Source organism: Plantibacter sp. AC185 (assembly GCF_979258065.1).
In genome coordinates this window covers 3,500,650-3,615,992 of the sequence record NZ_OZ409831.1, presented here as the reverse complement: position 1 = coordinate 3,615,992, position 115,343 = coordinate 3,500,650, and the positions used below count along the sequence as shown (strand labels likewise).

The 115,343-nt window shown below is 69.4% G+C and carries 95 protein-coding genes and 1 riboswitch (2 of these 96 only partly in view); of the genes, 44 read left to right on the top strand and 51 right to left on the bottom strand.

The features are described 5' to 3' along the window. The 4 genes in view from ACZZZB_RS16860 to ACZZZB_RS16845 are tightly spaced (at most 20 nt apart) and all read right to left on the bottom strand, a layout consistent with a single transcriptional unit that may run on beyond the window. Nucleotides 1-369, bottom strand: partial view of a glycosyltransferase family 4 protein gene (locus ACZZZB_RS16860; protein WP_463530321.1) — the start only. 867 nt of this gene lie to the left of the window's left edge; the window shows 369 of its 1,236 coding nt (coding positions 1-369); it begins with the start codon at nt 367-369; its stop codon lies beyond the left edge, outside the window. Continuing rightward, entirely contained in the window at nt 366-818 is a 453-nt protein-coding gene (locus ACZZZB_RS16855) for an acyltransferase (protein ID WP_463530320.1), read from the bottom strand. Before ACZZZB_RS16855 ends, ACZZZB_RS16860 begins: the two co-directional genes overlap by 4 nt. 1 nt (nt 819) lies before the next feature. Continuing rightward, entirely contained in the window at nt 820-1,746 is a 927-nt protein-coding gene (locus ACZZZB_RS16850; RefSeq protein ID WP_463530319.1) for an NAD-dependent epimerase/dehydratase family protein, read from the bottom strand. 20 nt (nt 1,747-1,766) lie between these two features. Continuing rightward, nucleotides 1,767-2,912 (bottom strand): DegT/DnrJ/EryC1/StrS family aminotransferase, encoded by a 1,146-nt coding sequence (locus tag ACZZZB_RS16845; RefSeq protein ID WP_463530318.1) that lies wholly within the window; start codon nt 2,910-2,912, stop codon nt 1,767-1,769. A gap of 120 nt (nt 2,913-3,032) precedes the next feature. Between ACZZZB_RS16845 and lhgO the strand changes: the two genes are divergently transcribed. Continuing rightward, nucleotides 3,033-4,211: an L-2-hydroxyglutarate oxidase gene (lhgO, locus tag ACZZZB_RS16840; protein ID WP_463530317.1), complete on the top strand. Its 1,179-nt coding sequence runs from the start codon at nt 3,033-3,035 to the stop codon at nt 4,209-4,211. A 41-nt stretch (nt 4,212-4,252) separates the two neighbouring features. On the opposite strand, the gene ACZZZB_RS16835 is transcribed toward lhgO, so the two are convergent. The 6 genes from ACZZZB_RS16835 to ACZZZB_RS16810 form a co-directional block, all read right to left on the bottom strand. Continuing rightward, nucleotides 4,253-6,217, bottom strand: coding sequence for a DUF7657 domain-containing protein (locus ACZZZB_RS16835; RefSeq protein ID WP_463530316.1), 1,965 nt, complete (start codon nt 6,215-6,217; stop codon nt 4,253-4,255). Nucleotides 6,218-6,326: 109 nt separating this feature from the next. Continuing rightward, entirely contained in the window at nt 6,327-8,924 is a 2,598-nt protein-coding gene (locus ACZZZB_RS16830) for an LGFP repeat-containing protein (RefSeq protein WP_463530315.1), read from the bottom strand. After that, entirely contained in the window at nt 8,924-9,385 is a 462-nt protein-coding gene (locus ACZZZB_RS16825; protein WP_463530314.1) for a hypothetical protein, read from the bottom strand. Before ACZZZB_RS16825 ends, ACZZZB_RS16830 begins: the two co-directional genes overlap by 1 nt. 76 nt (nt 9,386-9,461) lie before the next feature. Beyond that, nucleotides 9,462-10,700: a rhamnosyltransferase WsaF family glycosyltransferase gene (locus ACZZZB_RS16820; RefSeq protein WP_463530313.1), complete on the bottom strand. Its 1,239-nt coding sequence runs from the start codon at nt 10,698-10,700 to the stop codon at nt 9,462-9,464. Further along, entirely contained in the window at nt 10,697-12,253 is a 1,557-nt protein-coding gene (locus ACZZZB_RS16815; RefSeq protein ID WP_463530312.1) for a glycosyltransferase family 2 protein, read from the bottom strand. The genes ACZZZB_RS16820 and ACZZZB_RS16815 overlap by 4 nt, the downstream gene beginning before the upstream one ends. Nucleotides 12,254-12,257: 4 nt before the next feature. Beyond that, nucleotides 12,258-12,518, bottom strand: coding sequence for a hypothetical protein (locus ACZZZB_RS16810; protein ID WP_463530311.1), 261 nt, complete (start codon nt 12,516-12,518; stop codon nt 12,258-12,260). Nucleotides 12,519-12,828: 310 nt separating this feature from the next. On the opposite strand from ACZZZB_RS16810, the gene ACZZZB_RS16805 reads away from it, so the two are divergent. Together ACZZZB_RS16805 and ACZZZB_RS16800 are read left to right on the top strand one after the other, a co-directional pair. Then, nucleotides 12,829-13,665, top strand: coding sequence for an ABC transporter permease (locus ACZZZB_RS16805; RefSeq protein WP_463530310.1), 837 nt, complete (start codon nt 12,829-12,831; stop codon nt 13,663-13,665). After that, a complete protein-coding gene (locus tag ACZZZB_RS16800; protein ID WP_463530309.1) occupies nt 13,662-14,402 on the top strand; it encodes an ABC transporter ATP-binding protein in 741 nt (246 codons plus the stop codon). The genes ACZZZB_RS16805 and ACZZZB_RS16800 overlap by 4 nt, the downstream gene beginning before the upstream one ends. Before the next feature lie 81 nt (nt 14,403-14,483). Here the strand turns inward: ACZZZB_RS16800 and rfbA are convergent, their stop codons facing one another. After that, a complete protein-coding gene (gene rfbA / locus ACZZZB_RS16795; protein WP_463530308.1) occupies nt 14,484-15,350 on the bottom strand; it encodes a glucose-1-phosphate thymidylyltransferase RfbA in 867 nt (288 codons plus the stop codon). A 128-nt stretch (nt 15,351-15,478) separates the two neighbouring features. On the opposite strand from rfbA, the gene ACZZZB_RS16790 reads away from it, so the two are divergent. The 4 genes from ACZZZB_RS16790 to ACZZZB_RS16775 are packed head-to-tail and all read left to right on the top strand — an operon-like array spanning nt 15,479 to nt 19,335. After that, nucleotides 15,479-15,892 carry a hypothetical protein gene (locus ACZZZB_RS16790; protein WP_463530307.1) on the top strand — a complete coding sequence of 138 codons (414 nt, stop codon included), beginning with the start codon at nt 15,479-15,481 and terminating at the stop codon, nt 15,890-15,892. Then, the gene (locus ACZZZB_RS16785; RefSeq protein WP_463530306.1) at nt 15,880-17,433 is read left to right on the top strand and encodes a glycosyltransferase family 2 protein; all 1,554 of its coding nucleotides are present in this window, start codon (nt 15,880-15,882) and stop codon (nt 17,431-17,433) included. Before ACZZZB_RS16790 ends, ACZZZB_RS16785 begins: the two co-directional genes overlap by 13 nt. 37 nt (nt 17,434-17,470) lie before the next feature. Beyond that, entirely contained in the window at nt 17,471-17,818 is a 348-nt protein-coding gene (locus tag ACZZZB_RS16780; RefSeq protein WP_463530305.1) for a hypothetical protein, read from the top strand. Beyond that, on the top strand, nt 17,815-19,335 hold the full coding sequence (locus tag ACZZZB_RS16775; protein WP_463530304.1) for a glycosyltransferase: 1,521 nt from the start codon (nt 17,815-17,817) through the stop codon (nt 19,333-19,335). The genes ACZZZB_RS16780 and ACZZZB_RS16775 overlap by 4 nt, the downstream gene beginning before the upstream one ends. A 99-nt stretch (nt 19,336-19,434) precedes the next feature. Here the strand turns inward: ACZZZB_RS16775 and ACZZZB_RS16770 are convergent, their stop codons facing one another. After that, on the bottom strand, nt 19,435-20,037 hold the full coding sequence (locus ACZZZB_RS16770; RefSeq protein WP_463530303.1) for a dTDP-4-dehydrorhamnose 3,5-epimerase family protein: 603 nt from the start codon (nt 20,035-20,037) through the stop codon (nt 19,435-19,437). 103 nt (nt 20,038-20,140) lie between these two features. On the opposite strand from ACZZZB_RS16770, the gene ACZZZB_RS16765 reads away from it, so the two are divergent. The 4 genes from ACZZZB_RS16765 to ACZZZB_RS16750 all read left to right on the top strand — a co-directional run bounded on the left by ACZZZB_RS16765 (nt 20,141) and on the right by ACZZZB_RS16750 (nt 23,650). Next, nucleotides 20,141-20,734: a GtrA family protein gene (locus tag ACZZZB_RS16765; RefSeq protein WP_137243399.1), complete on the top strand. Its 594-nt coding sequence runs from the start codon at nt 20,141-20,143 to the stop codon at nt 20,732-20,734. After that, a complete protein-coding gene (gene rfbD / locus ACZZZB_RS16760; protein ID WP_463530302.1) occupies nt 20,731-21,582 on the top strand; it encodes a dTDP-4-dehydrorhamnose reductase in 852 nt (283 codons plus the stop codon). Before ACZZZB_RS16765 ends, rfbD begins: the two co-directional genes overlap by 4 nt. Then, a complete protein-coding gene (locus tag ACZZZB_RS16755) occupies nt 21,579-22,715 on the top strand; it encodes a glycosyltransferase family 4 protein (protein WP_463530301.1) in 1,137 nt (378 codons plus the stop codon). The genes rfbD and ACZZZB_RS16755 overlap by 4 nt, the downstream gene beginning before the upstream one ends. Before the next feature lie 116 nt (nt 22,716-22,831). Next, nucleotides 22,832-23,650, top strand: a complete 819-nt coding sequence (locus ACZZZB_RS16750) for a class I SAM-dependent methyltransferase (RefSeq protein ID WP_463530300.1) — start codon at nt 22,832-22,834, stop codon at nt 23,648-23,650. 153 nt (nt 23,651-23,803) lie between these two features. Here ACZZZB_RS16750 and ACZZZB_RS16745 read toward each other — a convergent pair whose 3' ends face one another. Both ACZZZB_RS16745 and purE read right to left on the bottom strand, forming a co-directional pair. Further along, nucleotides 23,804-25,177 (bottom strand): LCP family protein, encoded by a 1,374-nt coding sequence (locus tag ACZZZB_RS16745; RefSeq protein ID WP_463530299.1) that lies wholly within the window; start codon nt 25,175-25,177, stop codon nt 23,804-23,806. Further along, a complete protein-coding gene (gene purE, locus ACZZZB_RS16740; RefSeq protein WP_085513536.1) occupies nt 25,174-25,695 on the bottom strand; it encodes a 5-(carboxyamino)imidazole ribonucleotide mutase in 522 nt (173 codons plus the stop codon). The genes ACZZZB_RS16745 and purE overlap by 4 nt, the downstream gene beginning before the upstream one ends. 146 nt (nt 25,696-25,841) lie before the next feature. On the opposite strand from purE, the gene ACZZZB_RS16735 reads away from it, so the two are divergent. Continuing rightward, nucleotides 25,842-26,945: a VIT1/CCC1 transporter family protein gene (locus ACZZZB_RS16735; protein WP_463530298.1), complete on the top strand. Its 1,104-nt coding sequence runs from the start codon at nt 25,842-25,844 to the stop codon at nt 26,943-26,945. 132 nt (nt 26,946-27,077) lie between these two features. Beyond that, nucleotides 27,078-29,171 (top strand): acyltransferase family protein, encoded by a 2,094-nt coding sequence (locus tag ACZZZB_RS16730; protein ID WP_463530297.1) that lies wholly within the window; start codon nt 27,078-27,080, stop codon nt 29,169-29,171. Between the two features lie 220 nt (nt 29,172-29,391). Here ACZZZB_RS16730 and ACZZZB_RS16725 read toward each other — a convergent pair whose 3' ends face one another. From ACZZZB_RS16725 to mvk, 5 genes are read right to left on the bottom strand one after another with little or no spacing between them, the layout of a single operon-like run. After that, complete coding sequence (locus ACZZZB_RS16725; protein ID WP_192018498.1) at nt 29,392-30,585, bottom strand: hydroxymethylglutaryl-CoA synthase; 1,194 nt, start codon at nt 30,583-30,585, stop codon at nt 29,392-29,394. Between the two features lie 59 nt (nt 30,586-30,644). Beyond that, on the bottom strand, nt 30,645-31,712 hold the full coding sequence (locus ACZZZB_RS16720) for a hydroxymethylglutaryl-CoA reductase (RefSeq protein ID WP_079002857.1): 1,068 nt from the start codon (nt 31,710-31,712) through the stop codon (nt 30,645-30,647). After that, nucleotides 31,709-32,926, bottom strand: a complete 1,218-nt coding sequence (locus tag ACZZZB_RS16715; RefSeq protein ID WP_194645495.1) for a phosphomevalonate kinase — start codon at nt 32,924-32,926, stop codon at nt 31,709-31,711. The genes ACZZZB_RS16720 and ACZZZB_RS16715 overlap by 4 nt, the downstream gene beginning before the upstream one ends. Beyond that, nucleotides 32,923-33,981, bottom strand: a complete 1,059-nt coding sequence (gene mvaD, locus ACZZZB_RS16710) for a diphosphomevalonate decarboxylase (protein WP_370582703.1) — start codon at nt 33,979-33,981, stop codon at nt 32,923-32,925. The genes ACZZZB_RS16715 and mvaD overlap by 4 nt, the downstream gene beginning before the upstream one ends. Beyond that, the gene (gene mvk, locus ACZZZB_RS16705; protein ID WP_463530296.1) at nt 33,978-34,916 is read right to left on the bottom strand and encodes a mevalonate kinase; all 939 of its coding nucleotides are present in this window, start codon (nt 34,914-34,916) and stop codon (nt 33,978-33,980) included. Before mvk ends, mvaD begins: the two co-directional genes overlap by 4 nt. A 389-nt stretch (nt 34,917-35,305) precedes the next feature. Between mvk and ACZZZB_RS16700 the strand changes: the two genes are divergently transcribed. Together ACZZZB_RS16700 and ACZZZB_RS16695 are read left to right on the top strand one after the other, a co-directional pair. Continuing rightward, on the top strand, nt 35,306-40,888 hold the full coding sequence (locus ACZZZB_RS16700) for a glutamate synthase-related protein (protein ID WP_463530295.1): 5,583 nt from the start codon (nt 35,306-35,308) through the stop codon (nt 40,886-40,888). Between the two features lie 23 nt (nt 40,889-40,911). After that, complete coding sequence (locus ACZZZB_RS16695; RefSeq protein ID WP_463530294.1) at nt 40,912-42,744, top strand: sulfite reductase subunit alpha; 1,833 nt, start codon at nt 40,912-40,914, stop codon at nt 42,742-42,744. A gap of 172 nt (nt 42,745-42,916) precedes the next feature. Here ACZZZB_RS16695 and ACZZZB_RS16690 read toward each other — a convergent pair whose 3' ends face one another. Both ACZZZB_RS16690 and ACZZZB_RS16685 read right to left on the bottom strand, forming a co-directional pair. After that, a complete protein-coding gene (locus ACZZZB_RS16690) occupies nt 42,917-44,062 on the bottom strand; it encodes a 5-(carboxyamino)imidazole ribonucleotide synthase (protein WP_463530293.1) in 1,146 nt (381 codons plus the stop codon). Nucleotides 44,063-44,192: 130 nt separating this feature from the next. After that, on the bottom strand, nt 44,193-44,750 hold the full coding sequence (locus ACZZZB_RS16685; RefSeq protein ID WP_231884331.1) for a PH domain-containing protein: 558 nt from the start codon (nt 44,748-44,750) through the stop codon (nt 44,193-44,195). Between the two features lie 101 nt (nt 44,751-44,851). Between ACZZZB_RS16685 and ACZZZB_RS16680 the strand changes: the two genes are divergently transcribed. Beyond that, on the top strand, nt 44,852-45,664 hold the full coding sequence (locus ACZZZB_RS16680; RefSeq protein ID WP_463530292.1) for an EI24 domain-containing protein: 813 nt from the start codon (nt 44,852-44,854) through the stop codon (nt 45,662-45,664). On the opposite strand, the gene ACZZZB_RS16675 is transcribed toward ACZZZB_RS16680, so the two are convergent. Then, nucleotides 45,648-46,439, bottom strand: coding sequence for a biotin--[acetyl-CoA-carboxylase] ligase (locus tag ACZZZB_RS16675; protein WP_463530291.1), 792 nt, complete (start codon nt 46,437-46,439; stop codon nt 45,648-45,650). The two genes, ACZZZB_RS16680 and ACZZZB_RS16675, sit on opposite strands and share 17 nt — an antisense overlap. A 139-nt stretch (nt 46,440-46,578) precedes the next feature. Between ACZZZB_RS16675 and ACZZZB_RS16670 the strand changes: the two genes are divergently transcribed. The 3 genes from ACZZZB_RS16670 (at nt 46,579) to ACZZZB_RS16660 (ending at nt 50,426) form a co-directional block, all read left to right on the top strand. Continuing rightward, a complete protein-coding gene (locus ACZZZB_RS16670) occupies nt 46,579-48,180 on the top strand; it encodes an acyl-CoA carboxylase subunit beta (RefSeq protein ID WP_137243414.1) in 1,602 nt (533 codons plus the stop codon). After that, on the top strand, nt 48,177-48,428 hold the full coding sequence (locus ACZZZB_RS16665) for an acyl-CoA carboxylase subunit epsilon (protein WP_124769700.1): 252 nt from the start codon (nt 48,177-48,179) through the stop codon (nt 48,426-48,428). The genes ACZZZB_RS16670 and ACZZZB_RS16665 overlap by 4 nt, the downstream gene beginning before the upstream one ends. A gap of 726 nt (nt 48,429-49,154) precedes the next feature. Then, entirely contained in the window at nt 49,155-50,426 is a 1,272-nt protein-coding gene (locus tag ACZZZB_RS16660) for an HNH endonuclease signature motif containing protein (RefSeq protein WP_463530290.1), read from the top strand. 279 nt (nt 50,427-50,705) lie between these two features. Here the strand turns inward: ACZZZB_RS16660 and ACZZZB_RS16655 are convergent, their stop codons facing one another. From ACZZZB_RS16655 to ACZZZB_RS16640, 4 genes are all read right to left on the bottom strand, one after another. Further along, complete coding sequence (locus tag ACZZZB_RS16655) at nt 50,706-51,767, bottom strand: hypothetical protein (RefSeq protein WP_463530289.1); 1,062 nt, start codon at nt 51,765-51,767, stop codon at nt 50,706-50,708. Beyond that, nucleotides 51,764-52,936, bottom strand: coding sequence for a sensor histidine kinase (locus tag ACZZZB_RS16650; RefSeq protein WP_463530288.1), 1,173 nt, complete (start codon nt 52,934-52,936; stop codon nt 51,764-51,766). Before ACZZZB_RS16650 ends, ACZZZB_RS16655 begins: the two co-directional genes overlap by 4 nt. Nucleotides 52,937-53,003: 67 nt before the next feature. Continuing rightward, complete coding sequence (locus tag ACZZZB_RS16645; protein WP_064294846.1) at nt 53,004-53,660, bottom strand: response regulator transcription factor; 657 nt, start codon at nt 53,658-53,660, stop codon at nt 53,004-53,006. Nucleotides 53,661-53,737: 77 nt separating this feature from the next. Further along, nucleotides 53,738-55,042, bottom strand: a complete 1,305-nt coding sequence (locus tag ACZZZB_RS16640) for a class I SAM-dependent RNA methyltransferase (RefSeq protein ID WP_463530287.1) — start codon at nt 55,040-55,042, stop codon at nt 53,738-53,740. Nucleotides 55,043-55,104: 62 nt separating this feature from the next. Between ACZZZB_RS16640 and ACZZZB_RS16635 the strand changes: the two genes are divergently transcribed. The 3 genes from ACZZZB_RS16635 to ACZZZB_RS16625 all read left to right on the top strand — a co-directional run bounded on the left by ACZZZB_RS16635 (nt 55,105) and on the right by ACZZZB_RS16625 (nt 59,304). After that, nucleotides 55,105-55,755, top strand: coding sequence for a Maf family protein (locus ACZZZB_RS16635; protein ID WP_463530286.1), 651 nt, complete (start codon nt 55,105-55,107; stop codon nt 55,753-55,755). Between the two features lie 96 nt (nt 55,756-55,851). Continuing rightward, nucleotides 55,852-57,612 (top strand): acetyl-CoA carboxylase biotin carboxylase subunit, encoded by a 1,761-nt coding sequence (locus tag ACZZZB_RS16630; protein ID WP_463530285.1) that lies wholly within the window; start codon nt 55,852-55,854, stop codon nt 57,610-57,612. Nucleotides 57,613-57,666: 54 nt separating this feature from the next. Next, nucleotides 57,667-59,304 (top strand): helix-turn-helix transcriptional regulator, encoded by a 1,638-nt coding sequence (locus tag ACZZZB_RS16625; RefSeq protein ID WP_463530284.1) that lies wholly within the window; start codon nt 57,667-57,669, stop codon nt 59,302-59,304. A gap of 38 nt (nt 59,305-59,342) precedes the next feature. Here ACZZZB_RS16625 and ACZZZB_RS16620 read toward each other — a convergent pair whose 3' ends face one another. Beyond that, nucleotides 59,343-60,779 (bottom strand): NAD(P)H-quinone dehydrogenase, encoded by a 1,437-nt coding sequence (locus ACZZZB_RS16620; protein ID WP_064294841.1) that lies wholly within the window; start codon nt 60,777-60,779, stop codon nt 59,343-59,345. Between the two features lie 128 nt (nt 60,780-60,907). Here ACZZZB_RS16620 and ACZZZB_RS16615 point away from each other — a divergent pair, with 128 nt between their 5' ends. After that, nucleotides 60,908-61,741 (top strand): purine-nucleoside phosphorylase, encoded by an 834-nt coding sequence (locus ACZZZB_RS16615; RefSeq protein ID WP_079707324.1) that lies wholly within the window; start codon nt 60,908-60,910, stop codon nt 61,739-61,741. After that, complete coding sequence (locus ACZZZB_RS16610) at nt 61,738-63,441, top strand: phospho-sugar mutase (protein WP_463530283.1); 1,704 nt, start codon at nt 61,738-61,740, stop codon at nt 63,439-63,441. Before ACZZZB_RS16615 ends, ACZZZB_RS16610 begins: the two co-directional genes overlap by 4 nt. Before the next feature lie 57 nt (nt 63,442-63,498). Here the strand turns inward: ACZZZB_RS16610 and ACZZZB_RS16605 are convergent, their stop codons facing one another. From ACZZZB_RS16605 to ACZZZB_RS16555, 11 genes are all read right to left on the bottom strand, one after another. Beyond that, nucleotides 63,499-63,771, bottom strand: coding sequence for a PTS sugar transporter subunit IIB (locus ACZZZB_RS16605; RefSeq protein ID WP_064294838.1), 273 nt, complete (start codon nt 63,769-63,771; stop codon nt 63,499-63,501). Next, complete coding sequence (locus ACZZZB_RS16600) at nt 63,768-64,235, bottom strand: PTS sugar transporter subunit IIA (RefSeq protein WP_463530282.1); 468 nt, start codon at nt 64,233-64,235, stop codon at nt 63,768-63,770. The genes ACZZZB_RS16605 and ACZZZB_RS16600 overlap by 4 nt, the downstream gene beginning before the upstream one ends. A gap of 120 nt (nt 64,236-64,355) precedes the next feature. Beyond that, nucleotides 64,356-65,489, bottom strand: a complete 1,134-nt coding sequence (locus tag ACZZZB_RS16595; protein WP_137243424.1) for an adenosine deaminase — start codon at nt 65,487-65,489, stop codon at nt 64,356-64,358. 114 nt (nt 65,490-65,603) lie between these two features. Beyond that, complete coding sequence (locus tag ACZZZB_RS16590; protein WP_463530281.1) at nt 65,604-66,131, bottom strand: hypothetical protein; 528 nt, start codon at nt 66,129-66,131, stop codon at nt 65,604-65,606. Between the two features lie 549 nt (nt 66,132-66,680). After that, the gene (locus ACZZZB_RS16585; RefSeq protein ID WP_463530280.1) at nt 66,681-67,973 is read right to left on the bottom strand and encodes a thymidine phosphorylase; all 1,293 of its coding nucleotides are present in this window, start codon (nt 67,971-67,973) and stop codon (nt 66,681-66,683) included. After that, entirely contained in the window at nt 67,970-68,389 is a 420-nt protein-coding gene (locus ACZZZB_RS16580) for a cytidine deaminase (RefSeq protein ID WP_463530279.1), read from the bottom strand. The genes ACZZZB_RS16585 and ACZZZB_RS16580 overlap by 4 nt, the downstream gene beginning before the upstream one ends. Nucleotides 68,390-68,391: 2 nt before the next feature. After that, nucleotides 68,392-69,693 (bottom strand): ABC transporter permease, encoded by a 1,302-nt coding sequence (locus tag ACZZZB_RS16575; protein ID WP_079707330.1) that lies wholly within the window; start codon nt 69,691-69,693, stop codon nt 68,392-68,394. Beyond that, the gene (locus ACZZZB_RS16570; protein ID WP_124769711.1) at nt 69,690-70,976 is read right to left on the bottom strand and encodes an ABC transporter permease; all 1,287 of its coding nucleotides are present in this window, start codon (nt 70,974-70,976) and stop codon (nt 69,690-69,692) included. Before ACZZZB_RS16570 ends, ACZZZB_RS16575 begins: the two co-directional genes overlap by 4 nt. Continuing rightward, the gene (locus tag ACZZZB_RS16565; protein WP_079707332.1) at nt 70,973-72,487 is read right to left on the bottom strand and encodes an ABC transporter ATP-binding protein; all 1,515 of its coding nucleotides are present in this window, start codon (nt 72,485-72,487) and stop codon (nt 70,973-70,975) included. The genes ACZZZB_RS16570 and ACZZZB_RS16565 overlap by 4 nt, the downstream gene beginning before the upstream one ends. Before the next feature lie 140 nt (nt 72,488-72,627). Further along, on the bottom strand, nt 72,628-73,734 hold the full coding sequence (locus ACZZZB_RS16560; protein WP_124769713.1) for a BMP family lipoprotein: 1,107 nt from the start codon (nt 73,732-73,734) through the stop codon (nt 72,628-72,630). 296 nt (nt 73,735-74,030) lie between these two features. Then, nucleotides 74,031-75,725 carry an ABC-F family ATP-binding cassette domain-containing protein gene (locus ACZZZB_RS16555; RefSeq protein ID WP_463530278.1) on the bottom strand — a complete coding sequence of 565 codons (1,695 nt, stop codon included), beginning with the start codon at nt 75,723-75,725 and terminating at the stop codon, nt 74,031-74,033. Nucleotides 75,726-76,000: 275 nt separating this feature from the next. On the opposite strand from ACZZZB_RS16555, the gene ACZZZB_RS16550 reads away from it, so the two are divergent. Next, the gene (locus ACZZZB_RS16550; RefSeq protein WP_463530277.1) at nt 76,001-77,002 is read left to right on the top strand and encodes a hypothetical protein; all 1,002 of its coding nucleotides are present in this window, start codon (nt 76,001-76,003) and stop codon (nt 77,000-77,002) included. Between the two features lie 40 nt (nt 77,003-77,042). On the opposite strand, the gene ACZZZB_RS16545 is transcribed toward ACZZZB_RS16550, so the two are convergent. Beyond that, nucleotides 77,043-77,531, bottom strand: coding sequence for a hypothetical protein (locus ACZZZB_RS16545; RefSeq protein WP_079707335.1), 489 nt, complete (start codon nt 77,529-77,531; stop codon nt 77,043-77,045). 13 nt (nt 77,532-77,544) lie between these two features. Next, nucleotides 77,545-78,660 carry a mannose-1-phosphate guanylyltransferase gene (locus ACZZZB_RS16540; RefSeq protein ID WP_064294827.1) on the bottom strand — a complete coding sequence of 372 codons (1,116 nt, stop codon included), beginning with the start codon at nt 78,658-78,660 and terminating at the stop codon, nt 77,545-77,547. A 107-nt stretch (nt 78,661-78,767) separates the two neighbouring features. On the opposite strand from ACZZZB_RS16540, the gene corA reads away from it, so the two are divergent. The 5 genes from corA (at nt 78,768) to ACZZZB_RS16515 (ending at nt 83,560) form a co-directional block, all read left to right on the top strand. Continuing rightward, entirely contained in the window at nt 78,768-79,892 is a 1,125-nt protein-coding gene (corA, locus tag ACZZZB_RS16535; RefSeq protein ID WP_071262530.1) for a magnesium/cobalt transporter CorA, read from the top strand. Between the two features lie 224 nt (nt 79,893-80,116). Beyond that, complete coding sequence (gene sdhC, locus ACZZZB_RS16530; protein WP_463530276.1) at nt 80,117-80,515, top strand: succinate dehydrogenase, cytochrome b556 subunit; 399 nt, start codon at nt 80,117-80,119, stop codon at nt 80,513-80,515. After that, a complete protein-coding gene (locus tag ACZZZB_RS16525) occupies nt 80,515-80,961 on the top strand; it encodes a succinate dehydrogenase hydrophobic membrane anchor subunit (protein WP_064294824.1) in 447 nt (148 codons plus the stop codon). The genes sdhC and ACZZZB_RS16525 overlap by 1 nt, the downstream gene beginning before the upstream one ends. Nucleotides 80,962-80,987: 26 nt before the next feature. After that, complete coding sequence (sdhA, locus tag ACZZZB_RS16520) at nt 80,988-82,790, top strand: succinate dehydrogenase flavoprotein subunit (RefSeq protein WP_086474106.1); 1,803 nt, start codon at nt 80,988-80,990, stop codon at nt 82,788-82,790. A gap of 2 nt (nt 82,791-82,792) precedes the next feature. Further along, nucleotides 82,793-83,560 carry a succinate dehydrogenase iron-sulfur subunit gene (locus ACZZZB_RS16515; protein ID WP_064294822.1) on the top strand — a complete coding sequence of 256 codons (768 nt, stop codon included), beginning with the start codon at nt 82,793-82,795 and terminating at the stop codon, nt 83,558-83,560. 84 nt (nt 83,561-83,644) lie between these two features. On the opposite strand, the gene ptsP is transcribed toward ACZZZB_RS16515, so the two are convergent. Then, nucleotides 83,645-85,303, bottom strand: coding sequence for a phosphoenolpyruvate--protein phosphotransferase (ptsP, locus tag ACZZZB_RS16510; RefSeq protein WP_274500657.1), 1,659 nt, complete (start codon nt 85,301-85,303; stop codon nt 83,645-83,647). A gap of 57 nt (nt 85,304-85,360) precedes the next feature. Between ptsP and ACZZZB_RS16505 the strand changes: the two genes are divergently transcribed. The 3 genes from ACZZZB_RS16505 to trpS all read left to right on the top strand — a co-directional run bounded on the left by ACZZZB_RS16505 (nt 85,361) and on the right by trpS (nt 88,599). Continuing rightward, on the top strand, nt 85,361-86,668 hold the full coding sequence (locus ACZZZB_RS16505; protein WP_463530275.1) for a YihY/virulence factor BrkB family protein: 1,308 nt from the start codon (nt 85,361-85,363) through the stop codon (nt 86,666-86,668). Between the two features lie 9 nt (nt 86,669-86,677). Next, on the top strand, nt 86,678-87,523 hold the full coding sequence (locus ACZZZB_RS16500; RefSeq protein ID WP_463530274.1) for an exodeoxyribonuclease III: 846 nt from the start codon (nt 86,678-86,680) through the stop codon (nt 87,521-87,523). Nucleotides 87,524-87,594: 71 nt separating this feature from the next. Next, on the top strand, nt 87,595-88,599 hold the full coding sequence (trpS, locus tag ACZZZB_RS16495) for a tryptophan--tRNA ligase (protein WP_159879465.1): 1,005 nt from the start codon (nt 87,595-87,597) through the stop codon (nt 88,597-88,599). A gap of 59 nt (nt 88,600-88,658) precedes the next feature. Here the strand turns inward: trpS and ACZZZB_RS16490 are convergent, their stop codons facing one another. The 4 genes from ACZZZB_RS16490 to ACZZZB_RS16475 all read right to left on the bottom strand — a co-directional run bounded on the left by ACZZZB_RS16490 (nt 88,659) and on the right by ACZZZB_RS16475 (nt 94,263). Beyond that, complete coding sequence (locus tag ACZZZB_RS16490; RefSeq protein ID WP_463530273.1) at nt 88,659-89,558, bottom strand: hypothetical protein; 900 nt, start codon at nt 89,556-89,558, stop codon at nt 88,659-88,661. A gap of 452 nt (nt 89,559-90,010) precedes the next feature. Continuing rightward, nucleotides 90,011-91,525 (bottom strand): glycerol kinase GlpK, encoded by a 1,515-nt coding sequence (glpK, locus tag ACZZZB_RS16485; protein WP_079707342.1) that lies wholly within the window; start codon nt 91,523-91,525, stop codon nt 90,011-90,013. A gap of 101 nt (nt 91,526-91,626) precedes the next feature. After that, a complete protein-coding gene (locus ACZZZB_RS16480) occupies nt 91,627-92,379 on the bottom strand; it encodes an MIP/aquaporin family protein (RefSeq protein WP_079002885.1) in 753 nt (250 codons plus the stop codon). Nucleotides 92,380-92,526: 147 nt separating this feature from the next. Beyond that, a complete protein-coding gene (locus ACZZZB_RS16475) occupies nt 92,527-94,263 on the bottom strand; it encodes a glycerol-3-phosphate dehydrogenase/oxidase (RefSeq protein WP_463530272.1) in 1,737 nt (578 codons plus the stop codon). 134 nt (nt 94,264-94,397) lie between these two features. On the opposite strand from ACZZZB_RS16475, the gene ACZZZB_RS16470 reads away from it, so the two are divergent. The 7 genes from ACZZZB_RS16470 to ACZZZB_RS16440 all read left to right on the top strand — a co-directional run bounded on the left by ACZZZB_RS16470 (nt 94,398) and on the right by ACZZZB_RS16440 (nt 103,003). Next, a complete protein-coding gene (locus ACZZZB_RS16470; protein WP_064294816.1) occupies nt 94,398-95,384 on the top strand; it encodes a sugar-binding transcriptional regulator in 987 nt (328 codons plus the stop codon). Nucleotides 95,385-95,474: 90 nt separating this feature from the next. Then, nucleotides 95,475-95,636, top strand: a riboswitch (FMN riboswitch). 80 nt (nt 95,637-95,716) lie between these two features. Further along, nucleotides 95,717-96,793 carry a bifunctional diaminohydroxyphosphoribosylaminopyrimidine deaminase/5-amino-6-(5-phosphoribosylamino)uracil reductase RibD gene (gene ribD, locus ACZZZB_RS16465; RefSeq protein WP_463530271.1) on the top strand — a complete coding sequence of 359 codons (1,077 nt, stop codon included), beginning with the start codon at nt 95,717-95,719 and terminating at the stop codon, nt 96,791-96,793. A 21-nt stretch (nt 96,794-96,814) separates the two neighbouring features. Further along, a complete protein-coding gene (locus ACZZZB_RS16460) occupies nt 96,815-97,510 on the top strand; it encodes a riboflavin synthase (protein ID WP_463530270.1) in 696 nt (231 codons plus the stop codon). Then, nucleotides 97,507-98,790, top strand: coding sequence for a GTP cyclohydrolase II (ribA, locus tag ACZZZB_RS16455; RefSeq protein ID WP_192006836.1), 1,284 nt, complete (start codon nt 97,507-97,509; stop codon nt 98,788-98,790). Before ACZZZB_RS16460 ends, ribA begins: the two co-directional genes overlap by 4 nt. 81 nt (nt 98,791-98,871) lie before the next feature. Next, the gene (ribH, locus tag ACZZZB_RS16450; RefSeq protein WP_064294813.1) at nt 98,872-99,342 is read left to right on the top strand and encodes a 6,7-dimethyl-8-ribityllumazine synthase; all 471 of its coding nucleotides are present in this window, start codon (nt 98,872-98,874) and stop codon (nt 99,340-99,342) included. A gap of 203 nt (nt 99,343-99,545) precedes the next feature. After that, nucleotides 99,546-100,892, top strand: coding sequence for an MFS transporter (locus ACZZZB_RS16445; protein WP_463530269.1), 1,347 nt, complete (start codon nt 99,546-99,548; stop codon nt 100,890-100,892). 182 nt (nt 100,893-101,074) lie between these two features. Further along, nucleotides 101,075-103,003, top strand: a complete 1,929-nt coding sequence (locus ACZZZB_RS16440) for an ABC transporter ATP-binding protein (protein WP_194605281.1) — start codon at nt 101,075-101,077, stop codon at nt 103,001-103,003. 69 nt (nt 103,004-103,072) lie between these two features. On the opposite strand, the gene ACZZZB_RS16435 is transcribed toward ACZZZB_RS16440, so the two are convergent. Beyond that, the gene (locus ACZZZB_RS16435) at nt 103,073-103,825 is read right to left on the bottom strand and encodes a hypothetical protein (protein WP_192018480.1); all 753 of its coding nucleotides are present in this window, start codon (nt 103,823-103,825) and stop codon (nt 103,073-103,075) included. A gap of 377 nt (nt 103,826-104,202) precedes the next feature. Continuing rightward, nucleotides 104,203-106,068: a phosphoenolpyruvate carboxykinase (GTP) gene (locus tag ACZZZB_RS16430; protein ID WP_463530268.1), complete on the bottom strand. Its 1,866-nt coding sequence runs from the start codon at nt 106,066-106,068 to the stop codon at nt 104,203-104,205. Between the two features lie 123 nt (nt 106,069-106,191). Here ACZZZB_RS16430 and ACZZZB_RS16425 point away from each other — a divergent pair, with 123 nt between their 5' ends. Next, the gene (locus ACZZZB_RS16425) at nt 106,192-107,649 is read left to right on the top strand and encodes a helix-turn-helix domain-containing protein (RefSeq protein ID WP_463530267.1); all 1,458 of its coding nucleotides are present in this window, start codon (nt 106,192-106,194) and stop codon (nt 107,647-107,649) included. Here ACZZZB_RS16425 and ACZZZB_RS16420 read toward each other — a convergent pair. Further along, nucleotides 107,634-108,821, bottom strand: a complete 1,188-nt coding sequence (locus ACZZZB_RS16420) for a DUF4192 family protein (RefSeq protein WP_463530266.1) — start codon at nt 108,819-108,821, stop codon at nt 107,634-107,636. The genes ACZZZB_RS16425 and ACZZZB_RS16420 overlap by 16 nt on opposite strands. Before the next feature lie 223 nt (nt 108,822-109,044). Here ACZZZB_RS16420 and ACZZZB_RS16415 point away from each other — a divergent pair, with 223 nt between their 5' ends. Beyond that, the gene (locus ACZZZB_RS16415; RefSeq protein ID WP_191941501.1) at nt 109,045-110,769 is read left to right on the top strand and encodes a thiamine pyrophosphate-binding protein; all 1,725 of its coding nucleotides are present in this window, start codon (nt 109,045-109,047) and stop codon (nt 110,767-110,769) included. Nucleotides 110,770-110,803: 34 nt separating this feature from the next. Further along, nucleotides 110,804-111,598, top strand: a complete 795-nt coding sequence (locus ACZZZB_RS16410) for an alpha/beta fold hydrolase (RefSeq protein WP_342365712.1) — start codon at nt 110,804-110,806, stop codon at nt 111,596-111,598. Between the two features lie 19 nt (nt 111,599-111,617). Here the strand turns inward: ACZZZB_RS16410 and ACZZZB_RS16405 are convergent, their stop codons facing one another. The 3 genes from ACZZZB_RS16405 to ACZZZB_RS16395 all read right to left on the bottom strand — a co-directional run bounded on the left by ACZZZB_RS16405 (nt 111,618) and on the right by ACZZZB_RS16395 (nt 114,836). After that, on the bottom strand, nt 111,618-113,888 hold the full coding sequence (locus tag ACZZZB_RS16405) for an MMPL family transporter (protein WP_463530265.1): 2,271 nt from the start codon (nt 113,886-113,888) through the stop codon (nt 111,618-111,620). Nucleotides 113,889-113,966: 78 nt separating this feature from the next. Beyond that, nucleotides 113,967-114,542 (bottom strand): isochorismatase family protein, encoded by a 576-nt coding sequence (locus ACZZZB_RS16400; protein WP_290368184.1) that lies wholly within the window; start codon nt 114,540-114,542, stop codon nt 113,967-113,969. A 99-nt stretch (nt 114,543-114,641) separates the two neighbouring features. After that, nucleotides 114,642-114,836 carry a hypothetical protein gene (locus tag ACZZZB_RS16395; protein WP_191941504.1) on the bottom strand — a complete coding sequence of 65 codons (195 nt, stop codon included), beginning with the start codon at nt 114,834-114,836 and terminating at the stop codon, nt 114,642-114,644. Between the two features lie 61 nt (nt 114,837-114,897). Here ACZZZB_RS16395 and ACZZZB_RS16390 point away from each other — a divergent pair, with 61 nt between their 5' ends. After that, nucleotides 114,898-115,343 carry the 5' portion of an endo alpha-1,4 polygalactosaminidase gene (locus ACZZZB_RS16390; protein WP_463530264.1) on the top strand. It continues 418 nt past the right edge of the window, so only the first 446 of its 864 coding nucleotides appear in the window; it begins with the start codon at nt 114,898-114,900; its stop codon lies off the right edge, out of view.

Here is a 115,343-nt window from a genome sequence, read left to right as displayed (position 1 = left end):
GGTCGGCACCTTGCGCTTCCGCGCCCACCAACCGGAGAGCCAGGTCAGATCGAAGAACTGGCCGTGTTGATGCACGATGTCGGGCCCGAACTCGTCGAGGATGGCGAACACGCGCCGCTTCGCTGACCCCGAAATGGTGAAGGCGATGTCGAAGTTGGCGGCGAAGCGGTTCTTGGGCATCGTCCAGGCGGGGATCCGCACGATGCGCAACCCGTCGCGCTGTTCCTCTGCCGGAGCGCCCTGGTATCCGGCCGTCAGGACGAGTACCTCGTGGCCTGCCGCGGCATACTCCTTCGCGAGGTGATCGGACAGGTGCGAACTCCCTCCCGGACGCGGCGGGAAGAAGTTGTTCACGACGACGATCCTCATGAGCTGCTCCTTGCCTCGTGGATGAACGCAGGGTCGGCCGGGTCGTCGAGGTCGACTCGGCCGACGATCTTCGCGGGCACGCCCGCGACGATCGTTCGCGCCGGTACGTCGCGGGTCACGACCGCGCCGGCACCGACCACCGCTTCGTCGCCGATCTCCACGCCCATGTTCACGACCGCGTTCGCTCCGATGAACACCCGATCACCGATCTTCACGGGCTGACGCTCCACGTGCGGGGACCGACGGCCGGAGACGCATCGCCTGACACTCGAGTGCGTGTAGATGTGCACGCCGGACGAGATGTCGCAACCCGCTCCGATGGTGAGCCCGCCGGATCCGTCGACGACCGTGAATGCGCCGATCCAGGTACCCTCCCCGATCGATGGTCGTCCGATCACCCAGGCGAGCGGGTTGTACGGGTTCTCCGGGAGGCCGGACTCGGCTGGCACGCTACGAGTTGCGCACGAGAGCAGCCATGCCCTCGCCGACCGGGATGCTCGCCTCGAAGCCCAAGACCTCCTTGGCCCGAGTCGTGTCGGCCGCGCGGCGCGAGACGAGGACGTCGCGCGGGTTGAACTGCGGCTCGACATCCGCTCCGACGGCCTTGATCAGGATGTCGGCCAGCTCCGCGACGGTCGTGTCGATGCCCGTACCGACGTTGATCGGGACGTTGCCGCCCTCGGATCCGACGGCGAGCACGACCGCCCGAGCGATGTCGACGACGTGGATGAAGTCCATCGACTGCTTACCCTCACCGTCGATCACCGGTGCGTCGCCGTTCTTCAGACGAGCGACGAAGTGGTTGATGACCGAGGTGTAGTAGGCGGTCATCTTCTGACCCTCCCCGTACACGTTGAAGAAGCGCAAGGCGATCCAGGAGAGGCCCTTGGTCCGCTGGTAGAACCCGAGGAGGTCCTCGCCGGTGCGCTTACCGATGCAGTACGGGGTCTGCGGCTTGAGGCGGTCGTCCTCGTGCATCGGAAGCTTGTCCGGCTCGCCGTACACGGAGGCGCTGGACGCGTAGACCAGCCGCTTCACTCCGAGATCGGCTGCCGCGGCGAAGACGTTGTGCGAACCGACCATGTTGATGTCGACCGACGAGTAGGAGTCCGCGACACTCTTGTTGATCGAGTCGGCGGCCAGGTGCACGACGTAGTCGAACCCTTCCATGGCCGAACGCACGGCGCCGCCGTTACGGATGTCCTGGTCGATGACGTCAACCCGGCCCGTCTTCGCCAGCTCGGCGGCAGCGTCACGGTCACCGCGCCACATGCTGTCGAAGATCCGGACCGTGTACCCCTCGTCGAGCAGCTGGCGGACGACGTGCAGACCGATGAACCCTGCTCCGCCGGTGACGAAGACCTTTTTTTCTGACACTGATTGTTCTCTTTTCATTGCTATCGGCTGGACGAGGTTCCAGCGAGGTCGATGGCGGCTGCGAGCGTCGACACGACCCGCTCCGCATCGGATTCGGTCAGGTTTGCGTGCATGGGGATGGCCAGGTGGCGACCGAACAGGTCACGAGAGACCGGGAGGTCTCCGGAGAACTCGTACACCGGCTGGAGGTGAGACGCGTAGGTGCCGAAGTTGCACTGCACACCGTGAGCTTTCAGATGAGAGGCGACTCGACCTCGGTCGACGTCGGCGTCGAGCGTCACGACGTACGACTGCCAGGGGTGGGTCCGATCGGGCAATGCGACGGGCGCCGTCACTCGTCCGACGTCCGCGAGCAGGCGTTCGTAGCTTCCCGCGATCGCTTGCCGCGCTGCGACCAGCTCAGGCAGGCGTCGCACCTGGGCGATCATGATGCCGGCGGCCACGTCCGACAACCGGTAGTTGTACCCGAGTTCGTCGAAACTCGGAACAGGCAGGTCGGTGCTGTTCTCGCGGGTCAGTGCAGGCGCGATGCCGTACGTGTGCAGCTTCCGAGCATGCGCGGCGAGCGCCGGGTCGTTCGTGGTGAGCGCGCCACCTTCTCCGGCGGTGATGCCCTTCCGTCCGTGGAAGCTGAAGGTCGCGACGTCGGCCAGGCTCCCGGCGGGACGACCGTGGTAACTGGCACCTGCCGAGCATGCCGCATCCTCCATCAGCCACAGCCCGTGCCGGTCGGCGATCGCCCGCAGCTCGTCGTAATCGGCAGGCTGCCCGAAGACGTCGACGGCGAGGATGCCCACCGTGCGTGGTGTGATCGATGCTTCCAGGGCTGCCGGGTCAAGGCTCCAGATGTCTGGTCGGACGTCTGCGAAGACGGGTTTCGCGCCCGTCCAAGCGACCGCGTGCCCAGTCGCCGGGAAGGTGTAGTCGCCGACGACGACCTCGTCGCCGGGTTGGACACCCAAGACCTTCAAGCCCAGGTGCAGCGCTGCACCGCAGTTGTTCGTGGCCAGGGCGTCGGAGGTACCGGCGACAGCGGCGAAGAGTTCCTCAAATCGGTTGCAGGTCGGTCCGGCTCCGGACAACCATCCGGTCGCGAAGACTTCGGCGATTGCCGCAAGCTCCTCCTCTCCGACGGTCGGTTGGCCGAGAGCGATGACATCAGTCAAGCGGGATTCCTCGTTTCTGAGCGTCGCGGCATCGTGAATCGATGAGCGCCGCGATCTATAGTAACGGAGGCCGTCGGTGAACCCCACTGCGGACCGTCGCCAATCGTGAAAGAGGATCCTGTGCCCAAGAAGACATTCGTCGTGATCGGAGGCGGCATCGTCGGGTTGGCCGTCGCGGAGCGACTTGCACGCCGAGGCGACGCGGTCACGCTGATCGAGAAGGAGTCGAGCTGGGCGGCACATCAGACCGGGCACAATTCGGGAGTGATCCACGCGGGCCCTTACTACAAGCCCGGGTCGCTGAAAGCGAAGATGTGCACGGCTGGGAACCGCTCCATGGCTGCCTTCGCCGCCGACCATGGCATCGCCCATGACATCTGCGGGAAGCTGATCGTCGCCGTCTCGCCCGCGGAGGAGCCCGGTCTCCAGCGGCTCCACGAACGCGCTCTGGCGAACGGGGTCCCTGTCCGCCTGCTCCGACCAGAAGAGATCCGCGACGTCGAACCACACGTGGCCGCGGTGAGCGGCATGCGTGTCGAATCGACCGGGATCATCGACTACGCCGCCGTCTCCCGCACGCTCGCCCGGCTGGCAGAAGAGCACGGCGCGGAACTCCACCTCGACACCACGGTGACGGGGATCCGCACCATCGCTGACGAGGTCACCGTCGAAACCTCGCGAGGCGATCATCGGGCCGATGTGCTCGTCAACTGTGCGGGCCTCCAGAGCGACAAGATCGCCCGCATGGCCGGGATCACCCCGAACGCACGAATCATCCCGTTCCGCGGCGAGTACTTCGAACTCGCGGAGCACCGCCGTGATCTGGTCCGCGGGCTCATCTACCCGGTTCCCGACCCGACCCTGCCATTCCTCGGCGTCCACCTGACGCGAATGATCGACGGATCCGTGCACGCCGGGCCCAACGCAGTGACGGCCCTCGCTCGGGAGGGGTACTCGTGGAAAGACATCAACCCCCGTGAGGCCATTGGCGATCTCAGCTACCCCGGGTTCCTGCGAATGGCTTCCCGCAACATCGGCGTCGGGATCGGCGAGGTGCTCAGATCGCTGTCACGACGACGATTCGCTGCAAGCCTCGCACGCCTCGTCCCGGAGATCAGCCAGGCTGACCTCATTCCCGCCGGTGCGGGGGTCCGTGCACAAGCCATCCTGCGGGACGGATCCCTCGTCGACGACTTCCTGATCGAGCGGGCACCACGTCAGGTGCACGTGCTCAACGCGCCCTCGCCGGCCGCCACGAGTGCTCTCGAGATCGCGAAATCGATCGTGGCGAGTATCTGAACCCCGCACGCCGCCGGGGTTCGTCCCGCTCCGCGAGCCGGTCACCCGCGCGGAAGCACCTCGTATACATAGAACGAGCCGGGCCCCTGCCGGATGGTCCGCGGCTCACCGAGACACGGTTGGGCGAGCGGCTCAGTCGACAGGACGTGCCGGACGTTCTGCTGAGCGAAGGCGTCGCAGGAGTCGAACGTCATCCGGATCTGGTCGGGGGCCGGGTTCATCGGCGCAGGGCCTCCCTCGCCGGCGAGCCAGGTCACATTGGCGAGGCGGTTCCATATCTGCTCCGAGCTGCCGTCCGGATCGATCTGCGCCCACATCTCCTGAGATGGTGTGCTCTGGAATCCGTTGAACGAGGGCAAGCCGGATTGCACCAGGAGCACCGTCGGGACGACGGTCGACCCCACGCCGACCCATTGCCCTGGGTCGGCCGTGTCGATCCGCTTGAGCTCTTTCACCAAGCTGGTGCCGTTGAGGTCGTACACGCCCGCATAGACGGGGTTGACGCCGCCCCCCACCAACAGGGACGCGATCAGGAAGGCGATGCCGGCCGCCCCGGCCCGCCCGACCGTGCTCGCCCAGACGACCACGAGAACCGCGAGGGTGACAGCCACCCAGATCCACGTGCCGGTGACCAGGCTGGACTGGTTCCGGTAGAGGTAGACCGCGACGACCGCGAACGTCACGAAGGCGAGTGCGACGGTCGCCCAGACAACCGGCCGAGGGACGAGTCGGGGGCGTTCGACCGACTCGCCGCGGGCCGCATCGACTCGCGCGAGCATGACGACCGTCATGACGACACTGAGCATGCCTGCCGCCAGGCGGATGCGCCCCGTCGTGGTGCGATCGAGGAGGAGCAGGTGCGCGATGGCGTCCCAACCGGGCACCAGCAGGTAGGCGACCAGCAACGCACCACAAGCGAGCAGCGCGACCGCGGTCCAGTCGACCGCGCTTCGCTTCCGAACTTGCGACCACAGCATCCAGAGGAACGGTATGGCGAGGAACACCCCCGGGAGCAGGAACGAAGCCGCCTCCGAGGCGTTGCTCCCGAACTGATTGGCGCTCACTCCGGTGAAGCCGTTCGAGAACGTGCCGCCGAAGAAACTCAGCATCTCGTGCGCGCTGGCTGCTCCGACCGGTTGGAGTCGCTCACCCGGGTAGACCGTCGAGGAGAAGCCGGTGATGGTCTCCCACCGGGTCGCCGCCCAGACGACGAGCACCACGCCCGCTCCGATGCCCGCCGCGAAGATCGGCCCGAGTCGCTTCAGACGACGCCAAACCCCGACGATCGGGGACGATGATTGGGTGAGGACAAAACCGACGGAGAAGGCGAGGGCGACGAGCGTCGCCGCCACGATGAACGGCACGTAGATGCCAGTCCCGACCGTCACGGCCAGATACCCGACGACCAGGGGCAACCATATCCTCGGACCGGTCCGGTCGGTCTTCAGGAGCCAGACGACACTGGCCATGAGGAAGAACGCCCAGGCTGCCGGCCAGAAGGTGATGGAGAGGAACCACCATTGGAAGAACGGGGCGAAAGCGAAACCGACCGCCGTCGCCGCGACGGCGATCGGGCGCCTGGGCAGGAGCGAGACGCCGAACAGATAGACACCGGCGACCATGGCGAACGCCGGGAGCCACCACTTGAGCGCCATCGCGTTGTCGAGCGGTAGGAACAGGAATCCGAGCAGATGCGGACGGAATGCCATCGACCAGTCGGTGCTCGGCAGATCATGCTGGACGGTGGCGTCCATACCTCCGGGGAAGGCTTCGTTCCGGATCGGGAGCCCCTGCTCGAACTGCGAGACGGTCCAGGAGGACTGGACGTACCATTCATCGCTCCGGATGGCCTGCGGCTCCCCAGCGATGAGGTTCGGATCGGATCGGGAGTTCACGAACTGGTTCAGGTAGCCAGTGGACGACCCGGTCACGCCGAGCCCCACGAGCGCGACGAGCAGGAGACCGAGAATCGCCAGCGGAACGACGACCACGCGCCGATTGGGCAACCCCGAGTTCGTCGGCTTCAGTGACTCCGACCATCGCTGGCGGACGGGCTGCAGGTGAGATGGCACGACTGACACGATAGCCGATGCGTCACGGTGCTCGGAGTCGCGACTACTGCCTCACCGCCGGGCCCGAAGCCGGGGCGACCACCTTGCCCTGCTCGAACGTCTGCGAGCATGAGCCGTCGGGGGCACAGCTCGCGTTCGAGGTGGGCCATCCGAGAGATCCGAGGGCACCACCGTTGGCGAAGTAGTAGTCACGCAGTGCTCCGAGCGGGACGAAGTAGACCGGTGACCCGTTCTTCGCATACGCGGACCCGCGGGCGAACGCCTGCGCCACACCGGAGTCGGCGCTCACCGCACGCGTATCGCCAGAGGCGGCGCCCCAGGGGCCGGTCGGGCCACCCGACGCCTCGAAGGCCGTACGGATCGGCCCAGACACGGACGCCGTCTTCGTGCCGTCTGAGAAGATCTGGCCGCCTTGGAAGGACTGACTGCAGGTTCCTCCAGACGCGGCGCAGACCTGTTCGCCCGTGGGCCAACCAAAGGCCCCTGCCGCTCCACCGTTCGCGAAGTAGGCATCGCGGATCGGCCCGCTCACCAGGTAGCCTGCACCCCCGGCTGCCGCGTACGCCGAACCACTCGCGAAGACCTGCGCCGTGCCGCCGCCGTTCGCGGTGACGGGAAGGACGTCGCTCCGGGTCAGCCCCCATGAGCCGTCTACGCCTCCAGCAGCGGCATATGCCGTAGCGATGGCCCCGTTGGACGAGCCGGACCCGGCCTTCCCCGTGAAAAGCGTCCCCGACTCGAAGAGCTGATTGCAGACCGCGCCCGCGCAGGAGGGTGCCCCCTTGGGCCATCCGAGATACCCGTACGCCCCTCCGGTCGAGAAGTAGGCGTCGCGCAACGACCCCGAGACCGCGAATGCGCCGAGGTCTGCTCTCCAGAAGATCGATCCGGACCGATAGATCTGACCGAGACCCCGAGCGGATTGATTCGCGAGGATCGAGATCGGGCCGGTGGCAGGACCGAGGGCGCCGGTCGCTCCACCCGCAGCGGTGTACGCGGCGTCGAGCTCAGGCGCCCCGACGCGAGCCGGTTGCCCGGCCGTCTGCAGGATGTATCCGGGCTCGAACCGCTGCACACAGGTAGTCGGCGTCCCGCTGCAGACCGCGTTCGACAGAGGCCAGCCGAGCGACCCGAACGCCCCGCTCAAGGAGAAGTACTGGTCGCGGATCCCACCACTGATGACCACGGGTGAGGCGCCGGTGAGCGTGTAGATCGAGGAGCTGAAGAACGCCTGCGCCAGGCCACGGCCGAGCTGCTGCTGTCCTGACACCGGGAGACCCCAGGTCCCCGATGGGCCACCCGCGGCGGCGTAGAGCTGATAGTTCGCGCCGAAGACCGGGTATGCGCCGGTGCCGTTGTTCGCATAGGTCCCCCCGCCCTGATACGCCTGGTAGCAGTAGGGCACGGCGCCGACGGATGCGCATCGGGCATCGAATGTCGGCCATCCGAGCGGCCCCGCAGCGCCACCCTGCATGAAATACGCATCCCGCTGCTCGCCCGCGACGAGATACGTGCCTGCCGACGAGCTGAAGACCGAGCCGCCGGAGAACACCTGGCCGACTCCACCGCCGTTCTCACTGACCGATCCGAGGTTGAGCAGTGGCCAACCGACCGGGCCCGACGCGCCACCTCGAGCGAAGTAGTAGTCGAGGACCGGCCCCTTCTTCACGGTCAGAGCGGCCACGCCGGTCGTGCTGCCGTAGTAGATCGAACCGCCTTGGTATGCCCTCGCCACGCCGCCGCCGTTACCGTTCACGACAAGGTAGTCGGAGGTCGCCGTTCCGAGGGAGCCGGTCGGCCCACCCTGAGCCGCGTACTCCCAGTCGATGAGCGCTCGTGGATCCGGGCCGCCCGCAGGATTCCCGAACCAGTCGGTGTAGATTCGCCAGAAGTTCCGGTTGCCGTAGGCACCGCAGCCGTCACCCCGGCCGTACAGGTTCGCCAGGGCAGAGGCGTTGGGTTGGTAGGGCGTGTAGTTGTACAAGCCTGCGGTGGCCTGATTCTGGATGTAGACGTTGCTGGACCCGCAGCCCGCGTCCGGATTGAAGCGGATGGCGTTAACCCGGCCGGCGACGTGGTTCCAGCGAGTCGGGTTGGCCGCGTAGTTCTTGAACTGCAGCGCCGCGGCGTACACCTGATTGAAGAACCCGTAGTACTCCGCATCACAATCGGCGGTGTCCGGGCAGCCATAGCCCATCGCGCTGCGGTACTGCCGCGAGTTCGGCCAATCATCCGTGACCAGACTCTGCTCCTTCTCAAGCAGGACAATGATGGCCTTCTGGCTGATCCCACATGCGGCGCCGACCTTGGCGATGATCTGCGCTGCGCTCTCGCCACCGGAACCCTGATAGGCCGCGCAGCGACCGCTCACGGCTGCCCGGTTCGGGGTCGCCTGACTGAAGTCCTTGAGACAGAGGTAGTCGGTTTTGCAGGTCCGGACGGCGGCGTTCAGGAACGACTGCACCTGGGGGGCGCTCATCGCGTTGCCGTTGAAGAAGTTGGCGTCGCTGATGAGGTTGCCTGCGGAGAACGACGCCGCATCGGCGGCCTCTGCACGCTCGGCGGGAGCGATGGACACCAGACCGGCGACCACCAGCATGAATGCCCCCAACGCGGCAACGACACGGGTGATGGTGGGCATCAGGGGACCTCTACGATCTGCGGTGCGGACACGAGTTCTGGAGTCGAGGTGGACACGTACCGGAACGACACCGACCACGAGCCCGAGGACAATTGCGATGCGGGTAGCTGCACATTTCCGCAGCTGGTCGTGGAGACGTCCGCAAGCCCGTCCGACTCGACCGATCGGGTGACCGACGGTCCGACGAATTCGAACGTGCACCGGCCGTCGTTCTCGATGACACCGGCGACGTATCCGGAAGCGGAAATCGCGGACCCGTCGTCTTCGAGTGCGGCTACGACGAGGATCGCTTCCGCCGGAGGCACCTCCGCGGGCTCACCCTTGGCGGTCGACTCGTTACCGGGCGCAAGCGACGTCGGCGCGTCGCCCGGTGCAGCTGACGGTGCGTCGACGCAGCCCGTGAGGAGCCCGATGAGGAGCAGCCCTCCGAGGGTCGGGATCAGCTGTCGTCGAACCTGCACACGTACTCCTCTGGCGAATCGGGCCACCCGAACGGGGCACGAGTTGCTGTGACTCTATCGCAGCTGCGATGAATCGTCAGCCCCGCATCCCACGCTCGAATGCACTGACGAACTGCGCGCCGCTGGCCTCCCAGCTCGCTTCCGCCAGCGACGCAGCCATCCGCTTCGAGTGCTCGATTCGATCGGGCCGTTCGACGGCCGCCACGAGACGCTTCGCCATCGCCCCGGGCGCGGGATGGACGTAGTCAAGGAACGGGTTGTCCGACACCATGCGGTTGTTCGGTGCGTCGTTGACGATCGCTGCGGTCCCGCACGCGAGCAGTTCCAACGGCATGAGCGACATGTTCGACATCGACAGCACGAGGCCGGCAGCGGACCGGTTGAAGATCTCCGCGAGCACGGGGACGTTCACCTCGCCGTGGTTCACGAAGGGGAACGGGAGGTTCCAGTCGCTGACGTCCCAACCGGCGAGGTTGATCGTGTACTCCGGCTTCTGCCTGGCGAACTCGGTCAACGCGAGGACGCCGAACTCGAACGCACGTCGCGGTGTGACCGGACGGGTGTAGAAGAAGATCTCCTTGCGCTCGCCCTCGTTCGTCAGGTGGTAATGGGTCCGATCGACCGAGAAGTCGAAGTGATCGGTCCGCATGCCGTACTCGTCGTGCAGCTTCGCCGCGAGCCATCCGCCAGCGGTGATGCCGTGGAATCCGAACCGGTAGGTGTTCTCAGCGAGGATCGCCTCGGAGCCGTAGGAGTAGAACCCGGGCTCGAAGTCCTGCACGAAGTAGAACCGACGTGCGTGCGAGAGGTCGCGATAGGCGGGGTAGGCGGTCTCCCACCCGGTCGCGAAGATCGCGTCGGTGTCGGCGGTGACTCCGGCCGCCGAGTCGTAGTTGAACAGGCGCCCCTTGAAATCAGGGTAGGCGGGGGTCCGATCGAGCATTCCGCGGAGGGCCGTGAGGTCCTCCTTCACTCCGAGACCGTTGTAGAAGTACACGTCGCACTGATGTCCGGCCTGCTCCGCGTAGGAGATGAATCGGAACAACGTGGTGTGGCCGCCGCTCGTGGGTGACGGGGGCGAGGTGATGAAGGCGATCCGGGCACGGCGGTCCGTCACGACGACCGGATGTTCGAGCTGCGGCGCAGGCTCGGTCCAGTCGACCGCCATCGCGTCGTCCAACTGCACCGGCAGGATGACGATCTTGCCGGACACTCGGGCGCGAACACTGAGCCGCACGCGGTGCCAGAAGTATCGCGGACCCTGATGCTTGAGGACGGCGCGCGCGCTCTTGATCTTGCGCAGGACGGAACTCACAGGAACTCATCTCGGTCGTTGAAAGACGGATACGGCCAGAACTCAGGCTGGTGCAGCTTGTGCCCCCACCGGTCGCGATGGGTGGTCGCCTCGTAGCGCATGACCTTCGCGTCACGGGTTTTCGATTCGAAGTGATAGAGCTCGGCGTGCGGGGTCCAGAGGATCTCGTAGCCGGCCTGCAGCATCTTCTGGCAGAGGTCGACGTCGTTGAACGCACCGGGAAGCAGGCGAGTCATGCCGCCGACCCCCTTGTACGCCTCGACCGGCACGAGGGCGCAGGCTGCAGTGACCCCGCCGACCTCGCGCTCGACGAGGTAGCCGCCCAGCGGGCCGCGCGAGCCGCGCGGTTCCCAGAGTCCGACGTGCGTCGCCTCGCCTCGCCACAGGTGGTGCCCCGCATGCTGGATGGTGTCGTCGCCGAAGTAGAGCATACAGCCGACCATCCCGACCCCGGGCCGTTCCGCCAGGGCCAGCATTGCGTCGATCCACGTCGGTGTGATGACCTGGACGTCGTCATTGAGGATGAGTGCGTACTCCCCGACGGAGTTCAGGACACCGCGATTGATCTTGCCCGAGAAGTTGAACGGTTCATCCCAGGGGACTTCCACCAGCCGCTCCCCCGCAAGGAACCGGATCCGCTCGAGCACCGGCTCGTCGGCGACCGTGTCCACCACGACGACGATCTCGTACTGCTCGTAGGTCGTGTGCTCGACGATGCTCTGCACGGCGTCCACGAGGTAGCTGTGACCGGTCCGACCCGGAGTGAACTGACCGCGCGTCGGAATTACGATGGACACGAGCGGGCTGCGGTCGAGCGGGCGACGGGTGTCGTGCACACCGTCGGAGGACACTGAGACCACCCGGCCACCGCCGGTCTGCTCCAGGTGGGCTTCCAACGACTCGCGGACGACATCGAGTTCGCGCTCCGGAATGGCGCCCAGGCGGACCGGCGCATCGCTGTGGAACAGGATGCGCGCATCGTGCCGGATCACGGCCTCGGCCGCAGTGAGGCGCAGGGCGACACTGTACCGGGCGGAACGCTGCCAGTCGCCGACGAATCCGCCGATGGACCGCAGGAGCGCGGTGCGATAGAACACCGCGTCTCCCCAGTAGTCCTCGCACCGGAGCCACTCAGGCGCGGGACCCGGCTTCTTGACGAGGCGGACACCGCCTGACTCGAGCGGGAAGTCCTCGTCGACGTACAGCACGTCCAGTGCGGGTTCGTCGGACAGTTGCTCACGAAGTCGGTCGGTCGCGTCGGCATCGATCACACCGTGCGCCGACGGGAAGATGACGAAACGCGAGCCCACGGTGTCGAGCGCGGCGGCTGCCAGGGACACCCAGGTCGACGCCTCGTCGGCAGGCAGGGACCGGATCCTCGGGTCCTCCGCGAACCGGTCGGAGCCGACGACCACGACCTCCACGTCCGTGGCGTCGCCGATCGCCTCGATGGTTGCCGCGACGCGCTCGGGGTCGGCACCGATCAGGACGATCGAACACAGCAAGGGGTCGGTGGCGTGTTCACTGCCACCGTCGTTGATCACCTCGGTCATGGCGTCAGGAGCGCTTCCGGCGGACGGCGCTGAGCGGGGAGAGCACCGCGCGTCCGACCTTCCAGGTCGCCGTGGAATGCAGCACCTGCAGTTGCTGCCGCAGCCCCTCGTTCTCGCGCTCCAGTTCCTCGTAGGCGGAGCGCGCCGGGGAGTTGATCGTCGCCTCACGGGCGACCCGCGCCTCGAGACCGAGGATGCGATCGACGAGTTCGAGGACGCGCTCCTCCTGCGCGACCTCAGCGGCACTGGGGCGTTTGGTGGGCATGGAGTGGCACCTGTTCTTCGTCTCGTTCGTCCGTACGGCCGCGCAGCCGGGCGGACGGGCCGACCAGCCGCAGAGGCCTACTTTAGCATCGAGGCCGCGTGGGACCGGGTCTCGAGACGAACGCCACTGATAGCATGTCGGCGGTTCGGGTCCCCCGCGAACCCCCTGGCCGCGGGCCTCGCGTGCCGACGCTCCCGACCCGTCATTCCCGACCTGGGGGACGGCTCGGCACGACTTGACTGCGGACGCCCAGTTCCGCCGGGCTAAAGTAGCTAGGCTCTCACCCTCCCGAACGCAAAGTCGAGGATCAATGCAGTATCTGAAAGAACTCGCGGCTGCGCGCGAGCTTCTGGCGAACCTGACGCTTCGCGACATCCGCGGGCAGTACCGCCGGACCATCCTCGGTCGTCTGTGGTCGCTCGCGAGTCCGCTCGCCTCGATGCTCGTCTACACGTTCGTCTTCTACTTCATCTTCCGGGCCAAGCCGGACGTCGGCGACCCGAGTGGAACGAACGTGTTCGCCCTGTGGTTGCTCTGCGGCCTGCTGCCCTGGACGTTCTTCTCCACGGCCGTGACGACGAGTATGGGGTCTATCGTCGGAAACGCCGGGCTCATCACCAAGGTGTACTTCCCCCGGGTGGTGCTGCCGGTCTCGACGGTCCTGACGACCGGATACAACTGGTTGTTCGAGATGCTCGTGCTCGTCATCGCGCTCATGTTCGTCGGGTCGTTCGTCCTCCCCTGGCTCCCGCTCGTCGTGGTCTACATGGTGCTGCTCGCACTGTTCGCGATCGGCGTCGGCCTGGTCCTCGCCGTCGCGAACATCTTCTTCCGCGACACTCAGCACCTCGTCGGCATCCTCATGCAGATCTGGATGTACCTGACCCCGATCATCTACCCGCCGAACCTCGTCTCCGACGCCTCGGCGAACGTCGGGGGCTTGTTCGGGACCTCGATCACCGTCATGGACATCTACGAGCTGAACCCGATGATCCATTACGTCACCGCATTCCGAAACCTCATGTACGACAATCGCTTCCCCGACCTCGGCGACACGCTAGCGTGCATCGCCTGGGCTGTCGCAGCGCTGGCCGTCGGCATGTATGTCTTTGCCCGCAACGAGAAGAAACTGGCTGAGCTCCTGTGAACGATATCGCCGTCCATGTCTCCGACGTCTCGAAGAAGTTCCGCCTGTACCACGAGCGGAACCAGAGTCTGAAGTCGGCCATCATGCGCCGGAAGATCTCGGTGCACGAGGACTTCTGGGCGCTGCGCGACATCACCTTCGACGTCCCGACCGGTTCGACCTTCGGCCTCATCGGCAGCAACGGGTCCGGCAAGTCGACCCTGCTGAAGTGCCTCGCGAAGATCCTCTATCCCGAGACGGGTACCATCACCGCCAACGGCAAGGTGGCCGCCCTCCTCGAGGTCGGATCGGGCTTCCACCCCGAGCTGTCCGGACGGGAGAACGTGTTCCTGAACGGCTCCATCCTCGGCATGAGCCGGAAGGAGATCCAAGGTAAGTTCGACGAGATCGTCGCCTTCTCCGGAGTCGAGCAGTTCATCGATCAGCCGGTGAAGAACTACTCGTCGGGGATGTATGTGCGTCTCGGATTCTCGGTGGCCATCAACGTCGACCCCGACATCCTGGTGGTCGACGAGGTCCTCGCCGTCGGCGACGCGGAGTTCCAGGCGAAGTGTTTCCAGAAGTTCGAGGACTTCAAGGCGGCCGGGAAGACGGTCATCCTCGTCAGCCACTCGATGGGCGCGGTCAAGTCCATGTGCGACCACGCCGCATGGATCAACAAGGGCACCCTGGAGTCCTTCGGCAAGGCGGATCCGGTGATCGCCGCGTACGAGGCGTCCTATCCCCACGAGCGCTGAGCGGCCCGATCCGTCCCGCATCACGTAGCAGGGCCCCGAACTGGAGTTCGGGGCCCTGCTACGTGATGCGGGACGGATGGATTACTGCTGCTCGAGCAGACGCTGCAGGTACCGTCCGTAGCCGCTCTTGACGAGGGGTGCTGCGATCTCGGCAAGGCGGGCGTCGTCGATCCAACCGGCACGCCAGGCGATCTCCTCGATGCAGCCGACTTTGAAACCCTGCCGGTCCTCGATGACCCGCACGTACTCCGAGGCCTGCATCATGGACTCGAAGGTTCCGGTGTCGAGCCATGCCGTTCCGCGGTCGAGCACCTGGACCTGCAGTGAGCCGGCCTCGAGGTAGCGTTCGTTGATCGTCGAGATCTCGAGTTCTCCGCGAGCCGAGGGCTGGATGGACTTGGCGATCTCGACGACGGAGTTGTCGTAGAAGTAGAGCCCGGGAACCGCGTAGTTGCTCTTCGGCTGCGCCGGCTTCTCCTCGATGGAGATCGCCTTGAAGTCGTCGTCGAACTCGACCACGCCGTACGCGGTCGGATCGGCCACCTGGTAGGCGAAGATCAGGGCGCCGTCGACGGTGTGGTTGTTTCGGAGCGCCGAGCCGAGGCCGGTGCCGTGGAAGATGTTGTCCCCGAGGACGAGTGCGACGCTCTCATCGCCGATGAATTCTTCACCGATGATGAAGGCCTGTGCCAACCCGTCTGGAGAGGGCTGGACCGCGTATTCGATCCGGATGCCCAGGTCGTCACCGTTTCCCAGGAGCGCACGGAACTGTTCGTTGTACTCCGGCGTGGTGATGATGAGGATCTCGTCGATACCCGCCATCAGCAGCGTCGACAGCGGGTAGTAGATCATCGGCTTGTCATAGATCGGCATGAGCTGCTTCGAGATGCCCTTGGTGATGGGCCACAGCCGGGTGCCGGAGCCGCCGGCGAGAATGATTCCGCGCATAGTGTTCTGGAGTCCTTGTCATCTGCGGCCGTCCACGGTGAGCGCAGAGGCCTCCACTACCCTAGTCTCTGGCGCACGGCTGGATCAATTACGCTGAGACCCGCCGATGCCACACGAAAGGAGCCGTCTTGACAAGCGATCACCGAGCGGCCAACAGCACTCGCGAAGCGAGGCAGACCGTCACCGCGCAGGAACTCGAACTCCGCGATCGGTTGTCGGGCGCCGAAGCGGCCATCCGTCGGTTGGAGGCGGAGAACCGGGTCCTCCACGACGAGGTCGTTGCCGGGACGGACGCTGATCTCCTCGACCGGCTCCGGCGGGAGGTGGAAGAGACCCGTCAGGAGCGATTCCAGGCGGTGCACGAACTCGAGGCCACCATCGCGCAGCTGGAATCGGATCGCTCAGCCGACCGACAGGAGCACATCGCCGAACTCCAGGATCTCGCCGGGGAACTCCGCAGCACGCTCACCTGGCGAGTCGGCAGGCTCGTGACTGCCCCGCTCAGTCTGACGGACGGGCTCAGGCGGAAGTGGCGGGCGTGAAGGCTCATGTCGGCGTACCCACGCCGTTCTTCTCGGTTGTCGTCCCCCTGTACAACACACCCCAGCCTCTGCTGGCGGAGATGATCGCCTCTGTACAGGCCCAGACCTCGACGGATTGGGAGCTCGTCCTCGTCGACGACGCTTCACCCGACGGAACGACCGCGTCCCGTGCCGCAGCCTTCGCGGCGGAAGACCCCCGGATCCGGGTCACGGCCCTGGAGCTCAACCGTGGGATCGCGGAGGCGACCAATGTCGGTCTCGGACTCGCCCGCGGACAGTTCATCGCGCTGCTCGATCACGACGATCTCCTCGCCCCTGATGCGCTGCAGGCGGTGCGGGCGGCCATCGAATCCGGTACGGACGTCGACTACGTGTACACGGACGAAGACAAGATCGACGAGGTCGGTCGGCTCTACGACACCTTCCTGAAGCCGGTCTGGTCGCCGGAGCGACTCCTCGGCCAGATGTACACGTCGCATCTCAGCGTGTTCCGCAGATCGCTCCTCGACGACATGTCTGCATTCGACACCAAGTACAACGGGTCCCAGGACCACGAACTCGTCCTGCGGATCACCGAGCGGGCACGCTCTATCGTGCACGTACCGCGCCCGCTCTACCACTGGCGAGCAGTCGACGGCTCGACGGCGAAGTCCGGGTCGGAGAAGAGCTACGCCTGGGACGCCGGCGTCCTCGCCGTGGCCGACGCGCTCGTCCGCCGAGGAGTCTCCGGCGCTGCGATGCGGGGGCCGGCGGCTGGAATATACTACGTCCGCCGTAAGCCGGTCGATGCACGTGCCGTGACGATCGTCATCAGCATGCCGGACTCGGACGATCAGCTCGATGTTCTTCTCAGCGACATCCGCCGCACGTCCTACGGTCGCCGCTCCCGAATCGTCGTCGTCGTCTCCGCGCATCGGCACGAGGAACACGCGGCACAGGTCCGTGCACTGCGGCGACGGACGGACACCGTCGTCGTCCCCGACGATGCATCAGCACTCGACCGCCTCCAGGCGGGTGTCGTCGCCGCTTCGACGTCCCTCGTCGTCCTGGTCGATGGACGGGCCGCACTGGGTGACAAGAACGTCATCAGCGAGCTCCTGATGCCACTGACGGAGACCGACGTGGTCATGACCGGAGGGCGCCTGCTGGACCCACTCGGGAAGACCATCCTGCACGCGGGCTATCGCTATGCCAGAGGCACGGCACGGCATCCGTACCGGGGCTCACCGAAGGAGACGCTCGGCCGCATCGGCGCCCTGCTCGTCAACCGCGAAGTGAGCGCCGTGTGTACCGCGCTGTCCGCCGTCCGCCGTGACGCATTCCTCTCCGTCGGCGGGTTCAGCCCAGTGCTCTCGGGCGCAGCCGCGGAGATCGACCTCGGGGCTAAGCTGCGCGCCGAGGGCGGTCGGGTCATCACCGTGTCACGCGCGGAGGCGGTGATCGACGGCCTCGGTGCCTCGGACAGGGCCATCGATGACGACGAATTCGCCGTCCTCGCAAGCCGCTGGGGGAAACCGGGACGCGACCCCTACACCCCCTGACCGCTTCCTTCCCGTTCTCGACCGAGGAGCATCACGCATGACCAACGATCCCACCGACCTCGCAACTGTCCGTGCCGAGCTGCTCAGCCTGACCGACGAACGTGTCGGGCTCACGGCCGCACTCCGCCAAGCCGAGCAACAACGCGACGAGCTGCGCCGTTTGCTGGACTCGGATGACTTGGGAGCCGAGAACCTCCGGCTGCAGGAGCGTGCCGATCGCGCCGAAGCGACCCAGCAGACGCTCCAGTTGCGGATCGAGGAGCAATCCCTCGAACGGGAACGAGCGCTCGCGTCACTGCGGGAGGAGTTCACCTCGTCGCGGACCTGGCGGATCGGCAGCGCACTCGTCCTCGGTCTGCGCCGGACGCCGGGAGCAGGTCGGTGAACGTCGAGCCGACCGCTCCGCGTCCCGCCCCCAGGTTCTCCGTCGTCGTCCCGCTGTACAACACGGCCAGCTGGCTGCTCGAGGAGACCGTCGCCTCCGTCGTCGCCCAGACCTGCGAGGACTGGGAGCTCCTGCTGGTCGACGACCATTCGCCCGACCGTTCGACCGTGACCCGGGCCGAAGCACTCGCTGCGGATGACCCGCGGATCACCCTCATCGCCCTGCCGGAGAACCTCGGGATCTCCGGCGCGACGAACGCGGGCTTCGCCGCCGCCGCCGGCGAGTTCATCGCGTTACTCGACCACGACGATCTGATCACCCCCGACGCACTGGCAGCGTTCGAGGAGCGGCTCGCGGCCGATGAGAAGATCGACTACGCGTATTCGGACCAGGACCTCCTGAGCGCCGACGGGACCTTGCGCTTCGGCGACTTCCGAAAACCAGCGTGGTCCCCGGAACGGTTCCTCGGGCAGATGTACACGTCCCATCTGTCCGTCTTCCGTCGCTCCCTGCTCGAGCAGACCGGAACACTCCGATCCGACTTCGACGGCTCCCAGGACCATGATCTCTTCCTCCGCATCTCGGAAGTGGCCCGACGGATCGCCAACATCCCAGAGGTCCTGTACCACTGGCGTGCGATCGAGGGGTCGACGGCCCAGGACGGCAACGCGAAGTTCTATGCCTGGGAGGCCGGACGAGCGGCCGTCGCGGAGGCGTGCGCGCGGAGGGCGATCGACGCTGACGTCGAGCTCGGTCCCACCTTCGGGACCTTCCGGCCGATACGGCGGGGCACCCTGGCGCAGACCAGCATCGTGGTCGTGCTCGACGGGCCCGCGAGCGGGTTGGCGGAGACCGTGCGCTCGTGGCAGGACGACACCCCCGGCGAGGTCCTCGTCGTGGCGACCGACGACTCGACGGCGGCGGATCGGGACGATCTCCGCGCCGCCGGCGCCGAGGTCGTCCGGCTGAGCGGTCGTCCGCACCGCGTGTCGATCCTGCAGGCCGGCGCGCTCCGTGCCTCGGGCCCCACGCTGCTGTTCCTCGACCGAGACGTCCGCACCGGAACCGGTCCCATCCGTCAACTCGCGGCCGTCGCCTCCGAGGACGGTGTCGGCCTCGTCGGTGGTCGCCTCGACCTGGCCGACACGATCGTCCACGCCGGGTACCGGCACCGGACGGACGCAGCCCGGCACGCGTATCGCGGAGGACCGAAGGAGCATTCCGGTCACTACGGCGACCTCCTGGTGAACCGCGAGGTCTCCGCGGTGAGTACGCGTTTCGCGTCCATCTCGCGCGAGCGGTTCCTGGCCCTCGGCGGGCTGCACCAAGACGTCGACGAGTTCTCGGCAGACCTCGATCTGGCCATGAAAGTGCGCTCGACCGGCGAGCGGGTCATCATCCTCGCTTCAGCTGCGGCAACCGTCTCCGAAGCGTTCGACGAACCGATCGGCCCGGCCGGCACCGCGCTGATCGCCTCGCGCTGGGGCTGGCCGACGACCGACCCGTTCCTCCGCTGACGACGGCTCGGCGTCTGGAACATGACGGGGCCGGGACCCATCGCTCAGGCGATCGGACCCGGCCCCGTTCCATGAGTGCCGTCGGGCGTGGGGCGGCGGTCAGCCGCGCAGCGACGCGTAGAACGCCCGAGCGTCGTCCCAGGTCGGCAGGAGGCCGGCGGCGGCCGCCTCGTCGAGGCCGGGGGCCTCGGTGTCCTTCGGTGAGAGCAGCGGGGTGCCGGCCTCCGGCGGGATGACGAGACCGACCCGCTCGTCGAGCGGGTTGATGCCGTGCTCGCGGTCGGGACGGTAGACGTCGGTCACCAGGTAGCTGACCGTGGCGTCGTCGGTGAGCGCCACGAAGCAGTGACCGAGGCCCTCGGAGATGAAGATGGCCTTGCGGTCGGTGTCGTCGAGCAACACCGAGTCCCACTGGCCGAAGGTCGGTGAGCCCACGCGGATGTCGATGACGTAGTCGAGGACGGCACCGCGCGTGGCCGTGACGTACTTCGCCTGCCCGATCGGGATGTCCGCGAAGTGGATGCCCCGGACCGAACCGCGCTTCGACACCGAGGTGTTCGACTGGGCGAGCTTGATGGACCGGCCGGAGGCCTCTTCGAGCTTGTCGAAGCGGTACCACTCGAGGAACACGCCTCGGTCGTCGCCGAACTGCTTCGGCGTGATTTCATAGCTGTCGGGGACGTTCAGTTCGCGGATCTGCACCCGGGGAGTCTACCAAGACGGATGCGCCCAGCGCCGGGACGCCGCGGTCCTGTTCCCGGTCGCCTCAGGCATAATCGAGTGTCCACGCACAGAACGGCCCGCCATGATCCCCCTGCTCCGCCGACTCTGGGACGGCGTCGCCGCGTACGCGGTGAAGTTCGGCGTCGTCGGACTCATCGGCTTCGGCCTCGACGTCCTCGTGTTCAACCTGCTGCGGGTCGGCGTCTTCGGGCATGACCACCTCGCGCAGTCCCCCATCGGCGCCAAGGTCATCAGCGTCTCGGTCGCGATCGTCTTCAACTGGATCGGCAACCGGTACTGGACCTTCCGCGAGCACCGTCGGAAGAACTTCGTCCTGGAGCTCGGCGAGTACGTGATCGTCTCCCTGGGCGGCATGGCCATCGCCGTCGGCTGCCTCTACGTCAGCCACTACGTGCTCGGCTTCACCTCGCTGCTCGCCGACAACATCGCGTCGAACGTGATCGGGCTGGGCCTCGGAACCCTGTTCCGCTTCTTCCTCTACCGCTTCTGGGTCTACGGACACCACCGGGCGGACGGCCTGGCCAACCTGGCTCGGGTGGAGGAGGCACAGCGGACCCTGTTCGAGGAGCCACCGACCGACGCCACCCGGTCAGCGACCTCCCCGACCGAGCCGGGTACGATGAACGGGCCACTCCCGAGAGGACCCCTATCTTGACGTACCTGATCACCGGCGCTTCCGGCATGCTCGGCCACGACCTGCAGGAGGCCCTGACGGGTCGTGAGGTCACCGCCCTCGGTCGCGCGGAGCTCGACGTGACCGACCTCGAGGCCGTCCGCGCCGCTGTCGCGGGTCACACCGCCGTCATCAACGCGGCCGCCTACACGAAGGTCGACGACGCCGAATCGCACGAGGCCGACGCAGCCGCCGTGAACGCCATCGGCGCTCGCAACCTCGCGGTCGCCGCCCGGGAGGCCGGTGCGAAGCTCGTCCAGGTGTCCACCGACTACGTGTTCGACGGCTCCGCCACCTCGCCGTACCAGGAAGACCACCCGCTGGCCCCGATCAGCGCGTACGGCCGCACGAAGGCCGACGGGGAGCGCGCCGTCCTCGCCGAGCACCCGAACGGCGGCTACATCGTCCGGACGGCCTGGCTCTACGGCAAGAACGGACCGAACTTCGCCGCCACCATGGCGAAGCTCGCGGCGAACGGCGTCGACCCGGCCGTCGTCACCGACCAGCTCGGCCAGCCCACGTGGACCGCCGATCTCGCCGCACAGATCGTCGCGCTGCTCGACGCCGACGCGCCCGCCGGGATCTACCACGGCACCAACGCCGGGCAGGCCTCCTGGTACGAATTCGCCCAGGCGGTCTTCGAGGCGGTCGGCGCCGACCCAGCACGGGTCTCCCCCACCGACGGCTCGGCGTTCGTCCGCCCCGCTCCGCGGCCCGCCTACTCGGTGCTCGGCCACGACGCATGGGCCACCGCCGGACTCGCGCCGATGCGTGACTGGCAGGAGGCCTTCACGGCAGCGACGCAGCACGGCGTCGTCACGGCACCGTGACCACCCTCCGCGTCGTCGTCGACCAGATCGTCGCACCGGTCGCCGGTGGGGTCGGTCGCTACTCCGAGGAACTCACCCGGGAGCTCATCGCGAGCGCCCCGGCGGGATGCGACGTCGAAGGCATCGTCTCGGCGGTGCCGAAGGAGAAGATCGACCTCCTGGAGTCCAAGCTCCCCGGGCTGGCGGCGCTGCATCGCACCACGCTGCCGCGTCGCGAGCTCAGTGCCGCCTGGCAGCTCGGCATCGTCGCACCCGGGACGGCGAACGGTATGGTGCACGCCCCGGGGCTCCTCGCCCCGCTCAACCGCCACGATCGCATCAACGACGGCAACCAGATCGTCGTTACCATCCACGACACGCTCGCCTGGTCGCACCCCTCGTCACTGACGCCGATGTCGGTGGCCTGGCAGAAGGCGATGGTCAAGCGGGCGAGGAAGCACGCGGACGCCATCGTTGTCCCGACTCATGCGGTCGCCGACGAACTGCGCGACATCATCGATCTCGGCGACCGCGTCCGCGTCATCGGCGGTGCCGCCGCGACCACGCTCACCATCCCGACCGATGCAGACGGGCGCGCACGGACGCTCGACCTCCCGTCCGAGTACCTCGTGTCGGTCGGTTCACTCGACCCCCGTCGCGGGATCACGGAGCTCATCACCGGCCTCGGCCGCCCCGGCGCCCCCGACCTCCCGCTGCTGATCGTCGGCACCGACAGCTGGGGCGACGTCACCCTCGCGCAGGTGGCCGATGAGGCCGGTCTGCCGGAGGGGCGGGTGCGTGCACTCGGGTTCCTCGACGACGCCGACCTCGCCGTCGTCCTCGACCGCGCGACCGCCTTCGTCTACCCGAGTCTCGCCGAAGGGTTCGGCCTCCCGCTCGTCGAGGCGTTCCGCTTCGGCACGCCCGTCATCCACTCCGACGTGCCGGCGCTTGTCGAGGTCGGCGGTGGAGCCGGTGTCGTGGTCGAGTCCGGTGCCAAGGGGTATGCGGACCGACTCATCGCGACCATCAACGACGTCATCGGCGACAGCGAACGCCTCGCCCGCCTGCGCATCCTCGGCATGGACCGCGAGCAGGCCTTCAGTTGGCGCGACTCCGCCGAACGCGTCTGGCAGCTGCACGCGGAGATTTGACGCCTGGCGCGGAGCGCGGTCGCTCGCTGCACCGGCGGATCGTGTCGGACGGCGAGCGGTTCGCGGCCAGTCGTAACGTGGGAGGGATCACGATCCCGCACGCGTAGGGTTGAAGGGTGACTTCTGCGAAATCCTACGAGCGCTACACGCTCGGCCATCACCCGAGTGTGCTCCGCACGCATGCCTGGCGCACCGCACAGAACTCCGCGGCCTACCTGCTCCCCCATCTGCACGCCGGACTCGATGTGCTGGATCTGGGCAGCGGCCCGGGGACGATCACGATGGACTTCGCGCGCCTGGTCGAACCAGGCACGGTGATCGGCATCGACGCGGCCGCCGAGGTCGTCGCCGAGGCACGCGATCGCGCTGCCCTCGCAGGCCTCGAGAATGTCTCGTTCGCGGTCGGCGACGCCTATGCCCTCGACCTCCCCGACGACAGCGTCGACGTGGCACACGCGCACCAGCTGCTCCAGCACGTCGGCGATCCTGTCGCCGTGATCCGCGAGCTGCGCCGTGTGGTCCGCCCCGGCGGAGTCATCGCGTTCCGTGACATCGTCTACGGCGGCGCCGTCTGGTATCCCCTCTCCGATGGGCTCAGACGCTGGATGGAGGTGTATCAGGAGCTGGCGCGAGCCAACGCGGGCGAACCCGACGCCGGCAGCCGGCTCAAGTCCTGGGCACTGGCGGCGGGGCTGACCGACATCCGCAGCACCGCGAGCGTGTGGTCCTTCGAGTCGCCTGAAGACCGTGAGTGGTGGGGCGGCGCGTGGTCCGAGCGCGCCAGGACCTCCAGCTTCGCCACCCAAGCCCTGGAGACGGGTATCGCCGACGACGCCGACCTGGCGCTGATCTCGACGGCGTGGCGGGACTGGGTCGACGCGGACGACGGATGGTTCGCCGTTCCGCACGGTGAGATCATCGCGACCGTGCGCTGAGCCCTTCGACCGCCTCAGGGACCGGGAAGTGGCCTCAGGGATCAGGCACAGTCGCCTCAGGGACCGGGAATCCGGCTCAGGGACCGGGAAGTGGCCTCAGGGATCAGGCACAGTCGCCTCAGGGACCGGGAATCCGGCTCAGGGACCTTGGGCTCAGCCGGCGTCGGGCTCCGGGCTCGGCGACGGCGGGAACAGCTGGTCCTGCACCATCTGGTGGATGAGCGTGTAGTCAGGCTCTTCCGGATCGATCGTCGGCGGGACGAATTGCAGGGAGTTGATCGGCAGCTCGCGCGTCTTGAGCGCGAGGTTCACGAAGTAGCCGAGCATGCCCTGGGGCACATCGGTCTTGACGACGTCGCCTCCGGCCGCCGCGACGTCCTGGAAGCGGGCGAGGACGTTCGCCGGGTTGAACTGTTTCAGCATCGCCGTCTGCAGGATGTGCTGGCGGGCCATGCGGTCGTAGTCGCTCGTGGAGTGTCGCGACCGGGCGTACATGAGCGCCGTCCAGCCGTCCATGTGCTGCTTGCCGGGCTCGATCCACGCTGTGACGTTCTCGAGGTCGGCGTCGCCGTCCATCGGGAGCCGTTCCTTGACGTCGATGTCGACGCCACCGAGCGTGTCGATCAGCGTGGCGAATCCATACATGTCGATGAGGACGTACCACTGGATGTGCAGCCCGGTGATGCCCTCGGCTGCCTGCTTCATCGCCTCGATGCCGGGCTCGCTCGCCTCAGCCGTCGCCTTGGGGAACAGTTCGGGGTTCTTCAGCTCGATCTCGGTGTAGATCGAGTTGAGCTGACAGACGTCGACGTCGCAGGAGTCGTCGTAGCCGTCCGGATAGAGGGACGCCATCTCGCTGCCCTCGGGGAACGGGATGTCGACGAGGTCACGCGGCATCGACATGGTCGTCGCCTGCCCGGTCTCGGCGTTGATGCTGACGACCGACATGCTGTCCGGCCGCATGCCGTCGCGGTCGGGACCTGCATCGCCACCGAGCAGCAGGATGTTGTAGTAGCCGTCGACTGGCGGCTCCGACGGGCCGGTGTTGCCGAAGATGGAGGAGATCGACCCGCGGGTGGCGCCTGCGACCACCGCTCCGTAGCCGGCCCCACCGGCCACCAGCACCATGGCGAGGGTCGTGAACAGCGCCACACCGAGCCTGGCGTTCGGCGAGGCCTTCACGAGGCGCACGAGCCGCAGGGTGTCGAGCGTCAACACGATCCACAGGATCGCGTAGGCGGCGAGGAGGATCTGCGCGACGGTGAGGGCGATCGGATTCGTCGCGAGGGTGAAGAGCACCTCGCGAGCGAGGAACATGAGGGCAACGCCGACGACGACGAGCAGCCAGAGGAAGAGGGTGAACCCGAGGCCGAACCGACCGAGCTTCCGGTTCCCGGCAAGCACCTGCGCGGAGCCGGGGATCAGCAGGTTGAGCAGGACGAGCCACCAGGCGCGCTTGGTCATCACCTCGCGTGAACGGGTGTCTGGGTACCGCATCGGCTTCGCGGCGGTGGCTGCACTCGTCATAGCTGCGCTTTGAGGTTCCGGTTCTTCTCCTCGACCGAGTCGGCGAGGGCCTCGGCATAGGCGACGAGCGCCTGGTGCAGGGCGTCGTCGGCCGTGGCGAGGATCTTGACGGCGATCAGCGCGGCGTTCTTGGCGCCGCCGATCGAGACGGTCGCGACCGGCACGCCCGCGGGCATCTGCACGATCGACAGGAGCGAGTCGAGGCCGTCGAGGCGGGAAAGCGGCACCGGCACGCCGACGACCGGCAGGGTCGTGACTGAGGCGAGCATCCCGGGGAGGTGCGCCGCGCCGCCGGCTCCGGCGATGACGACCTTCACGCCACGGCCGTGGGCGGCCTTGCCGTAGGCGATCATCTTCTCGGGCGTGCGGTGGGCCGACAGCACCTCGACCTCGAACGGCACGCCGAAGTCGCGGAGCACCTGCGCCGCATCGCTCATGACGTTCCAGTCGGAGTCCGAGCCCATCACGACGCCGACGAGCGGCGGGGCGTCAGGGGACGGGGCGGAGTTCTCGGGCATGAGCACCATCGTAGATCGCAGTGTCTGAAGATCGGCTCAGGACGCACCGCAGCTGGCGGACAAGCCCTCCCCAAAGCGACCCCAGTCCGGGGACGCCTCCGCACCGCGCAGCGCATCGATCGACAGGTGTCTGGGACAATCGGCGGATGAGCACGCCGACCGCGGATGGATCCGCAGCACGCCAGGAGCCACCCAGCCAGCGCGAGCTGCGGCGGTGGCGCGGGTACCTCGCCGACGAACGCGCCGAAGCCGCCGTCTACCGGGATCTCGCCGGCCGGCGGAGCGGTGAGGAGCGCGACATCCTGCTCGCGCTCGCCGAGGCCGAGAAACGTCACGAGTCGCACTGGATCGCCCTGCTCGGGGACGACATCGGCAAGCCGCAACGCGGTGACCTGCGGAACCGGCTGCTCGGCTGGCTCGCGAGGCGGTTCGGATCCGTCTTCGTCCTGGCGCTCGTCCAGCGCGCCGAGTCGCGCTCGCCCTACGCGACCGAACGGGCGGCCACCGAACGCATGGCCGCCGACGAGCAGATCCACGAGGAGGTCGTCCGGGGCCTGGCCGCCCGAGGACGCAACCGCCTGTCCGGAACCTTCCGGGCGGCCGTGTTCGGAGCGAACGACGGACTCGTCTCGAACCTCGCGCTCGTCATCGGCATGAGCGCGACCGGCGTCGGCAACGGCGTCGTCCTCGCCGCCGGGCTCGCGGGCCTCCTGGCGGGCGCGCTGTCGATGGGAGCCGGCGAGTACGTCTCCGTCCGGTCGCAGCGCGAGCTGCTCGAGGCGTCCAGCCCCAACCCGGCGGCCGACGACGCCCTCCCCCACCTCGACGTCGACGCGAACGAACTCGCGCTCGTCTACCGGGCCCGTGGCATGGAGGTCGGCGAGGCCGAGGCACACGCCGCGGACGTCCTGGCCCGCGTCGGTGCCGGGACCTACGAGCGCGAGGCCCGTGCGGCGCTGGAGCACGAGGCCATCGGGACCGGGCTCGGCGCCGCGCTCTCGAGCTTCTGCTTCTTCGCGTCGGGCGCCGTCATCCCGGTCCTGCCCTACCTGTTCGGGCTGCAGGGTGTCGCTGCGCTCCTCATCGCCGCGCTCCTGGTCGGGGTGGCCCTCCTCGGCACCGGCGCCGTCGTCGGGCTCCTCTCCGGCGGGCCACCGCTCCGCCGGGCACTGCGACAACTCGCGATCGGGTACGGGGCGGCCGCGGCGACCTACGTGCTCGGCCTGCTCTTCGGCGCGAACGTCGGCTGACCCGGCCGTCGGTCATACGCCGCGCGACACCGGGAGCCGATGCGAACCCGTCATCTGCCGTCCACGAGTGCGTCACCGGCGTTCCCTACGCTGAGCCATCCGTCCGTCGACCCGGACGGTGAAGGAGGGCGCGTGAGGCAGGTGCAGGACCGGACCGGCGCGTCTCCCCTCCTCGGAGCGGTTCCGCGCACGCAGCCCGACATCCAGTTGCTCCGCGCGATCGCCGTCCTGTCCGTCGTGGTCTTCCACCTGTCGTCGAGCCTCCTGCCCGGTGGGTACGTCGGCGTCGACGTGTTCTTCGTCGTCAGCGGGTATCTGATCACGAGCCACCTCGCACGCCAGGCCGACGAGACGGGACGCGTCGACCTGCCGGCGTTCTGGGCCCGCCGGATCCGGCGACTCCTGCCTGCCGCCCTGCTCGTCCTCGCCGTCACCGCCGTCCTGATCTGGCGGTTCGCTCCGCCGAGCGCCTGGACGCAGTTCTTCACCGAGACCGTGGCGAGCGCGACCTCCTGGGAGAACTGGTTCCTGGCGGGGAGTTCCGTCGACTACCTCGCACAGGGCAGCGCCGCGTCACCGGTCCAGCACTTCTGGTCGCTCTCCGTCGAAGAGCAGTTCTACCTCGGCTGGCCGCTCGTCGTCGTGCTGTGCGTGTGGCTCACGCGGCGACGACCGTCGGACCTCCGCCGCACCCTCGGTGTGGCGCTCGGGATGATCGGTGCCGCCTCACTCCTGTGCTCGATCCTGTACACGGCGACGGACCCGGCACCGGCGTACTTCGCCACGCCGACCCGTGCCTGGGAGTTCGCGGCCGGCGGTCTGCTCGCGCTGCTCGGGCCGGTCGTGGTCGTGCACCGCACACGGTGGCGGACGGCCTCCGGTGTCCTCGGCGTCGTCCTCCTGGCGGTCGCGCTGGTCGCGTTCACCGAGCGGACGGCGTTCCCCGGGATCGCCGCCGCCCTCCCGGTTCTCGGGACGCTCCTCGTGATCGTCGGTGGGTCGTCGACCCACCGGTGGTCCGTGACGACCCTCGCGCGGACGCGGACATCACTCCTCCTCGGCGATCTCTCCTATTCGCTGTACCTGTGGCACTGGCCGCTCATCGTGGTCGCACCGTGGATGCTCGGCGTGCCCGTCGCGCTCGACGACCCGTTCGGTTGGGCGATCGCGGCCGCTCTCCTGGTCGTCACCGTGGTCGTCGCCGCGCTGACGAAACGCTTCGTCGAGGACCCCGTCCGACGAGCCCCCGTCCTCCTGCACGCGCGCTCCGGACGGACCGTCCTGCGGGCTGGCGCGGCGACCGCACTCGTGCTCTGCATCCCGACGGCGGGGTTGCTGACCGTCGCCGCCGAGGAACGCACCCTCGCGAGCACCGTGGACACCTACGTCACGGACGGCGAGCCGTGTTTCGGGGCCGACGCGGCCGTCTCGGGCTGCACCAATCCGGCGTTAGCGGACGAACTGCTGCCGCCGCTGTCGGTGCGGACCGAGGACACCGGCGACACCTTCCGGTGTTCCGCGGCGGCTGACGCGCCGCACTTCCCCGGCTGCACCTTCGGTTCCGAGCGCCCGGACGCCACGCGGGTCGCGCTCACCGGGAACTCGCACGCCACGATGCTCATCCCCGGCCTCGTCGACCAGCTCGAGGCACGCAATTGGCGGCTCGACGTGTACGTCGGCAAGGGCTGCGAGTGGCGGGCACCGGGACCCGACGACTCGGCGGCGTGCGACGCCCGGCGGATGCTCATGCAGGAGGCGTTCACGGGTGAGCGGCCGTACGACATCATCCTGGTGACCTCCAAGAGTCCTGACGAGACCTCAGTGTCCGAACAGGCCGCGATCCGCAGCGCGACGCTCGCGGCGTGGGGACCGGTGCTCGAGCAGGGGACGTCGATCGTAGTGCTGCGGGACAATCCCCGCGTGCCGACCGAAGCCGCCGCGTGCGTCGACCGCTCGAGCGCCGCCGAGATCATCGCGGGGGCGTGCGCCTTCCCCGTGGCCGAGGCGTACCCGACGTTCGACCTGAACACCGCCACGGCGGCGATGACCGACGGCGCCGTGCCGGTCGTGGATCTCGGCGAGCTGTACTGTGCGGCCGGAACCTGTCCGCTAGCCGTCGGGAACGTGCTCGTCTATCGCGATCTGCACCACATCACGGCCACCTGGTCGCGGACCCTGGGCCCGTTCCTCGTCGACCGCATCCGAGCCGCCACCTCCCGGGGGTGACCAGTCCCCGATCGGGTGGAGTGCCAGCGCGGTGCGCTGACGCGAGGGTGTCGAACCCGGCGTCGGCGCGGTGCGCTGACGCGAGCGCGGCGGAACCGGCACGAGCGCGGGGCACACGCGTGAGCGCACCCCTCCGGAGACCCGCGCTCACGTCCCCGACCCGCGGTGACGTCAGCGCACCGCGCTGGCGACCACCCGGGAGAGCTCGGGCGAGGAGCGGTCAGGCGGAGGTGGGCTCGTACTGCCGGCGGTCGCCGACGACGCCCGCGAAACGGAACGGCGCGCCGGTCTCGCGAGGGCGGTCGGAGTCGTGGACGTCGGCCGAGGCCGCATCCTCGAGGAGCTGCAGGTAGCGGGCGTCGTCGACGACCGTCCGCGCATCGAGCTGCGCACGGTTCGCGTCGCTCCTCAGAGCCGAGCGGTAGCCCGGACGCACAATGCCGCTGAAGCACTCCGCGACCGCACCCGATCCGTAGCTGAGGAACGCGATGCGCCGACCAGCGAGGTCGTCGTCACCGTCGAGCAGCGCGAGCAGCGCGAGGTACACGGAGGCCGTGTAGCTGTTCCCGATCCGGCGGTTGTACCCGGTCGTCGGCTCGATCTGTGCGTCCAACTCCTCCTGGGTGCGCTCGGAGCCGAGCGACTTGGCCAGGTGCCGGTGCGCCTTGATCGCCATCTTCGTGAACGGCTGGTGGTAGCAGAAGTGGTCGACCTCGGAGAAGTCCGCTCCGCCGCGTGACCGGTAGTCCGCCCAGGCCCCCTCGATGGCGTCCTGATAGGCGGAGATGGACAGCTTGCCGTCGACGATCGCCGTCGCACTGTGGTTCGGGCGCCAGAAGTCCATGACGTCCTGCGTGTAGACGCCGGTCGCGGTCTCGAGCTCGAGGATGGCCGGATCGGCGGCCACGAGCATGGCGACGGCCCCGGCGCCCTGCGTCGGCTCGGCGTTGGAGTGCAGTTCGTACCGCGCGACGTCGCTCGCGATCACGAGCACGGTCTCCTCGGGGTTCCGCGCCACGAGCGCAGCCGCGAACTGCAGCGCCGCGGTGGCCGAGTAGCAGGCCTGCTTGAGCTCGACCACGCGGACCGCCTGCGGCAGACCGAGCAGCCGGTGCACGTAGACGCCCGCGGACTTCGACTGGTCGATCCCGGACTCGGTGGCGAACAAGACGGTCCGGAGCCGGTCGCTGCCGTGCCGTTCGATGATGGGCGCGGCAGCGGCGGCGGCCATCGTGACGATGTCCTCGTCGGCGGCCGGGACGCTCATCTCGCTCTGGCCGAGACCGACGTAGTACTTGGCGGGTTCGACACCGAAGCGCCCCGCGAGCTCGGCGAGGTCGATGCGGTTCGCCCCGGTCGCGAAGGCGATGTCGTCGATGCCGACGGCGGGGTTGCTGGTCTGGTTGGTGTTCACGTGCGGGGTGCTCCGTTCGAGCGTCGACGATGCACCGGTCCCCCGGTGCGGTGGAAGGGTCAGGCGGGCGCGCCGGCTGCGGTCTGTGCGCTGCGTTCGAGCTTCAGGTGGGCGGCCATGAGCTCACCGGGGTTGGTCTGCGCGGCGAGGAGTGACAGTTCGCCACACCAGACGGCGGCAGCACACAGGACGGCGAGTCGCCGGGCGTTGGCGCCGGGTTCACGGTCCTCGCGGCACCCGAGGCGGGTGAGGTTCTCCTCGACGAAGCCGAGCCCCTTGCCGTTGCCGACCGTGCCGACGATGAGGTTCGGCAGGGTGCAGGAGAAGTAGAGGTCGCCGTCGTGGACCTCGGCGTGCGTGACGCCCTGCGAGCCCTCGACGATGTTCGCCGCGTCCTGGCCGGTCGCCAGGTAGAACGCGAGCAGCATGTTGGCGTAGTGGGCGTTCGCGCTGCGCAGGCCACCGGCGAGGATCGTCCCGACGAGGTTCTTGCGCACGTTCAGCTGCACGATCTGCTCGGGCGTCGTGTGCAGGAACCGCTCGACGATCGCCCGCGGGATCGTCATCTCGGTGACGACGTTCTTGCCACGGCCCAGGATGCCGTTGACCGCGGTCGCCTTCTTGTCGGAGCAGAAGTTGCCGGAGATCGAGCCGTACCGGAGCATCGGCCAACGCTCCATGATGTACGGCATGAGGCGGTCCGCCGCGAGCGTGACCATGTTGTGACCGGACGCGTCACCCGTGCGGAACTCGAGGCGCAGGAAGAGCAGGTTGCCGGCGATCTGCGAGTTGATCTCGATGAGTTCTGCGAAGTGACTCGACTGGGCGACGACGGCCTGCAGCTCGGGCAGGCTGCGCTCGATCTCGCGGAGCGCCTGCAGGGCGTCGCCGGCGGAGTCGACCTCGAACAGGACGGAGCGGCTCATCCGCTCGTCGACGAGCGTCGCGCGGATGCCGCCGGGGACCATGGAGGAGATGCGGGCGCCCCGGCGCACCGACGGCCAGAGCGGGCTCTCGTACGTGGCGAGCGGGACCTCCTGCTCGCCCTCCATGACGTTGCCGCTCAGGTGGAGCGGACCGATCCACTTGAGTGGGACCGGTGCGACGCCGTCGGGTTCGTTGCTCATGCGTGGGGTTCCGTTCCGCCCCGGAGGACGTCGTGCTGCTCGGCGAAGGTACGAGCGTAGGTGGATCTGATGGATTCGACCGCGTCGTCGTCGGTACGGCTGATCTCCGACGGCCCCCACGGGCTGTGGGCGGCGTCGATGAGTCCGGTCGGCGGGTGCACCGTGAGCGGGAGCCGCTCGATGCCGTGCGCCGACCAGTCGTCCTCGAGGGCGGCGGTGGAGACGGACTGGCCGATGAACGCGATCCCGCAGTCGCCACCACCGGCACCGGAGGACTTGGCCGCCCCGCCGAGGCGCTCGGCGGCGTCGCAGAGCTCAGCAAGCGCGGCGGTCTCGATGTCGACACCGGCGTCGCGTCCGAGACCGGCGAGCGTCGCGCGCGCGGAGCGGACGGCACCGAGCACGAGGGCCGGGTCCTCGTCGTTCAAGCCGATCGTGAGGGCGTCGACGGCGGCGCGACTGGCCGCGAGGAACGAGGTGTAGTGGGCGGTCTCCGCCCATTTGCGGGACTGCAGTTCGTCGACGAGACGCGTGGTCGAGGCGGGCTCGCCGGTCCAGCCGACGAGGAGACGGAGCGAGGTCGGTGGCGACAGGCGCTCGAGCCCCAGCTCGGCCCAGGGGTCGCGGAGGGCGGCGAGCACCCCTTCTCGGTGGCGCACCTCCCGCAGCCGCGCCCGATCGGGCGAGGTGTAGCGGAGCCAGCCGCCGAACATGCTCGCCGCGAGGTCGCCCCCGGAGGCTGCCGGCGCGACGTCGATGGTGGCGAGGATCGCGAGCTTGAGCATCTGCGTCCGGGTGAGGTCGAGCTGGTAGAACTCGTCGAGGGCGCGGATGGTGGCGGTCGTCACGGCCGCGCTCGAGCCGAGGCCGAACTTCCGGCCGCTCGCGTCGTCGAGCTCACTGGTGATCGACAGCGCGGAGAACCGCTGCGCCACGCCGAGCTCGGCGACGAGGGTCTCCATCGTGCTCACGGCGGAGAGGACGTGGTCGAGTGGGCGTTCCTCGTGCTCGACGACGACCCCGTTGCGGTTGCGCCGCCAGATGATGGGCGCTCGGCCGTACTGGTCGGAGAAGATGCGGCCCTCGTGCTCGCTCGCCTCGAGTCGGACGGTGACGCACCGGTCGACCGCGACGAGGATGGAGGGGTGCCCCGGTTCGACGACGGCGTACTCGCCGGCCACGAAGAGCTTGCCGGGCGCCTTGATCTCGATCATCGCGCTCCTTCCGTTGTCTGCTCGCCCGCCGATCCGCCGGGCTCCGAGGTGATGAGCCTCGCGCCCCGTCCGGCTCTGGCGGGGATGACGCCGATGTCGGGCTGCGCCTCGAGGATCCGAGTCGCGAGCTCGTCGACCGCGTCGGCTCGACACAGGATCTTCACGTTCGGGCCGGCGTCCATCGTCGCATAGCATTCGAGGCCGTCGCCTCTGAGGTTTGCGACGAGATCGAGCAGTTCCACGCTCGCCGGTCCCCAATACCTGACCGGCGGCTCGGCGCCGAGCATCGTGGCGTGCATCCGCATCGCGTTCCGCTCGGCGATCGTGCCCACCGCGGTGAAGTCGGCGCGGGTGATCGCGGCGAGCATCTCCTCGAGTTCGACGGGGGTGCGTTCGACCCAGGCGGGGTAGTACGGGGAGGTGTCGACCGTGCGCCGCATGCCGTCGCGACTGGAGACCGACTTGGCCCGGGCGTCGAGGACGGTGAGGACCATGCCGAGCTCGAGTCCGGGCGCGGGCACCGCCTCGGCGAAGGAGCTCTCGTCGTCGTGCCCGGCGTGCCAGACGGCGATCCCGTCGAAGATCGAGCGCGAGGCCGAGCCCGAGCCACGGCGGGCCAGCCGGGAGAGGGCACGCCGATCGAGGTCGAGTCCGAACGCGGTCGAAGCGGCGAGCGCCAGCGCTGCGAAGCCCGAGGCGGAGGAGGCGAGGCCGGCGCCCGTGGGGATCTCGTTGTGGGAGTCGACGGTGACGCGCTCGTCTCGGCCGGCGAGCGCGCGTACGAGGTCGATGAAGCGCGTGACGCGGGAGCGGGCGGTGCCCTCGAGGGCTCGTCCGCCGAGGAGCACGACGTCGTCGGGTGTGTCCGTCAGTCGCACCGTCGTCGTCGTGGGCGCTGCGTCCAGGGTCAGTGAGAGGCTTCCGGTCCACGGGAGGATGAGCGCCTCGTCCCGCTTGCCCCAGTACTTGACGAGGGCGATGTTGGGGTTGGCGAGCGCGGTCGCACTGCCCTCCTCCGAGGCGGTCGTCGCGAGCTGTTGCGGGGTCAGGGTCACGCGTAGTCCTCCGCGTCGATCGTCCAGGTGCCGAGTGCTCCGGCCTCGAGGAGGGCTTGCGAGATGCGTCGGGCTGACGCGGGGTCTGCGGCGAGGGTGATGATGCATCCGCCCTGCCCGCCGCCCGTGAGCTTCGCGCCGAGGGCGCCGTTCGCCGCGGCGACCGCGATGAGCGCGGTGATGGCGGGGTGGCCGGCGCCGAGTTCGTCGAGGACCACCTGCGCCGCGTTCATGCGGGTCCCGAGGTCGTCGCGGCGGTCCGCGGCGAGGTCGGCGACGCCCGCCACGGTCCCGCGTTCGAGCTCGGCCAGGAGCGCGTGACCACGCTCGGGGTGCAGCTCGACGAAGGCTCTGACGTCGGCGACCGCCTTCCGGGTCGACCCGCGCGCACCGGTGTCGGCCACGACGAAGCTGCCGCCGAAGCGGATCGGCGGATGGTCGACCCGGCCGGCGGTGAAGAGGATGGGTGTCGAGGCGCTCGTGGCCCGGGCGTCGAGACCACTGGGCGTCCCGTGGGCGACGCGTTCGCCGCGCTGCACGAGCTCGAACCGGTCGGCGTCGTCGAGCGCCACGCCGTGGAGGTCGGCGACGGCGTCCACGATCGCGTTGGCTGCTGCGGCGCTCGAACCGAGGCCCCGTCCGATCGGGAGCGTCCCGCGGACGACGACCTCGACGCCGGCCGGGGCCGCACCGACGTGCGCGAGGGTCTCGAGGACGGTGGTCCCGAGCGGATCCGACGCGTCGAGCGGGCCGAGCGAGATCTCGGTGTCGAGGACCGGGGCCCCGTCGATGCGTCGGGCGGTCGCCTCGACCCGGAGCGACGGGATGGGCAGGGCGACGGCTGGAGACCCGTAGACGACGGCGTGCTCGCCGAGCAGGATCGCCTTGGCGTGCGCGAAGCCGCGACCGGTCGCAGCCGTGTGCTCTGTCGTCATCTCACCATTCTGGTCCGAAAAACATGCAGCTGGCTGCACATCGGTCGTCCGGTCGCGATCCGATTCACCACGGGCAGGCTCGCGAGCCGTCCCGCAGCGCATCCGGGCGCTGCACGATGGGCCGTCGACGGGAGCCGCCGGAGCGCTCACGGCGTGTCCCATGCGTACCGGAAACACCCAGCCTACGCCGAACGGCCCGGTTCGGCTCGTTACGGTTGAGTGGGCGGGACGGCCCGGTTAGGATCGGAACACCTCCATTCATGCAGACGACGGCCGCCGCACCCAGCGCCCGCGTCGACACGGACCCACCCTCCAGCGACGTAGATCCGGTCCCGTCATCTCACCGTCTCCGGGCCGTCCAGCGCCCGCATTCCGAGGGGTACCCCGTCGTGATCTCGTCTTCCGTCCCACCGCGCCCGCGCACCGCCGCACCATCGCCCCTGCCCGACCTCGTCGATCGCCAGACCGACAAGAGCGACTGCGGCGTCGGCTTCATCACCCGCAAGGACGGTGTGCAGAGCCACGACGTCATCGCACTCGGCGACACCGCCCTGTGCGCCATCCCCCACCGCGGCGGCATGTCGTCCGAGGGTGTCGGCGACGGAGCGGGCGTGCAGATCGACCTCTCGGTCGACTTCTTCAGCTCTCTCGTCGGCAAGCCGCTCGTCGCCGGTCGGTTCGGCGTCGCGAACGTCTTCCTCCCGGTCGACCACGGTCGGATCGGCGATGCCGAGGCGCTCATCGAACGCTCGCTGGGCGAGGCCGGTTTCACCGTGCTGCTCGCTCGTGCCGTGCCGACGGTCGACGCCGTCCTGCGCCCGAAGGCCGTGCAGTACCAGCTGCCGATCCGGCAGTGGATCTTCGAGCCCTCGGACGACGCCTCCACAGAGGACCTCGACCGGCGCGCGCACGCGGCCCTGCTCGCGATCGAGGCGACCGCCTACACGGACCTCACCCTCGACGGCCTGTACCCGCTGTCGCTCAGCACGCGCACCCAGGTCCTCAAGGGACGCCTCAACTCCGGCGAGGTCATCCCCTACTTCGCCGACCTGGCCGACCCGCTGCACCGGGTCAGGACCCTCGCCTTCCACACCCGGTTCTCGACGAACACCGCTCCCCACCCGTCGATGGCGCAGCCCTTCCGCCTCATGGCGCACAACGGCGAGCTCAACACCGACCGCAAGAACCGTCTGTCCGAGACGGCGCTGGCGGCGTCACGTGGCCGGAAGATCATCCGGGCCAGGGGCCAGTCGGACAGCTCGCGACTCGACCAGACGCTGCACAGCCGCGTCGTCGAGGACGGCCTCGAACTGCTCGAGGCGGTCGTGTCGGTCATGCCCCCGGCCTGGGAGAACGATCGCACCCTGAGCCGCGAGGTTCGGGCGATGCTCGAGTACTTCTCGCTCGTCGAGGAGAAGAACGACGGCCCGGCCGCGCTCATCTTCAACGACGGCACGACCGTCGGCGCCCGCCTCGACCGCCTCGGCCTGCGCCCGTTGCGCAGCGTCGAGACGGCGGACTACCTCTGCGTCACCTCCGAGGCCGGGCAGCTGCCGTTCCCGGACGACGAGGTGGTCCACCGCGGTCGCATCGAGGCCGGCGGCATGCTCGCCTACGACCACCGCACGGGCACGCGCCTCCGCACGGGCGAGGCGCTCGAGCTCCTCGCGGCGCGCAAGGACTACCCGGCGATGCTCGCCGCATCGGCCACCGACCTCGACGCGCTCGAGGACCGGGGTGTCCCGGTGTCGGCACCGACGGCCTCGGCGGACGACGCCTTCGCCTACCGCGGTGGCCTGAGCCAGGTGCAGCGCTACGTCGCGTACTCCCTCAACCAGGAGAGCTTCCGGTTCATGACGGACCCGATGCTCGCCTCGGGCAAGGAGCGGATCTCGGCGATGGGCTACGGCAACGCCATCAACGCCCTGTCCGACCAGGAGGGCGGCCTGGCGAAGTACTTCTCCCAGCGCTTCGCCCAGGTGACCAACCCGCCGCTCGACAGCATCCGTGAGGCGGACGGCATGACCCTCCGGGTCGCGCTCGGCCCGAAGCCCGGCAGCGGCACGATCGGAACGAAGCAGCTCGTCCTCCGATCCCCCATCGTCAGCGAAGACGAACTGCGGCGCCTCAGCGCTCAGCACGAGTCGCCGGTCGCGTGGTTCGACATCCTCTACCGGCCCGAGGTGGACGCGCAGGCGAACGCCGACGCGCTCGAGGCCGCCGTCGAGCGCGTGGCCGCGGAGGTCGCCGGGTTCGCCGCAGAGAACGGCGGCATCGCAATCCTCAGCGACCGCGGCGTCCACGCGGAGGGTGCCGCCCTGCCGCTCATCCTCGTCGTGGCGGCCGTCAACCAGCGACTCATCGACGACGGCCTCCGGCTCCGCGTGTCGCTCGTGGTCGACAGTGGCCAGCTGCCGTCCTCGCACCACGTCGCCTCAGCCCTCGGCTTCGGAGCGTCCGCGGTGCACCCGCTCGCGGTCCGTCTCCGTGCCGAACAGCAGCACCCCGACGACGTCGAGGCCGCGTTCCGCCGGTTCGCCTACGCCGCCGAGAAGTCGCTCCTGAAGACCATGGGCCGGGTCGGCCTCTGCACCGTCGAGAGCTACATCGGCGGCGAGTTCTTCGAGCCGAACTACCTCGACACGAGCGACCCCGTGCTCGCGCGCGCCTTCCCGCACCTCCGCGCCCCCGTCGGCGGCGTCGGGTTCGCCGGGATCGCCCGGACGGCGAGCGCCTGGCACCAGCGCGCTCTGACGACGTCGAGCGACGCGGACGTCCCGCTCCTCGGCCTGTTCAAGGAACGCGCCGAGGGCGCCGGTCACTCCTACGGGACGACCGCGGTCCGCGGCTTCGTCGACCTCACCGAGGAACCCGTCCAGCTGCCGCGAGCGGACACCACGGCCGTCGACCGCGACGGCGGCACGCTCGGTGACGACCCGCTGCGCCTCCACACCATCGGGAACCTCGAGGACGCGTTCGGGATCGACGACGACGCCTACCAGCACACCTCCTTCGATGCCCTCGACGACGACGAGATCGACGCCTTCACCATCACGCCCGGCTACCGCTCCTTCGTCCAGTCGATGACGACCGAGCGGCGCCGTCGCCCGGCGGCCCTTCGCGACGTGCTCGTGCTGCCCGAGGACATCACGCGGCTGACCACCCCGGAGGAGTTCGCTCGCGAGCTCGACCGGCTCGGCCCCGTCGGCAACTCCTCGATCGTCGTCCGCGGCCTGCGTGCGACGCGGACCGAGCAGGGACGGCACCGGCTGCAGCTCACGGGACCGCTCGCAGGCGACCTCACCCGGGTCTCGGCGCTTGGCGAGTACTACGTCCACCGCTTCGGCGGCGAGGTGACGGGGCACTGGATCTCCGGTGGCGACCTCATCGTGGAGGCGACAGGCTCGGCCGACGACTACTTCTCGATGCTCGTCGAGGGTGCCGAGAGCATCTCGACCGACCTCGTCCAGCCGGCGAGCGAGATCACCCGATCCCTCGCGTCCGGGGCGATGAGCCACGGCGCCCTCGTGGCGACCGCGCACGAGGCGGTCGCGCACGGCACCAACATGGTCGGCGGGATGTCGAACAGCGGTGAGGGCGGCGAACACCTGTCCCGCTACGGCACCATCCGCGGCTCGCGCATCAAGCAGTTCGCCTCGGGCCGCTTCGGCGTCTGGGCCGGCTACCTCGCCGACCCGATGCTGCAGGAGCTCGAGATCAAGATCGGCCAGGGCGCCAAGCCCGGCGAGGGCGGTCAGCTCCCGGCGCCCAAGGTGACGGTGGACATCGCCGCCGCCCGGGGTGGCACGCCCGGCATCGAGCTCGTCTCGCCGCCGCCGCACCACGACACCTACTCGATCGAGGACCTCGCGCAGCTCATCCACGACTGCAAGGCGGCTCGGGTCCGCGTCGTCGTCAAGCTCGTCTCCTCCGAGGGCATCGGCACGATCGCCGTCGGCGTCGCCAAGGCCGGTGCCGACGTCATCAACGTGGCCGGCAACACCGGTGGGACCGGCGCAGCCGCCGTGACGAGCCTCAAGTACGCCGGACGCAGCGCCGAGATCGGCATCGCCGAGGTCCACCAGGCCCTCAGCGCGAACGGTCTGCGGTCGAAGGTCACGCTGCGCTGCTCCGGCGCGCACCAGACCGGTCGCGACGTCGTCATCTCCGCCCTGCTCGGCGGCGACAGCTTCGAGTTCGGGACCACCGCGCTCATGATGCTCAAGTGCGTCATGGCGAAGAACTGCAACGTGAAGTGCCCGGCTGGTCTCACGACCAACCCGGAGACCTTCGACGGCGACCCGCGCGCGCTCGCGCAGTACCTCCTGAACATCGCGCACGACGTCCGCGAGCGGCTCGCCATCCTCGGCCTCCGCTCGCTCCGCGAAGCCCGCGGTCGCACCGACCTCCTCCACCTCGTCGACCACCCGGCGGCCGTCGCAGACCTCGACCTGCGGGCCATGCTCGCGGTCGTCCCCGAGGTCGTCGTCACCGACCCCGTGTATCTGGAGAAGGACTTCACGCTCGACGACGCCCTCATCGAGCGTGTGCGCGCCGGCCTGTTCGACGACGGCCGGACGACGCTCGACCTGGGCGCCGAAGACACCGACGGCGGGATCCGACTCGGCAACCGCTGGCGTTCCGTGGGCGGGCAGCTCGCGATCGACCTCGAGCGCATCCTCAACCACGAGCTCGACGACGCCCAGGCGGCGGCGATCCCCTCCGTCGTCACCGACGACCGCGGCCACCGTTCGCTCGCCGCCGACACCGTGACCATCCGCACCGAGCACTCCGCGGGGCAGTCGTACGCGGCGTTCTGCGTCGACGGCCTGCACTGGCGGCACACCGGCACCTGCAACGACGGCGTCGGGAAGAGCGCCTCCGGTGGCACCATCGCGATCCTCTCCCCCGGCGGCGGCAGCTCGGAGGACGGCGGCAACGTCCTCATCGGCAACTTCGCGCTCTTCGGCGCGACCGGCGGCCGCACCTTCGTCCAGGGCGAGGCCGGCGACCGCTTCGCCGTCCGCAACTCGGGCGCCACCGCGGTCGTCGAGGGCGTCGGCGACTACGCCTGCGAATACATGACCAACGGCGCCGTGCTGAACCTCGGCGGCTTCGGGATCGGCTTCGGCAACGGGATGAGCGGTGGCTTCGTCTACCAGTACGACCCGCGGGGCGAACTGCCGAGCAAGGTCAGCGCGGACTCCCTCCTCCTCGGATCGATCACCGAGGGCGAGCAGGCGGCGTTCCACGAGGCCGCCGTGCTCCTGCTGCTGGAGTGGCACGTCGAGGCGACCGGCTCGCCGCTCGCCTCCCGGTTGCTCGCCGAGTGGGAAACGGCCAGGCACCAGTTCGTGTTCGGCATGCCGCGCGCGCTGCTGCTCTACCAGGACAGCGACGCGATCCTCGCGGCCAAGAGCCGCAAGGAACTCCTCGACGAGCTCGGCGCGGCCCTCGCGGCACAGCAGCTCCGCACCTTCAAGCTCGACTACCGCGACCGCCGACCGGTCCGCGGCGGTCGCGCCCCCGGACTCGGCGAGCCCGCGGCGGACCCGCAGGACGTCTACGCGCTCCTCACGAGCTACACGGTGCTGAAGCTCGCCCAGGAGGTCGCGCTGTCCCGCACACCCGGCGTCGACGACCCGGCGCACCCGCTCGTGCAGGCGAGCGTCCGCACGCTCATCCTCACCGAGGACTTCTTCGTCATGCAGCGGGTGCAGCGGGCGGCTCGAGAGCTGCTCGAACGGTACGACGACGGGGCGCTCGCCGCCATGATCGCCGCGAAGCGACTCCACGACTACACGGAGGCCCTGCGCCTGCGGAACGTGCGGTCGATCGACCACCCGGGCACCACGGGGTGGATCATGCACCAGCACGCCAAGAACCGTGCCCGATCCGCAGCGACCGGTGGCACCGAAGCACTCCTTGCATCGGCCGCTCTGGCCGAACTGACCCTGGCGGGTTCCCGATGAGCGCGCCCGAACTGGAGGGGACGATGACCTCGACCCAGGCCCCGGCAGCCAGCACACCGAGCCCGGTGCTCTTCGAGGCGCTCGCCGCGCTCGGCAGCAGCGCCGACGACCCGTTCATCCCGGCGGACGCGCCGTTCAGCCCCGAGCAGCGGGTCTGGCTCGCCGGATTCCTGGCAGGGGTCCGCTCCAGCGCGATCGACGCCACCGACGCCGGTGGCCGCACGCCGCAGCTCGCCCTGCACGTGCTCGTCGGGACGCAGACGGGCACCGCGGAGGCCATCGCGGAGGATCTCGGCCGAGCCGCCTCCGGCTACGGCGTCGCGGTGACGACGATCGGACTCGACGACGTCGAGGTCGACCGGCTCCCGACGATGGGACACGTCGTCGTCATCACCTCCACCTACGGCGAAGGTGAGATGCCCGACAACGCCGAACTGTTCTGGGAGACGCTCCAGGCGAGCACCGCACCACGCCTCGACGGCCTGAAGTTCTCCGTGCTCGCGCTCGGCGACTCCGGATACGACGGGTTCTGCCAGGCGGGCAAGCTCATCGACACGCGTCTGGAGCAGCTCGGCGCGGAACGCATCCTCGGGCGCGTGGACTGCGACGTCGACTACGAGGAGCCCGCAGCGGCGTGGACCACACAGGCCTTGTCGCTCTTCGGCGCCCTCGCCCCGACGGACGCCGACGCAGCACCCGCTCCCACGCCGGCGGCCAAACCGGCGAAGAAGCCCGGACGCACGCGTTCACCGTGGACCCGCAAGACGCCGTACGGCGCGACCCTCGCCGTCAACCGCGTCCTCTCCGGGCCGGCCTCGTCGAAGGAGATCCGGCACTACGAGTTCGACCTTGGCGACAGCGGCATCGAGTACGCGGCCGGCGACGCCCTCGGCGTCATGCCGAGCAACGACCCGGCGCTCGTCGACGCCATCATCGCCGAATTGGACGCGACCGCGGACGAGTCGGTCGACGGCTCGACGCTGGCGGACCGGCTCACCCACGGGTTCGAGATCCGCACCCCGTCGAAGGACCTCGTGGCCGAGCTCGCCGACCGCGCGCCGGACTCGGAGCTGGCGGGGATCCTCGCGCTCGCCCAGGCGGAGACGCTCGACTCCTGGTTGCGCGACCGCGACATCCTCGACCTCCTGCGCTCCACCGCGGTCCGGTTCGACGCCGCCGCGCTCCTCGACGTGCTGCGTCCGCTCCAGCACCGCGCCTACTCGATCTCGTCCAGTCCGCTGGCGGCCGACGGGCGCGTGCACCTCACCGTCGCGAGCGTCCGGTACGCGGTCGGCGACCGTCTGCACGGCGGCGTCGCGTCGACGCATCTCGCCGACCGGGTCGCGGAGGGTGCCACGAGCGGGATCTTCGTCTCCGCGAACGCGGGCTTCCGGGTGCCGTCGGACGACGATGCACCGCTCATCATGGTCGGCCCGGGAACCGGGATCGCACCGTTCCGTTCGTTCCTGCAGGAGCGCCGCGAGCGCGGGGCCACTGGTCGGAACTGGCTGTTCTTCGGCGACCAGCACCGGGCGCACGACTTCATCTACGAGGACGAACTCGGCGAGCTGCTCACCGGAGGGGTACTGGACCGTCTGGACCTCGCGTTCTCCCGCGACCAGCGCGAGAAGGTGTACGTCCAGACCCGGATGCGCGAGAACGGCAAGGAGCTCTACGCCTGGCTCGAGGAGGGCGGCCATTTCGCCGTCTGCGGCGACGCCTCACGGATGGCGAAGGACGTCGACCAGGCGTTGCACGAGCTCATCGCCGAGCACGGCGGGCGTTCGACGGAGGCCGCGGCCGAGTACGTGCACACGCTGAAGCGCGAGAAGCGCTACATCCGCGACGTGTACTGAGGCGCACCTCGACCGGTCCCTGGGCCTGTCGAAGGGCGCACCTCGACAGGCTCGGCGACCGGTCATCGGTCCCTGAGCCCAGCCCTCGGCCCCTGAGCCCGGCCCTCGGTCCCTGAGCCCAACCACCGGTCCCTGAGCCCAACCACCGGTCCCTGAGCTTGTCGAAGGGCGGTCAGGCGTTCTCGGCGCCGAGCAACGCCGCGGCGGCCCGTGCCTCGTACACGACGTCGTCGAGGTCGTCGCCCGCGACGTTGACGTGGCCGACCTTGCGCCCGGGGCGCGGGTCCTTGCCGTAGTTGTGCACCTTCGCCAGCGGGTGCGCACCGAGGACCTGCGGATAGCGGTCGTCGAGCGACCCCTCGGCCGGCCCGCCGAGCACGTTCACCATGACGGTCCAATCGCGATGGCAGCCCGTCCAGCCGAGGGGCAGGTCGAGGACGGCGCGCAGGTGCTGCTCGAACTGGCTCGTGACGCTGCCGTCCTGCGTCCAGTGCCCGCTGTTGTGCGGACGCATGGCGAGTTCGTTGATGAGCAGGCGGTCGTCGTCGGTCTCGAAGAGTTCGACGGCCAGGACCCCGGTCACCCCGAGCGCGGTCGCGACGGTCACGGCGATCTCCTCCGCGGTGTCGGCGAGCCGACCAGCCGAGCCGGGCGCCGGAGCGATGACCTCGCTGCACACCCCACCGAGCTGCACGGTCTCGACGACGCGCCACGGCACCACCTCGCCGGACGGGCGCCGGGCGACGAGCTGGGCGAGCTCGCGCCGGAACGACACCAGCTCCTCGACGAGCAGCGCTCCTCCGTTGGCGTCCTCGGAGAGCGCCGTGAACCAGTCGTCGACCTCGTTCGGTCCGTGGACGACACGGACGCCCTTGCCGTCGTAGCCACCACGTGGCGTCTTCACGACGCCCTTCCCGCCGTGCTCGGCGAGGAAGGCGGCGAGCTCCTCCTGATCGTGCACGCGCGCCCAGTCGGGCACCGGCAGTCCGAGCTCCGTCAGGCGTTCGCGCATGAGCAGCTTGTCCTGGGCGACGGCGAGCGCGTCCGGTCCCGGGTGCACCTGCACGCCGGCGTCGACGAGCGCCCGCAGGACGTGCTGCGGCACGTGCTCGTGGTCGAAGGTGATGACGTCGACCGTCTCGGCGAAGGCGAGCACCGTGTCGGCGTCGCGGTAGTCGCCCACCTCCACAGTGGCGAGCCGGGCGGACATGCCCTCCTGCTCGGCGAGCACCCGGATGTCGAGTCCGAGGTTCACGGCCGCAGGCACCATCATCCTGGCCAGCTGACCGCCGCCGATCACTCCGACGCGAATGCTCATGGGTTCACTCCAGCTCTCCGGCGACCGGCCGGCGGGTCTCGTTTCGGCAGGCGGGACGGGCGGATCCGGAGGCGGATCGGCGGGTGCCCCGACTCGAAACATCGTACCGGCCGGGCGCGCCCCGCACCGGTCAGCGTCGGACCGGTGGCTGCTGCATCGGAGGCGGTGCTGCCGGGTACGGCGCGGCGATGCTCTGGTTCTCGGCGACGAGCTCGTGCAGGGCGTTCTGGACGAGGACCGCGCCGGGCACGTCCCGCAGGACGACCGGCACCTCGCCACCGCTCGTCACCCGGACGTTGCCGCTACCGAAGGCGCTCTGCACCCAGCTCTTGTGCACCGTGATGCCGTAGCCGCGGGCGTGGTAGAGCTCCTGGCGCGTCCGCACGAAGAACCCGCGACGGACGATCAGTCGCCGGGTCGTGATCACGTAGCGGACGGACAGCCAGGCGATGAACGGCAGGACGCAGGCGACCAGCACGATCACCCCGCCGCCGATGAGGACGGCCCAGTTCTGCCACTCGAGGTCGAACGAGCCGAAGAAGTACGCACCGGCACCGCTCACCGCGATGAGCAGGAGCGCGGGGAGCAGGAGCCGCCGGGCATGCGGACGCAGGCGTGCGACCACACGTTCGGTCGCCGCCGCGGGAGGAGCCGGCCTGCCCGGCCCCGTCATACCGGGATCAGCCATACTCCCATTCTTAGCAGTCGCGGCAACCCGCCGCCTGCTCCCACCCCGCCCGTCGGCGATCCCGAGCATCCGTGCATCGGCCGCCCGGCTAGCATGAAGGCGTGAAACCGGCCGACAGCACCGCACCGACGGCGCAGCGCCCCGGCGTGGTCGGGTCGTTCCTCGAGGGGATCGGCATCCTCTTCGGCGGGTTCCGCCTCTGGGGCACCTCGCCGAAGCGCATGCTGCTCGGCATGATCCCCGCCGCGATCGTGGGCGTCGTGTTCATCGCGTTGCTCGTCGTCCTCGGCGTCAACGCCGCCACGATCGTCGACTGGGCGACACCGTTCGCCGACACCTGGGACGAGCCGTACCGCTCGTCCATCCGGGTGGCCGCCGCGGTCGCGTTGGTGGCCGTCGCCGTCGTGGTGATGCTGTACGCCTACGCCGCAGCGACGCTCCTCGTCGGCGACCCCTTCTACGAGCGGATCTGGGCCGACGTCGAACGCACCCTCGGCGACGCTCCTCCGGAGTCGGGTGAGTCCGCATGGCGCGGACTCCTCACCGGCGTCACCCGGGCACTCGGCCTGCTCCTGCTCACCATCCCGACGGCGGCCGTCCTCTTCCTCCTCGGCTTCGTCCCGGTGATCGGCCAGACGGTGGTCCCGGTGCTCGGGCTCGCCGTGAGCGGGTGGTTCCTCGCCCTCGAACTGACGGGCTACGCGTTCGACGCGAGGGGGTTGTCGTTGCGGGACCGCCGCCGGACCCTCGCCAGGCGACGCGCCCGCACCCTGGGCTTCGGGATGACGGTCGCGGTCCTCTTCCTCGTGCCGGTCCTGTCCGTGCTGGTCATGCCGGCCGCCGTCTCCGGCGCGACGGTGCTCGCACGCCGGTCCCTCACCGAACAGGCGGGGACGCTCAGCGCACGTGCGTGACGTCGCCGGCCGCCACCGCGACCGGCGCACCGCCGTCGGTCGGTCGGACGACGAGCCGCCCGTCCGCGTCGATCCGCTCGGCCGTGCCGGTCAGGACGTCGCCGCCGGGGAGTTCCACCCGCACCGAGCTGTCCAACGTCACGCATCGCTCGGTGACCGCTGCTCGGAGCCCGCTGGCCTCGGCGTCACCGGACGCCTCCAGGTAGGCGTCGTACAGGGTGCCGAAGGCGCGCAGGTAACCGACGAGGACGGTGTCGGGGTCCGGATCGGCGAGGCCGGCGAGCGCGAGCGAGGTTGACCGGTCGGTCGGCAGTTCCTCGGCACGCTGGCGGAGGTTGACACCGGTCCCGAGGATCACCGCGTCCCCGCTCGGCAGCAGCTCGGCGAGGATGCCGGACACCTTGCGACCGCCGATGAGCACGTCGTTCGGCCACTTCACGTCGGCGGCCACCCCGAGCTCCCGGAGCGACTCCGCGAGCGCCGCGCCCGCGAGGAGTGGGAGCCAGCCGTAGGCCTGCAGCGGGAGCGGACCACCCGACGGAGTGACCGGCCGGAGCAGGACCGACACGGCGAGTGATTTGCCGGGTGGCACCGTCCACACGCGACCGAGGCGACCGCGTCCCCCGCGCTGGTCGTCGGTGAGGACCACCGAGCGGTCGGGCCACGCGTCGCCGCCGTCCTCGCGCACGCGTCGGGCGAGTTCGTCGTTGGTGGAGCCGGCGTGGGCGAGGATCTCGAGGCGTGGCACGAGGGCGGCGGTGAGGGGCAGATCCATGGCACAACCCTACTGAGGCCGGTCGTCGGCGCCCGCGTCGCCCACCGGCACGCTTGGACGATGCCGACAACGGATCGGCGCGCCACTTGTACCCGATCGTCAACGGGTCGGCCGGGGGACCACCGGGTAAGGTGAAAGCGTGACCGACGAAACCACCTCCGGCCCTGACCTCTACACGACGGCCGGGAAGCTCGCCGACCTCAAGAACCGCTATCACGAGGCCGTGACGGCGAGCGGCGAAGCCGCCATCGAGAAGCAGCACAAGAAGGGCAAGCTCACCGCGCGGGAGCGCATCGCGCAGCTGCTCGACCACGGCAGCTTCGTCGAACTCGACGAGTTCGTGCGGCACCGCACGACCGCCTTCGGCATGGACCGCTCTCGGCCGTACGGCGATGCCGTCGTCACCGGCACCGGCACCATCCACGGCCGCCAGGTCGCCGTGTACTCGCAGGACTTCACCATCTTCGGCGGTTCGCTCGGCGAGGTCGCCGGCGACAAGATCATCAAGATCATGGACCTCGCCTTGAAGACGGGCGTCCCGATCATCGGCATGCTCGACTCCGGCGGCGCGCGCATCCAGGAGGGCGTCGTCGCGCTGGGTAAGTACGGCGAGATCTTCCGACGCAACACGCAGGCCTCCGGGGTCATCCCGCAGATCTCCATCATCATGGGTCCGGCGGCCGGCGGCGCCGTCTACTCCCCCGCACTCACCGACTTCGTCATCATGGTCGACAAGACCAGCCAGATGTTCGTCACGGGCCCCGACGTCATCAAGACCGTCACGGGCGAGGACGTCGGCATGGAGGAGCTCGGCGGCGGGTACACGCACAACACCCGCTCGGGCGTCGCGCACTACCTCGCGAGCGACGAGCCGGACGCCCTCGACTACGCCCGCACCCTTGTCGGCTTCCTGCCCGACAACAACCTGTCCGAGGCCACGGTCTTCGACGTCGAGGTGGAGCTGGAGACGACGGACGAGGACCGCCGACTCAACACCCTCATCCCCGACTCGCCGAACCAGCCCTACGACGTGAAGACCGTCATCGAGCACGTCGTCGACGACGCCGACTTCCTCGAGGTCCAGCCGCTCTTCGCGCCGAACATCGTCATCGGTTTCGCGCGCGTCGAAGGACGGTCGGTCGGTGTCATCGCCAACCAGCCCTCCCAGATGGCCGGGACGCTGAACATCGAAGCGGGCGAGAAAGCGAGTCGGTTCGTCCGGTTCTGCGACGCGTTCAGCATCCCGATCCTCACCCTGGTCGACGTCCCCGGCTACCTGCCCGGCACCGACCAGGAGTGGACCGGCGTCATCCGCCGCGGCGCGAAGCTCCTCTACGCCTACGCCGAGGCCACGGTGCCCCTGGTCACCGTCATCCTGCGCAAGGCCTACGGCGGCGCCTACATCGTCATGGGCTCGAAGCAGCTCGGGGCCGACATCAACCTCGCCTGGCCCACGGCCGAGATCGCGGTCATGGGCGGGCAGGGTGCCGTCAACATCCTGTACCGCGGCGAGATCAAGCGGGCCGAGGAAGCCGGCGAGGACGTCGCCGCCGTGCGCACGCGCCTCGCGAACGAGTACACCTACAACGTCGCGAGCCCGTTCCTCGCCGCCGAGCGCGGCGAGCTGGACGGCGTCATCGAACCGGCGGCCACGCGGGTCTCGGTCATCAAGGCGCTCCGCGCGCTCCGGACGAAGCGTGCGAGCCTGCCCGCCAAGAAGCACGGGAACATCCCGCTGTGAGCACCGGCGCCGAGCCGAACACGACCGAGCCGTCGTCGATCGATCTCCGGATCGAGCGCGGTACCCCGACCGACGAGGAACTCGCGGCGCTCACCGCGGTGCTGAGCGTCGCGATCGCCGAACAGGCGCTGCGTGACGCCGACACCGCCCCGGCACCCCGCGTCCCGTCGACGTGGGAGCGGACGAGGCGGAACCTCCGCACAGGGATCACCGTGGGCCCAGGACACTGGCGCGCGTTCACGGGCTGAGCCGTCTCGAGGGAGGACTCACGCCGGTTGCCCCTCGCGGCGCGCGGTGCTGTCCCCCATTCGTGTCCTCCATAGTGCCGACTGTCGGGGGTACCCCTGATGGAGGATCATCATTCTCGAAAGTTGCGTCTCATCGAGACCACTTCACCAGCTCCTGCTCCATCTAGGGTAAGCGGGCAGGAGTTCGGGGGCGGGTCAGAGCGGTATTCGGGTTACCGCTCTGACCCACGAACGTCACGGAGGGCCAGCATCGGGTGCTGGCCCTCCTTTCGTTCGTCCGGGACCCGGCACGCCGACAGGCTCAGCGACCGAGCGAGGTGCGCTCGGATGCGTTCTGGTCCGTGGGCTCGTCGAAGGGCAAACGGAGAACCTCCCGCTCCGGTGATCCTCTCCCGGTCCCTGAGCAACCCCCTCCCGGTCCCTGAGCAACCTCCTCCGGTCCCTGAGCTTGTCGAAGGGCCCACGAAGAAGCATCCACAACCGGCGACGCCCCACCGTTCCCTGAGCGACCCCCGCCGGTCCCTGAGCCTGTCGAAGGGCACACGAGGAACCTCTCGCCCTGGTGACCCTCCTCCGGTCCCTGAGCCTGTCGAAGGGCACACGAGGAACCTCTCGCTCCGGTGACCCTCTTCCGGTCCCTGAGCTTGTCGAAGGGCACACGAGCAACTTCCACAACCGGCACAACTCGGCATCTGGAATGTCAGTGGTCCATGATGGACTTGTTCCATGACCGAGACCACCCGCACCGCGATCCGCGTCGGCGACGAATACGCCACGCAGCTGGCGGAGTTCTCGGACGAGTGGACTGAGCTCCACCGGCAGCAGGCCGTCCTCGACGCACGGAAGGCGCGCCTCCTGGCCCGCTCCGCCGCCTACGCGTACGCCTTCGCCGACGCCACGGTCCCGGCGATCTTCCCGCCTGCCGAGCGGCAGACGCTCTCGCGCCGGTCGACCTGCGCAGCCCTCGCGATGGCGACCCGCACCCCCGAGCTGGCCGTTCAGCGGGCGACGAACGACGCCGAGCGGCTCGTGAACGACGCGCCTGCCGTGCTCGCGTCGCTTGAGGCCGGCCGCATCTCGGTCCGGCACGCGCAGACGATCATCGACCAACTCAGTGATGTACCGGCTGCAGGGCGGGCGGTGTTCCTCGCTGAGGTCCTGCCGGTTGCGGAGGAGTCCACCAACGCGAACCTCCGCAGGCGCGCCCGCGTGCTCCGCGAGCGCCTCCACCCCGAGTCCATCACCGCGCGAGCGGTCCGCTCCGAGGCGGACCGCCGGGTCGAGTTCGAGCCCGCGGCCGATGGCATGGCTTGGGTGCATCTCTTCACCACGGCGCCCATCGCGCAGGGCATCATCGAGCGCATCGAGGCGGCCTCCGCCGAGTCGCGTCAGGTCGGCGACACCCGGACGTGCGCTCAGCTGCAGGCCGATGCCCTCGCGGCGCTCGCCCTGACAGGTGTCACTCCCGACGACGTGATGTCGAGCCCGGTCCTCCCGCACCCCATCGAGGTGCAGGAGCACCTCAAGCCGACCGTGCAGATCACCGTCCCGGCGCTGAGCATGGCCGGCGTCTCCGACGCACCCGGCATGCTCGATGGCTATGGCCCGATCGACCCGGAGACCGCCGCGCGTATCGCCGTGAACGCACCGACCTTCACCCGGATCCTCGTGCAGCCAGAAACTGGTGCGCTGCTCTCCGTCGGGCGGAAGCAGTACCGGGTCCCGGCCGACCTGCAACGGGCGGTCCGTCTCCGGGACGGCACCTGTCGCGCACCCGGTTGCGGCAGGCGAGCCAGGGCCTGTGATCTCGACCATTCGGTCGCGTGGGAAGACGGTGGGACCACGGATGTGGGGAACCTCGCCTGCCTGTGTCGACATCACCACCGGCTGAAGCACCTCCCCGGGTGGAACCTCGAACACGGAGCCGGCGGCGTCCTCGACTGGACGACACCCGACGGGAAACACCACCGGACCGAACGGGACCCTGCACCGTTCTGACCTGCCTCGGTGTCCTCAGATCGAAGGGTTCCTCGTGGGCACTTCGACAGGCTCAGTGACCGGGAGAAGTGCACCCGGAACGATGAGGCGACCTCGTGGGCACTTCGACAGGCTCAGTGACCGGGAGAGGTTCACCGGGAACGATTCGGTCCCTGAGCCTGTCGAAGGGCACTCAGGTCGCGCCGGTTCTGTGGACGGCGGCGGTCCACCCGGAGTAGCTCCGGTCCCTGAGCAACGCCGCACTGAGCCTGTCGACCGGCGCTGCCCCGTCGGAACGGTTCAGTCCTCCTCGGACACGCCCACCGCGCCCAGGTCGGCACGAGAGCCGTCGCGTGGGATCTCGAGCCACACGTCGAGTTCCTCATCGTCGTCGTCCGGCCCCGCAGCGACACCCGGATCGCGGTGCACCGCACGCAGGCCGACCACGGTCACCGCGACGCGCTCGTCGTCCGGGACGCTCCGCACGATGAAGCGCGTGGCTTGCGAGGCGGCGAGCGCCTCGGCGATCTGCTCGTGGATCGCGTCGAGGACGCCGGCATCCAGCTCCTCGAGGCCACCTTCGTCCAGCATGTTCACGATCGCTCCGCGCCGCCGGGCCGCGAGCACCTCGGATCGGACCGGGTCACTCAGGAGGTGACGCCCGCGGATCTCGTCGCGGAGACTGGCCTCCAGCGTGCGGCACTCCGTGCGATCGGCCACGGAGAGCCTGCCGCCGTTGGCGATGATCGTGCGGAGCATCGGGGTCGCCAGGCGGCCCGTCTGACTGAGGCGTCGTCGCCGCTCGTGCACGTGCGCGTACTGCGCCGCCTGCCAGTCCGAAGTCGCATGCTCCGCCTGCGTGAGGCGCTCGGCGTCGTGCTGCGCCCCAGCGATCGATCGGGTGAGCACACTCGCGAGGACGACCCAGATGAGGCTGCCTGTGACACCCATCCCGAGCGCCAGTCCCGGACCCGCCCAGAGGAGCGACTGGACCGTGAGGAAGACGATCCCGATGTACGCGATCGCCTCCCGCTGCCGGACCACGGTGATCGTCATCAGCGTCCCGATCGACGCGACGTGCCAGGTGGCGTACCCGTTGTTCCGCGTCGGGTCGAGCTGGCTGGTCACGAGTAACGGGACGATGATCGCGGTCGCGAGGTTGATGCTCGCGAGCCACGACGGCATGCGCGTCGTGCCCATCGGCCAGAGACTCAGGACGCTCGCGACGGCGTAGACGAGCATCGCGATGAGGACCGGGACGACGTCGCGGGGTGTCTCGAGCGTCAGCGCCGCGCGGAGCAAATGGTACGCCGAGAACAGGGCGGCGAGGATGACGAGCGCGTACCGCGGTGCCGGGGTCACGAGCCGTGCTCCGGAGACCACTCGATGCGGATGACGGCACCCTCACCCGGACGGGAGATGACCGTCGAGCGGCCCCCGACCGCCGCGACGCGCTCGACGATGGAAACCTTCAGCCCGAGGCGCTCCTCAGCGACCTGCTCGGGGCAGAACCCGACGCCGTCGTCGCCGACGATGACGCAGACGCCGCCGGAGACCGTGCCCTCGATCGACAGGCTCCGGGCCGCTCCCGAACCCGCGTGCTCGACGCTGTTGACCATCGCCTGCACCGTCGCCCAGTAGACCGCGTTCGCGACCGTGACGGGCAGGACCCGGCCGGAGGCCCCCTCGACCGTGACGGAGAACGGTTCACCGAGCATCGACGCGGCCGCACGCAGCCGTTCGATGAGTTCGGCGAGACCGGTGACCTCGTCCTCGTTCGTCATCGGCGCTCCGACACCCTCGAGCTGTTCGATCGCGACCCGCGCCATCATGACGGCGAGCGCCTCCGACTTCGGGGTCAGCGCCCGATCCGCGGCGAGCAGGGAGGCGAGGACGCTGTCGTGGACGATCGAATCGACCTCGACGCGCTCCACCTCCGTGGCGTGCTGCTTGACGGCCGCGTCGTAGGTGGCGAGGGCGGCCGCCCTCGCGATGTCGACCCGACCGGCCAGCACACGGAACAGCCCGACGAGGACGACGATGAGCCCACCGATGATCGTCGCGTACGAAGCGTCGAGCGCACCGATCTCGAAGGACGCCGGCGCGAAGTCGGCGTCGATGACGCGGTTGACGCCGTACATGACCGAGGTCACGACGAGGTACACGATGGCCCCCCGCAACTGCAGCGGGATGCAGGCGAACGCGACGGCGATCGTGCAGAGGTACCAGATCCAGGGTTCCTGGTTGATGTCCGCCGACGCCTGCGCGTTCACCGCCGGCCAGATGAGGAGGGCCACGAAGAACACTGCGGCGAAGACGCCGGAGGCGATGCGGTGGTGCCACAGGAAGAAGCAGCAGATGATGGCGCCGAACATCGTCCCGAAGACGAGGGAGACGTAGAGCACGCCGAACCAGCCGGTGATCTGGACGCCCTGCCCGAGCGTGGTGAACGCGGTCTGCAGTCCGAAGACGAGTCCGATGATCGCGACCGAACGGCCGAGGAGGCGTTCGAAGTTCGCGGTGTTCAGCATCCGGCGCTGAACCTGGGCATCTCTCGTGGTCGAGGGGATCGCGGGATGCCTGGTCGGTGCCCGGAAGCTAGGAGACATCCGTCCCGCCTTGATCGAGGCCGGGGAGGATCCCGTCCTCGACCGCTCGGCGGAGCAGGTCGACCTTCGTCGGTGCCGGGCGCCCCACCTCGACGTACTTCACCCGGATGCGGTCGATGTGCTCTCGGGCCGTGGAGTAGGCGATGCCGAGTTGCATGGCGACGGTCTTCAGTGGCAGGCCGGACGCGTAGAGGTGCAGGACGTCGCGCTCACGACGGCCCAGCTGCGCCCGCGCGAAGTCGCTGTCGGCGTCGATCGCGCTCGCCCACTCGATGTTGTTCAGCGCCTCGCCACGGGCCACCGTGCCGATGGCGGCGATGACCGTGTCCGTCGGCGACGACTTGGGGATGACCCCGGACGCTCCGGCGGCCAGCGCCTCGCGCACCAGTGCGACCCGATCGGCGATGGAGTGGATGAGGACGTGCGCCCCCACCGCCTGCACCGCGTGGATGTTCGAGGTCGGCGTGCTGCCGTCGGAGAGCGAGAGGTCGAGCACGACCACGTCGGGCACCACGCCGTTCAACGCGGCGATGCACTCGACGGCGGTCGGGGCACTCGCCACGACCTGATACCCGGCGTGCGCGCACACCGCTTCGATCCCGAGCCTGACGGACTCGTGATCATCAATGATTGCGACGGTCACCACGGCACCATCGTAGCGAGTGACGGACCCGCCGGGCGCGACGGCCTGATCGCGAGTCGCCTCCGTCGGCACGGGCCCGCTCAAGCCGTTCGCGAGAAGCCCGCGACGGCCTCGAGGTGGTGCGTGTTGGGGAAGAGGTCGTAGGCCGCGAGGTGGTCGAGCTCGTAGCCCTGCTCGGCCAGGAGGGCGACGTCGCGGGACAGCGCGATGGGGTCGCAGGCGACGTAGACGATCGAGGCGGGCCGGAGCTCGCCGAGCATGGCGACGATCTCCGCGCCGGCGCCCGAGCGGGGCGGGTCGAGCACGACGGTCGCGGTGGCGTACCGGGACCGCTCGATCCGACTGCCCGTCGCGATCTCCGACCGCAGGAAGGCGTCGACCTTCGCGGTGACGGCCTGTGCGCCAACCCACTCGGACAGGTTCTCGCCCGCGTACTCGGTGGCGCGTTCGTCACTCTCCACGGTCGTGATGCGGGTGGTGGAGCCGAAGCGGTCGCCCACGCCAGCGGCCAGGAGGCCGACGCCGCCGTAGAGGTCGAGGTTCGCGGCGCGCGGATCGAAGCGCGCGTCGTCGATGGCCGCGGACACGGCCTGCTGGAGGGTCGTCGCAGCCTGACGGTGGACCTGCCAGAATCCGTTCGCGTCGACGATGAACTCGCGCTCGCCGACGAGCTCGCGGATCGGGTCAGCCGCGGGACGGACCGGCTTCGGTCCCCCGCGTCGACCGCGACCGCCACCGCGTCGGCGGTCGCCGCCTCCGGCCTCGTCCGCACGCGTCAGGACGCGGACCGTCCCGGTCGACGAGGCGACGATGTCGATGGAGGTGGTGCCGTGCGGCAGTTCCTCGAGCTTGGCCGCTTCGGCCACCGCTTCGATCGCGAGCGGCAGGTCTTCGACGGGGACGACGTGGTGGGATCTCGAGGCGTAGGGACCGATGTTGCCGTGCTGGTCGACGTGCAGGGAGACCCGCGTCCGCCACCGGGTGCCGTCGGGCGTCTCGCCGTCGATCGCGGCGACCGTGAACTCGGGAGCGACTCCGGCGAACCGTTCGAGGCCTTCCGCGAGGACCTGGTGCTTCAACGCGCGCTGGTGGGCGAGCTCGATGTGTCCGAACTCCGCTCCCCCGGCCCGCTCGCTCGGCTCGCGGTCGACGGAGGCCTCGGCCCAGACGTGCGGACGGCGGTGCTCGGACGGCGTGAGGACCTCCAGGGTCTCCGCCCGCCAGAAGCGCTTCTCGTTCTCGTCGACGATGCGTGCCCGCACGCGCTCACCGGGGAGCGTGTCGGGGACGAAGACCACCCGGCCCTCGTGCCGGGCGACGAAGACACCCCCGTGGGCTACGTTGGTGATGTCCAGTTCCACGGTGCGTGCAGTCGTCGTGCTCATGCGTCGAGCATGTCACACGGGCGGCTGCGGGGAGTCCACCGTCCACTGCAGAAGGAACCGTCATGCGCCTCACGCTCGCCTCCACGTCACCGGCCAGACTCGCCCTGCTGCGGTCGAGTGGCATCGAGCCGATCGTCGTCCCGTCGTCGGTCGACGAGGAACAGGCCGTCGACGACGCGACCCGCGCCGCGGGTGCGCCGCTCGCCCCCGACGAGGTCGTGGCACTCCTCGCCCGCGCGAAGGCGGAGGCCGCTCTGGCCGTCGTGCGCGAACGTGGCGACGCGGTCGACCTCATCCTCGGCGGCGACTCGGTCTTCGTCCTGGACGGCGTGGTCCACGGCAAGCCCCACACCCCCGAGCGCGCCCGCGAACGCTGGCACGCCCAGCGCGGGAGGACGGGGACCCTGTACTCCGGTCACTGGCTCATCGACTGCACCGGCGCCTCGCCGGTCGGGATCGGCGCGGTCGCGAGCGCCGAGGTGTCCTTCGCGGACGACCTCGACGACGCCGAGATCGACGCGTACATCGCCTCGGGTGAGCCCCTGGCGGTGGCGGGGGCGTTCACGATCGACAGTCTGGGTGCCGCCTTCATCACCCGCATCGAGGGCGATCCGTCGACCGTCGTCGGCCTCTCGCTCCCGACCCTGCGGCGTCTCGTCCGCACGCTGGGACACGACTGGCACGAGCTCCGCAACCGGCCCGGAGCCCTCTGACAGCCCAGCCCTTGTAGAGGCGACACGTCGTTCCTGCGACTTTTTTGTGCGTGTGAGCCAAAGGCTCACCCGGGCCTCCCGGTAGGCTCGTGGACTGTGCCATGTATAACCAAGGTCCTCATCGCCAACCGTGGCGAGATCGCCGTCCGCGTCATCCGAGCCGCGAAGGACAGCGGGATCGCCTCCGTCGCCGTCTACGCCGACCAGGATCGCGACGCCATGCACGCCCGACTCGCCGACGAGGCCTACGCCCTCGACGGGACGACGAGCGCGGAGACGTACCTCGTCATCGACAAGCTCCTGTCCATCGCCCGACGGTCCGGCGCCGACGCCGTCCACCCGGGCTACGGCTTCCTCGCCGAGAACGCGGACTTCGCGCGCGCCGTCATGGCCGCAGGGCTGATCTGGATCGGCCCGTCGCCCGAGGCCATCGAGCGGCTCGGCGACAAGGTCTCCGCCCGCCACGTGGCCGAGAAGGTGGGCGCTCCGCTCGCCCCCGGCACGCTCAACCCCGTCTCGGGTGCCGAGGAGGTGCTCGACTTCGTCGACATCCATGGCCTGCCCGTCGCCATCAAGGCGGCGTTCGGCGGTGGCGGTCGCGGCCTGAAGGTCGCCCGCGAGCGCGAGGAGGTCGCCGAGCTCTTCGAGTCGGCCACCCGCGAGGCCATCGCAGCGTTCGGCCGGGGCGAGTGCTTCGTCGAGAAGTACCTCGACCAGCCGCGCCATGTCGAGACACAGTGCCTGGCCGACGCGCACGGCAACGTGGTCGTCGTCTCCACCCGCGACTGCTCGCTGCAGCGTCGCCACCAGAAGCTCGTCGAAGAGGCACCGGCACCCTTCCTCACCGACGACCAGGTGACGGAGCTCTACCGGGCGTCGAAGGCGATCCTCAAGGAGGTCGGTTACCTCGGTGCCGGCACCTGCGAGTTCCTCATCGGCAAGGACGGCACCGTCTCCTTCCTCGAGGTCAACACCCGCCTGCAGGTCGAGCACCCGGTCTCCGAGGAGATCACCGGCATCGACCTCGTCCGCGAGCAGTTCCGTCTCGCCGAGGGCGGCGTCCTCGACTACGACGACCCGCAGCCGAGCGGCCACTCCTTCGAGTTCCGCATCAACGGCGAGGACCCGGGACGCGGCTTCCTCCCGCAGCCGGGCCCGATCCACGTCTTCAAGACCTTCGGCGGCCCCGGTGTCCGCCTCGACTCCGGCGTCACGGCCGGCGACACGATCTCGGGGGCGTTCGACTCGCTCCTCGGCAAGATCATCGTCACGGGACGCACCCGCGAGGAGGCGCTCGAGCGCAGCCGTCGCGCGCTCGACGAGTTCGAGGTCGCCGGCCTCCCCACCGTCATCCCCTTCCACCGCAAGATCGTCCGCGACCCCGCGTTCACCGCGGAGGACGGCACCTTCGGTGTCTACACCCGATGGATCGAGACGGAGTTCGTCAACGACATCGAGCCCTGGGACGGATCCATCGATGCGCAGCAGGCACCCGCTGCCCGCTCGACGGTGGTCGTCGAGGTCGGCGGCAAGCGGCTCGAGGTCAGCCTTCCGGGCGGACAGCTGGGGCTGAACGTCGGTGCACCGGTCGCCGCTCCCGCTCCGCACCGCCGCGGTGGTGCAGCGGTGGTCTCTGGTGCGACGGGAGATTCCGTCTCGGCGCCCATGCAGGCGACCATCGTGAAGCTCGCGGTCGCCGAGGGCGATGTCGTCGTGAAGGGCGACCTCGTCGTCGTCCTCGAGGCGATGAAGATGGAACAGCCCATCACGGCGCACAAGGACGGCACGGTCGGCGCGATCGACGCGACGGTCGGTGCCACGGTCTCCTCGGGTCACCAGCTCCTCACCATCAGCTGACCCGACCGGCGCCTTCGGGCGTCGCATCGGACCCGGCGACGATACGCTGAGCAGGTGTCAGCAGCCGACCTCCTCGAAGATGCGTTGGATCGTGTGGCGGACTTCGACGCCGCCGGTGCGATCGCGCTGCTCGAGGCAGAGCCGCACGCGGTGTCCGATCCCCGCGTCCTCGCCCTCCTGTCCTACGCCCGGTTCACCACCGCCGATTTCGCGGGTTGTCGCCGGGACGCGGTGGACGCGCTCGCCGCCTCGACGGACTCCGACCGGACGACCCGCCTGCTCGTGCTCGGGGCCGCCGGACTCGCCCTCGGGTCGGACCGCTCGTCCGGCTCGGAGCTGGAGGGGTGCTTCGCGGAGGCGGACGCCCTCGTCGACGACGGCGGGGACCTCGAACCGACCCTGGCCTGGCTCGTCGGGTACCTGCTCGTCGAGGGCGCCGTCGTCAACGTCCTGATCCACGCCGCCCGGCGCTTCGCCGACGCGTTCACCGATGAGATCGCCGCCACCCCTGGCCGCTTGTACCGGACCCTCGTCGACGGGGTCCTCGCCCGGCTGCTCCTCAACGAGGGACGCGTCGCCGAGGCCGAGGCTGCAGCGCTCGCGATGTTCGAGCGGGCCGGGAGCGGACCGACCGCCCTGTACGCGGAGGCCGTGCAGTGCCTCGTCGCCGGGAACCGTGCCGAGCAGGGGGCGACCAGGACGCTCGCACGCCGCGTCCGTCAGGCCATCCCCGAGCCCACGGGCGCCTTCCAGACAACGTGCTACCTCCTCGTCGGCTACGGTCTGGCCGCCCTCGCGGACGACCACGGAGCCGCAGCCCTCGCGCGGAGCGCCTCGGGGAACGACTTCAGCGGCCTGTCCGTCCAGGACCGGGCCCTCGCGATCGAGCTGCTCGTCTCGAGCGCCTTCCTCGACCGCGACATCGTCGAATCGGAACGCCTCATCGGCTTCATCGCCGCCGACGTCGACCGCAGGGTCCCCGGGCCGGCCATCCTCCGGATGCAGTGCAAGCTCGAACTCCTCCGTGGGCGACCCGCCGAGGCGCTGGCGCTCGCGCGCACGGCGACCACCCGCGCGTTGGTCGACGGCCGCATGCTGGAAGCCGGGATCGGTGAGATCCTCGCGACGCGTGCCCTCATCGCCATGTCCGACCGGACGCAGGCCGTCCGTGAGTTGGCCGCGCTCGCCGAGCAGGCGGTCCGCGGCGGGCATACCGCCGCGACCCGCTCCGCCGCGCGGGAGCTGAAGGCGATCGGCCGACGTCTCGCGCCGGTCGCGGGATCGGGTTGGGACGGACTGTCGCCGCGCGAACGCGAGGTCGCCCTGCTCTCCGCGGAGGGCAACTCGACGGCGGAGATCGCGTCCGTCCTCCAGCTCTCCTCGCGCACGGTCGACGCGCACGTCACCCGGGTGCTCGCCGCGTTCGGGATCGTGTCCCGCCGCCAGCTCCCCTCACGACTCCCGGCGACACTGCCGTTGACCGCCGTCCCCGTTCCGACCGCACCGCTCACGCCCCGACAGCGGGATCTCACCGAACTCGTCGCGGACGGCCTGTCGAACGACGAGATCGCGACGGCCCTCGGCATCTCCCGCAAGACCGTGGAGAAGCACCTGAGCGCCGTCTTCCACGCCTGGGGCGTGCGCTCGCGGGTCGCCGTCGCACGCATCGTGCTCGCGAACCGCGATCGGTGAACCCCGGCGCCTCGCCGACGGTTCGACGAGGACGACGCCTATTCGACGATGTGCATGGCGCGCGCCGCGTCGGTGATCGACCCGGTGAGTGACGGGTAGACCGTGAAGGCACGCGCGACCTGGTCGACGTTCAGCCGCTGCTCGACCGCGAGGGCGAGCGGGAAGATGAGCTCGCTGGCCTTCGGGGCGACGATGACGCCGCCGATGACCGTCCCGCTACCGGTCCGCGCGAACAGCTTGACGAAGCCGTCCTTGATGCCCATCATCTTCGCGCGCGGGTTCTGGGCGAGCGGCAGCTTGTAGATCTCACCCTGGGCGATGCCGTCCTCGATCTGCTTCTGGGTCCAGCCCACGGTCGCGATCTCGGGCTGCGTGAAGATGTTCGCGGCGACGTTGCGGATCTCGGTCGGGTTCACCGCGTCGCCCATCGCGTGCAGCATCGAGGTGCGACCCTGCATCGACGCGACGGACGCGAGCGGCAGGAAGGTCGTGCAGTCACCGGCGGCGTAGATGTTGGGGACGCTGGTGCGCGCCACCCGGTTGACGCGGATGTGCCCGGAATCGGTCAGCTGCACGCCGGCCTCCTCGAGACCGATCCCGGCGGTGTTGGGCACCGAACCGACCGCCATGAGGCAGTGCGAACCCTCGACCGTGCGGCCGTCCGAGAGCGTGGCGACGACGCCGTGCTCGGTCCGGGTGACGGAGTCGGCCCGCGACTTCGACAGGACCGTCATGCCGTTGCGCTTGAAGACGTTCTCGATGACCGCCGCCGCATCGGCGTCCTCACCGGGCAGCACCTGGTCGCGGCTCGAGATGAGCGTGACCTTGGAGCCGAGCGCCGTGTAGGCGGAGGCGAACTCGGCGCCCGTGACGCCCGAGCCGACGACGATGAGGTGCTCGGGGACGGAGGTGAGGTTGTAGAGCTGCGTCCAGGTGAGGATGCGCTCGCCGTCCGGCAGCGCGGAGGGCAACTGGCGCGGGCTGGCCCCGACGGAGACGACGACGGTGTCGGCCTCGATGCGGTCGAAATCGGTGCCGGCGGACAGATCGGTCGAGACGATGACCTCGTTCGGTCCGTCGAGCCGCCCCTGGCCGTTGACGATGCGGACCCCGGCACGGATGAGACTCGCCCGCATGTCCTCGGACTGCTGGCGGGCCAGTCCGAGCAGTCGCTTGTTGACGGCGGCGAGGTTCACCGCGACCTCGGGACGGCTGGGTTTCCCGGTGGTCTCCGAGCGGACGAAGAACTGCACACCGAGGTCGGCCGCCTCGCCGATGGCCCCGACCGCGTCGGCCGTGGCGATGAGGCTCTTGGACGGGACGACGTCGGTGATGACCGCCGCTCCGCCGACGCCCGAACGCTCCACCAGCGTGACGTCGGCGCCGAGCTGCGCCCCGGCGAGGGCCGCCTCGTACCCGCCGGGTCCGCCTCCGATGATCGCCACTCGCTGCTTGCGTTCGAACTCGTAGGCCATGCGTCCATTCTCGCGCGCCACCAGGGGCGGGACCAAACCCGTCGGGCCCGGCGATCGCCGCGATCGTGCGCGGATGAGCGGGGCCGGCACGGTTGGGTGCCGGCCCCGCCTCTGTCTAGAGTGAGAGGATGTCCGAAACCTCAGCGAATCCACTCGATCTGTCCGACGTCGATCCCTTCGAGATCGCCCGCGAAGCCGCCGGCCAGATCGCCGAGAAGACCGGCGTGGAACGCCACGACATCGCGCTCACCCTCGGTAGCGGCTGGGGCAAGGCCGCCGATCTGATCGGCGAGACGACGGCGACGATCCCGGCCTCGGAGATCGTCGGCTTCTCGAAGCCGGCGCTCGAGGGCCACGTGGGCACCCTGCGCTCGGTCCTGCTCCCGAGCGGGAAGCGTGCGCTCGTCATCGGCGCCCGGACGCACTACTACGAGAACCACGGTGTCCGCCGGGTCGTGCACAGTGTCCGGACGGCCGCTGCGGCCGGCGCGGGCATCATGGTGCTGACGAACGGCGCCGGTGGCATCAAGGACCACTGGACGCCCGGCACGCCCGTGCTGATCAGCGACCACATCAACCTCACGGCCGACTCGCCGCTCGAGGGCGCGACGTTCATCGACCTCACCGACCTCTACGCCAAGCGGCTGCGGGACATCGCGCACAGCGTCGCTCCGGAGCTCGACGAAGGCGTTTACACGCAGTTCCGCGGACCGCACTACGAGACCCCGGCCGAGGTCCAGATGGCGAAGGCGATCGGTGGCCACATCGTCGGCATGTCGACCGCGCTCGAGGCGATCGCCGCACGTCAGGCCGGCATGGAAGTCCTCGGGATGTCGCTCATCACGAACCTCGCGGCCGGCATCCAGCAGACGCCGCTCAGCCACGCTGAGGTCATCGAGGCCGGCCAGGCGGCCGAACCGGTGATCAGCAAGCTCCTCGCGCAGATCGTCGCGGCCCTGTGAGCGAGGCGACGAGCCTGCTCGCGACCGCCGAGGCCTGGCTCGCCCAGGATCCCGACGACGAGACCCGGGCCGAACTGGCAGGCCTCGTCGAACGTGCCCGCGTGTCCGACGACGTGGCCGTCGCAGAACTGCACGACCGCTTCGACACCCGGCTGCAGTTCGGCACGGCCGGGCTCCGCGGACGCATCGAGGCCGGTTCCAACCGGATGAACCGGGTCCTCGTGTCGCAGGCCGCGGCCGGACTCGCCGCCTACCTGCTCGAGCAGGCGCCGGCAGGCGTGACGCCGAGCGTCGTCATCGGATACGACGGCCGGAAGAACTCCGCCGTGTTCGCCAGCGACACCGCCGAACTGATGGCCGGTGCCGGCGTCCGCGCCATCCTGCTCCCACGGCTCCTGCCGACGCCCGTCCTCGCGTTCGCCGTGCGGTTCTTCGACGCCTCGGCCGGCGTCATGGTGACCGCGAGTCACAATCCGCCCGCCGACAACGGCTACAAGGTGTACCTGGGCGGCGAGCACCACGGGTCCCAGATCGTCTCCCCCGCCGACGCGGCCATCGCCGCCCACATCGGGCGCATCGCCGAGACGGCGCTCGTCCAGGACCTCCCGCGCAGCGACGGGTTCGAGATCGCGGGTGAGGATGTCGTCGACGCCTATGTCGCCGAGACCGCGGCCGTCGCTCCCGCCCCGGCGGGCGGCCAGCTGCGCGTCGTCTACACGGCCATGCACGGCGTGGGTTGGGAGACCACCCGACGCGTCCTCGAGACCGCCGGGTACCCGGCACCGGAACTCGTCACCGAGCAGATCGATCCCGATCCCACCTTCCGGACCGTCAGCTTCCCGAACCCGGAGGAGCCGGGCGCACTCGACCTGTCCTTCGCGACGGCCCGAGCGGTCGGCGCCGACCTCATCATCGCCAACGACCCCGATGCCGACCGCCTGGCGATCGCGATCCCAGACGACGCGGCACCGTCGGGGTTCCGTCGACTCACCGGCAACGAGGTCGGTCTCCTCCTCGGCTGGCGGGCCGCCCAGGCCGCCAGTGCTGCACTCGACGGCGATGCAGCACCCGAGGGCACGCTCGCGTGCTCGATCGTCTCCTCCCCCGCCCTGCGCATCGTCGCCGAGGCGCACGGCCTCGAGTTCCGCGAGACGCTCACCGGGTTCAAGTGGATCTCCCGGACGCCGGGCATGCTCTTCGGCTTCGAGGAGGCCCTCGGCTACCTCGTGAACCCCGGGACCGTGCGCGACAAGGACGGCATCTCGGCCGCCGTCGCGTTCCTCGGTCTCGCGACGGCGTCGGCGCAGGCGGGCGAGAGCGTCGCGGGGCTCCTCGACCGGTTCGCGGACACCTTCGGTTCCTTCGGCAGCGACCAGATCTCCATCCGCTACGCGGAGCTCAGCCGCATCGACGAGGTCATGTCCGGACTGCGGGCGCTCCCACCGACGGAACTGGCGGGCGCCCGGGTGACCCGGATCGACGACCTCGCCGACGGGTTCGAGGCGCTCCCGCCGAGCGACGTCCTGCGCGTCTGGCTCGACGACGGCACCAGGGTCATGATCCGGCCGAGCGGCACGGAGCCGAAGCTCAAGGTGTACGTCGACGTCCAGTCCGCCGACGGTGACGCCGCCGAGCGGGCGGCGACGGTCACGGCCCGGCTCGCCGCGCTGCGGACGGACCTGACGGCGCTCGTCTCCTAGCAGCTCGACGGGCCGAGCGGCCTGGCGGTGTGCGGCCCGGAGACCGGGCCGCACCGGTCAGCCGATGGCGCGTTCGAGCTTCTCGGTGAGTTCGGCGAGGTCGAAGTAGTTGTCGATGACGACGATGTCGGCGAAGGTCTTGCCGATGCGCTCGACGAGTTCCGGCGAGGTCAGGATCACCTGGGCGTCGGCCGCGGTCGTGCCGAGGCTCTCGATGTCACCGGCGACGACGTCGGCCTCGAGGTCGAGGCGTTCGAGCGCGCGTTCGGCGTTGAGCTTGAGGATCGCGGAGGAGCCGACCCCCGAACCGCAGACGGCGACGATCTTCATGCCTGGTCTCCGATGCTCAGGGGGGACGCACCGAACACGGCCCGCACCTCGTCGAGCGTCGTGGCCGCTGCGAGCCGCGGGATGGCGGTCTCGTCGTTGAAGACGTTGGCGATCTCCGCCACCCAGCCCACGTGCGACTCGGCGGTGGTGACCGCGAGGCCGAGGACCACTGACACGGGGTCGTTGTGGGGGTGGCCGAACCGGACCGGAGCAGCGAGCGTCGCGACGACGAGGGCGTCCTCGTGGACGTCGGCACCCGGTCGGGCGTGCGCGAGCGCCAGGCCCGGCGCGATCACGACGTATGCGCCGAACTCCTCGACGACGTCGATCATCCGCTGGGTGTACGCGACGTCCGTCGCGTGGGTGTCGGACAGCAGCGCTCCGGCTACGCGGATCGCCTCGCGCCAGTCGTCTGCATCGACGTGGAGCGCGACGCTGGCTTCGGACAGTTCTGGGAGTGGCATCGCTTCAATCAGAGGATCGGTAGACCCGAATGGATCGGAACCATCGTAACGCTGCGAGGCTGGAAGCCTGCCGCGCAGGTGCCGCCCAGGCGGTCGCCGGAGCAGCACCTGCCGACATCGTCAGTCCTCGTCGTCGTCGTCGAGGAACTCGTCGAACGCCTCCGAGATGCGGTCGGCCAGGGCCTCGCGGATCTCCAGCGGCTGGAACGTCGCGGCGGCGGCGTTCAGCTGGAAGGTCTCCAGGTCGGTGAGGTCGTAGTCGAACGCCTCGGAGAGGAGCGCGAGCTCCTTCGTCAGGCTCGTGTCGCTCATGGTGCGGTTGTCGACGTTGACCGTGACGGCGAAGTCGAGCTGGTAGAGCAGGTCGAACGGGTGGTCCTCGAGCTCCTCGCCCCAGGCCGCGATGGCGCCGGTCTGCAGGTTCGACTGCGGGCTGAGCTCCAACGGGATCTTGCGGTCGCGGACCCACTCCGCGACGGGACCGAGCGTGGCGTAGAGGGACTCGGCGTCGTCGCGCTCGATGAAGATGTCCTCGGCGATGCGGACACCGTGGCCGAGTCGCAACGCACGGCCGTCGAGCATGGCGCTCCGGATCGACTCGATGCCGTCGGCCTCCCCCGCGTGGACGGTCACCGGGAACAGCTCGGCCGCGAGGTAGTCGAACGCCAGTCGGTGCTTGCTGGCGGGGAAGCCCGCCTCGGCGCCGGCGATGTCGAACCCGACCACGCCGCGCTCGCGATGGCGCACGGCGAGCTCAGCGATCTCGAGGGCGCGGTCGGCGTGCCGCATGGCCGTGATGAGCTGGCCGATCTGGATGTCGGAGCCGGAGTGGGCCGCATCCTTGATGCCGAGCTCGATGCCCTCCTGGACGGCCTCGACGACCGCGTCGAGGCTGAGACCCCGGGTGAGGTGCTGTTCGGGAGCCCAGCGCACCTCGCCGTAGATGACGCCGTCCGCAGCGAGGTCCTGGACGAACTCGCGCGCGATGCGGACGAGCCCCTCCTCGGTCTGCATGACCGCGGTGCTGAGGTCGAAGGTCTTCAGGTACTCGACGAGCGAGCCGGCGTTGCACTGCGTGTAGAACCAGTCGGCCAGGCCGTCGGGGTCCGACACAGGGACGTCGACACCGTTCGCTTCGCCCAGCTCGATGATCGTGGCGGGCCGCACACCGCCGTCGAGGTGGTCGTGGAGCGAGATCTTCGGGAGCGCGCGGAGGTCGACGCCGGAGAGGGGGGATTCGTCTGCAGAGGTCACGGGGTTCACTGTACCGCTCACGCTCACCGCGCGACATGGCCCGTCCTCGCCGGTTCGCCCGTGTGGCTGTCCGGCGCACTCCGCGACGACCACACGGGGCGAGTGAGTAGTGGATCAGGGGCGCCAGCCTCGGCCGCGGAGACGGACGGCGAGTCGATCCAGCAGGTCGGCGCCGTCACGCAGATCGTCATCCGTGACACGCATGATGTGCCATCCAGCAGCTTCGAGGTCGTCGATCCGACGAATGTCGATGCGCCACTGGGCGCGGTTCGTGCGGTGATGGTCGCCCTCGTATTCGAGAGCGAGCTGCTGGGTCGGGAACGCGAGGTCCAGACGCACCCGCCGTCCACCGGGCCGGAGCGTCAACTCGTGATTCGGCGACGGCGACGGGAACGGGTACTCACTCAGCACGATGAGCACTCTGAGCATGGACTCGCGGTGCGATTGGGAACGGTCCGACAGCAGTGGAAGCGCTGCACGGAGGGAGCGGACACCGGCGCGCGTCACGTCGACGGCATCCTCGAGTTCTCGCCCGGTGCACAGCGGGTCCTGGAACCACAACAACCGGTCGCCCACGGCGACGAGCCCCGGGACATCGATCAGATTCGCCAGATCGCACCAGGTGCGAGCGGGGGTCGTCACCGGCAATCCGAAACGCACGGCCTTCTCCGTCTCGGACAGCACCGACCGGTGTCCGATGACTCCTACCCCACGTCTCGCCCTGCCCGGTGGCGGGGTCGTCACGTGCAGCGACGGCGGCAGCGTTCCATCGGGCAACGGTAGCCCCCAGACCGATGCAGCCGTGTGATGGCTGAAGACGGACCCGAGCGGTAGCTTGGGCAGGTACGCTCGCGCCAGCTGAACCGGATCCTCAGCATCGAACCCACTCGCGGCCAGCCGGACTCCGCGAAACGGGGCGGCCAGTTCAGGATTGCGGAGTTGCGCTCGAGTGACTCCGTGCTGCATCGCTGCCGCTGTCGAGAGCGCGCCGGCGGCAGTAGGCGGGAGCGGTTTCCGAAAGCCCATCCCCCGAGTTTCGACGCCGGTCCTGCCCCGCGCTTCACTCCGACCGGCTGATGGGCACGCGCCAGCCGGCGGGGTCGCTGTGGAGCAGGGTCAGCGGGTATCCATTCGCCCCGTGTGGCGGTCCAAGGCAGAATTGGACAACCACACGGGGCGAACGGGCGGCCGTCAGGCCTCGATGCGGGCCCGGACGATGGGGCCGCGCGGGGGCGCGGTGTCCTCGATCGTGTAGGCACCCTCGAGGGCCTCGAGCGCCCGCGGGAAGCGGGCCGCATCGTCGGCGCTCAGCGTGAAGAGGGGCTGTCCGGCCCGGACCTCGTCGCCCGGCTTCGCGCGCAGGTCGATGCCCGCCGCGTGGATGACCGGGTCCTGCTGCCTGGCCCGACCGGCACCGAGGCGCCAGGCCGCGATGCCGAACGGCAGTGCCTCCTGCGTCGCCAGCACGCCGTCGCGCGACGCCGTGACGACGTGGGTCTCCTTGGCCACCGGCAGCGTTGCGTCCGGGTCGCCGTCCTGCGCGCGGATCATGCGCTTCCAGACGTCCATGGCCCGACCGTCCGCGAGGGCGCCCTCGACGTCAGCGTCCGGCTGTCCGGCGAGGGTCAGCATCTCCCGCGCGAGGGCGAGGGTCAACTCGACGACGTCCGCCGGACCGCCACCCGCGAGGACCTCGACGGACTCGCGGACCTCGTTCGCGTTGCCGATCGCGAGGCCGAGCGGGACGTTCATGTCCGTCAACAGCGCGGTCGTGGCCACACCGGCGTCCGTTCCGAGCGCGACCATCGTGCGCGCCAGTTCCTCGGCACGTCCGTAGTCCTGCATGAAGGCGCCGGAGCCGAACTTGACGTCGAGGACGAGCGCCCCGGTGCCTTCGGCGATCTTCTTCGACATGATGCTCGACGCGATGAGCGGGATCGCCTCGACCGTGCCCGTCGTGTCGCGCAGGGCGTACAGACGCTTGTCGGCCGGGGCGAGACCGGAGCCGGCGGCGCAGATGACCGCGCCGACGTCCGCCAGCTGCGCCATCATCTCGTCGTTCGTCAACGCCGCACGCCAGCCGGGGATGCTCTCGAGCTTGTCGAGCGTCCCACCCGTGTGCCCGAGCCCGCGGCCCGACAGCTGCGGCACCGCGACGCCGAAGACGGCGACGAGCGGGGCGAGCGGCAGGGTGATCTTGTCGCCGACGCCGCCGGTCGAGTGCTTGTCCGAGGTCGGCTTGTCGAGCGACGCGAAACTCATCCGCTCACCGCTCGCGATCATCGCCATCGTGAGGTCGCGGATTTCGCGCCGCTCCATGCCGTTCAGCAGGATCGCCATCGCCAGCGCCGACATCTGCTCGTCGGCGACATAGCCACGGGTGAAGGCGTCGATCAGCCAGTCGATCTGCGGCGTCGACAGCTCTCCGCGGTCCCGCTTCGTGCGGATGAGGTCGACGACGTCGAATGCTTCTACGGAACTCATGCGTGGTACTCCTCGAGTTGACGTGGTCCGAAGGCGTCCGGCAGGACCTCGTCGATGGTGCGGATACCGGAGACGGTGTCGAGCAGCATGCCCGCCGTCGAGTGTTCGTACAGCAGCTGTCGGCACCGGCCGCACGGCATGAGGCGTTCGCCCTTGCCGTCGACGCAGGCGAACGCCACGAGGCGTCCTCCGCCAGACATGTGGAGGGCGGAGACGAGCGCGCACTCCGCGCACAGCGTCAGGCCGTAGCTGGCGTTCTCGACGTTGCAGCCGGAGATGATCCGGCCGTCGTCGACGAGAGCAGCCGCGCCGACCGGGAACCGGCTGTAGGGCACGTAGGCGTGACCCATCGCCTCCCGGGCCGCGGTGTGCAGCGCCTCCCAGTCGACGGGTGGCGTGGTCGCCGTGTCGCTCACGGTCAGCCCTTCACGTAGGGCTTGCCGGCGGCTGCCGGTCCGCGGGAGATGCCGACGAGTCCGGCGACCGCGAAGATCGTCACCACGTACGGCAGCATGAGCATGAACGCGCTCGGCACCGGGGAGCCGATGGCACTCAATGCGAACTGCAGGTTCTGCGTGAAGCCGAACAGCAGCGCGGCGAGCGTCGCCTTGAGCGGGTCCCAGCGTCCGAAGATGACCGCCGCGAGCGCGATGTAGCCGGCGCCCGCCGTCATCTCCTTGTTGAACGCACCGACCGAGCCCAGGGTGAAGTACGCCCCACCGAGGCCGACGATCGCGCCCGCGAGCGCGACGTTCCAGAAACGAGTCCGGTTCACGTTGATACCCACGGTGTCAGCCGCCTGCGGGTGCTCACCCACGGCGCGGAGGCGGAGGCCCCAGCGCGTGTAGAACAGGCAGAAGAACACCACGGCCACGGCGATGTACATCAGGTAGATGATGATCGTCTGGCGGAACAGCACGGGTCCGATGAGCGGGATCTCGCTGAGGATCGGGATGTTGATCCGGGGGAACTTCGGCGGGCTGTTGAAGAGCGCCTCGTTCTTCGTGAGCACCTGCGAGTACAGGAAGCTCGTGAGTCCGACGACGAGGACGTTGAGCACGACACCGACGATGACCTGGTCGACGAGGTACTTGATCGAGAAGGCCGCGAGCAGGAAGCTCACGAGTGTGCCGGCGATCATCGCCGCAACGAGCCCGAGGAAGGCGTTCCCCGTCACCGAGGCGACGAAGGCGGACGAGAACGCGCCGGCGAGCAGCTGGCCCTCGATCGCGATGTTCACGACGCCGACCCGCTCGGAGATGACGCCGCCGAGCGCACCGAAGATGAGCGGGACGCTCAGGGCGACGGTACCGAGCAGGAGCCCGGTGATCGGGATCGCCTTGCCCGCGGCGGCCCACGACAGGAACCCGACCATGAACAGCACACCGAACACGGTGATGAGCCAGAGGGGGACCTTCTTGCCCGTCGTGACGAGGTACGCGCTCAGCGCCGTGATGGCGGCCAGGAGGATCGTGACGACGATGCCGGTGACCGTGGACGGGAGCACGACCGTCGGCAGTTGGATGACGTCGCCGTCGCTGGAGAGCCGGAACGTGCTGTTGCCGTCGCGGTGCCAGATGACGAACAACAGGAACGCGATGACGGTGAAGATCCCGAACGCGATCGGGGCCTTCCAGCTCCGGACGACGACCGTCTCGAGGACGATCGGGGCGTCGGGAGCCGGCTGCGGCGTCTGCTTGTCGAGCGTGAATCCACTCATGCGGACACCTCCTTCTTGGCGGAGCGACGCGTTCGGCGCGTCGAGCCGTCGGGCTTCGGCAGGAAGAAGATCGCCCGCACGAGCGGCGGAGCCGCGATGAACAGCACGATGAGTGCCTGGAGGACGAGCACGATGTCGATCGGCACGTTGACGCCCTGGGTGGCCTGCATGGAGTACCCACCGGCCTTGAGCGCACCGAACAGGATGCCGGCGATGAGGATGCCGCCCGGCCGACTGCGTCCGAGGAGCGCGACGGTGATGGCGTCGAAGCCGATGCCGGCGTCGATGCCGTTGTCGAACCCGGAGGTCACCGTACCGAGCACCTGCGAGACGCCGGCGAGACCGATCAGTCCACCGGAGAGCAGCATGGCGTACACGTAGGTGTTCTTCACGTCGATACCCGCGACGCGAGCGGCGTTCGGGTTCTCACCGACCGCCCGGAAGCGGAAGCCGATCGAGGACCGACTGAACAGCCACCACACGAACACGACCGCGAGGATCGCGATGAGGAAGCCGGCGTGCAGGTTGTAGCGGTCACCGAGGAGCTTGGGCAAGACGGCGTTCTCCGCCATCCCCGCGCTCTTCGGCACGTTCGACCCGGGAGCCTGCAACAGCCCCTGCGTGGAGAGCATGAAGGTGATGAGGTAGAACGCGACGTAGTTGAGCATGATCGTGATGATCACCTCGTGCGCGCCGGTGCGGGCCTTGAGGACACCGACGATGCCGCCCCAGAACGCGCCACCGATGATGCCGGCGGCGATCGCGACGAGCAGGTGCACCACGGGCGGGAGGTCGAGCGTGAAGCCGACCCATCCGGCGCAGGCGGCGGCGATGAGCATCTGACCGCGCCCACCGATGTTGAACATGCCGACCCGGAACGCCAGGCCGACACCGAGTCCGGCGAGGATCAGCGGGGTCGCGAAGGTCAGCGTCTCCGTCAGCGGGCGGATGCCGTTCAGGAAGTCGGGGCGCTTGAAGTTGTAGATCGACCCCTGGAAGAGCGCGCCGTACGCACCGGTCGCCGACTGCCAGACCGCCGCGATGGTGTCGCCCGGGCGGGCGAAGAAGTACCCGGCGGCGGTGTGGACCTTCGGATCGGTCAGTGCGATGAGGATCGCACCGACGACCATCGCCAGGACGACGGCGAGGATCGAGATGACGATGCTCGAATTGAGGATCTCGGCGAGCACCTTGTTCGAGCGCGGCTGGGTCGTGTCGGGCTTCGCCTCGCCCGGTGCCACCGGCTGGACCGTTCCGGGCGGGGTGTGGGACGTCTCGCTCATGCTGCTGCTCCTGCCGGGAGTTCGCCGGCCATCATGAGGCCGAGAACCTCTCTGGGGGTCGATGCCGGGACGATCCCGACGATGCCGCCGCGGTACATGACGGCGATGCGGTCGGCGAGCGCGACGACCTCGTCGAGCTCGGTCGACACGACGATGACGGGGATGCCGGCGTCGCGCGTGGCGACGATGCGCTTGTGCACGAACTCGATCGAACCGACGTCGATCCCGCGGGTCGGCTGTGCGGCGACGAACAGCCGCAACTCGCGGCTGAGCTCACGGGCGAGGACGACCTTCTGCTGGTTGCCGCCCGAGAGGGAGCCGGCCGGTGATTCGATGCCCTGTGACCGGACGTCGAACTCCTGCGACTTCTCGCGCGCGAACTCGTCTCGGAATCCGCGCTGGACGTTGCCGCCCTTCACGAAGGGTGCACCCGTCGATCGGTCCAGCATGAGGTTCTCGGCGATGGTGAACTGTTTGACGAGCCCGTCCTCGGATCGGTCCTCCGGCACGAACCCGACGCCGGCGTCGAGCACCTTGCGCGGGGTGGACCCGACGAGTTCGACGCCGTCGAGCTTGATGCTGCCCTTGGTGTGCGGCTGCAGCCCGAGGATCGCCTCGGTGAGCTCGGTCTGCCCGTTGCCCTGGACACCGGCGATGGCGAGCACCTCGCCCTCGCGGACCTCGAAGCTGACGCCGTTGACGACGAGCTGGCCGAGGTGGTCGACGACGGACAGGTCCTGCACGGTGAAGGTGGTGTCGCCGAGGTTCGGCGCCTCCTTGTGGACCGTGAGTTCGACGGGACGCCCGACCATGAGGGACGCCAGCTCGGCGTTCGTCGCGGTGGGCGAGGCCTCGCCGACGACCTTGCCGAGGCGGATGACGGTGATGCGGTCGGCGACTTCGCGGACCTCACGCAACTTGTGGGTGATGAAGACGATGGACGTGCCCTCGTCCTTCAGCTGCTTCATGATCGCCATGAGCTCGTCCGTCTCCTGTGGGGTGAGCACGGCGGTGGGCTCGTCGAAGACGAGGACGTTGGCGTTGCGGGAGAGCGCCTTGACGATCTCGACGCGCTGCTGCACTCCGACCGGGAGGTCGCCGACGATGGCGTCCGGGTCGAGGCTGAAGCCGAACCGCTCGGAGATGTCGATGACGAGCTTGCGGGCCGCTGCGACGTCGAGGCGGCCACCGCCCTTGGTCTGCTCGTGGCCGAGCATGACGTTCTCGGCGACGGTGAAGACGGGGATGAGCATGAAGTGCTGGTGCACCATGCCGATGCCGGCGCCCATGGCGTCGCCAGGGCCCTGGAAGTGCTGGACGACGTCGTCCAGGAGGATCTCGCCCTCGTCGGCCTGATAGAGGCCGTAGAGGACGTTCATGAGGGTGGATTTGCCGGCACCGTTCTCGCCGAGGAGACAGTGGATCTCCCCCGGTTCGACGGTGAGGTCGATGTGGTCGTTGGCGGTGAGTGCACCGAACCGTTTGGTGATGCCGCGGAGCTCGAGCTTCATGGGTCCCAATCTAGTCACGTGTCGGATGTCGGCACAGGCGGTCGGGATCGCCGTCCGGCCGTGCCGCGAACAAAGCGGGGGGAGGTCGCGGATCGCGACCTCCCCCCGGAGTCCCGGGCGAGGGCCCGGGTGAAGAGGGACTACTTGACGGGCGAGGAGACCGAGGTCGCCTTGATGGAACCGTCGATGATGCCAGCCTTGATCGTGTCGAGCTCGTCGGCCAGGGTCGGGGAGACCTTGGACTCGAAGTCGTGGAACGGCGCGAGGCCGACGCCCTCGTTCTCGAGGGTGCCGATGTACGCAGCTGCGTCGAACTTGCCGCCACCGGCCTCGGTCACGGTGTCGGCGACGCCGGCCTTCATGCCCTTGAGGATGGAGGTCAGGAACAGGCCCTTGTTCTCGGAGTTGGTCTCGTACAGGTCGGCGTCGACACCGATCATGGCGATGTCCTTACCGGTCTCCTGGATCTCGGCGATCGCGCTCAGGAAGATCGGGCCACCGACCGGAAGGAGCACGTCGGCGTTCTGGTCGATGAGTGTGCGGGCGAGCTGCTTGGCGGTGTCGTTCGCCTCGAAGCCACCGGTGAAGGAACCGGTCTGAGCGGCGACGTCCCAACCGACGACCTGGACGCTCTTGCCCTTCTGCTCGTTGTAGTACGCGACGCCCTCGGCGAAGCCGTCCATGAAGATCTGGACGGACGGGAAGGGCTGGCCGCCGAAGGTGCCGACGACGCCGGTCTTCGAGTAGTCGGCCGCTGCGTAGCCCGCGAGGAACGCGGCCTGGACGGTGTCGAACAGGATCGGCTTGATGTTCGGGGCGTCGACCTTGCCGTCGAAGTCGTTGTCGGCCGCGTCGTCGATGATCGCGTAGTCGACGTCCGGGTTCGCGAGTGCCGCGTCGACCGTGTCGGCGGAGAGGGCGAAGCCGACACTGACGATGAGCGAGCAGCCCTGGTCGGCCAGGCTCTGCAGGTTCGGCTTGTAGTCGTCGGCCTTGTCGGACTGGACGGTGATGGGCTCGACGCCGAGCTCCTTCGCCGCCTCGGTCAGACCCTCGTAGCCGAGCTGGTTGAACGACTTGTCGGTGAAGCCACCGGCGTCGGAGACCATGCACGGGAGGAAGTCGGATGCGGCACCGGTCGAGTCGCCGTCGCCGGTGCTGGGAGCCGATGCGCAGCCGGCGAGCAGTGCCATGAGACCGACGCCGGCGATTGCGCCCGCAGCGGCCTTCCGAGTTGAGATTGCCAAGGTAGCCTCCAAGATGCAGCCCCGCGGGTCACGGGGCGTATGGGGTTACGTTACCCAATACGACGACTGCCGGACGGACGATCCCGGCTTCGCGACCGAAGCGTTACAGAACGGTGGCACCGGCGTCATGCGCCGGAAACACGCGGATGCGCAGACGCGCATCGCCGGGCCGTGATGCTGCGCACGTGAGCGCGGAGCGACCCCGCCGGCGGTCGCCTTGCGCTCCGGGTAGTTGCGGTTCCCACCTGGGCACCGAGCGCGGCTCGGTGCCCAGGCAGAACCGACCGGGATCCCGGTCAGCGGCGGTCGAGCATCAGGGTGTCGCCGCTCCAGCGCCGACGGAGCCATCGGTCGTGGCTCGCGACGACGACCGCGCCCGGATAGTCGCCGAGGGCGTCCTCGAGCTCCGTCGCAAGCGTGAGCGACAGGTGGTTCGTCGGCTCGTCCAGGAGGAACAGGTGCGGAGGCCGCGCGATGATCAGCGCCAGGGCCAGACGGCGCTGCTGCCCGACGGAGAGCTGGCCGATCGGGCGGTCGAGGTCGCGAAGCCCCAGGAGCCCGAGACCCGCGAGCGGGGTGCGCGCTGCACGGGCCTCGCCGAGCGCCCGGTCGTAGACCTCCCGAGGTGATCGCTCCGCATCCGGGAACGCGACGTCCTGCTCGAGGAGCCCCACGCGGAGCCCCTTCCGTCGGAGGACGGTCCCCGCATCGAGGCGCAGCGACCCGGCGAGCACCGCCAGGAGCGTCGACTTCCCCGAGCCGTTCGCCCCGGTGACCAGCACCCGCGACCGGGGCGCCAGCTGCAGGCGTTCGAGGTGCAGCCGGCCGTCCACGCGGGCGTCGGCGAGGTCGAGCAGCTGCTCCCCCTCGTCGAGGACCGTCGATCCGCTCGGGATCCCTGCGAACGAGAGCTGGCGAGGCGGGCGCCGCACCTGCTCGCGCTCGAGGACCTCGAGTCGGAGCTGCGCGTTCTGCACCCGCCGACTGATCTGCTGCTCGACGCGGTCGCCGCGCATGCCGAAGGCCATGCGGTTGTTGTCGCGGATGCCCCGATCGTGGTTGATCCGCGGGGCCACGTCGTGCACCGCGGACGCGAGCCGTCGCAGCTCGGCCTGCTCCTCCTCGTAACGCGTCGACCACCGGTCGAGTTCCGCTGCCTTCCAGCCGAGGTACTCACTGAACGGCCCGCCGAACTCCACGACGGGTGACGCCTCGCCGACGGGGACCGGGCGGGACGGATCGATGTCGACGAGCCCCGTCGCCACCTCGTCGAGGAAGGCGCGGTCATGGCTCGCGAAGAGCACCGGACCCGGCCACTCCGACAGGTGGCCGCGGAGGAAGGCGACCGCCTCGTCGTCCAGATGGTTGGTCGGCTCGTCGAGCAGCAGTGCGGTCGGTCTCGCGACGAGGAGCGCGGCGAGGGCGAAGCGGGACCGTTGTCCCCCGCTCACCTCACCGAGTCGTCGCGACCGTTCGATCGCGGCGATGCCGAGGCCGTCGACGACCGCGTCCAACCGGGCGTCCGCCGTCCAGACGTCGGCGCGTTCCGCCGCATCGAGCGCGGCGGCGTACCGCTGCTCGGCGGAACCGTCACCGGCGGAACCCGTCTCACCGAGCGCCGCCGCCGACGTCTCGAGCTCCTGCTCGACGGCCCGGACCTCGCCGAGCGCCTGCTCCAGCAACTCGCCGACCGTCGTGTCCTCCGGGAGCTCGAGTTCCTGCATGAGGATGCCGGTGCGCACCGGGCGGACGGCCTCGCCGTCGTCCGGCTCGTCGATCCCGGCGAGGATGCGAAGCAGCGTGGACTTCCCCGCGCCGTTCTCGCCGATCAGGCCGAGACGATCCCCGGCCGACACGACGAGGTCGACGTCGCGCAACACGACGCGGTCGCCGTAGGAGCGGGTGACGCCGTCGGCGCGGAGCTGCTGGATGTCGATGGATCGCCCGAACCTCGAAGCGGTGCGGCGGTGGACTGGTGTTGCGTGGGTCATGGGTGCTCGCATGGAGGCCCCTTTCGAGATGGGGCACGCCGCGTACGGTCGTCGTCCGACACGTCAGGAGTGAGCGCTGGGCTCGAACTCCTGGGCGGACCTGGAAGCGTCTGGCGTACCTCGATGGATTCCCGCCGGGCACATCACGTTCGTGATGGTCTGCCGCAGGCGCGGGAGGTCGATTCGCTCAGTTCTTCACAGTGATCTCAGGCTATCCGTCGGTTGTCGGCCGCCGCAAGCCCTGCACGTCACCGGTCCCGATTAGGCTGGTCGTCATGCGTGCTCCGTCGGTCCCCTCGCCCGCGCGGCGTCGCCGTGCGCATCGATCGACCGCAACCTCGCTGCTCGCCGCGCTCGGTATCGGTGCGCTCGTGGCGCTCGGCGCACTGCCGACCACGCCGGCGACCGCGGCCGCCGCGAGCTCGCAGCTGAGCCGGACGCAAACGACGCCGACGCCCACCCCGAGTCCCTCGCCGACCACGCCCTCGACGGCGAGCCCGAAGCCGACGAAGCCGGCTCCCGGCAAGCCTGCCCAGCCGGCGCCGCCCACGGTCCGCGGCACGGACTTCGACCCGGGCGAGATCATCAGCGACGCGAACTTCTACGACGCGAACGCCATGAGCGAGGCGGACGTCCAGGCGTTCTTCGCCTCCCAGCCCTGTACCCCGAAAGACGGCGTGCCGTGCCTGGCGGACTTCCGTGCCAGCACCGAGTCCGTCTCGGCGGCCGAGCCCGGACACTGCGAGGCCTACCGCGGCGCCGTGAACGAGTCGGCGGCGAGGATCGTCGCGAAGGTCGCCCACGCGTGCGGGATCAACCCCAAGGTGCTGCTCGTCCTCATGCAGAAGGAGCAGTCGCTCATCACCGGGCCGAGCGAGTACGGCTACGCGCGCGCCATGGGTTGGGGCTGCCCCGACACCGGCCCGAACTTCAGCGCGAGCTGCGACGCGGACTACTTCGGGTTCCAGAACCAGGTCTACCGTTCCGCATGGCAGTTCCGGCAGTACACGCTGTACCCGCTCAACGTGCCCGGTGAGTCCTATCAGCGGGCGTATCACCTGGGATCGGTCTACATCCAGTACAGCCCCGACGCGGCCTGCGGCGGTACCCAGGTCGACATCCGCAACCAGGCGACGGCGAACCTCTACCTCTACACGCCGTACCAACCGAACGCCGCTGCCCTCGCGAACGTCTCGGGCACTGGCGACGCCTGCAGTGCCTACGGCAACCGCAACTTCTGGCGGCTCTACACGGAGTGGTTCGGCCCCGCGGTCTGATCGCCCGGTTCGCTCTCCCAAGGATGGGCGAACGAACGGGTCATTCGCCGATGAGCAGCGCGACGCGGTCGTCGAGGTAGGCGTCGAGCGGGGTGAGCCCGAGGTCGTGCCCGGCCCAGCGGAGCATGACCGTGTCGTCGACGAGTCGCAGCGGGCCTGAACCTTCCCGGAGTGACGCCTCGTCCAGCGCGAGCTCGACGACCTCGAAGTTCACGACGTCGCCCTCGGCGAACGGGCCGCGGTGGGCCGCCTGCTGCGCGATCCGACGGTGCTCGACCTCCGAGGAGCGGTGGTTGAACCACTTCGGCTCCACGGCCCGAGTGGATTCGGCGGCGGTGAAGAGGCGACCGTCGGCCGAGAGCAGGACGACCCCGAGGCGCCACGCCCGGCCGATCGGCCGCAGCGCGGGTGCCCGCTTCACGAGCGGGAGTCCGCGGGGTGTGTAGACCTCCGCCAGGGCCTCGTCACGCACGCCTGCGGCTTGGAGACGCGCGCCCGCCTGCAGGAGCAGCTCGCGCAGCGCGGTCACCGTCGGTCGCCGATCAGAGGACGTCGTCGCGACCGGACAGCTTGAGGGCGTCGACGACGCTCTTCACCCGCTGCGCGTTGGCGCTCGTGGTGACGAGCAGAGCGTCCGGGGTGTCGACGACGACGATGTCCTGCACGCCGATGAGGCTGATGACCCGACCGGTCTGGCTGACGACGATGCCGCTGGAGGCGTCCGACAGCACGCGCGCGTTCTCGCCGAGGATGGCGAGGTCGGACTTGCGCCCACCGGAGTTGAGCTTGGCGAGCGAGGCGAAGTCGCCCACGTCGTCCCAGTCGAAGTGCGCCGGCACGACGGCCATGCGACCGGCGGCCGCGGCGGGCTCCGCCACGGAGTAGTCGATCGCGATCTTCTCGAGCGCCGGCCAGACGCGGTCGACGACCGGTCCGCGGGCCGCCGCGTCGTCCCAGACCTCGGCGAGTTCGAGGAGGCCCGCCAGGAGTTCGGGCTTCTGCCGACCGATCTCCTCGAGGAGGACGTCGGCCCGCGAGATGAACATCCCGGCGTTCCAGAGGTGCTCGCCGCTCGAGACGTACCGCTTGGCCGTGGCGAGGTCGGGCTTCTCGACGAAGGAGTCGACCAGCATGACCCCTTCGGCCCCGCGGATGCCGAGGTCGCGGGCGCTCTTGATGTAGCCGAAGCCGATGGCGGGCTCCGTGGGCTGGATGCCGATCGTGACGATGTAGCGCTCCTCGGCGGCAGTGACAGCCTGGGCGACGGCGGCGCGGAACAGGCGGTCGCCGCGGATCACGTGGTCGGCGGCGAACGAGCCGACGATGACGTCGGGTTCGCGACGGACGAGGATCGCTGCGGCGAGCCCGATCGCGGCGGTCGAGTCGCGCGGTTCGCTCTCGAGGACCACGTTGGCGTCGGCGAGGTCGGGCAGCTGCTGTTCGACGGCCGCGCGGTGCGCACGCCCGGTGACGACCATGATGCGCTGGTCGCCGGCGATCGGCGCGAGGCGGTCCCAGGTGGCGCGCAACAGCGTGCTGCCGGAGCCGGTGAGGTCGTGCAGGAACTTGGGTGCGTCGGCTCGCGAGAGCGGCCAGAGACGACTGCCGATGCCGCCGGCCGGGATCACCGCGTAGAAGCGTTCGAGGGGCGTGGTCATCCCCCGAGCGTACCGCCAGGCTCCAGCCTGACGACGACGGCACGGAACCGTCATGTGACGGGATTACGATGAGCGCCAGATCGAGCATGAGAAAGAACGGTACGAGCATGGCTGGACGCAACGTCCTCGGGATCCCGATCCCGTCCTTCGGCAGCAAGCAGGCTCCCCCGGTCCCCGTCGGTCCGCCGGACGCAGCGGACCTCGACGGGCGCAACAGCATCGTCAACGCCTGCATCTACCGACACGGTTCCCGCAGCTCGACGCTCACCTCGCTGGAGGACACCTTCCGCGCGCTCCACGAGACCCCGGACGGCGTCGCGTGGATCGGGCTCTACCGGCCCGACGCCGGCGAGCTCGGCGTCCTGGCGGCGGAGTTCGGCCTCCACCCGCTCGCCGTCGAGGACGCCATCACCGCGCACCAGCGGCCGAAGATCGAGCGGTACGACGACGTCCTGTTCGTCGTCCTCCGGGCCGCCAACTACGTCGACGAGACCGAGACCGTCGAGTTCGGCGAGCTGCACGTCTTCGTCGGCCCGAACTTCGTCATCACCCTCCGGCACGCCGAGTCCCCCGACCTGTCGCACGTGCGGGCGCGGATGGAGCAGGAGCACGAACTCCTCGCCTATGGTCCGCAGGCGATCCTGTACGCCATCATCGACGCCGTCGTCGACGGCTACGGTCCGGTGGTCGCCGGGCTCTCGAACGACATCGACGAGATCGAGGAGCAGGTCTTCGTCGGCGAGTCCCAGGTGTCCCGCCGTATCTACCAACTCTCCCGCGAGGTCATCGCCTTCGAACGGGCGACGCACCCGCTCAGCGACGTGATGCTGTCGCTCGAGCAGGGCAGCGCGAAGTACGGGGTCGCCGACGAACTGCAACGCGGCCTCCGCGACGTCGCCGACCACCTCACGAGCGTCAACCAACGGATCGACGCCTACCGCGAGCTGTTGCGCGACATCCTGACCGTGAACAGCACCCTCGTCGGGCAACGCCAGAACGAGGAGATGGCGAAGATGACCGAGGCGAGCCTCAAACAGGGCGACGAGGTGAAGAAGATCTCCTCCTGGGCCGCCATCCTGTTCGGCCCGAGTCTCATCGCCGGGATCTACGGCATGAACTTCACCCACATGCCGGAGTTGTCGTGGTGGTTCGGCTACCCGATGGCGCTCGCGCTCATGGCCACCACGAGCGTCATCCTCTACAAGGTGTTCAAGCGACGGAACTGGTTGTGAACACCCGGTGTCGCCCGGTCGTCGCGCAGGTGTCCGGCCTCTCTCGACGTCGAGACAGTTAGGCCAGCCTTAGCGGCGGGACGGCGCATCCCACGCCTACACTTGGTCCAGCGCGCCGATTCGACGCATGGCAGGCAACAACCCCCGCACGGCAGAACGATCTGCCGCAGATAGCGACTATCAGGGAGGACCTCGTGACCGCGAGTCTCACGCGAACGTCACCGTTGGAATCCACGACATCCAAACGCCCGGCCGGCACCCTGTACCGGGGCCGTGAGGGCATGTGGTCGTGGGTGCTCCACCGGATCACCGGCGTCGCCATCTTCTTCTTCCTCCTCGTGCACGTCCTCGACACCGCGCTGGTGCGGGTCTCCCCCGAGGCGTACAACGCGGTCATCGGCACGTACAAGAACCCCATCATGGGGCTCGGTGAGGTCGCGCTCGTCGCCGCCATCGCCTACCACGCCTACAACGGCATCCGTATCATCCTCATCGACTTCTGGTCGAAGGGCACCAAGTACCAGCGGCCCATGTTCTGGATCGTCATCGGTCTCTGGGCCGTGACGATGCTGGGCTTCACGCCGCGCCACCTGATCAACGTGTTCAGCGAGATGGGCCACTGATGACGACGATCGCCGCTCCCCGCACCCCTGCTCGTCCCGCGCGCCGCAAGGGCGTCAACTGGGAGAAGTGGGGCTGGATCTACATGCGCGTCTCCGGCGTGATCCTGCTGGTCCTCATCTTCGGCCACCTGTTCGTCAACCTCATGGTCGGCGACGGCATCAAGGCCATCGACTTCGCCTTCGTCGGCGGCAAGCTGTCGAACCCCTTCTGGCAGTGGTGGGACGTCGCCATGCTGTGGCTCGCGCTGATCCACGGCGGAAACGGCATGCGCACCATCGTCAACGACTACGCCACGGGTCGCACGATCCGCGGTGTCCTCAAGGTCGCGATCCTCGCCGCCGTCACCATCCTCATCATCCTCGGGACCCTGGTCGTCTTCACCTTCGACCCGTGCCCCGCCGGCGCACCTGCAGACCTGCTCGCGTCGTTCTGCCCCGCCAACTGAGCAACCGAGACCGAGCAACGGAAACCGTGACTACAGAAACCACCGAGTCCACCGTCATCGACGGCATCCACTACCACCAGTTCGACATCGTGATCGTCGGTGCCGGCGGTGCCGGCATGCGCGCCGCGATCGAGGCCGGCCCCGGAGCGAAGACGGCCGTCATCTCCAAGCTCTACCCGACGCGGTCCCACACGGGAGCGGCGCAGGGCGGCATGGCCGCTGCGCTCGCGAACGTCGAGGAGGACAGCTGGGAGTGGCACACCTTCGACACCATCAAGGGCGGCGACTACCTCGTCGACCAGGATGCTGCGGAGATCCTCGCGAAGGAGGCCATCGACGCGGTCATCGACCTCGAGAACATGGGTCTGCCGTTCAACCGCACCCCCGAGGGCAAGATCGACCAGCGTCGCTTCGGCGGCCACACCCGCGACCACGGCAAGGCGCCGGTCCGCCGCGCCTGCTACGCGGCCGACCGCACGGGCCACATGATCCTGCAGACGCTGTTCCAGAACTGCGTCCGCCTCGGCATCAACTTCTTCAACGAGTACTACGCACTCGACCTGATCATGACGAACGTCGACGGCGTCGACAAGCCGTCCGGTGTGGTCGCGTACGAGCTCTCCACCGGCGAGATCCACGTCTTCCAGGCGAAGGCGGTCATCTTCGCCACCGGTGGCTTCGGCAAGATCTACAAGACGACCTCGAACGCACACACACTCACGGGCGACGGCGTCGGGATCATCTGGCGCAAGGGTCTCCCGCTCGAGGACATGGAGTTCTTCCAGTTCCACCCCACCGGCCTCGCCGGTCTCGGCATCCTCCTCACCGAGGGAGCCCGAGGCGAGGGTGCGATCCTCCGGAACGCGAGCGGTGAACGCTTCATGGAGCGGTACGCCCCGACCATCAAGGACCTCGCCCCGCGAGACATCGTCGCGCGCTGCATGGTCCAGGAGGTCGCGGAAGGCCGCGGTGCCGGGCCGAACAAGGACTACGTCTACCTCGACTGCACCCACCTCGGTGCCGAGGTCCTCGAGACCAAGCTGCCCGACATCACCGAGTTCGCGCGCACCTACCTCGGCGTCGACCCGGTGACGGAGCCCGTCCCGGTCATGCCGACGGCGCACTACGCCATGGGCGGCATCCCGACGAACGTCAAGGCCGAGGTCCTGAGCGACAACAACACCGTCGTGCCCGGCCTGTACGCGGCCGGTGAGTGCGCGTGCGTGTCCGTCCACGGCTCGAACCGACTCGGCACGAACTCGCTCCTCGACATCAACGTGTTCGGCAAGCGCGCCGGCAACAACGCCGTCGAGTACGTCCAGGGCGTCGACTTCACGCCGCTGCCCGAGAACCCCGCCGGCTTCGTCTCCGGCCTCATCGAGCAGATGCGGAACTCCAACGGCACCGAGCGGATCTCCACGATCCGCAAGGAGCTGCAGGAGGAGATGGACCGCAACGCCCAGGTGTTCCGGACCGACGAGTCCCTCGCCGGTGTCACCGCCACCATCCACAACCTGCGCGAGCGGTACCAGAACATCGCCGTCCAGGACAAGGGCAAGCGCTTCAACACGGACCTCCTCGAGGCGATCGAGCTGGGCTTCCTGCTCGACCTCGCCGAGGTCGTCGTCTACTCCGCTCGCAACCGTCAGGAGAGCCGTGGCGGTCACATGCGCGACGACTACCCGAAGCGCGACGACGAGAACTACATGAAGCACACGATGGCGTACCTGTCCGGCGACCCGCACTCGTCCGACGCGGCCGACCACATCCGGCTCGACTGGAAGCCCGTGGTCATCACGCGGTACCAGCCGATGGAGAGGAAGTACTAGCGATGAGCACTGCAACGCTCGAGAACCCGCCGGCAGCAGCACCGGAGGAGATCCAGTCCTTCACGGTCACCCTGATCATCCGTCGATTCGACCCGGACGTGGACGCCGAGCCGCGCTGGGAGGACTTCGACGTCGAGATGTTCCCGACGGACCGCATCCTGGACGCGCTCCACAAGATCAAGTGGGAACAGGACGGGACCCTCACGTTCCGTCGCTCCTGCGCGCACGGCATCTGCGGCTCCGACGCCATGCGGATCAACGGCCGGAACCGCCTCGCCTGCAAGACGCTGATCAAGGACCTCGACATCTCGAAGCCGATCTACGTCGAGGCGATCAAGGGCCTGCCGCTCGAGAAGGACCTCGTCGTCGACATGGACCCCTTCTTCGCGTCGTTCCGCGAGGTGCAGCCGTTCCTCATGCCCGGCAAGCCTGCGGAGAAGAACAAGGAGCGCGTGCAGTCGGTCGCCGAGCGCGCCCGCTTCGACGACACCACGAAGTGCATCCTGTGCGCCGCGTGCACCTCGTCGTGCCCCGTGTTCTGGACCGACGGCCAGTACTTCGGCCCGGCGGCGATCGTGAACGCGCACCGCTTCATCTTCGACTCCCGCGACGACGCCTCGCAGGTCCGCCTGGACATCCTCAACGACCAGGAGGGCGTGTGGCGCTGCCGCACCACCTTCAACTGCACCGAGGCGTGCCCCCGCGGCATCCAGGTCACGCAGGCGATCGCCGAGGTCAAGCAGGCCATGATCTCCGGCAAGGTCTCCTAGCCCACACCCGGTTCATCCGTCCGGCCCAGCGCACTGCGCTGGGCCGGACGTGTTCGTGCAGGGCGACCTGTTCGTCGAGCGACGTCAGGCCAGCGCGGCAGCTCTGGCTTCAGCCGGTGACGCGGCGCTCAGGGCGTCCATGGCCATGGCACGAGCCGCCTCGAGCGTGTAGCGTCGCAACTCGCTCCGGACGTCGCCGAGCGCGGCCGGGGTGACCGAGAGACTCGTCGCCCCGAGGCCGACGAGCACGACCGCGAGGGCCGGGTCCGCTGCCGCCTCCCCGCAGACGCCGATCGAGCGCCCGGAGGCGAGACCGGCGTCGCCGACGAGCTTGACGAGCCGCAGCACGGCGGGGTGCCACGGGTCCTGATACGAGCCGAGCGGCCCGAGGAGACGGTCCGCCGCGAGCGTGTACTGCGTCAGATCGTTGGTGCCGATGCTCACGAAGTCCGCGACCCCGAGGATCTGCGCGGCGAGCAGCGCACTCGACGGCACCTCGATCATCGTCCCGACCGTGCGGAGCCCGAGCCGTTTCGCGAGGGTCACGAACGCCGCGGCCTCGGGGAGGTCGGCGATCATCGGGGCCATCACCCAGAGGTCCGCCTCGTGGGCGTCCTGTGCGAGCGCGAGCGCCGTGAGCTGGTCTCGGAGCACCTCGTCACGTGCGCGGAGCGCCCGGATGCCCCGCACCCCGAGCGCCGGGTTGGCCTCGGCCTCGTCCGGTCGGAGGAAGGCGAGCGGCTTGTCGGCTCCGGCGTCGAACACCCGGACGACGACCCGCTTGCCCGGGAACGCCGCGAGCAACTCGCCGTAGCGGTCAGCCTGTTCGGCGACGCCCGGCGCCTCCGCGCGGTCCAGGAAGAGCAGCTCGGTGCGGAACAGCCCCACCCCCTCGGCGCCGAGGGCCAGGGCACCGGCCGCACCGGTGACGGACCCGAGGTTCGCGAGCAGGGGCACCGGGGTGCCGTCGGCGAGTTCGCCCGGTGAGCGCGGTGAGACCCGCACGCGCTCGGCCGCGGTGGACCTGGCGGACCGCACCTCGCGTTTCGTCGGCGACCCGGTGACGACCCCGGCTCCGGCGTCGACGAGGACGATCTCACCGTCCTCGAACTGCTCGGCTCCTGCGACGCCCACGACGGCGATGAGCGACTGCTCGCGCGCGAGGATGGCCGTGTGCGAGGTCGCCGAGCCGCCACTCGTGACGAGTGCCAGCACCCGCTCGAGATCGAGGAGCGCGGCGTCTGCCGGAGCGAGGTCCGTGGCGACGAGGACGAACGGCTCGTCCGACTCGGGAGGTCCGGGGACAGGTCGGCCCAGTAACCGCGCGATGACCCGTTGCGAGACGTCACCGACGTCGGTCGCGCGCGCCGCCATCGGCTCCCCCAGGTTGAAGAGGACCTGCTGGACCGTCGCCAGGGCCTCGAACACGGCGCGCTCCGCGGAACGCCCCGCCGCGATGCGCGTTGCGACGTCCTCCGCGAGCGCCGGGTCGTCCGCCATGACCGCCTGCGCTTCGAGCACGTCCTGCGCATGTCCGCCGGCTCGTCGAGCCCGGTCCTCGAGGTCGGCCCGCGTCGCGCTGAGCGCCGCGACGGCCCGGGCCTGTTCGAGCGTGACGTCCCCGCCGAACGGGTCGGCGCTCGGTTCGGGCAGCGGTTCCGGCATGCGGAGCACGGGACCGGCGACGACGCCGCGTCCGACGCCGGTGCCGGTGAACGTGCGTTGCCCCTCCGCCTCGCGCATGGTTCGACCCTAGTGCACCGCCTCTCCCCCGGTCCGGCCCGCTTGTAGGCTGGTCCGGTGACCAATCCGCGTGCGCCGAGGAAGGACTCCGCCGACGCGCCGGACGCCGGTACGACCCCCAGGGTGCGGCTCCAACAGACGCCACCGCCACTCGTGTTCCAATGGATCCAGAACAGCGAGAACCCGTTCATCCGACGGCTCGCGCCCCGCGCGGCGAGAGCGGAGCGCGCCACGACGTGGGTCATGCGGCTGAAGCCCTATCGCGTCATCCATCGGTATCTCGCCATGGACGGCAACCTCCTGGCCGCCGGGATCAGCTTCCAGGCCGTCTTCGCCGTGTTCGCCGCGGTCTACGTCGGATTTGCCATCACCGGCATCTGGCTCGGCAACAACGCCGAGGTCTTCCAGGCGCTGGTGGAGATCATCAACCGCGCCGTCCCCGGCCTCATCGGCACCGACGGCGAGGGCATCATCGCCGAGGAGCAGTTGTCGAGCGCCTCGCTGCTCGGCTGGACCGGGGTCATCGCCGCCGTCGGTCTCATCTGGACGGCGATCGGTTGGTTGTACTACACCCGGCAGGCGGTCAGGTCGATCTTCGCGCTCCCGAAGGTCGCCGCGAGCTTCTTCCTGCTGAAGGTCGTCGACCTCGTGCTGGCGCTCGCCTTCGGCGTCCTCCTCCTCGTCTCCGCGACGCTGTCGGTCGCCAGCACCCAGGCACTCAGCTGGCTGCTGTCACTGGTCGGCTTGGAGGGCACCTTCTGGGTGACCGTCGGCAGCCGGGTCGTCGGGCTGGTCGTCGCGGTCGTCGTGAACCTCGTCACCCTCGGCGCCATGTACCGCGTGCTCAGCCGGATCCGGATCCCGTGGCGCAACCTCTTCGGAGGCGCGCTCCTGGGCAGCCTGGTGCTCTCGCTCCTGAGCGTCGCCAGCAGTGCGGTGATCGCCGGGGCCTCCCGGAACCCGTTGCTCGCGACCTTCGCGGTGTTCATCGGTCTCATGCTGTGGTTCAACCTCGTGAGCCGCGTCATCCTCGCCTCCGCCGCGTGGATCGCCGTGGGGCTCGACGACCAGGGCATCAGTGTGCGCACGACGACGCCGGAGGAGCAGGCGGCCGAAGAGCTGGCGGCCAGGAGACTGATCGCCGAGGCGGAACTGCGGGAGGCTCGCGAATCCCTCCGGCGCGCCAAGGGCCCGGCGGTCTGGTTCGCCCGCCGGCGCGTCCGGCACGCCGAGGAGGCCTCGGCCGAGCTCATCCGAGAGCACGGCGAAGCCCCCGAGTCGCCCGCGGCGGACGCGTCGGACCCGCCCCATCGCCGACGCCAGGGCGGACGCCGGGGCCAGGGCGTTGTCGGCCCCCGCGACTAAGCTGGAGGCATGTCTGCACCCCTCCGCATCGCCAGTGTCAACGTCAACGGAGTCCGCGCGGCCTTCCGCAAGGGGATGGGCGACTGGCTCGAAGACCGCGGGGTCGACATCCTCGCCCTGCAGGAGGTCCGCGCTGCGACGAGCGACCTCGAGACGCTCTTCGGACCGGAGTGGAACATCCTGCACGATGCCGCGACCGCCAAGGGGCGTGCCGGCGTCGCGATCGTCAGCCGTCGCTCGGCGGGCATCCACCGGGTCGCCCTCGGAGCCGACGACTTCGACAGCGCGGGCCGTTGGATCGAGGCCGACTTCGACGTCAACGGCACCCTCGTCACGGTCGTGAGCACCTACGTGCACTCCGGCGAGGTCGACACCCCCAAGCAGGTCGAGAAGTTCCGCTTCCTCGAGGCGATGCTCGAGCGGCTGCCGGCACTGCGCGAGCACAACCCGCTGTCCCTCGTCGTCGGCGACCTCAACGTCGGCCACACCGAGCTCGACATCAAGAACTGGAAGGGCAACGTCAAGCGTGCCGGCTTCCTGCCCGCGGAGCGGTCCTACTTCGACCGCTACCTCGGCCCGGCTGGTGAGACGGTCACGGGCGTCGACGGCGTGGCCGGCACCGGCCTCGGCTGGGTCGACATCGGGCGCCAGTCCGCCGGCCAGGTCCCCGGTCCCTACACCTGGTGGTCCCAGCGCGGCCAGGCCTTCGACACCGACACCGGCTGGCGCATCGACTACCAGCTCGCCACCCCCGAGCTCGCGGCCCTCGCGTCGGGCTACACGATCGACCGCGCCGCGGCGTACGACCAGCGATGGTCCGATCACGCCCCCGTCGTCGTCGACTACGCCGTCTGACCCTTCGGCATCACGCCACCCCACCACTCCGTGCCCCGGCTCCGGCCGCTCATCCCTCTGCGAGAACCCACATGACCAAGCCACGCCTGTACTCCGGCATGCAGCCCTCCGCCGACTCGCTCCATCTCGGCAACTACATCGGTGCCCTCCTGCAGTGGAAGCAGATGCAGCAGGAGCACGACGCCTTCTTCAGCATCGTCGACCTGCACGCGATCACGGTGCCGCAGGACCCCGCCGAGCTCCGCGAGAAGACCCGTCGCACGGCCGCCCAGTACATCGCCGCAGGCATCGACCCCTCCGCGTCGACCCTGTACGTCCAGTCGCACGTCCCGGCGCACGCACAGCTCGCCTGGGTGCTCAACACGATCACCGGCATGGGCGAGGCCGCGCGCATGACGCAGTTCAAGGACAAGTCGGCCAAGCACGGGCGCGACGCCTCGTCGGTCGGGCTCTTCGCCTACCCGATCCTCATGGCGGCGGACATCCTGCTCTACCAGACCGACATCGTGCCGGTCGGCGACGACCAGCGGCAGCACATCGAGCTCACGCGCGACCTCGCCGAGCGGTTCAACGCCCGCTTCGGCGACACCTTCGTCGTCCCGAAGGCGCAGATCCAGAAGGACTCCGCGCGCATCTACGACCTCCAGAACCCGACGTCGAAGATGTCGAAGTCCGCCGAGACCCCGGCGGGGATCATCTGGTTGCTCGACGAGCCGAAGGTCACGCAGAAGAAGATCATGCGTGCGGTCACCGACAACGATGGCGTCATCGCCTTCGACGCACAGGAGAAGCCCGGTGTCTCGAACCTGCTGAGCATCTACTCCGCGATCACCGGCTCCCCCATCGAGGCCGTCGTCGGCGAGTTCGAGGGTCGTGGCTACGGCGACCTCAAGAAGGGTCTCGCCGAGGTCGTCGTGGGCGAACTCGAGCCGGTCCGTGCGCGCGCGCTCGAGCTCCTCGACGACCCCGCCGAGCTCGACCGCCTGCTCGCGGTCAACGCCGCGCGCGCAACCGAGGTCGCCGAGCAGACCCTCGCCGAGGTCTACGACCGCGTCGGACTCCTCCGCCGCGCCTGATCCCGCGGTCCGTTCGCAACTCCTGCTCGTCACTGTCCGCAAGCCCGCACACACCGCACTCACCGCGCGGCCCGTGGAGTACCCACGCGGTGAGCAGGAGTTGTGCGTACGTCCCCGATCAGACCGGTGATCGCTGCCGCGACGAGCCCGGGCTCATGCACCACGTGCTGGTAGAGCGGTCGCAACGTCATCAGCCCGCGCGAGGCGGCTCTGAGGTCGCGGGTGCGGTCGGAGACGGCGTGCGACCACCCCTCATGATGGGCTCGACTGTCGACCTCGATCAACAATGACTCAGCCACCAGGAGATCACCGCGTCCACCCTCCGCCAGACGGGGCTGCACTTCGTACGACAGACCGAGGCTGCGGACGATCAAGCGCAGGAGTGTCTCCGGACCTGACTCGGCGCGTCCATCGATCAACGCCATGAGCGCACGAAAGCGTTCGGGCACCAGGGCGAAGACTCGTCGGAGGTCGGGCTCTTCCACCAACCCGAGATGGACCGCGCTGTCGAGCGTCGCGAGTGCCATCCGCGGCGACTGGCACCGGATGGACTGGGCCAGTGCGTCGATGATCGACACGTCGCAGTCGAACGTGCCGCACGGCTGATCAAGCGGTCGCCAGTGGAGAGTGAACTCCCGTCGATCGCTGGTAGCCAGCCGTCGGTCCTCCGCCCGCGGTCCGCGAAGTCGTGAGGCGCTGCGGTCCACATGCACATGGACCCGGGTGGCGTCGAACACGAACACACCACGGGCGGCCAGGGTGGACAGGCACGCTCGCCTCCCCCCGATGCGCACTGCGGCACGGATGTCATCGTGTACTCCGGGGAGCGCGTATCGATCGCGCCGCACGCGAAGGATCGTTCCGTCACGCACCGCCTGGGTGATCTCACGCGGTCGCATACCTTCCTCGAGAAGCGTCGAGCGGGTGAGGATCGTGTGACCAGAAGCTGCACTGTCCATCCATCGAGGTTCGGGGCACCGATCGAGCGGTCGGTCTCACGCGGCTGCGTCGTCGTCGGTCGAGGACTACGGGAGCACTGTGGAGGAGGGTCACGGTCAGGGCGTCACCGTCGCGCGCGGTTCACAACTCCTGCTGGCCACTGGCCAACGCTCAGGATCGACCCCAGCGAGGCGCCACAGCAGCGACGAGCAGGAGTTATGCGCATGTGGGACACCCGTCTCGACGAGATGGGGGTCGGAGCGAGTCTCGCGGGAGGCGCCGAGTCCGCGCAGAACTCCTGCGCCTGACAGGCCCGGACGGCGCGGGCAGGCGGAATGGCGCGGTTGCTCCCGAGTCGGTCCTCAAGCTGCAGGAGTTGTGCGCAGGTGCACCCTGCGGGGAGCGGCACGAGGAGGAACGACAGAACGGCCCGCCCTCCGCGAGGAGGACGGGCCGTTCCGGTCGGTCGGGACTACTGCACGTCGTCGTCGACCCAGTCGAAGGTCTTCGTGACGGCCTTCTTCCAGTTGCGGTAGAGGCGGTCGCGCTCTGCGGAGTCCATGTTGGGCTCCCAGCGCTTGTCCTCCTGCCAGTTCTTCGCGAGGTCGTCGAGGTCGGACCAGAAGCCGACGGCGAGACCGGCCGCGTAGGCAGCGCCGAGCGCCGTGGTCTCCGCGACGACCGGTCGGATGACCGGCACACCGAGGATGTCGGCCTGGAACTGCATGAGCGTGTCGTTAGCGGTCATGCCGCCGTCGACCTTGAGCTCCGTCAGCGGGACACCCGAGTCGGCGTTGACGGCGTCGATGACCTCGGCCGTCTGGAACGCGGTCGACTCGAGGGCGGCCCGGGCGATGTGGCCCTTGTTGACGTACCGGGTGAGCCCGACGAGCGCACCGCGGGCGTCCGGACGCCAGTACGGCGCGAACAGCCCGGAGAACGCCGGCACGAAGTACGCCCCACCGTTGTCCTCGACGGTCTTGGCGAGCGCCTCGACCTCGGGAGCGGAGGAGAACATGCCGAGGTTGTCGCGCAGCCACTGGACGAGCGAACCGGTCACGGCGATCGAACCCTCGAGCGCGTAGTGCGGCTTCGCGTCGCCGAGCTTGTAGCCGAGCGTCGTCAGCAGACCGTTCTCGGAGTGGACGATCTCCTCACCGGTGTTGAAGATGATGAAGTTACCGGTGCCGTAGGTGTTCTTGGCCTCGCCCTGCTGGAACGCCGCCTGCCCGAAGGTCGCCGCCTGCTGGTCGCCGAGGATGCCGGCGATCGGCGTCTCGCGGAGGAGGCTGTCGTCGGACGCGTGGCCGTAGATCTCGGAGGAGCTCTTGATCTCCGGGAGCATCGACTTCGGGACGCCGAACGCCTTGAGGATCTCGTCGTCCCACTGCAGGGTCTCGAGGTCCATGAAGAGCGTGCGCGAGGCGTTGGTGACGTCGGTGACGTGCACGCCGCCGTTGACACCACCGGTGAGGTTCCAGATGACCCAGCTGTCGGTCGTACCGAAGAGGAGGTCGCCCGCCTCGGCCTTCTCGCGAGCACCCTCGACGTTCTCGAGGATCCAGACGATCTTCGTGCCGGAGAAGTAGGTCGCCAGCGGCAGGCCGACGGTCTTCTTGAAGCGCTCGACGCCGCCGTCCGCAGCGAGGCGGTTCACGATGTCCTGGGTGCGCGTGTCCTGCCAGACGATCGCGTTGTAGACGGGCTGACCGGTGGTCTTGTCCCAGACGACGGCGGTCTCGCGCTGGTTCGTGATGCCGATGGCCGCGATGGCGTGCCGGGTGATGTTGGCCTTGCTGAGCGCCTGGCCGATGACCTCGCGGGTGTTGTTCCAGATCTGGTTCGGGTTGTGCTCGACCCAGCCGGCCTTCGGGAAGATCTGCTCGTGCTCGAGCTGGCCCGTCGAGACGATCGATCCGCTCTTGTCGAAGACGATGGCCCGGGAACTCGTCGTCCCCTGGTCGATTGCGATGACGTAGTCCGCCATTGGATACTCCTTCGTTGCGTGCGTTGCGAGGTGAGGCACCGGAACCGGTACCCCTGGGTGCCGCGGCGGTGATCGTGTCCGGTCACCGCCGCAGCGTCAGGTCAGACGGCCGGGAGCAGCACCATCGAGGCGAGGGCCGCGAGGACACCACCGAGCAGGGGGCCGACGACCGGCACCCAGGCGTAGGACCAGTCGCTCTTGCCCTTGCCCTTGATGGGGAGGAGGGCGTGGGCGATGCGCGGACCGAGGTCACGTGCCGGGTTGATCGCGTAGCCGGTCGGGCCACCGAGGGAGGCACCGATACCGACGACGAGCAGGGCGACGGGAAGGGCGCCCAGGGCTGCGAGTCCCCCGGGGACGCCCTCGATGACCACCGCGTCGGGGCCGGTCTTGCCGAAGGACATCACGACGAAGACGAGGACGAAGGTCGCGATGACCTCGGTCACGAGGTTCCAGCCGTAGCTGCGGATCTCCGGACCGGTCGAGAAGACACCGAGCTTCTTGCCCGGGTCCTCCTCCTGGTCGAAGTGCTGCTTGAAGGCGAAGTACGTCAGCACGGCACCGATGAAGGCACCGACCATCTGCGCCGCCCAGTAGACGAGCGCCGTACCGAAGTCGATCGACCCCGTGGTGAGGAAGCCGATCGTGACGGCGGGGTTCAGGTGTCCGCCGGAGGCGTAGGACACCGTGACACCGGCGAAGACCGCGAGGCCCCAACCGAAGTTGATGAGCAGCCAGCCGCCACCGAGGCCCTTGGATTTCGTGAGGATCGCCGTGGCGACCACACCGGTACCGAGGAGGACGAGCATCGCCGTCCCCACGGTCTCGGAGAGGAAGATGGTTCCGAGGTTCATGTCTTCATTGACCTTTCATAGGTGTGGCCGTGTGGGGGCCGACGCCGAAGCGCGAGCCCCCGCTGGGCGAGGTTGCACTGACCAGTTGCTTGTAAGGTAGCCAGCTCATGTTGCACAGGACAAGGGCCTTGCCTGCACATTCGTGCATTATGAGAACGCCGGGGCCTCCTTGGCGGCGTCGACCCGGAGGTCGACCTGGTGGGCGTCGCGCAGGCGGTCGAGCGCTGCGGTGATCTGCGCGGTCCGCTCGGCGTCGTCCCACCCGAGGACACCGCCGACGACGCGGGCGATCTCGTCGACGAGGTCGGCGGTCAGCGATCCGGTGAAGGCGAGGCTCGTGCGGCGGTGCAGCACGTCGGAGAGGTGCACGACCTGCTCCTGCTCGACGAGGTACTCCAGCTCCTGCACGCTGTAGTCGGCAGCGCCCTGCAAGCGGTCGTCGCCGTGCTCCGACAGGTGCTCGAGGAGTGCGGCGGCCTTCGTGCCGTACCGGCCCAGCAGCTGCTCGGCACGCTTGGCACCGGTGCCGTCCTCGTGCGCGGCGACCCAGGTGCGCGTCGCCGAGTCGGTGCGCGGGAAGCCGGCGCCGCCGCCGATCGCGAGGCCGAGGGTCTCCACGGGGCGCGGGGCCCCGATGGTGTTGAGCACGTCCGTGCTGAGGTGCTCGGCGAGGGCCCGGAAGGTGGTCCACTTGCCACCGACGAGGCTGAAGACGGTGGTGGACGGACGTGCAGCGGCGGCCCGGCGCTCGATCCGGTAGTCGCGCGACACGAAGCCGGGGGCCTCGTCGTCGTGCTTCGGGAGCGGGCGGATGCCGGAGAACCGGTAGACGATCTGCTCGCGCGAGGTCGCGATGGTCGGGAAGACGTGCTTCACGAGGTCGAAGAAGTAGTCGACCTCCTCCTCGGTGCAGACGCTCGGGGTGCTCGGGTCGGCGTCGATGTCGGTCGTGCCGACCATGACCTTGCCCTTGAGCGGGTAGATGAGGACGATGCGGCCGTCCTCGTGCTCGAAGAAGATCTCGCGCCCCTTGGTGGCCGCGTAGAGCTCCGGGTTGTCGAGGACGATGTGCGAGCCCTTCGTGCCGCCCATGTAGGTCGTCGGCTCGCCGAGGCCGGCGTTCGTGAGGTCGGTCCAGGGGCCGGAGGTGTTGACCACGACGTCGCTCGTCACGGTGAAGGTCTGGCCGGTGACGGTGTCGCGGAGCTCGACGCCGTCGGCTCCCATGCCGACCGCCTCGACGTAGTTGACGGCGCGGGCGTGCGGGCCGGCGGCGAGGCCGTCCATGAGGACGTCGAGTGCGAGACGCTCCGGGTCGTGCATGGAGGCGTCGTAGTAGGTCGCCGTGTACTTGAGGCCCGGGTTCATCTTCGGCAGGTCGGCGAGGGACTTCTTCCGGCCGTGGAAGCGGTGACGCGGCACGCTGCCACCGTCGCGGGAGAAGGAGTCGTACGCGGTGAGGCCGACCTTGATGAGCAGCGCACCACGCTCCTGCGGCTTGCCCTGCTTGTGGGTGAGGAAGCGCAGCGGTGCGGAGAGGATGCCGGAGAAGGTCGAGAAGATCGGGACCGTGGTCTCGAGCGGCTTCACGTAGTGCGGGGCGATCTTGATGAGCCCGTTGCGCTCCTGCACCGACTCCTGGACGAGACGGAACTCGCCGTTCTCGAGGTACCGGATGCCGCCGTGGATCATGTGGCTCGACGCGGCGGAGGCGCCGGAGGCCCAGTCGTTGCGTTCCACGAGCGTGACGTCGACGCCCTGGAGCGCGAGGTCGCGGAAGGTCGCGATGCCGTTGATGCCGCCGCCGATGATGAGCACCGACGCCTGCGGGCGGTCGATGACGGACTGGACGGTGGAACGGGGAGCTGACGACTTGAGGGACATGAGATGCCTCGCTTCTTCGCGGTTGGTACGCGACGCTGCCGGGATTGCGCGCCGCTGAATGATGTGACTGAATACATCGTGACACCCGCTGCAACTCTGAACAGCCCTAGTGAACAAACGTGCAAGGAGACCCGATGTCGCTCGCAGACGCGCTCAGCCAGCCGGACCGGACGGCCGAGGCGCTCCGTGCCGCACAGCTGTATTACGTGCAGGACCTCACCATGGAGGCCATCGCCCAAGAGCTCCACACCTCCCGGTCGTCGGTCTCCCGCCTGCTCGGATATGCGCGGGAAAGCGGGCTCGTCGACATCCAGGTGCGCTCCCCGCACGACATGCCGTCGCGGCTCGAGGCGGAGTTCCGCGACCGCTTCGGCGTGACCGCCCACATCGTCCCGGTCCCCGACCACACGAGCGACATCGACCGCCTGGAGCGGGTCGCCCTCTCGGCTGCACGTTTTCTCGGCTCGGTGTTCGACTCGAACATGACGCTCGGCCTGGCATGGGGCTCGACCGTGAGTGCGGTGGCGAGGCACCTCACCCCCAAGCGGACCCACAACTCGCAGATCGTCCAGCTGAACGGTGCGGCCAACACGCGCACCTCGGGCATCCTCTACGCGAGTGAGATCCTGCATCGGTACGCGGACGCCTACGGGGCCTACGCGCAGCAGTTCGCGGTGCCCGCCTTCTTCGACGACCCGTCGACCAAGCTGGCCCTCTGGCGGGAACGCAGCATCCGACGCGTGCTCGAGATCCAACGCCGCATGGACGTCGCGCTGTTCGGTCTCGGCTCGCAGCTCTCGGGGGTGCCCAGCCACGTCTACGTCGGCGGCTACCTCGACGACAGCGACTTCGAGGCGCTCGCGAGCGCCGGCGCGGTCGGGGACGTCGCGACCGTGTTCTTCCGCGCCGACGGTTCCTGGCGCGACATCCCCTTCAACAATCGTGCGTCCGGGCCCGACCTCGACGTGCTGCGCGGCGTCTCCCGTCGGATCTGCGTGGTCGCCGGAGCCGCCAAGGTGCCCCCGCTCCTCGGGGCGTTGGCGGGCGGGCTCATCTCCGACCTCGTGGTCGACGAGGGAACGGCCCGCGCGGCGATCGACCAGCACGACGCCCAGCGCTGACCCCGGCCGCATCAGGCGCCGCAACCGGGCGTCATCCGAACCGGGAATAGGGCACCCACTCAGCCCGTTGACCTAGAATCGACAACACGTAACGTGCTCCGGGGTCGGTGAGAGTCCGAACCGGCGGTGATAGTCCGCGACCCGTGTCTCGCGCAAGCGAGGCCCGGTTGACCTGGTGGAACTCCAGGACCGACGGTTATGAACGCGTCTGCTCGCAGGCGGCGTTCGAGTCCGGATGGAAGGAAGCACGGGTGTCGGCCGATGGTCGACGCCGGCGAGCACCTGCCCGCGACCCCGGAACTCGTGTCAGTACCGACCGAGATGACGGACAGATGAGCGCAGGAACCGAGGCACCGCAGGCGAGTGTCCGCGAGGAGCAGGCTATGCTGCGCGCGCTCGAACTCGCCGCCAACGGCCCCGCCCGCGGGGTCAACCCCCGCGTCGGCTGCGTCATCCTCGACGCTGACGGCACCGTGATCGCCGAGGGCTGGCACCGTGGAGCCGGCACCCCGCATGCGGAGGTCGACGCCCTGTCCCGCCTCGCTCCCGGAGCGGCCCGCGGCGCGACGGCCGTCGTCACCCTGGAACCCTGCAACCACACGGGCCGGACCGGACCGTGTGCCGTCGCCCTCCTCGAGGCCGGTGTCGAGCGCGTCGTATTCGCCGTGGACGACCCCGGCCACCACTCCGGAGGTGGAGCCGAACGACTCCGCGACGGCGGCGTCACCGTCGTCGGCGGTGTGCTCGCCGGACCGGCGGAGGACCTCCTCGGTGACTGGCTCACCACCGCCCGCCTCGGCCGTCCGCTCGTCACGGTGAAGTGGGCCTCGAGTCTCGACGGGCGGATCGCCGCGAGCGACGGCACGAGCCGCTGGATCACCGGCGACGCCGCGCGCGACGACGTCCACCGTCGACGGGCCGCCCACGATGCGATCCTCGTCGGCACGGGGACGGTCCTCGCCGACGATCCGAGCCTCACCGCTCGCGACGACCGCGGCGACCTCCTGCCCGAGCAGCCATTGCCCGTCGTCATGGGCGGTCGCCAGATCCCCCTGGACGCCGCCGTCCACCGCCACCCCCGGCCGGTCGTCGTCCACCACGGGCATGATCCGGCTGCGCTGTTAGCCGAGCTCCGCGCCGCGGGCGTCCGGAGCGTCTTCATCGAGGGCGGCCCGACCATCGCCACGGCGTTCCTCCGCGCAGGACTCGCCGACACGGTCCTCACCTACCTCGCCCCGGTGCTCCTCGGCGGCCCTCGCCTCGCGATCGGCGACCTCGGTGTCGACTCCATCGGCGAAGCGATCCGCCTCACCACCGTCGGCGTCGAACCACTCGGCGACGACCTCCTCGTCATCACGACACCCGACCGCAGCGCCTCCGCCTCGGCCGCCCGCCACCTCACCGCCTGACCCCCAGAGAACGGACCACCCATGTTCACGGGCATCATCGAAGAACTCGGCACGATCGTCGCCATCGACCACGGCGAGGACTCGGCACGTTTCACCGTCCGCGGCCCGCTCGCCCTCGAGGGCACCAGGCACGGGGACTCCATCGCCGTGAGCGGTGTCTGCCTCACCGTCGTCGAGCAGACCGGCGAGACGTTCACGGCCGACGTCATGGCCCAGACCCTCGCGATGAGCTCCCTCGACGGCGTCACGGTCGGATCTCCGGTCAACCTCGAACGCGCGGCCCGCGTCGGCGACCGCCTCGGTGGCCACATCGTCCAAGGTCACGTCGACGGCACCGGCACCGTCCTGGCCACGGTGCCCGGCGAGGCCTGGCGCGTCGTGCGCGTCTCGATCCCCGCGGCACTCGCGCCGCTCGTCGTCGACAAGGGATCCATCACCGTCGACGGCGTCTCGCTCACCGTCAGCGCCATCAGCGCACCGGACGCACCGGAAGCCTGGTTCGAGGTGTCCCTCATCCCCGAGACGCTGGCCGCGACGACGCTCGGTGAGCGGGTCCCCGGCGATCGTGTGAACCTCGAGACCGACATCCTCGCCCGGCACGTCGAGCGCATGCTCGCATTCAGCCGTCTCGAGTCGGCATTCCCCAGCAGCATCGGCCAGGATCCGCAGTCCGCGGACCCGGTCGGCACCACCGCCACCGGAAGGGGCAACGCATGAGCATCGCCAGCATCCCGGAGGCCCTCGCGGCACTCCGCCAGGGCCGACCGGTCATCGTGGCCGACGACGAAGGGCGAGAGAACGAGGGCGACGTGATCCTCGCCGCGGAGTCCGCCACCCAGGAGTGGATCGCGTGGACGGTCCGACACTCCTCCGGATTCATCTGTGCACCGATGACGAACGAGATCGCCGACCGCCTGGCCCTCCCGCCGATGGTCGCGCTCAACGAGGACCCCAGAGGCACCGCGTACACCGTCACGGTCGACGCGGCCGACCGGCTCAGCACCGGCATCAGCGCCGCCGACCGCGCCCACACCCTGCGCGTGCTCGCCGACCCGGCGTCCGTGCCCGCCAGCCTGTCGCGCCCCGGACACATCGTCCCGTTGCGAGCCGTCGACGGCGGGGTGCGTGAGCGCGACGGCCACACGGAGGCGGCCGTCGACCTCATGAAGCTCGCGGGGCTCGTCCCCGTCGGGGCGATCTCCGAGATCGTCGCCGACGACGGCGAGATGATGCGTCTGCCCGGACTCATCGCCCTCGGGGAGCGGGAGGGCGTGCTCGTCACGACGATCGCCGCACTCATCGCCTTCCTCGAGGAGAACCCCGACGCGGCCGCCGTCTGCGCCGAGGAACGTGCCGCCCAGGCGGCCATCCCCGAGTCGTCGAACGTGTCGTTCGAGGTGGAGACGACGGTCCCGACGACGCACGGCTCGTTCCGGTTGCGTGCCTACCGCGACCGCAGGACCGGTGCCGACCACGTCGCGATCATCGCCGGCGACCCGCAGGCCACCGGTGCGCTCGTGCGCGTCCACTCGGAGTGTCTCACCGGCGAGGCGTTCGGCTCGCTCAAGTGCGAGTGCGGTCCGCAGCTCGACAGCGCCCTGGACACCATCCAGCGCCATGGCGGTGTGGTCGTCTACCTGCGCGGGCACGAAGGGCGCGGCATCGGGCTCGTCAACAAGCTGCGCGCCTACCGGTTGCAGGAGGACGGTCTCGACACCCTCGACGCCAACCTCGCGCTCGGGTTGCCGGCCGACGCCCGCGACTACACGGCGGCGAGCGCGATCCTGACCGACCTCGGCATCACCTCCGTACGCCTGCTCTCGAACAACCCGGAGAAGGAGCGACAGCTCACGAACCACGGCATCGCCGTGAGCGAGCGCGTCCCGCTGGTGGTCGGCGTCGGCCTGTTCAACGAGGGCTACCTCGAGACGAAGCGCGACCGCATGGGCCACAGCATCGGGTTCGAGCTCGCACCGGAACCGCACCCCCACCAGTAGTCCACCGCCGCCCTCGATTCCCTCGAGGAGCGAGCACCACCAACCCCTCGATGCACTCGGGGGACGAAGACAGGAGACCGCATGAGCGGCGAAGGATCCCCCACCATCAGCGTCGACGGCACCGGCCTCGACATCGTCGTCATCGCCGGCACCTGGCACGAGACCATCACCGACGGTCTCATCGCCGGAGCCGTCAAGGCCCTCGATGCGAGCGGCGCCAACCACCGCCTCGTGCGGGTCCCCGGGAGCTTCGAACTCCCGGTCGTGGCCAAGGCCGCCCTCGAGGCCGGGGCCGACGCGGTCGTCGCGCTGGGCGTCATCATCCGTGGCGGCACGCCGCACTTCGAGTACGTCTCCGACGCCGCGACGAGTGGCCTCACGCAGGTCAGCATCCAGACGGGCAAGCCCGTCGGCTTCGGCGTCCTCACCCTCGACGACGAGAAGCAGGGGCTCGACCGCGCAGGGCTGCCCGGGTCGAAGGAGGACAAGGGGGCGGAGGCCGCCGATGCCGCCGTCGCGACCGCGGTCGTCCTCCGCGAGCTGCGCGGCTGACCCGAGCGCGGGCGCATCACGCGGCATTCCCGTATCGGCATACGCCCGTCCGGGCAACCGAATACCGGAATGCCGTACTTCGGCGTACAGTGTCATGGTCCTGCCACAAGCGGGCGAACCTCTGATCCTGCCGTCGTCGGCGGGCGTGCGCGACCGGTGCTGATGCTTCGACGGCGTCCATTCCCGAACCGAAACGCGCACGCATGTCTCTCGAAGCAACCCCAGTCACCAAGGCCCCGGTCAATCCGCGCTCTCGTGTCGTCCTCGCCAGCCTCATCGGCACGACGATCGAGTTCTACGACTTTTACGTCTACGCGACGGCCGCCGTCCTCGTCTTCCCGCACCTCTTCTTCCCGAGTGAGGACCCGACCGCGGGTCTCCTCGCCTCCTTCGCCGTGTTCGGCGCCGCGATGGTGGCCCGACCCGTCGGTGCCGTCATCTTCGGGCACCTCGGCGACAAGCGCGGTCGGAAGGCGACCCTCGTCGGCGCCCTCCTCACCATGGGGATCGCGACCTTCCTCATCGGCCTGCTGCCGACCTACCAGCTCGTCGGCTGGGTCGCCCCGCTGCTCCTCGTGATCCTCCGCATCGGTCAGGGCTTCGCGCTCGGCGGCGAATGGTCGGGAGCCGCCCTCGTGGCGACGGAGAACGCGCCGACCGGCAAGCGTGCCCTGTTCGGCACGTTCCCGCAGCTCGGTGCGCCGATCGGCTTCATCATCGCCAACGGACTCTTCCTGATCATCGCGGCGATCCTGCCGAGCGACGACCCGTCCATGCCGTCGGAGGCGTTCCTCGAGTGGGGCTGGCGCATCCCGTTCCTCTTCTCCGTCGTCATGGTCATCGTGGGGCTCTGGGTCCGACTCCGTCTCGTCGAGAGCAACGCCTTCACGAACGCGAAGGAGCAGGGCAAGGTGCAGCGGTCGCCGCTCGCGAGCGTCATCAAGCTGCACTGGCGCAAGCTGCTCCTCGGCACCTTCTTCATGCTCGCCACCTACGTCCTCTTCTACCTGATGACGACGTTCTCGCTGAGCTACGGCCGTGCGCCGCTCGACGCCCCGGTCGCGGGGCTCGGCTACAGCTACACGACCTTCGTGCTCATGCTCATCGCCGGCGTGGTCTTCTTCGGGATCTTCACGCTCGTGTCCGGCCCCTTCGCCGACAAGTACGGACGCCGCAAGACGCTCATCGTCGTGACGAGCGCGATCCTCGTCTTCGGGCTCGTCTGGGTCCCGCTGCTCGACGCCGGGTTCACCGGGGTCATGATCTGGCTCATCATCGGATTCAGCCTCATGGGGTTCACCTTCGGACCGATGGGCGCCCTGCTGCCCGAACTGTTCCCCACGAACGTGCGGTACACCGGGTCGGGGATCTCCTACAACGTGTCGTCGATCCTCGGCGCGGCGGTCGCACCGTTCATCGCCGTCGCACTCTGGAGTGCCGGCGGCGGCAGCCCGTTCTGGGTCGGCGTCTACCTCTCGGCGATGGCCCTGATCACGCTCGTCGCCCTCATCGTCTCCAAGGAGACCAAGGACGTCGACATCGACGCCTGATCGAGGCGATCACCGAGGGCCGGTGCGTGGAGGACACCTCCGCGCGCCGGCCCTCGGTACGTGGGCACTCGGTGCGTCGGCTTCGGGCTCGGCGCGTGCGACCGTCGCCTAGAGTTGAACCACGGTGCGCCGTCGCCATGGACGTCTCGGAGCCGCGCACCGCACCTCGGAGGAAGAGCACCATGAGCACCCCAGCGCGCCCGGCACGCAGCCGAAACCCGTTCAGCCGACCGAAGGACGACGGTCCCCGCGCGAGCCTCAAGCAGCTCATGCCGTACATCTTCGAGCACCGCTCGATCCTCATCGTCGTCATCATCCTGAGCGTCATCGGAGCGGCCGCGTCGCTCGCCCAGCCGCTCATCGTCAGCCAGGTGATCGGGGTCGTCGAAGCGGGCCGGTCGCTCGGCAACCTGGCGTGGCTCCTCGTCGGGCTCGTCGTGGTCTCCGGCGTCATCAGCGGGTACCAGCACTACCTCCTGCAGCGCGCCGGCACCGGGGTCGTCTACTCCTCCCGACGCCAGCTGATCGCGCGCATCTTCCGGCTGCCGATCAGCCAGTTCGACACGCGCCGCACCGGCGACCTCGTCTCGCGGGTCGGCAGCGACACGACCATGCTCTACGCCGTCCTGACGCAGGGCTTCGTGGACGCCGTCGGCGGCGCCATCACCTTCCTCGGCGCGCTCATCGCCATGGCGATCATCGACCCCGTCCTGCTGGGTCTCACCCTCCTCGTCGTCATCGTCTCGGTCGTCGTGGTCGTCGCCCTGAGCGGACGCATCCGCGTCGCCAGCCGCGAGCAGCAGACCAAGGTGGGCGAGCTCGCCGCCGCGGTCGAGCGCGCCATCAGCTCCATCCGCACCATCCGGGCGTCCAACGCGACCGACCGCGAGATCGACGCGGTTGACGGCGTGGCCAAGGAGGTCTACGGCGTCGGCGTGCGGATCGCGAAGATCTCCTCGCTGGTCGTCCCGGTCGCCGGCATCGCCATGCAGACCTCGTTCCTGGTCGTCCTCGGCGTCGGTGGGTTCCGCGTCGCGTCCGGGGCCATCACCATCGCGAGTCTCGTCGCGTTCATCCTCTTCCTGTTCATGATGATCATGCCGCTCGGCCAGGCCTTCGGCGCGATCACGAGCGTCAACCAGGCGCTCGGAGCGCTCGGCCGGATCCAGGAGATCCTCGACCTGCCCGACGAGGGCGACGACGACGCAGCCATCGCCGCGCGGGTCGGACGTCCCGGGACCGCCTCGGCGTCCGCTCCGGCGATCGAGTTCGACGGCGTCGAGTTCGCCTACCCGGACGCGGCGGTCATCGAGCGCGAACGGGCCGCAGCGGAGGCGCTCGCGACCGAGGCCCTGAGTGAGGGCACCAGCGCGCCGGAAGTCGTCGCCGCCGATGCCGCCCGACTCACCGAGGCGCAGTCCGCGCTCGGTCGTCAGGTCCTCCGTGGGGTGTCCTTCGCCGCGATGCAGGGCAGACGTACGGCGCTCGTCGGGCCGTCCGGCGCCGGCAAGAGCACCATCCTCGGGCTCATCGAACGCTTCTACGACCCGACGGCCGGTGCCATCCGCCTGGGCGGCGTGGACATCCGCACGATCCCCCGCGCCGACCTCCGGGACCAGATCGGATATGTGGAACAGGACGCCCCGGTCCTCGCCGGCACGCTGCGCGACAACCTGCTGCTGTCGTCACCGGATGCGAGTGACGCCGACTGCGAGCGCGTGCTGCACGCGGTCAACCTCGGTGGGGTCCTCGATCGCAACCCGCTCGGTCTCGCCGCCCCGGTCGGCGAGGACGGCATCATGTTGTCGGGTGGCGAGCGGCAACGCCTCGCCATCGCGCGCGCCATCCTCGCGGCTCCCCCGATCCTGTTGTTGGACGAGTCGACCTCGAGCCTCGACGGGGTCAACGAGCAGATGATGCGCGAGGCCATCGACGCGGTCGCGACGGGACGCACACTCATCGTCATCGCGCACCGGCTCTCGACCGTCGTCGACAGCGATCAGATCGTCGTCCTCGAGGAGGGTCGGGTGGTCGGCGTCGGCACCCACAGCGACCTCGTGACCGAGGTCCCGCTCTACCGCGAACTCGCCAAGCACCAGCTCCTCGTGTGACCCCGGTTCATTCGCCCATTTTTGGGCGAACGGGTGCTCAGTCGCCCAAAGATGGGCGAATGAATGGAGTCACGGGCGCCATCCTGCCGCGATGAGGCGCTCGCGCGCTCGGTCGATCGCGACGGCGGCACCCGCCTGCAGGTGATGTGCGAGGAAGCGGTCATGGGACCAGCCGAGTCTGGTGACGGCATGGATCCGGTCGACGTCCTTCGCGAACTGACCCGGGTCGGTGGCGTGCTGGCGCCCGTCGTACTCGAACGCTGCACGATACGCCGGGTAGGCGAGGTCGAGACGTGCGATGAATCGCCCCCGGCGATCGCGGAGTTCGTGGTTGAGCACCGGCTCCGGGAGGCCGGCACGAACGAAGGCGAGACGAAGTTCCGTCTCCTTCGGTGATTCGGAACCAGCGCGGATCTGCGGGAGCGCGGCACGGAGTGCCCCCGCGCCGAGATGCCGGGATCCGCTGAGCGCCGCTGCGAGGTCGTCGAGCGAGCAGAGTGGTGGAAGGCGCTGGTGGAGCCACCGGCCGGAGGCACCACGCTCACGGATCAGATGATCGCCGACCGCGACCAGCTCATCGATGTTGAGACTCGGTCCGAGCTGACACCACATGTCGGCGGGACTCACGACCGCGAGCCTCTCGACGAGGACCGGATCGCCGAAGAGGCCCGCCAAGCGATGGCCGACGACCCCGGCAACCCTGGGCGCTCGGTCTGGCGGCCGGACGCCGACATGCACCTCGTCCCAGCGCAACCGCGCCGGGAGCGGAGCCTCCAGGAGATGCGCGGCCGACAGGTGCGAGAAGAACTGCGCCGGTGCCATTCGCAGTGCGTATGCCCGACACAGCTCCAGGTGCGCGAGATGACGCTGTTCGGGAGGCAGGTCCGCGCCCCTGCGTGGTGCAGCGAAGCTCCGAACCCCCGGAAACGGTGCTGGAACACGCGTCGTGCGGAGGCGCTCCGGCGAGACGCCCTGCTCCAGCGCCGAGCGGACGGAGAAGGCGTGGTGATCGGGTAGATCGGTCGGCGTCATGCTTCGATCGTCGCGCGATCGGTCGGTCCGCGATCGGCGCGATCGGTCACGCGTTGATGTCCCGGCCAACCGTCGAGCTGTGGAGCGTCCTCGTCGCCGGTCCGTTCGCCCATCTTTGGGCGCACGAACCTCCATTCGCCCAAAACTGGGCGAATGGAGGACGAGCATCAGGACCGGAGGCGGTAGCGCAGGGCGGCGAGTTCCGCGCGGAGGGCGGCCGGGACCCGGTTGCCGAAGGTGTCGAAGAAGGACTCGGTGAGGTCGCACTCGACGAGCCAGGACTCGCGATCGACGGCGAACAGGGCGTCGAGGTCGGCCTCGGGCACGTCGATGCCGTCGAGGTTCAGTTCGTCGAGGACGGGCAACCGGCCGATCGCCGACTCCCGTGCATCGACCGCGTGCTCGAGCCGCCGCACGATCCACTCGATGACCCGCGAGTTCTCGCCGAAGCCCGGCCAGAGGAAGGTGCCGTCGGCGTCCTTCCGGAACCAGTTGACCTGGAAGATCCGCGGCGCCTTGCCGTGCTCGAGTGCACCGCCCACCCGCAGCCAGTGACTCCAGTAGTCCGCCATGTTGTAGCCGCAGAACGGGAGCATCGCGAAGGGGTCGCGACGGAGCTCCCCGACCGTGCCCTCAGCGGCGGCGGTCTGCTCGGAGGAGATCGTCGCCCCCATGAACACGCCGTGCTCCCAGCTGCTGGCCTCGACTACGAGCGGGACGTTCGTGGCACGACGCCCGCCGAAGAGGATCGCGTCGAGCGGCACACCGTCGGCCGCATCCCAGTCGTCGGCGATCGACGGGCACTGTGCCGCCGCGACCGTGAACCGGGAGTTCGGGTGGGCCGCCGGGCGCCCCGAGTCGGGCGTCCAGTCCTGCCCCTGCCAGTCGACGAGGTGGGCGGGCGGCTCGGGGGTCAGCCCCTCCCACCAGACGTCTCCGTCGTCGCGGAGCGCGACGTTGGTGAAGATCGTGTTGCCCCACAGGGTGTCGACGGCTGTCGCATTCGTGCCGGCGCCCGTGCCGGGTGCGACCCCGAAGAAGCCTGCCTCCGGGTTGATGGCGTACAGCCGACCGTCATCACCGGGCCGGATCCACGCGATGTCGTCGCCGAGAGTCTCGACCGTCCACCCGGGGATCGTCGGCCGCAGCATCGCGAGGTTGGTCTTGCCACAGGCCGAGGGGAACGCGGCGGCGATGTGGAACGCCCGGCCCTCCGGCGAGACGACCCGGACCAGCAGCATGTGCTCGGCCAGCCAGCCCTCGTCGCGTCCGATGACCGAGGCGATCCGCAGCGCGAAGCACTTCTTCGCGAGAAGCGCGTTCCCGCCGTAGCCGGAGCCGAAGGACCACACTTCGCGCGTCTCCGGGAACTGGACGATGTACTTGGTGTCGTTGCACGGCCAGACCACGTCGGCCTGCCCCGCTTCGAGCGGAGCGCCGACCGAGTGGACGGTCCGGACCCACGGCTGTCCGTCGGCGATGAGCTCGAGGACGCGATCGCCCATCCGCGTCATGATGCCCATGCTGAGGACCGCGTACGCCGAGTCGGTGATCTGCACGCCGAGCTGCGAGAGCGGCCCGCCGACCGCGCCCATCGAGAACGGCACGACGTACATCGTGCGGCCGCGCATGCTGCCGGCGAAGACCCCGTACAATTCGTCGCGCATCACCGCGGGATCCCGCCAGTTGTTCGTCGGGCCGGCGTCCTCCTCCTGCTCGGAGCAGATGAAGGTGCGGTCCTCGACGCGCGCGACGTCGCGCGGATCGCTGCGGGCGAGGAAACTGTTCGGCCGCCACTCTGGGTTGAGCTTGATCAGCTTCCCCTCCTCGACGAGCTGGTGGGTGAGCCGGTGCGACTCGCTCGCGGAGCCGTCGACCCAGTGGATCGCAGACGGCTCCAGGAGGGCCGCCAGGTCGTCGACCCAGGCGTGCAGCTCGGCGAGGCCGCTGCGCTTCGGGCGCGGCACCGCTCGGAGCCCCACGCGGGCGGCGGGAGCGGGTGCGGTATCGGGAATCAGTGCTGCGATGGACATGCGTTCCTCCGGCGTTGGTGGGACGGTCAAGAAGTGGTCGTAGAGCCACCATGCGCCCGTATCGGTCGATCTTCACGGTCTTTCACCCTTCAAGAATCGGGGTTCTTTCGATACGGTGAAGGAATGACGCCGACTCCCGCATCGAACGCCGCTGCCGAGCTCCTCACGCTCGGCCATCGGATCCGGCACTTCCGGACCCGGCGAGGCCTCACCCTCGACGACCTCGGTGAACGGGTCGGCCTGGCGGCGAGCCAGCTCTCCCTCATCGAGAACGGAAAGCGCGAGCCGAAGCTGTCGGTGCTGCAGGAGCTGACGACCGCGCTCGGCGTCGACCTGACCGACCTCCTGTCGAAGGAGGCACCGAACCCCCGCGCGGCGCTGGAGATCGAGCTGGACCGCCTCCAGCGCAGTGCCCTCTACGGCGAGTTGACCCTGCCGATCGTCAAGCCGTCGAAGGGTATCCCCGACGAGGCCCTCCGCGCACTCGTGGGCCTGCACCGCGAACTGCAGCGGCACGCGAGCGAGGCGATCGCGACCCCGGAGGAGGCGCGGCGTGCCAACACCGAGTTGCGGGAGTGGATGCGGGAGCGTGACAACCACCTGCCCGAGATCGAGGAACTCGCGGAGTCGCGTGTGCTGCGCGCCGGGCACAGTACCGGCGCACTCACCCACCGTACGGTGAGCATCATGGCGGAACAGCTCGGCTTCGACCTCATCTACGTCAACGACCTGCCGCACTCCGCGCGCAGCGTCACCGATCTCGAGAACGGGCGCATCTACCTGCCACCGGCGTCGATCCCCGGCGGGCACGGCCTGCGGTCCATGGCCCTGCAGGCGATGGCGCACCGCCTGCTCGGGCACCAGCGTCCGACGAGCTACGCCGAGTTCCTCCGGCAACGGCTCGAGATCAACTACTTCGCTGCGGCGGCGCTCATGCCGCAGACGGCCGCGGTGTCGTTCCTGCAGCAGGCCAAGCGCGATCGCAACCTGGCCGTCGAGGACTTCCGCGACGCCTTCGGGGTCACCCATGAGGCCGCGGCGCTGCGCCTGACCAACCTGGCGACCGCCCGGCTCGACATGCGCCTGCACTTCCTGCGGGTCTCCGAGGACGGGGCGATCTCGAAGGCCTATGAGAACGATGCGCTGCCGCTGCCCGTCGACGTGACGGGCGCGGTGGAGGGCCAGATCGTGTGCCGGAAGTGGAGCGCGCGGAACGCCTTCGCGCGGACGAACCGCACCACGGAGCTCTACCAGTACACCGACACCCCGGCCGGTACCTTCTGGTGCGCGACGCAGACCGGCACGACCGAGGCCGGGGAGTTCTCGATCTCGGTCGGCGTGCCCTGGGGCGAGGCGAAGTGGTTCCGCGGACGGGAGACCACGACGCGTGCGGTCTCCACCTGCCCGGACCCGACCTGCTGCCGTCGACCGCCGTCGGACCTCGCCGACAAGTGGCGGGAGCAGGCCTGGCCGAGCGCCCGCTTGCACACCCACATCCTCTCCCCGCTGCCGAGCGGCACCTTCCCCGGCGTCGACGACTCCGAGGTCTACGAGTTCCTCGAGCGTCACGCGGCGGGCTGATCGCTGGGGGCGGCGACGCCGTCGTGTGTTCCCGGGGTGCTGCAGAACGCCCAGGCCGGGAGGTGCCCCTGGCGGATCAGCGAACCGACGGTCGCCGCCAGCGGGTGGTCCAGCTCCTCGTCGACCAGCTCGGCGAGGAAGGCGGTCGCGCGCGTGCTCTGGCCGAGCGCCCACGACAGCCAGGCGAGCATGGCGAGCGGCGCGACGCGTGCCGGCTCCGACGCTCGCGCCGCGACACCGAGGAGCAGGCTGCTCGCCGCACGGATGCGCTGGACGTCGGGATGCGGTCCGTCGCCGACCAGCAGGTGGGCGACCCGGTGGAACACCTCCGGGTCGTCCGTCCCGACCGGCAGATGCCCGTACGCGCGTTCGGCGTCGTCGAGTTCCTCACCCAGCTCGCGCCCGAACGCCCACTGCATGAGTGCGAGATCGCTCGCCCACGGGCGTGACAGGCTCAGCAACAGGAAGGCCACTTCCCGGGCGGTCATCCCCTCGACGCCGCGGGCGAGCGCGTCCTCGAAGACCGCAGGAAGGCCGTCGAGTCGTTCCACGGCGTCTCCGACGTCGATCCGCCAGGTCGTGCGGACGCGATCGGCGGCCGCGTCGAGCATGGAGGCCAGTCGAGCGCAGAGCACCCGGTACTCGAGGTCGACGGCTGCGAACGTCGCCACGTCCACCGACGGGACCTCGGTCGTGACGAGCTCCCAGGGGAGCGGTGGGACCGGCGGGACCGCCGCCGAGGCCACGATCGCCGGCGGACGCCCTCCGGCGGGGAGTCCGGGGTCGAGGTAGGAGCCCCATCCGTCGGCGGCCGAGCAGAGGGCGTCTTTGACCGTGAACCCCTGCGCGCTCGCCAGCTCCAGGACGGCGTCGGCGATCGTCCTGCCCGGCGGCTCCGCCCCGGCTCCGAACGCGTCGTCCGTGTAGACCACGGGCACGATGGCGTCGACACCCGGAGCCCGGCAGGCGAACCCGAGGGCGCGCTCCGCGGCGGCGTCCGCCACCTGCCGGTCGACGTCCGTTCCGGCCGGCAGGTGCACCTGGAGTGCGCCGCGGCTGTAACGGCCCGCGAACAGGACGACGACGAGACTCGATCTCGGAGTGCTTCCGACGAGTCCGGGGATGAGGGCGAGGAGGTCTTCGGCCGCGTTGGCCTGCACGATGTGGTTCATGGAGCCAGCCTCCGTCGAACCCGGGTCCGACTGTCCGGCAGGCGTCACGGATGTGGAGCGGATGCTGTCGCTGCCGCACTGTGCAGCGCGGTCGCTGCGGAGTAGAGTGTGCTCGTCAGACTCCGCAGCACGGGGGTCGTTGCTCGAAAAAAGGGCGATAGCGCGGCCAGCACCGGCGAGACACACACGGAATCCCATCCGTCCACGTTCTCGAAGGTCTCCCATGTCCGAACACGCTTCGTCGACCGTTCCCACGTCGATCCGCTCCTCCACCGTCTCCGCCCGGGTGGCACAGGCACTCAGCCGCCATGTCTCCGAGGTGTTCGGTGTCATGGGCAACGGCAACGCGCATCTCCTCGACGCCCTCGCCGCTACCACGACCCGCTTCACCGCCATGCGCCACGAGGCCGGGGGCGTCGCCGCAGCCGACGCCTACGCCCGCGCGGGCGGCGGTCTCGCTGCCGCGACTGCGACCTACGGAGCCGGATTCACCAACACCCTGACGCCCCTCGCGGAGGCGGTGATGGCTCAGATCCCGCTGATCCTCGTCGTCGGTGACGCCCCGACCACCGGGGCCCGCCCCTGGGACGTCGACCAGTTCCAGATCGCCGCCGGGCTCGGTGCACCGACCTTCACCGTCGGTCGTGACGACGCCACCGCGACCACGCTCCGTGCCATCGAGCACGCCGTCCACCGCCGGACCGCGGTCGTGCTCGCGATCCCCTACGACCTCGCCGCCGTGGCGTCCGACGAGCCGCTGCGGGCGGACGGGACACCACACCACCCGGCGCTCGTCCGGCCCTCCCGCGTGGAGCCCGTCGCGAGGCGCCTGGACACCGCCGCCGCCGCTCTGCGCAGCGCACACCGTCCGCTCATCCTGGCCGGGCGTGGAGCCTGGCTGGCCGACGCCGGACCCGTCCTCGGCGAGCTCGCCGAGCGGCTCGACGCCCACACCGCGACCACGGCGCTCGGACGCGGGCTCTTCGGTTCCAGCCCCCGTGATCTCGGGGTGGCCGGCGGCTTCGCGACGGAGCACGCCGCGAGGCGCATCGCCGAAGCAGACGTCGTGCTCGTCGTCGGCGCCGGCCTCAACCAGTTCACGATGCGGTTCGGCGAGGCCTTCGCCCACGATGCGCACGTCATCCAGGTCGACCTCGCCGACGCCCCGACGAATGCCAGGGTCGACGAGCTCATCCACGGTGACGCGGCCCTCGCAGCCGCAGGTCTCCTGGAACGGCTCGCCGACGGCGTGGGGTCCGGATGGGTCGCGTCGGCCGGTCCCGCCCGCCCCGCACCGCACCTCGACCGCGATTTGGGTGACGGCTCGTCCGGGGACGGACTGTGCGCCGACGGGCGCCTCGACCCACGCAGCCTCGCGCACCGACTCAATGAGCTGCTCCCGGCCGACCGCACGGTCGTGCAGGACGGTGGTCACTTCATCGGCTGGGCGCCGATGTACCTCGACATCCCCTCCCCCGACCGCCTCGTCATGGTCGGGACGGCGTACCAGTCGATCGGACTCGGGTTCCCGAGCGCCGTCGGTGCCTCGGTGGCCGGGCACACGGGCACCACCGTCCTCTGCACCGGCGACGGCGGCGGCCTCATGGCACTCCCCGACCTCGACACCGTCATCCGCACGGTGCCGAGCGGCGTGATCGTGGTCTTCAACGACGCCGCCTACGGAGCCGAGGTGCACCAGTACGGCTCGCGTGGACTCGACCAGACCCCGATGCTCATCGACGAGGTCGACTTCGCCGCCCTCGCGCGGGCCTTGGGGGGCCAGGGCGTGACGATCGACACGCTCGCGGACCTCGACGGACTCACCGACTGGGTCCACGCCGGGGCGCAGGGCGTCCTCCTGCTCGACTGCCGCATCTCCACGAGCGTCGTCGCCCCGTACCTCTCCGAGATGATGCAGCAGGGACCACGGCCGGTCGCCGTCGACTGAGCCTGCGCGGCGTCACCGCGGGTATCGTTGACGAGTGCTTCCTCAGCCTGCCCCGACCGCACCCACCTACGTCATGTCGACGGACGGCATCCGGATCGCGACGTACCTCCACGAACCGGCTCCGGGCACAGGCGACCTCGGCACGATCGTCGCGGTGCACGGCTTCGCCTCGAGCGCCGGACTCAACTGGGACCTCGCCGGGTGGACACGCACGCTGACGCGCGCCGGATACCGCCTGCTGACCCTCGATCAACGCGGTCACGGAGCCTCCGACAAACCGACGGATCCCGCCGCGTACCGACTCGACATCCTCGTCGACGACGTCCTGTCCGTCCTCGACGGCTACGGCGTCGACGAGCCGCACTATCTCGGGTACTCGCTGGGCTCCCGGGTGGGCTGGCGGTTGGGTGTCCGGCACCCCGACCGCGTGCGCTCCCTCAGCCTCGGCGGCCTCCCCGAGGGCGACTCGCTCCGCGACTTCGACCTGGAGGCGGCCCGTCACCACGTGAGGACCGGGACGACGATCACGCACGCCCTCACGGACACGTACGTGACGATGGCCGAGGGTGTCCCGGGCAACGACGTGGAGGCACTCATCGCCCTGGTGGACGGCCTGCGCGGAGGGCCACAGCCGAGCACGGCCGAGGTGCCACCGCCGCCGATGTTGCTCGTGACCGGAGACGACGATGCGGTCGCCGCCGGGAGTCGGCGGCTCGCCGAAGCCGCCGGTGCCCGCTACGTGGGGCTGCCCGGCCGCGAGCACTTCAACGCGGTCTCGTCGCGGGCGTTCAAGGACGCCGTGCTGGCGTTCCTCGCCGAGCAGGGGTAGCCGGTCGCGTCCGCCTCGGTCAGGCCGCGTGCCGGTGCTCGACACGACCCTTCGCGAGCTTCGACGGCCACCAGATGGCGCTCCCGATGTCGTGGCTGAGGGCGGGGACGAGCAGCGTCCGGACGATGATCGTGTCGAGGAGGACCCCGAACGCCACGATGAACGCGATCTGCGCGAGGAACAGGATCGGAATGACGCCCAGCGCCGCGAACGTGGCCGCGAGCACGAGTCCGGCCGAGGTGATCACGCCACCCGTGATCGCCAGCCCCCGCAGCACGCCGGCCCTCGTTCCGACCCGCAGCGACTCCTCGCGGACCCTCGTCATGAGGAAGATGTTGTAGTCGATCCCGAGCGCCACGAGGAAGACGAAGCCGTAGAGCGGCACACTCGGGTCCGCGCCCGGGAACCCGAGCACGTGGTTGAACACGAGCGCGGACACCCCGAGAGCCGCCCCGAAGGACACCACCACGCTGAGGATCAGCAGGACCGGGGCGAGCACCGAGCGGAGCAGCAGCATGAGGATGAGGAGAATGACGGCGAGCACCACGGGGATGATGAGGTTCCGGTCGTGGATGGACGCGTCGTTCGAGTCGATGGCGGTCGCCGTGATGCCGCCGACCGGCGTGTGGGTGCCGACCTCGGCGTCGAGGGTCGAGCGCAGTTGTCGCACGCTCTCCTCCGCCGTCGTCGAGTCCGGTGCCGCGTCGAGCGTCGCCTGGAGCAGGATGCGGCCGTCGTCGACCGTCGGTTCGGCGGACGCCACCGGGGTCCCCGGGGGTCCCGCGGCGGGAGCCGTGAACACCGCCTCCCCGTCGCTCACCGTCGCGTCCGCGGTGCCGGTCGCGGAGTCGCTCGACAGCACCTGGACGCTGTCGAGACCGTCGGCCTCCTCGAGGATGCCGATGACCTGCGCGGCATCACCCTCCTGCGTGAGGACGTACACGGGGCTCGCCGAGCCGGCCGGGAAGTGCTCACCGAGGGCGGCCTGACCGTCACGGGCCTCGGACGTGCCGAGGATGAGGTCGCTCTGGGCGACGCCGTCCGCCTTGAGCTGGAAGACCCCGAGGCTCGCGACCAGGAGGAGCAGGGTGCTCCCGATCCAGACGACGCGGGCGTGGCGGGAGATGAGGCGGGCGATCCCACCCCACAGACCGGTGGTCGGCACGGCGGTGTCGTCGATCGACGAGGCGCGCACACGGTGCTCGCTCCCGTACTTCGGGCGCAGCGGCCAGAACGAGGTGCGACCGCAGGCCAGCAGGAGCGCGGGCAGGAAGGTGAGCGCCGCGAGGACCGAGAAGACGATCCCGATCGAGGCGACAGGTCCGAGCGCCTTGTTCGAGTTCAGGTCGCTGAGCAACAGGCAGAGCAGTCCGGCGATGACCGTGCCGCCCGACGCGACGATCGGCTCGAACGATCCTCGGAGCGCAGCCCACGTCGCATCCCACCGCCGCTCGTGGTCGCGGAGCGCCTCCCGGTACCGCGAGACGTAGAGCAGCGAGTAGTCGGTCGCCGCACCGATCACGAGGATGAAGAGGATGCCCTGCACCTGGCCGTTCAGCAGGACGACGCCGGCCTTCGCGAGCCACCACACGGTGAGAAGTGCGGTGCAGAGGGCGAACAGCGAGGTGCCGAGCACGAGGAACGGGAGGACCGGCGAGCGGTACACGACGATGAGGATGAGGAAGACGGCGCCGAGCGCGGTCAGGAGGAGGATGCCGTCGATGCCGGCGAAGGCGTCGGTGAGGTCGGCGGTGAACCCTGCCGGGCCGGTGACGAAGACGTCGAGGCCGGCCGGGGCAGCTTCGGCGAGCTGCGCACGGAGGGCCTCGACGACGTCGCCGACCTCCGCGTCACCGCTGATCGGGACGAAGACCTCGATCGCGTCGCCGTCCTCGGAGGGGATGGCCGGAGAGACGCCGTCAGCGACGCCCTCGGTGGAGGACAGGGCTGAGAGCTCGTCGTCGATCGCCGCCCGGTCCTCGTCGGTGATCCCGCCGTCGCGGACGAACAGCACGAGGGCCGGGATGTCGTCACCCTCCCGGAACCCGTCGAGTGCCGTCTGCACCTCGGTCGCGTCCGCGCTCGCTGGGAGGAAGCTCGTCTGGTCGTTGGTCGCGACCTCGCTCACCTTCCCGAAGTACGGACCGCCGACACCGGCGGCCGTGAGCCAGAGGAGGATGAGGACCGCGGGGAGCACGACCCGCAGCCACCGCGGCGCACCCGCCCGATCCCGCTGCTGCGTCCGGGTGTCCGCGTCCGTCTGCGTTCCGCCGTGTCGTCCGTGCGTCATGCGCGCGCCCCGTTCTCGCCCTGCTCGAAATAATATGCAGCTAGCTTACTATCTGCGACGGGCGGCCGGGGACGGAGTTCAGGCCGGGACGACGACTCCCCCGGCTTCGGTGATCTCGGCGAGCGCCGCATCCCCGGCGGCCCGGTCGACGGGCGCGACGAGACCTGCGAGGACGCGGACCTGCAGGCCGTGCTCGATGGCGTCGAGCGCACTCCGGCGGACGCAGTAGTCGGTCGCGAGACCCACGACGTCGACCTCCGTGATGCCGGCATCCGTGAGGACCTCGTCGAGGCTCCGACCCTCCGGCGTCACGCCCTCGAAGATCGAGTATCCGTGGGCACCCTGGCCCTTGCGGATGTGGGTGTCGACGCTCTTGGTGTCGAGCGCGTGGTGGTACTCGGCGCCTGCACTCCCCGCGACGCAGTGCACCGGCCAGTTCGTCACGTAGTCGGGCTCACCCGTCGCGAAGTGACCGTCGTTGTCGCCCTCGGCGTCGTGCCAGTCACGTGAGGCGAACACGTGCGCGTACTCGTCCCCGTGCTCGGCCAACAGCTGCGTGACCCCCGCGGCGACGGCCTCGCCGCCGTCCACGCCGAGCGCACCGCCCTCGGTGAAGTCGTTCTGTACGTCGATGATGAAGAGCGCGCGCGCCACGATGCCTCCGGGTTGTCGTCGTCCCGCCTCGGTGGAGGTGGGTTCCATCGAGGGTAACGCCGGGGAACCGACCGGGTCAGGTGGTTGCGCCGTCGTGGTTCAGAGCCGACGTGCGCGCTCCTTGCGGCGGTCGAAGAACTGGAGACCGATGTTCACACCCATGACGACGGTGCCGAGGAGCATGGACACGAGCCCGGCGATCCGGAACCCGACCGGCAGCTCCAGGAGCAGCGCGAAGACGACCCCGAGCACGATGAGCGCGGCACCCGCGGAGAACAACACCAGATACTTCATGCCCCCAACGGTACCGGCTGAGCGGCGGCCCCGGGACGGGACCGCGACCTAGGCTGGAGCCATGACCCGTCTCCCCCGTGGCGCGCACCTGCTCATCGCGGCGGGCGCCGCCCTCCTGCTCGCGGTCACCGCCGCCGGCTGCTCCACCTTCCCGAGCGGTGCACCCTCCAGCGCCGAGTCGACCCACTCAGCGGGTGGCTTCCCCACGGACGTCGTCTTCGACTACCAGCTCGGTGGCGGCTACGAACCGGCGGCAGGGGTGGGCGGCGTCGCCCGCGACAGCACCGACTCCCCCGACCCCGACCGGCACTCCATCTGCTACGTCAACGGGTTCCAGAGCCAGCCGGCCGATCGCGAGGCCTGGCTCGCCGAGCCGGACCTCGTCCTCACCGACGACGCCGGTGAACCGGTCATCGACGAGAACTGGCCCGACGAACTCATCTTCGACCTCTCCACCGACGACCGTCGCGCACGGATCGCCGAGCGGGTCGGCGCGAGCATCACCCG

Excerpts from the sequence above, each read along its gene's own strand:
- ACZZZB_RS16440 (WP_194605281.1), top strand. The coding sequence starts at position 101,075 with ATGAGCACCCCAGCGCGCCCGGCACGCAGCCGAAACCCGTTCAGCCGA.
- ACZZZB_RS16695 (WP_463530294.1), top strand. The coding sequence starts at position 40,912 with ATGACCTCGACCCAGGCCCCGGCAGCCAGCACACCGAGCCCGGTGCTC.
- ACZZZB_RS16415 (WP_191941501.1), top strand. The coding sequence starts at position 109,045 with ATGTCCGAACACGCTTCGTCGACCGTTCCCACGTCGATCCGCTCCTCC.
- ACZZZB_RS16815 (WP_463530312.1), bottom strand. The coding sequence starts at position 12,253 with ATGACCGAGGTGATCAACGACGGTGGCAGTGAACACGCCACCGACCCC.
- ACZZZB_RS16615 (WP_079707324.1), top strand. The coding sequence starts at position 60,908 with ATGTCCGAAACCTCAGCGAATCCACTCGATCTGTCCGACGTCGATCCC.
- ACZZZB_RS16550 (WP_463530277.1), top strand. The coding sequence starts at position 76,001 with ATGCGTGCTCCGTCGGTCCCCTCGCCCGCGCGGCGTCGCCGTGCGCAT.
- ACZZZB_RS16470 (WP_064294816.1), top strand. The coding sequence starts at position 94,398 with ATGTCGCTCGCAGACGCGCTCAGCCAGCCGGACCGGACGGCCGAGGCG.
- ACZZZB_RS16575 (WP_079707330.1), bottom strand. The coding sequence starts at position 69,693 with ATGAGTGGATTCACGCTCGACAAGCAGACGCCGCAGCCGGCTCCCGAC.
- ACZZZB_RS16585 (WP_463530280.1), bottom strand. The coding sequence starts at position 67,973 with ATGAGTTCCGTAGAAGCATTCGACGTCGTCGACCTCATCCGCACGAAG.
- glpK (WP_079707342.1), bottom strand. The coding sequence starts at position 91,525 with ATGGCGGACTACGTCATCGCAATCGACCAGGGGACGACGAGTTCCCGG.
- ACZZZB_RS16660 (WP_463530290.1), top strand. The coding sequence starts at position 49,155 with ATGACCGAGACCACCCGCACCGCGATCCGCGTCGGCGACGAATACGCC.
- ACZZZB_RS16500 (WP_463530274.1), top strand. The coding sequence starts at position 86,678 with ATGTCTGCACCCCTCCGCATCGCCAGTGTCAACGTCAACGGAGTCCGC.
- ACZZZB_RS16715 (WP_194645495.1), bottom strand. The coding sequence starts at position 32,926 with ATGATCGAGATCAAGGCGCCCGGCAAGCTCTTCGTGGCCGGCGAGTAC.
- ACZZZB_RS16430 (WP_463530268.1), bottom strand. The coding sequence starts at position 106,068 with ATGTCCATCGCAGCACTGATTCCCGATACCGCACCCGCTCCCGCCGCC.
- ACZZZB_RS16475 (WP_463530272.1), bottom strand. The coding sequence starts at position 94,263 with ATGTCCCTCAAGTCGTCAGCTCCCCGTTCCACCGTCCAGTCCGTCATC.
- ACZZZB_RS16720 (WP_079002857.1), bottom strand. The coding sequence starts at position 31,712 with ATGAGCAACGAACCCGACGGCGTCGCACCGGTCCCACTCAAGTGGATC.
- ACZZZB_RS16515 (WP_064294822.1), top strand. The coding sequence starts at position 82,793 with ATGAGCACTGCAACGCTCGAGAACCCGCCGGCAGCAGCACCGGAGGAG.
- ribD (WP_463530271.1), top strand. The coding sequence starts at position 95,717 with ATGAGCGCAGGAACCGAGGCACCGCAGGCGAGTGTCCGCGAGGAGCAG.
- ACZZZB_RS16540 (WP_064294827.1), bottom strand. The coding sequence starts at position 78,660 with ATGACCACGCCCCTCGAACGCTTCTACGCGGTGATCCCGGCCGGCGGC.
- ACZZZB_RS16685 (WP_231884331.1), bottom strand. The coding sequence starts at position 44,750 with ATGGCTGATCCCGGTATGACGGGGCCGGGCAGGCCGGCTCCTCCCGCG.
- ACZZZB_RS16605 (WP_064294838.1), bottom strand. The coding sequence starts at position 63,771 with ATGAAGATCGTCGCCGTCTGCGGTTCGGGGGTCGGCTCCTCCGCGATC.
- ribA (WP_192006836.1), top strand. The coding sequence starts at position 97,507 with ATGAGCATCGCCAGCATCCCGGAGGCCCTCGCGGCACTCCGCCAGGGC.
- ACZZZB_RS16810 (WP_463530311.1), bottom strand. The coding sequence starts at position 12,518 with ATGCCCACCAAACGCCCCAGTGCCGCTGAGGTCGCGCAGGAGGAGCGC.
- ACZZZB_RS16650 (WP_463530288.1), bottom strand. The coding sequence starts at position 52,936 with ATGCTGAACACCGCGAACTTCGAACGCCTCCTCGGCCGTTCGGTCGCG.
- ACZZZB_RS16490 (WP_463530273.1), bottom strand. The coding sequence starts at position 89,558 with ATGGACAGTGCAGCTTCTGGTCACACGATCCTCACCCGCTCGACGCTT.
- ribH (WP_064294813.1), top strand. The coding sequence starts at position 98,872 with ATGAGCGGCGAAGGATCCCCCACCATCAGCGTCGACGGCACCGGCCTC.
- ACZZZB_RS16480 (WP_079002885.1), bottom strand. The coding sequence starts at position 92,379 with ATGAACCTCGGAACCATCTTCCTCTCCGAGACCGTGGGGACGGCGATG.
- ptsP (WP_274500657.1), bottom strand. The coding sequence starts at position 85,303 with ATGCGCGAGGCGGAGGGGCAACGCACGTTCACCGGCACCGGCGTCGGA.
- mvk (WP_463530296.1), bottom strand. The coding sequence starts at position 34,916 with ATGACGACAGAGCACACGGCTGCGACCGGTCGCGGCTTCGCGCACGCC.
- ACZZZB_RS16405 (WP_463530265.1), bottom strand. The coding sequence starts at position 113,888 with ATGACGCACGGACGACACGGCGGAACGCAGACGGACGCGGACACCCGG.
- trpS (WP_159879465.1), top strand. The coding sequence starts at position 87,595 with ATGACCAAGCCACGCCTGTACTCCGGCATGCAGCCCTCCGCCGACTCG.
- ACZZZB_RS16445 (WP_463530269.1), top strand. The coding sequence starts at position 99,546 with ATGTCTCTCGAAGCAACCCCAGTCACCAAGGCCCCGGTCAATCCGCGC.
- corA (WP_071262530.1), top strand. The coding sequence starts at position 78,768 with ATGGCTGGACGCAACGTCCTCGGGATCCCGATCCCGTCCTTCGGCAGC.
- ACZZZB_RS16640 (WP_463530287.1), bottom strand. The coding sequence starts at position 55,042 with ATGAGCACGACGACTGCACGCACCGTGGAACTGGACATCACCAACGTA.
- ACZZZB_RS16555 (WP_463530278.1), bottom strand. The coding sequence starts at position 75,725 with ATGACCCACGCAACACCAGTCCACCGCCGCACCGCTTCGAGGTTCGGG.
- ACZZZB_RS16635 (WP_463530286.1), top strand. The coding sequence starts at position 55,105 with ATGCGCCTCACGCTCGCCTCCACGTCACCGGCCAGACTCGCCCTGCTG.
- ACZZZB_RS16735 (WP_463530298.1), top strand. The coding sequence starts at position 25,842 with ATGAGCACGCCGACCGCGGATGGATCCGCAGCACGCCAGGAGCCACCC.
- ACZZZB_RS16600 (WP_463530282.1), bottom strand. The coding sequence starts at position 64,235 with ATGCCACTCCCAGAACTGTCCGAAGCCAGCGTCGCGCTCCACGTCGAT.
- ACZZZB_RS16525 (WP_064294824.1), top strand. The coding sequence starts at position 80,515 with ATGACGACGATCGCCGCTCCCCGCACCCCTGCTCGTCCCGCGCGCCGC.
- ACZZZB_RS16435 (WP_192018480.1), bottom strand. The coding sequence starts at position 103,825 with ATGGCACCGGCGCAGTTCTTCTCGCACCTGTCGGCCGCGCATCTCCTG.
- ACZZZB_RS16780 (WP_463530305.1), top strand. The coding sequence starts at position 17,471 with ATGACCAACGATCCCACCGACCTCGCAACTGTCCGTGCCGAGCTGCTC.
- ACZZZB_RS16675 (WP_463530291.1), bottom strand. The coding sequence starts at position 46,439 with ATGGATCTGCCCCTCACCGCCGCCCTCGTGCCACGCCTCGAGATCCTC.
- rfbA (WP_463530308.1), bottom strand. The coding sequence starts at position 15,350 with ATGCGCGGAATCATTCTCGCCGGCGGCTCCGGCACCCGGCTGTGGCCC.
- ACZZZB_RS16460 (WP_463530270.1), top strand. The coding sequence starts at position 96,815 with ATGTTCACGGGCATCATCGAAGAACTCGGCACGATCGTCGCCATCGAC.
- ACZZZB_RS16690 (WP_463530293.1), bottom strand. The coding sequence starts at position 44,062 with ATGAGCATTCGCGTCGGAGTGATCGGCGGCGGTCAGCTGGCCAGGATG.
- ACZZZB_RS16570 (WP_124769711.1), bottom strand. The coding sequence starts at position 70,976 with ATGAGCGAGACGTCCCACACCCCGCCCGGAACGGTCCAGCCGGTGGCA.
- purE (WP_085513536.1), bottom strand. The coding sequence starts at position 25,695 with ATGCCCGAGAACTCCGCCCCGTCCCCTGACGCCCCGCCGCTCGTCGGC.
- ACZZZB_RS16565 (WP_079707332.1), bottom strand. The coding sequence starts at position 72,487 with ATGAAGCTCGAGCTCCGCGGCATCACCAAACGGTTCGGTGCACTCACC.
- ACZZZB_RS16620 (WP_064294841.1), bottom strand. The coding sequence starts at position 60,779 with ATGGCCTACGAGTTCGAACGCAAGCAGCGAGTGGCGATCATCGGAGGC.
- ACZZZB_RS16805 (WP_463530310.1), top strand. The coding sequence starts at position 12,829 with ATGCAGTATCTGAAAGAACTCGCGGCTGCGCGCGAGCTTCTGGCGAAC.
- ACZZZB_RS16425 (WP_463530267.1), top strand. The coding sequence starts at position 106,192 with ATGACGCCGACTCCCGCATCGAACGCCGCTGCCGAGCTCCTCACGCTC.
- ACZZZB_RS16765 (WP_137243399.1), top strand. The coding sequence starts at position 20,141 with ATGATCCCCCTGCTCCGCCGACTCTGGGACGGCGTCGCCGCGTACGCG.
- ACZZZB_RS16395 (WP_191941504.1), bottom strand. The coding sequence starts at position 114,836 with ATGAAGTATCTGGTGTTGTTCTCCGCGGGTGCCGCGCTCATCGTGCTC.
- ACZZZB_RS16420 (WP_463530266.1), bottom strand. The coding sequence starts at position 108,821 with ATGAACCACATCGTGCAGGCCAACGCGGCCGAAGACCTCCTCGCCCTC.
- ACZZZB_RS16745 (WP_463530299.1), bottom strand. The coding sequence starts at position 25,177 with ATGACGAGTGCAGCCACCGCCGCGAAGCCGATGCGGTACCCAGACACC.
- ACZZZB_RS16830 (WP_463530315.1), bottom strand. The coding sequence starts at position 8,924 with ATGCCCACCATCACCCGTGTCGTTGCCGCGTTGGGGGCATTCATGCTG.